The sequence below is a fragment of the Frankia sp. CeD genome, from assembly GCF_000732115.1.
GTDB classification, from domain to species: domain Bacteria; phylum Actinomycetota; class Actinomycetes; order Frankiales; family Frankiaceae; genus Frankia; species Frankia casuarinae.
In genome coordinates this window covers 41,197-138,703 of record NZ_JPGU01000009.1, presented here as the reverse complement: position 1 = coordinate 138,703, position 97,507 = coordinate 41,197, and the positions used below count along the sequence as shown (strand labels likewise).

Sequence of the window (97,507 nt, the reverse complement as noted above, 5' to 3'; positions counted from 1 at the left end):
CCGCCGGACTCACCCGGTCCCAGGCCACTCCAACCGCGACCAGAAACCGCCACCACCGCAGCAACGCCAGCGCATAGCTGCGCACCGAGTTCGCCGACCGGCCCTGCGCGACGAAGTCCCGTAGGAAGACCTCGACCGGCTCGACCGGCTCACCGAGGCCGTCGACCAGCCTCCACGGCACCACGCCGTCGGACGCGACCACGCTTCCCCACAGCGGAAGCCGGATCGCCTCGATCACCCGATGATCGCTGTCCTCAAACACCCAGCACCCTCCAAGATCAGAGAGATGCAGACTGTTCCGACCTGTCCGACCCTGCCCTACGACACGCCGTTCGACCTCAGGAAAGTCCGGTCAACAGTTCCGTAACGATGATCTTGTCGTAGGGGGCGTGGTCCGCGTCGCCGATGGCGCCGTCGCCGGTGACCACCCGCACTCGGTCGTAGCTGGTCTCGGCCAGGGCGCGGCGGGCGTGGTCAGTTCGAGCTGACCGAGCATCATCGCCACCACGGTCGGCACGGAGATGCAACTGGCGGGCCGGNCTGCGCCGGGCTTGATGGTGATCGCCTTGTTGGCGTACGCCTCCTCGACCGAGGCCGCGGGAACGAACCGGTGCCGGGGAACGGCCCGAAACGCCTGCTCGATGCGCTCGGAGCGCAGGTGACCAGCGGTGCGGATGTTGCTGATCATCTGCTCGCGCAGGTCCTCGGGGCGGGNGCTGGNGGCGTTGGTCATCCGGTTCCTTCGTGTGTGTACTTGCGGATACGGGCGAGTGCGTTGGTCCGGCCGTGGGCGGGACGGTGAGCAGGCAGGCGTCCCATCCGGTGCCCGGCGGCAGATCGGTGAGCGCGATTCCGGCGTCGCCTTCCAGCATCCCCCTCACCTCCGATAGTTTTCGGGCCGCCTGGGCGCGGCGGTGACGCCAGCGGTGTTCCAACCGGGACAGGACCTCGGCGAATTCGCCGCCGGGTTCGGTGTCGGCGAGTATCCGGCGGGAGACGTGCACCAGCCCGGCCCAGCCGTGGCACAGCGAGTCGTCGCCGAGTTGGGCGAGTTGAGCCTCGTCGGTGAGACACGCGACGAGCGTGGCCTTGGCGTCGGCCACCCTGTTCGGGGTGTCCAGTGCCTGGGCGGTCAGGTGGCGGGCGCGGGCCAGGCCGGGGGCGCCGTAGCACCAGGACGGGCGTTGCGGACCCGGCTGGTCGGCGGCGGCGTTGACCCATTCGAGTCCGGTCAGCCCGTTGATCAGGTCGAACTCCCACAGCGCGGGCAGTTCGCCGCGGTCGATCCGCTCGTGCGCTGCCTCCAGGCGGGTGCAAGTGATCGCGGCGATGTGCTCGTCGAGGGTGTGCAGTGCGCCGGTGTAGACGGGCTGGCCGGCGGTGCGCAGCACGAATGCGACCGCCGGGGCGCCCCGGTACAGGCCGGCGCCCGTGTCCGCGGCCACGGGTTCGGCGGTCATGGCCTTGACCCATTGGTGGGCGGTGGCCCAGTCTCCGATCCCGGCGCGGGCATAGGCGATGTGCAGCAGCGCCAGCCCGGCGGCCCCGTCTGCCAGGGATTGACCCCCGCCGGGTGCGGGATGGTGCTCGGGCGGTGGCGTGTACGGGTCGGTGTAGGTCACCGGGCACCACTGCTACGGCGGGCTCGCCAGGTGAGCGCGGCTTGCCGGGCCAGGCGGCGGCAGGNGCGTTCGCTGTCCCGGTTGATGCCGACGGCCCGGTTGTGGTGCATGTGCAGCAGCGACTCCGGCACCACGTCGGTGTTCGCCTCCGGTGGCAGCGCCTTGTGGTAGCTGGCCAGCGCGTCGGCGCGGTTGTCCCACGCCGGCCCGATGTCGATGGTCCAGCCGGACAGCGACCACAGCCCGGCCGGGTCGGTGGCGAGCTGGGTCGCTCGCTCGGCCACCGCCCGGTCGAGGGCCGCAGCGGCAGCCGGGGCCGGCCGGGCGGCCAGCCAGTCCATCGCCTCGTTGGGATCGCCGAAGAACCCGCTGACGATGCCTACCATGTTCGCCACCACCAGCCCGAGGTCGACCTCGGTGGTGGGCTGGTGCCGCAGCAGGGCGGCCATGGTGGCGGAGTCGGCGGCGAAGACGTTCTCCGCGGCGTCCAGTGCCTCGCCATGCCCGTAGCGGCCGACTTCCGGGGAGTAGGTGTCGATCACCAGCCGCCCGGCCAGTCCTGCTTGGCGCATCCGCTGCGCCCACTCCCCGACCGCGTTCGAGTACTGCGCATAACAGTCGGGGGTAGTGCGCAGCCGCAGGCGCAGGTGGTCTGTCTCCTGTCGGCTGCGGTATCGCAGCCACCAGCACGCGGGTGTGTCGAGCGTGGCCAGCAGGCCGGGAAGCGCCTCGGCGACGATCTCGCCGATCCGTTCGGGATGGGTGAACAGCTTCGCCGAGAGCCAGGTGGCGTCCGGGGCGCCGGGCAGGTGCCCGTGTGTGTTCGTCACGACGGGTAGGAGGCCGTGCAGCGGGCCGGGTGCAGCGGGGCAGATGGTGACCGGGGGCAGCGCGATTTCGTGGGCGTGGCCGTCGATCCACCCGTAGTCGGCCGCCGGGGTGGCCGCGTACAGGATCGCCTGGCCGTGCCGTTTGAGGTGGGCGTGCAGGAGGGTGGCGTGGGCGGGCTCGTTGAGGGTGAGGCGCAGCGTGCGGTCCGCGTCGCGGAGCTCGACCACGTCAGGGCAGTCCCAGCGCAGTCCCAGCGGCGCCGCCACCGGTCGAGTACCTGCCTCCACTGGCCGGGACCGGCCTGGCCGGGTGGGAGGTCGTCGGGGGGCAAGCCGCCCCTGGGCCGGGGACAGGACGGTGCGCCGGTAGCGCACCCGTGGCAGGAACGGCAGCCGGACGCGCGGTCCCCAATCGAACTGGTACCAGGCGGCGGAGAACGCCCTGGCAGGTGTGCCAGGAACCGGGCCAGCGGCGGGGGCTGTTTGTCCCGTGCGAGCGCGTGGAACACCTGCGGCTCAACCACTTGACGACGCGAGATGCTGACCAGGTGCAGCCGGTCGCGGGTCGCGGTGATGGCCAGGTCGTCCATCGTGAGCAGGCTGTCGTCGCCGGGCTGGCGGTGTTCGCCCAGCGGGAGCACGTGGTCGAGGTAGGCCGGGACGCGGCAGACGTTCTCCGCGTGCGGGTACAGCGGCCCGAAGGACATCTGCACCCGCAGCGCCCCGGCGGTGGCGGCGGGCAGTGCCCGGTACGCCCGCGCCAGGCCGGACCCGGTGGCCGTCGGGGTGAACCGGCTGGTGAGGGTGCCGGCGGAGCGGGCGGGCGCGACGGTGAGCAGGAAGTCGCCCCGATCCAGTGCTTGGGTGGTGGCGGCGTGGATGCGGGCGGACAACTCTACGTGTGGCGGGATGTACCGGTCGTCAAACGTTTCGCCGGTCAGCTCGCCGATCACGTCGTCGGTCAGGATGATCTCGCGGGTGCCGTCGGCCATCGCCTGCCAGGTCAGCACCAGCAGCCGCTCGTCGCGCTCGGAGATCCCCGGTGGCGGCGTGGGCAGCACGCTCCCGCGATACCCCACCGGATACCCACGCAGTCGCACCTGAACGGCTCCCGCTCCGGGCCTGCACCGCGCCGTGCCGTCACCAAACCGGGTCAGCTAGTAAAACCTTTGGCTTCCTATTGAAATCTAGGCCGAAAATAGGATGTCATACTAAAATCTTCGATGACACCCGACAGCGGGGACGGGCTGTCGTACCTCGTGTCGTGTATCAGGCGTCGTGTACCAGACCGGGTAGCGCCATCGGGTAGGTCGTCGAGACGTTCCGCCCAGTTCCTTCGTGTACCCACAGTGACCGAGGGCGAGTGACTCCATAAGAGCTTACGAAGCAGAACGTCATTATCTCGCCCGTTTTGGCGGTGTACTGACCGGTTGATGGCGCCAATGCGGCTCTCGATAAGCTCGGGTCACGGCCAGGCGATAACACGGTGCGTATCGATCGGGCGGGTACGTCGCCCACCGGGATATGCCGCTGCTGGCCTACCCGGGAGCGGATGGTAATGTCCGCCTTGTCCTAGTCCGCTGTTCTGGCAAGCAGCGGGTCCAACTGACCAAGGCACATCGCGGTTCTCGGTGCTGGCGCGCTCCGGGAAGGTAGGCGATCGTGCTGGGGGGTGGCGCGGTCTGAGCATGACAGGTGGAGCAAACCGTGACATGCCCTGCCGGGGACACGCCCTCGGTTGATTTTGTATCCGCTGCGCCCGTGGTCGAGCTGGACCGGCCATACAGCCAGCAGCGCTGGTCGCTGATGCTCCCGCACCGTGATCGGCTCATCCACATAGCCCGTAGGCGGTTGCCGAGCAAGGCCGACGCGGAGGACTGCGTACACGAGGCATTCATCCGCGCCGCCGGATTTCGGGATCTCGACGCGAGCCGGGTCGGGCAGTTTCTGACGACGACGGTGCTACGTCTCTGCGTTGATCACCATAGAGCTCGTCAGCGTGCGGAGCGGGCGGTCGTGCGCGGCTATCTGCAGCCGTGGGAGCCGGCCCCGGACGACGCCGTCTGTGACCGTGCGGAAGCCCGCTGGCTGCTGGCCCGGGCCGGGGGACTGCAGGGCCGGGAGCGTGAGGTGATCATGGCTCGGGCGGCCGGGAAGAGTACCCGGGAGGCGGCCGCGGATCTGGAGATCAGTCTCAAGGCGGCCGAGGGAGCGTTCACCCGCGGACGTGCCCGTCTTATTTCCTTCTCTCGGAACTGATGCTCCGCAGCCGCAGGCCCCGCGGGGTCGGGTGGAAACCGGCGCGCTCCAGGGCGGCACCCAGGGTGCTGCCGACGATCGTCTGGCCGTCCGCCTTCTCCACCGTGAGCCTGCCGAGCAGGCCGTCCCGCACGGCGCGGGCCAACGCCTCCACCGCCGGGGCCATCCGATGGTCGTCCTCGGTCCATGACAGCAGGGAACGGCCCCCGCGTTCCACGTAGAGGATGAGTTCCCCGTCGATGATGACGACCATCGCGCCCGCCTTGCGCCCCGGCCGGTGGCCGGCGGCGCCGTCCGCGTCATCCCCCGGTCGGGTCGGCCAGGGCAGCGCGGCACCGAACGGGTTGGCCGGATCGGCCGCGGCCAGGACGACGGCCTGCGCGGACGATGAGCTCGGTGGGCCGGCCGCCGGCTGCGCCCAGGCCGGGGCCGCCTCGGCGTCCCGCTGTGCCGCGGCGATGGAGCGCAGCCGATCGACCGCTCCCGGGACGGCGAACTGGGCCGCGCCCAGGGACTCGACGAAGTAGCCCCGGCGGGCGCGGCCGGCGTCCTCGAAGGCGCTGAGGACCCGGTAGACCCCGGCGAACCCGCCCGGGTGCCGCTCGCCGGTCACCGCGCCGCGGGTGACGATGCCGTGGCGCTCGAGCAGCGCCTCGGCCAGCGCGTGGGCGCGCCGGGTCGGGTCGGTGTCCCGCTCGGGCAGCAGCGACCAGCGGCCGGCGGCCGTCGGGGGGCCGGCCCGCCGCGGCATCGCCGGCCGTCCGTACCGTGCCGCCCGGGGACGGGGGGCACGGTACGGACGGCCGGCGGAACCCAGCAGGGCACGCAGCGGGGCGAGGGTGTCGTTGGTTACCCGCCCCGCCCAGACGAGATCCCAGAGCGCGGTAGCGAGCGCCGTGTCGTCGAGCGAGCCCATCCGGTCGGACAGCGCCCGGAAGAACAGGGCCGCCCCGCCGGTGAGCGCGTCGAGAATCGCGGTGTGCAGCGGACCCGAGGCGATCTCCGGGTCGGGCGGAGGCAGCAGCAGGGGCGCGGTGTCGGCGAGGACCAGGGTCAACCAGCCGTCGTCCCCGGGCAGCCCGCCGGCGCCAGCCCAGTGCACCTCGCCGGCGGAGCACAGCTCGTCGAGCATCGTCGGTGAGTAGTCGGCGACGCGGGCCGGGAGGACGAGCTGTTCCCATGCGCTCGCCGGGATCAGCGCGCCCTGCAGCTGCTCGACGGCGCGCAGCACACCGTCCACCCCCCGGCCACGTCCGCTGGTGACCGACTGCCAGGCCGGCAGGAAGGCACCGAGGGTCCGGGGCGGCACCGCCTCGACCTCCTTGCGCAGGGCGGCAAGGCTGCGTCGTCGCAGCGCCCGCAGCACGCCCGCGTCGCACCACTGCTCACCGCCGCGGTCGGGATGCAGCTCACCGCGGACGAGGCGGCCGCTGCGGACCAGCCCGTCCAGGACACCGGCGACCACCGCCGTGCCCAGCCCCAGCCGGGCGGCCGGTTCCTCGGTGTCGAACGGTCCGTGGGTACGGGCATAGCGGGAGATCAGGTCGCCGAGAGGGTCACGCACCGGTTCGGTGANGGCGTCGGGAACTCCCACCGGCAGCGGTACGCCCAGGGCGTCGCGCAGCCGGCCGGCGTCCTCGATCGCGACCCACCGCTCCTCGCCGGCGATACGGACCCGCAGGGCCCGGCGGGTCTGTTCGAGCTCGGCGAGCCAGCCCGGGGNGGCACCCCGGGCGACCGCCTCCTCGGTCGTGAGGTCACCGAGCATTCGCAGCAGGTCGGCCACTCCCTCGACATCGCGGGCGTGGCGGTCCGGGGCGAGCCGCGTGAGCTGGGCGGCGACCTGCGCGAGCGCCGCTGGATCGATCAGCTCCCGCAGGTCCGCCTCGCCGAGGAGCTCGGCCAGCAGGGAGCTGTCCAGCGACAGCACCTGCGCCCGGCGTTCGGCCAACGGTACGTCCCCGTCGTACATGAAGGCGGCGACGTAGCCGAACAGCAGGGCGGAGGCGAACGGAGACGGGGACGGCGTCTCCACCTCCACCACCCGCAGCGTGCGGGCCGACACCTCGCGCATCAGCTCCGCGAGCGCCGGAACGTCGAACACGTCCTGCAGGCACTCTCGCATGGTCTCCAGCACGACGGGGAAGCTGGCGAACGTCGCGGCGACGGACAGCAGCGCTGCGCTGCGCTGGCGCTGCTGCCACAGCGGGGTCCGCCGCCCCGGGGTCCGGCGGGGCAGCAGCAGGGCCCGCCCGGCGCACTCGCGGAACCGGCTGGCGAACAGGGCGCTGCTCCCGATCTCCGCCCGTACGATCGCGTCGATCTCGTCCGGCTCGAACAGCGCGAGATCGGCGCCGGGCGGCTCGGCGGCATCCGGGATCCGGGCGACGATGCCGTCGTCGGTGTGCATGATCTGGACGTCGACCCCGTACCGCTCGCGCAGCCGGGCGCCCAGGGCGAGCGCCCAGGGCGCGTTCACCGGAGCACCGAACGGGGAGTGCACCGCCAGGCGCCAGTCGCCGATCTCGTCCCGGAAACGCTCCACGACGATCGTCCGATCGTCGTGGAGACGGCCGACGGCAGCCTTCTGCTCGTCGAGGTAGCGCAGCAGGTTGGCGGTGGCCCGATCGTCGAGGCCGGCGGCCCGGACGCGGTCGGCCGCCGCCTGCGCCGGCAACCTGGTGATCTCGCGCAGGAACGCGCCGAGCGCGCGGCCGAGTTCGGCGGGTCGGCCTGGGGCGTCGCCATGCCAGAAGGGGAGCCGGCCGGGCCGTCCCGGAGCCGGCGTCACCAGGACCCGGTCGGCGGTGATCTCCTCGATGCGCCAGCTGGATGAGCCGAGGAGCACCACGTCGCCGACCCGCGACTCGTAGACCATCTCCTCGTCGAGTTCCCCGACCCGGCTGGAGCGCTCCCCGACGAGGAAGACGCCGAACATGCCCCGGTCGGGAATGGTGCCTCCGCTGGTCACGGCGAGCCGCTGGGCGCCCGGGCGGGCGGTGAGGATCCCGGTGACGCGGTCCCAGGTGATGCGGGGGCGCAGCTCGGCGAACGTGTCGGAGGGGTAGCGGCCGGCGAGCATGTCCAGGACCGCCTCGAAGGCGGAGGTCGGCAGCGTCGCGAACGTCGCGGTGCGCCGGACCAGCGCGCCGAGCTCGTCAACGTGCCAGTCCTCCATCGCCGTCATTGCCACGATCTGCTGCGCCAGCACGTCGAGGGGGTTGCGCGGGTACCGCAGCCGCTCGATCGCCCCCGAGCGCATCCGCTCGGCGACCACGGCACATTCGAGCAGGTCGCTGCGATGCTTCGGGATGATGACGCCGCGACTGGCGGCGCCGACCTGGTGGCCCGCGCGGCCGGTGCGCTGCATCCCGGCGGCGACGCTCGGCGGGGACCCGATCTGCACGACCAGGTCGACGGCTCCCATGTCGATGCCGAGTTCCAGGCTGGAGGTCGCGACGACCGCGGGCAGCCGGCCAGCCTTGAGATCCTCCTCGATTCCGGCCCGTTGCTCGCGGCTCACGCTGCCGTGGTGGGCCCGCGCGATCTCCGGCCAGCCCGCCGTGCCGCCGCCTTGGCCCGAGGCGCCCATCAGCGCCGCGGGGGACGTCCGGCCGGCTTCCCCCGGCCCGTCCCCGGCCACGGATTCGTCCGCGGCGGTGGCCGCGGCGAGCCGCTCGGCGTACAGCTCGTTCAGCCGGGCGCAGAGTCGCTCCGCGAGCCGGCGCGAGTTGGCGAAGACGATGCTGGCGGAATGAGCCAACACGAGGTCGAGGACACGCTGCTCGACCGCCGGCCAGATCGACGCTCGGTGCGGGGCGGAGGCCGCCGAGCCGTCCGGGGACCCGTCGAGGAGCTGTCCGCCGAGCTGGGTCATGTCCTCGACCGGCACCACGACGTCGATCTGGAGGGTCTTGGCCGCGGGCGGGCGGACTACCGCCACCGGGGCCGTTCCGCCCAGGAATCGGGCGGCCTCCTCGACCGGCCGCACCGTGGCGGACAGGCCGATCCGCTGGGCCGGGGTGTCCAGCAGGGCGTCCAGACGCTCCAGGCTCAGCGCGAGGTGGGCGCCGCGCTTGGTGCCCGCCACCGCGTGGACCTCGTCGACGATCACTGTCCGGACGCCGCGCAGCGACTCCCGCGCGGCACTGGTGAGGATGAGGAAGAGCGACTCCGGGGTGGTGATCAGGACGTCGGGGGGCCGGGTGCCGAAACCGCGTCGTTCGGCGGCGGGGGTGTCGCCCGACCGCAGACCCACGGTCACGTCCGGCTGGGGCAGACCGAGCCGTTGCGCGGCGGAGCGTATCCCCGCGAGCGGTGCCCGCAGGTTCCGTTCGACGTCGACGGCCAGCGCCTTGAGTGGGCTGACGTACAGCACCCGGCAGCGCCGGGTGGGCTCGGCCGGCGGCGCCGAGCGGGCCAGGGTGTCCAGCGACCACAGGAAGGCGGCCAGTGTCTTCCCCGAACCCGTGGGTGCGACGACCAGCGCGTTGCCGCCGGTGCGAATCGCCTCCCACGCGCCCCGCTGGGCGGGGGTCGCGGCGGTGAAGGCNGCGCCGAACCAGCTCCGGGTCGGGGCGGAGAACGCCGTGAGCGGATCCGGCGGATCGGGGGAAGCGAAGCTGGGCACGTTGACCAGTCTGCGTCGAGGGACCGACAACCTTCCGCCGGTGTGGTTCATGACGGGCCCGCCGTGGGGCCCGGCCTCGACCCGGTCGTGCTTCCCGCGGTCGTGCTTCCCGTGGCCGCGGTTCCGCCGGTGGGGACCCCCGGTGGGGATCCCCGACCAGGACCCCCTTGGGTGGTCCCGTCCCGTCCGGACGGTGCACACTGGCGAAGTGCGGTTGACCGAGTTCTGGGCGAAGATGAACACACGGTTCGGTTCCGCGTACGCGGAGTCGTTTGCGCGTGATCATGTGCTGCCCGGTCTCGGTGGCGCGACGGTCGAGGTGGCCCTGGCCCGTGGTGACGATGCCAAGACCGTCTGGCGGGCCGTGTGCGAGGAGTTCGATGTGCCGGCGCGGGAGCGCTGAGCCACCGTCCGGCGTGTCGTCGGGTCGTCGAACGCATGTTCGTCTAGAGTCGTCCTCGTGCGGCTACTTGTCCACAGATCATCCTCGACTCTCGAAACTGTCGGACCCACGGCCTAACGTCATCCTCGTGGCCAAGACTCGACGACCTCAGCATGGAGTAACTCCAATGGCAGGACTCGACCGTGAGAAGGCGTTGGATAACGCCTTGGCGCAGATCGACAAGCAGTTCGGCAAGGGATCGGTCATGCGGTTGGGGGACGACACCAGGCCGCCGGTCCAGGCCATCCCCACCGGTTCGATTGCTCTGGATGTCGCGCTCGGCATCGGCGGGCTGCCGCGGGGGNGCATCATTGAGATCTACGGCCCGGAGTCGTCCGGGAAGACGACCGTCGCCCTGCACGCGGTGGCGAACGCGCAGGCGGCTGGTGGTATCGCGGCGTTCATCGACGCCGAGCACGCGCTCGACCCCGAGTACGCGGGAAAGCTCGGCGTCGACACCGACGGTCTGCTGGTCTCCCAGCCTGATACCGGCGAGCAGGCGTTGGAGATCGCGGACATGCTCGTCCGGTCTGGCGCGCTGGACATCATCGTCATCGACTCGGTGGCCGCGCTGGTCCCGAGGGCCGAGATCGAGGGCGAGATGGGGGACAGTCACGTCGGCCTCCAGGCCCGCCTGATGTCCCAGGCCCTGCGCAAGATGACCGCGGCGCTGGCGAACTCCGGTACGACCGCGATCTTCATCAACCAGTTGCGCGAGAAGATCGGGGTGATGTTCGGCTCCCCGGAGACCACGACCGGTGGTAAGGCACTGAAGTTCTATGCGTCGGTGCGCCTCGATGTCCGTCGTATCGAAACTCTCAAGGACGGCACGGAGGCCGTGGGTAACCGGACCCGCGTCAAGGTGGTGAAGAACAAGGTGGCGCCGCCGTTTCGGACCGCCGAATTCGACATCGTCTACGGAGGCGGTATCAGTCGGGAGGGTTCCCTGATCGACATGGGTGTCGAGCACGGCATTATTCGTAAGTCCGGTGCCTGGTACACCTACGACGGCGATCAGCTCGGCCAGGGCAAGGAGAACGCCCGGTCTTTTCTGCGGGACAACCCCGATCTGGCCAACGAGATCGAAAAGAAGATCAAGGAGAAGCTCGGCATCCTGCCCAGTCTCGAATCCGATGCCGTGGCGCCCGTTCCGGTCGATCTGTAGCCGATGGCAGGAGCAGATCCGGGGAATGCCGCGGCCGGTCCGTCATTCGCCCGGACGGTGGTCGTGGTGGACGGGGGGCCGCGGCCGAAGGATCCGATCTCGGTCGCGCGGGAGATCTGTCTGCATCAGCTGGCGACCAGAGCGAGGAGCCGAGCGGAGCTTGCGGCGACCATGCGGCGACGGGGGGTCACCGATGAGATCGCCGCTGTGGTCCTCGACCGGTTGGCCGCCGTCGGTCTAATCGACGACGAGGCCTTCGCTGCCGCCTTCGTCTCCTCCGCTCGGGCCCGTCGTGGGCTGGGTAGGCAGGCCCTGGCCACAGAGCTGCGTAAGCGGGGAGTGGATCCGGACACCGTCGAGGCCGCCATGGCGCTGGTCGGAGCGGACGACGAGGAGGAGAGCGCCCGCGAGCTCGTCCTTCGTCGGCTGCGGTCGATGGNCCGCCTGCCCGAGCAGGTTCGTACCCGAAGGCTCCTCGCCATGCTGACCCGAAAGGGCTATCCGGTCGAACTGGCGGTCCGGGTCGTGAGCGAGCAGGTCGCTCAGGGGCCCGACGGCGGAGGTCGGATGGGCTGGGTGGTCGATGGCGACGAAGACGACGGCTCGGTGTGAGTGGTGGGGAGATTGAGCCTGGGCCGTCAATGTGCCCTTATTTCTTGACCAGGGATTGTGCGAGACCTAGTCTTTCTTGAAAGGTGACAGGACTCCCGCGGCGACGCGGTCTTGATAGCTCGTCCAACTCACACGGAGGCAGCCGCTGCGCGTGGGTGCTCGAAGGCGGTATGCCCGCCGGCCGGTCGACGTTGGATTGGCCGGTTCGGGAGGCCGTCCGGGCTCCATATCGCAATGGCGTAATCCGCGTGCTGCCCCTCTACGGCTGTGATCGTGCCGAGACGAGGGTCCTTCGCCGCTCCAGCCCGCCTGTGCGGGTCCGACGGAAGCGGAGGGAGCAGCGATGGAGGGCGTCCTCGTCGTCCTGTTGTCACTCGTACTTGTTGTCCTGAGCGTTCTGATCCTCGCCGTGGCGCGGTTGGTCCGGGCGACCCGGGTCGACAAGGTACCCGACCCCGCTCCGGTGGTGCCCCGAACCCCGGCCGCCCGGGGCGTCGGGGACGTGACGGGTCCGGCGGACTTTGACGAGGAGCCGACGGTCCGGGTCCTGCCCGCCCCCTGGGAGGGTTCCGGTGCTCCGGCCACGACGGACGCCGACTCACCCGCCGATCGGGACGGCACCGCCGCGCGGACCGGGGATTCGGCGGTGACCGCCGGTCGCTCCGACGGCGGCCTCCGCGCGGCTCATGGTGGTAGCGCGGAGGAGGCGGCGCAGATTGTGGCCCGAGCCGAACGGGAGGCGGCGGAACGGTTGGCGCGGGCTGAGCGGGATGCCGCCGAGATCCGGCGGCGCGGCGAGGAGGATGTCGCCCTACTGCGCGAGCGGATGCTCGCCGAGGCGGCGGTCGAAACCTCGCGAGTCCAGGCCGCGGCGAGAGAGTCCGTCCGCGCCGAGCAGGAGGCCGCCCGGACCGAGATCGCCGCGACTCGGGCGGCGTTCGACGGTGAGCAGCAGGCCTGGCGGACGGAACTGCAGAGCCGGGAGGTTGCGATAGCCGCCCGGGAACAGCGCGTCGAGGACCGGATGGCCAGCCTCGACGATCATGGTCGCCGGCTGGCGGACCGCGACCGCGACCTGCTCGACCGGGAGAACGACCTGACCCGTCGGACGGCCGAGGTGGCCGACCTCGAACGTGCCCGTCATGCCGCGCTGGAGCAGGTGGCCGGGCTCACCGCCGGGCAGGCCAGGGGAGAGCTGATCGCCGTCATCGAGCAGGAGGCCCGGCGGGAGGCGGCGCTGACGGTCCGCGAGATCGAGGCCCGGGCCGAGGAGGAGGGTGAGGAACGCGCCCGCAGGATCGTGACCACCGCCATCCAACGGGTCGCGTCCGACCAGACCACCGAGTCCGTCGTGACGGTCCTGCATCTTCCCGGCGATGAGATGAAGGGCAGGATCATCGGGCGGGAGGGGCGCAACATTCGGGCTTTCGAGTCCGTCACCGGGGTCAACGTGCTCATCGACGACACGCCCGAGGCGGTGCTGCTGAGCTGCTTCGATCCGGTGCGTCGCGAGGTCGGTCGCATCACGCTGGCGGCTCTGGTGTCCGACGGCCGGATCCATCCGCACCGCATCGAGGAGGAGTACGCCCGCGCCCAGCTCGAGGTGGCCGAGCGGTGCGTGCGGGCGGGCGAGGACGCCCTGCTTGAGACCGGCATCTCCGAGATGCACCCCGAGCTGGTTAACCTGCTGGGCCAGTTGCGTTACCGAACCAGCTACGGCCAGAACGTGCTCGCGCACCTGATCGAAAGCGCCCACCTCGCCGGAATCATGGCCGCCGAGCTGCGCATGCCGCTTCCACTCGCGAAACGAGCGGCTCTGCTGCACGACCTCGGCAAGGCGCTCACCCACGAGATCGAGGGCTCTCACGCGTTGATCGGGGCGGATGTGGCCCGTCGCTACGGTGAGGACGAGCAGGTCGTGCACGCGATCGAGGCCCATCACAACGAGGTCGCNCCCCGCTCGATCTGCGCGGTGCTGACCCAGGCCGCCGACCAGATCTCCGGTGGCCGGCCTGGCGCCCGCCGCGACAGCCTGGAGTCGTATGTGAAACGGCTCGAGCGCATCGAGCAGATCGCCGGTGACCGTCCGGGTGTCGACAAGGTGTTCGCCATGCAGGCCGGCCGGGAGGTGCGTGTCATGGTCGTGCCCGAGGAGATCGACGATCTCGCCGCCCATCTGCTCGCCCGGGACGTCGCCAGGCAGATCGAGGAGGAGCTCACCTATCCGGGTCAGATCCGGGTGACCGTCGTGCGCGAGACCCGTGCGGTGGGCACCGCCCGCTGAGCCGGAACGCNGCCGCCGAGGCGGCGGTCCTGGCTGCGGTCCAGCCATCGGGCCAGCAGCGACAGCAACCCGTTGGTGACGATGTACATCACCGCCATGACGGTGTAAATGGGCAGGGCGTACCTGCTGCCCAGATACTCGACCGCCCCGCGCCCCGACCGCAGCAGCTCGCTGTAGGCGATGACGTAGCCCAGCGAGGTGTCCTTGAGCAACGTCACCAGCTGGCTCACCAGCGTCGGGCTCATCCGCCGGATCGCCTGGGGAAACTGGATGAGGCGGAAGATCTGGACCGGCCGCAGCCCGACCGCCGCCGCGGCCTCCGTCTGCCCCCGGTCGACCGACTGGATCCCGGCGCGGAAGATCTCGCTGAGCACCGCCCCGTTGTAGGCGGTCAGCCCGATGACCAGGGCCCAGAACGCCGAGAGCCGCCAGCCGAGCGCCGGCAGACCGAGGTAGGCGAACAGGATGAGCATCAGGACGGGCAGGCTGCGGAACAGCTCCACCAGCAGCGTGGCCGGGATGCGTACCGCCCGGCGCCGGGACAGCCGGGCCAGGGCAAGCAGGGTCCCCACCGCCGAGGCGAACAGCATCGCGGTCAGCGCGGCGCGCAGCGTGTCGAGCAGCCCGTTCCACAGCAGGGTGCGTAGCGCCGGCTGATCGACGAAGACACTCCAGCGCTTGCCGTCGAGCTGGCCAGAGTCGGCGAGGCGGAGCACCGCCAGCGTGACCAGCCCGACGAGGACAGCGGCGGCCACCACGCTCGCGATCAGGATGCGACGCCGACCACGCGGACCCGGTGGATCGGCCAGGATGATCTCGGTGCTCATTGCGCCCTCGCCACCCGTCGTTCGGCCAGGGACAGCCCGGCTGCCAGCACCACGGTGAGGATCAAGTATGCCACCACGCCGCCGAGCAGCACGGCGATCACCGCGTCCGGATTGGCGGTCGTGAGCCGTTGGACCATGCCGGTCAGCTCTTGGACGCCGAACGCCGCGGCGATCGAGGTGTTGCGGATCAGTGCGCTCACCACGCTGCCCAGCGGTTGCAGCACGTTGCGGAACGCCTGCGGAAGAATGATCATTCGTAGTGTCTGGGAGAAGGTCAGGCCCAGCGCACGAGCCGCTTCGGCCTGACCGAGGTCGACCCCATTGATCCCGGAACGCACCGCCTCGCAGACCAGCGCGGCGTGATAGATCGAGAGCGCGACCACCGCGAACGTGAAATACGAGAAGACGATGTCCAGCTGTGGCAGGACGAACACCACGAAGAAGAACACGACGGTCAGCGGGGTGTTGCGGACCGTCTGCACGTAGGCGGTGCCGGTCCAGCGCAGCGGGGGCACGGGGGAGACCCGCATCGCCGCGAGGACGGTACCGAGGATCAGCGCAGCCACGGACGCGAACAGGCTTAGCCCGACCGTCCGGCGGAAGCCCTCGGCGAAGATGTCGAGGTTGTCGATGACGGCGTCGATCGCTGTCCTCCCTCATGCGGTGGCGGGTGGACGACCGGTCGGCGCGGGTGAGGCCGACCGGTCGTGCCCCGAGCGATGATCGGCGGATGCCGTTCAGCCGGTGCCGGTCACCTGATATCGATCACCTGCTACCGGTCAACGGCCGCCGCTCAACGGCCCTCGACCCGCGGAGCGGATCAGGACGTGTACCGGTCGACGGCCGGGGGAGTGGGCACGGTCGGCTCCACCTTGCCGAGGGTCGAGGTGTACGCCTTCTCCCAGCGCCCGTCCTTGTAAGCGGCCTCGAGCGTGTCGTTGATGAAGTTCCGGAACGCGTCGTCACCCTTCTTGAGGCCGATGCCGTAGGGCTCCTTCGTGAAGGTGCCACCCACCACCTTGAAGGCGTCAGGGTCCTTGTCGACGAGACCCAGCAGGATGCCCTTGTCCGTGGTGACCGCGTCGACCTGACCGTTCTTCAACGCGTCGGCGCACTTGCTGTACACATCGAACAGCACGAGCTGGGCGGTGGGCGCCACCCGGCGGATGTTCTCGGCCGGCGTGGATCCGCTGACCGAGCACACCTTCTTGCCGGCAAGGGTGTCCTTGCCGGTGATGTCGGTGTTGTTCTTCGAGACCATGATGGACTGGCCGGAGACGTAGTACGGCCCCGCGAAGTCGACGACCTTCTTTCGTTTGTCGTTGATTGTGTAGGTGGCCACCACGAGGTCGACCCGGCCCTGCTGGATGAAGGGTTCACGGTTGGCCGACACTGTCTCCACGTAGGAGACCTTGTCGCGCGGGATGCCCAGGGCATCCGTGACGATCTTCGAGATCTCGACGTCGAAGCCCTCGGGCTGGCCGCTGAGGTTCTTCAGCCCGAACAGGTTCTGGTCGAACTTCGTCCCGATGATGATCTTTCCGGCGTCGTGCAGCCGGGCCATGGTGGTGCCGGCGGTGAAGGTCACCGAGGGGGNGGGNGTCGAGGNGTCATCGCCGCTGCTCCCACAGGCACTCAGTCCGAGGGCGGCGAGCAGCGTCGCGCCGGCGAGGAGCGCGCCGCCGCGCCTGCGGCGGCGTTCGCGTGACATCCCGCCGGAGCTCCCGTTGGGATGCCCGGCGGCGGGGCGTCGCGTCCGGCTGAACGGTGTACGCATGACCGATCCTCTCGCAGTGCTCCGGACCGCGGGTCCGGAGCAGGTGATCTGGCGTCGGGTGGTGTGTGTCCCCCTGAGGAACTGCGTCCCTCTGGTGGTGCGTGCCTGCTGGTGGTGCGTGCCTGGTGGTGTGCCTCCGGGTGCCGGCGGCGCGGTGGGCGGTGGGCGTGACCGGGTCGGGTCGGTGGAGGTTCAGTGCTGCAGGACCCGGGCCAGGAAGTCCCGGGCGCGCTCGGTCCGCGGCGCGGCGAAGAAACTCTCCGGCGGGGCGATCTCGAGGATGCGACCGTCCGCCATGAAGGCCACCCGGTCCGCGGCGGAGCGCGCGAATCCCATTTCGTGGGTGACGACGATCATGGTCATGCCGCTGGTGGCCAGCGACCTCATCACGTCCAGCACCTCGGAGATCATCTCTGGGTCGAGCGCCGAGGTCGGTTCGTCGAAGAGCATGAGCACGGGATCCATCGCCAGCGCCCTGGCGATGGCGGCGCGCTGCTGCTGGCCGCCGGAGAGCTGGCGGGGCAACCGGTCCGCCTTGTCGGCGATCCCCACGCGTTCCAGTAGTTCCTGGGCCCGGGCGCGGGCCTGCAAGCGGTTGTGCCCCAGGACCTTGACCGGTCCCAGGGTGACGTTCTCGAGCACCGTCTTGTGCGCGAAGAGGTTGAACGATTGGAACACCATTCCAACCCGTGATCGCATCCGGGCGAGCTCACGGCTCTCCGTGGGCAGGGGACGGCCCTCGAAGAGGATCCGGCCCTCGTCGATCGTTTCCAACCGGTTGACGCAGCGGCACAGGGTCGACTTCCCCGNCCCCGAGGGCCCGATGATGATGACGNCCTCGCCCGCCTCGACGGACAGGTCGACGTCGGCCAGGACCCGGTTGTCGCCGAACGACTTCCCGACGCCTTCCAGAGTCACCAAAGGCATGTCGACCTCCCGACACAATGGCGGTGTGGTGTTGGGCCGAGCGTCCCGGCGGCCTCATGATGGAACGGCCAGGCGCGCGGATCAGTCGTGGAGCCGACAGCTGGAGCGGTCGTCTCGCGCGGATTTCGGCGCACTGACGGGAACATTCGAGAATAGTATCCCTGCAGCTATGCAAATATATCGAGCGGGGTGTTGCCTGATATCTCGGGCGGTGTCCAGGCCGGGGTGGGGCGCCTCAGCTCCCGACGGGGAGGGTCCCGGCCCCGCAGGAGAGGCGGCCCGCGACGCGATCCCGTCCCCGCCGGACCCAGCCCAGACCCCAACCCAGCCCAGACCCCAACCCAGCCCAGACCCCAGACTCGACCCCGGACCCGGCTACGGCCCGGTGCACGCGCCGTAGGCTGGTCGGGTGAACGGCCGCAGCTACGAGGTCCGCACGTTCGGGTGCCAGATGAACGTCCACGACTCCGAACGGCTCTGTGGGCTGCTGGAATCCGCCGGCTACTCCCCGGTCGATCCCGGCGGCGAGGCGGATGTGGTCGTGTTCAACACCTGCGCGGTGCGGGAGAACGCCGACAACCGCCTGTACGGCAACCTCGGCCAGCTAGTCCCGGTGAAGAAGGGCCATCCGGGCATGCAGATCGCGGTCGGGGGCTGCCTCGCCCAGAAGGACCGGGCCGCGATCCTCGACCGGGCGCCCTGGGTTGACGTGGTCTTCGGCACGCACAACCTGCACCGACTGCCCGTGCTGCTGGAGCGCGCGCGGCACAACGCGGCGGCCCAGGTCGAGATCGCCGAGGCCCTGGAGGTCTTCCCGAGCTCCCTGCCGACCCGGCGGGCCAGCCATCACTCGGCCTGGGTCAGCATCAGCGTGGGATGTGACAACACCTGCACCTTCTGCATCGTCCCCAGCCTGCGTGGCCGCGAGCGTGACCGCCGGCCGGGCGACGTGCTCGCCGAGGTCGAGGCCCTGGTCGCGGAGGGCGCCCTGGAGATCACACTGCTGGGACAGAACGTCAACTCCTACGGGCGCTCGCTGGGCGATCCCGGTGCCTTCGCGAAGCTGCTGGCCGCCTGCGGTCGCGTCGACGGTCTCGAACGTGTCCGATTCACCTCACCGCATCCGCGCGACTTCACCGACGACGTCATCGAGGCCATGGCGACCACCTCGAACGTGTGCCACCAGCTGCACATGCCGTTGCAGTCCGGGTCGGACACCGTGCTGCGCCGCATGCGCCGCTCGTACCGTCGGGACCGTTTCCTCGGCATTGTCGAGCGGGTGCGGGCGGCCATGCCCGACGCGGCCATCACCACCGACATCATCGTCGGCTTCCCTGGCGAGACCGAGGCGGACTTCGCCGATACCCTCGACGTGGTGCGGGCGGCCCGGTTCTCCGGCGCCTTCACCTTCCAGTACTCGCCTCGCCCGGGCACCCCGGCAGCGACCATGGACGCCCAGGTGGACCGGGCGACCGTGGCCGACCGGTATACCCGGCTGGTGGCCCTGCAGGACGAGATCTCCTGGGCGGAGAACCGGGCCCTGGTCGGCCGGCGGGTCGAGGTGCTGGTCTCGGAGGGGGAGGGGCGCAAGGACGGCGCCACCGGCCGGATGTCCGGCCGGGCTCGGGACGGACGGCTCGTGCACTTCCGCGCGGACGAGGCCGCGAGCTCGTCCACCGGCTCGGGCCCGAGGGCGGGCGGCGCCGCGCCCGCGGTCGCGGTGGCGGTCGCGCCTACGGTGCGCCCGGGCGACGTCGTCGAGACGGTGGTGACGCGGGCAGCACCCCATCACCTCACCGCCGACGGCCCCCTGCGGTCCCACCGGGCGACCCGTGCGGGGGACGCGTGGGCGCTCGGGCGTGACGGTGACGGTGGCGGTGCGGCAGCCGCGCAGCAGCCGGCAGACGGACGGCCGATCGTCACCCTGGGCATCCCGTCCCTGCGGCCGTCCTCGCCCGATCCCGTCGGCCCGGCGTCGGCCGACGCGGCGTCGGCCGGCGCGGACGCCTGCTGTACTCCGGTACGTCGATGACCCTCGTCGCCGCCGCGGTCTGTCCTCATCCTCCGTTGCTGGTTCCCGAGGTCGGCCGTGGTGAGCCGGTCGAGGCGCGGGCCGTCGCGGTGGACGCGGTGCGCCTGCTGTGTGCCGCCGAGCCGGACACGATCGTGGTGGTGGGTGACGCGGCGACCGAGGTGTCCTACGGCCCCGCCGCGTCCGGGTCGCTGGCCGGCTTCGGGGTGGATCTCCGGGTGGATCTTGGCCCGACCGCGCCGGCCCCCGAGCCGTCGTCCGTCCTGTCGTCGCCCGCTCTACCGTTGTCGATCACGATCGGCGCCTGGCTGCTGGGCGTCGTCGGTTGGCCCGGCGCCCGCACCGCCGTCGGGGTGCCCGCGGAGATCTCCCCGGACGGGGCCGTCGCACTCGGATCGCGGCTGGTCGCGGGCTCCGCTCCGCAGGAGCGCCTCGCCCTGCTCGTGATGGGCGACGGCTCGGCCTGTCGCACGCTGAAGGCTCCCGGCGGGTTGGACCCACGGGCCGCGGCGTTCGACGCGACCGCCGCCGCGGCGCTGGCCGCAGGGGATCCGGCCGGCCTGCTCGCCTTGGACCCGGGGTTGGCCCGGGAGCTGCTCGCCGCGGGCCGGGCGTCCTGGCAGGTCCTGGCCGGCGCCCTGCTCGCCGCGACCCGGGACGGCCCGGGCCCGGCGTCCCCGGGCCCGGGGTCCCTGGGCCCGGGGTCATGGAACAGTGACCTCCGGTATGACGACGCGCCGTATGGTGTCGGCTATCTGGTTGCCCTCTGGACACGGGATGTTGCCGAGCGAGGATGAACGGGCAGGAGGAACCGCGCCGGGGACCGGTGGTGGCGGTCGTGGGGCCGACCGCCGGCGGCAAGAGTGACCTCGGCATCGAGATCGCGCTCGCCCTCGGCGGCGAGGTGGTGAACGCGGACTCGATGCAGCTCTACCGTGGGATGGACATCGGTACCGCCAAGGTTCCCGAGGCGGAGCGTCGCGGGGTGCCCCACCATCTGCTCGACGTGTGGGACGTGACGCATCCCGCGGACGTCGCGAGCTTCCAGGCGGACGCCCGCCGGATAATCGACGGCCTGCTCGCCGCCGGGCGCATTCCGGTGCTGGTCGGCGGTTCCGGGCTCTACGTCCGCGCGGTTCTTGACAATCTTGCCTTCCCGGGGACCGATCCGGGCGTCCGGGCGCGGTGGGAGGAGGAACTGGCCCGCGTCGGCGCCCCGGCGCTGCACGACCGGCTGGCCGCGCGGGCGCCGCAGGCCGCCGCGGCGATCCTGCCCAGCAACGGCCGGCGGATCGTGCGTGCCCTGGAGGTCGTCGAGCTCACCGGAACCTTCACGGCCACCCTGCCGGAGCACCGCTCGGTCTATGAGGTCGTGCAGATCGGCGTGGATCGCCCCGATCTCGACCAACGGATTGCGGACCGGGTGGAGAAAATGTGGGGTGCTGGTTTTCCTGACGAAGTGCGAAGGTTGGTGGAATGCGGCCTGCGGGAAGGCCGAACCGCGTCTCGCGCACTGGGATATGCCCAGGTTCTGGCCTGGTTCGACGGCGCAATGGACTCCGCCGAACAGGCCAAGCTCGCCACAATTACGGCGACGCGGCGCTTTGCCCGTCGACAAAGATCCTGGTTCCGGCGGGATAACCGGATAGCCTGGTTGGACCAACCAGATGTCACCCAGGTGCGACGGCTGGTGGGTTCGCTCTGACGGGTGATCGGCCGACCGGGTCGGGGTCGATCGGGCCGCCGCCAATGCGCGGCGTCGCCGGTGACCGGTGCGCGGCGGCCGGTCCCGCACGGCGTCTGGAGAGATCGATGTGACCGCGCCCACCTCTGATGCTGGTACCCCACCCGACGATGCTGGTACCCCACCCGACCTGACTCTCGTCCCCGCGCTCTATGCCGCCTTCGACGATGGTTCTCTGCGGCTGCACTTCCAACCGGAGGTCGACCTGCGCAACGGGTCGGTGCCGGGGATGGAGGCCCATCCGCGGTGGCTGCACCCGGAACGCGGGGTGCTGGGTCCGGCGGATTTCATGCCGATCGCCGCGGCCGCGGGCCTCGTCCATCAGGTGGACCAGTGGGTGCTGCGGATGGCCGTGACCGAGGCGCGCACCTGGCATCGGATGGCGGTCGGGACGCCGATCCGCCCGCCCCGGTTGTGGGTGAACATCGATGGCCGCCAGCTTGCCAGCCTCGCCTTCGCGGCCGAGGTCGACCGGCTCGTCTCGGGCCGGGTGCTGCCGGCCGGGGCGATCGGCCTTGAGTTCAGCGAGCAGACCCTCGGACTCGCCGCGCCGATGGTGCCCCGGTTGCTGACCCGGCTGCGTGCCCTCGGGGTGGCGATCGCCGTCGGGTCCTTCGGCACGTGGCTGGGCTCGTTGGCCGTGCTCGACCAGCTGCCGTTGAACCTCGTCAAGATCGACGGTCTGTTCCTGCGGGCGACGATGAAGGACCTCGAGGGTGAGGCCGTGCTCGCGGCCATCGTCCGGCTTGCCCACCAACGCGGCCTGCCCGTCGTCGCCGACGATGTCGACACCGCGCGCCTGGCGTCCCGGGTGGTGGATCTCGACTGCGATCGCGCCATCGGACCGGTGTTCTGTCCGCCGGTGCCGGTGGAGGACGCTCGGATGATCGCTCTCGGGCGAGGCCGGCCCGACCGCTGGTACAAGCCGTCGCATTCCGACGACCGGATGCGGGAGTGGGCGCGGGCCGCAGCCGGCTGACGCCGCCGCGGGAGCCCGGTCGTCAGGTGCCGAGCGGCATCCCCCGTACGATCGGCGACGTGCGGGACGAGCTGGAACTGCGATTCGTCAAGGGCCACGGGACGGGCAACGACTTCGTCCTGCTGCCGGATCCCGACGGGGACCTCGACCTCACCGCGGACCTGGTGCGCGCGCTGTGCGACCGACGGACCGGCATCGGGGGCGACGGGGTGCTGCGGGTGGTGCTCTGCGCCGCGGTTCCCGAGGCGGCCGGTCTGGCCGGCCGGGCGCGCTGGTTCATGGACTACCGCAATGCTGACGGTTCGGTTGCCGAGATGTGCGGTAACGGCGCCCGGGTGTTCGCCCGCTACCTCGTCGACGCCGGATACGCCCAGCCCGGACGGTTCCACGTCGCGACCCGCGCCGGGTTGCGGCTCGTCGAGGCCGCGGNGGACGGNGACGTCACGGTCGACATGGGACCGCCGCGGATCATCGACGGACCCGGGGCCCCGGTCACCGTCGCCGATCGTGACTTCACCGCGACCGCGGTCTCGATGGGTAATCCGCACGCGGTCTGCTTCGCCGGCGACCTGGACGTCGCCGGGCTGCGTCGGCTCGACCTGACCCGACCACCGTCCTTCTCCCCGGTTGACTTCCCGGACGGGGTGAATGTGGAGATCGTCGTCGACCGGCCGGCTGGGGTGGCGATGCGGGTGTTCGAACGTGGGGTCGGGGAGACCGCGTCCTGCGGCACCGGTGCCTGCGCGGTCGCGGTGGCCTGGGCGGCCCGGCGAGGTGCCCGGCCGGCGGGTGCGCCGGTCGAGGTCGAGGTGGATGTGCCCGGCGGCGGCCTGGTCGTGATCTGGCAGCCGGAGACCGTGCTGTTGCGAGGGCCCGCCGAGCTGGTCTTCGACGGCGTGCTGCGCCGTGCGGAGGCCCACGACCCGGTCGGGTGAGGTGTCCGTTTCCTGCAAGACCCGGCCCGCCTGCCTGCCCTACGGTGCCCTCATGCCACCATCGTTCACCCTGACCGGTGTGATCGTCGCTGATATGGCCCGGTCCCTGGCGTTCTACCGCCGGCTCGGCCTCGACCTGCCCGCCGGGGCCGACGCCCAGCCGCACGTCGAGGTGCAGCTGCCCGGCGGTCCGCGCCTCGCGTTCGACAGCGAGGCGACCATCCGATCCTTTGATCCGCGCTGGTCGGCGGGTACCGGCTCGCCGCGGGTCGGGCTGGCCTTCGCCTGCGACACGCCGGACGAGGTCGACGAGGTCTACGCCGACCTCGTCGGCGCCGGTCACGCCGGCCACCTTCCGCCCTGGGACGCCTTCTGGGGCCAGCGGTACGCGGTCGTGCTCGATCCAGACGGCAACCACGTCGACCTCTACGCCCCACTGCCCGTAGCGGCCGCGACATCCGCGACATCCGACACCGAGACGTCCAGCTCGTCCTGAACGTTGACATTTCGGATGAGGTGAGTCGGCGGAACTCCGGCGAGCGCGCGTACCTCCCGGGCGAGGTGCGCCTGGTCGGCGTAGCCGGCCTCGGCCGCCACGACCGCGAACGGGATGCCGGCCCGCGCCGCGTGCAGGGCGTCCTGCATCCGGAGGATCCTGGCGAGCGTCTTCGGGCCATATCCGAAGACACGCCGGCAGCGACGCAGCAGCTGGCGTTCGCTCAGCCCGACTGTGCGCGCGAGGTCGTCCACAGGCGCCCGGGCGCGGGCACCCGCCAGAACGGCGGGAACCAACCGGTCCACGAGCGCCGGGNGAACGGGCCGGGCGGCGATCGACGACTCGAATGCGACCAGGGGATCAGCGGCCATGGCGAGCCGCTCGGCGAGTCGCTGCGCCGGTCCGTCGCCCCACAGGTCGGCGAGCGGGACGCGTTGGTCGCGCAGTTCGTCCGCGGCCACTCCGAGGTGGGATGGTCCAGAGCCCGAGTCGAAGCGGAGCCCGACGTGCCGCACGCCTGGTGCCCAGCGCACCAGCTTCGCCGCCGTGTCCGGCCCCGCGACGATCAGATTGGCGTCGGAACTCCAGATGATGTCCATGCATCCGTCCGGCAACACTCGCCGACTGCCCACCACACCTGTGCGCTCGGTGCGCTCGGTGCGGTCCGAGGGTCCGGTGCGGTCCGGATGCCGGTCCGCCGTCGTCCGCGTGGTGTCCGGGGGGTGTCCAGGGGGAGTCGGGCGGCCCGAGCTGTCCCAGATCGTCGCGGCGAGGCGGTGGGCCCGTCTTTCGTGGTACTCGTGGTACACGTCGCAGAGGCTACGTCGGCGGGGCGGCAAAACGGTTCGCGATCGACGTGGTGACGTGGGACCCTGGTTGGCGACGGGATTCGCCGGGAAACGAGGGGGAGGCGCGCCACGAGTGCGGCAGGGTCTTCCGGTCCGGCGGATCCTCCTCGGGCCACCGGGTCGTGGGGCCCGGCCGGAGCAAGCGGCACGGAATGATCGCGGAATGGTGCGGTAGCGGGCCGCGTTGAGAACGGATGGTATGACACTTCCTGCTGACGCCTTCGATGCGTCCACTCTCGACAGATCCCTCATCAAGCTGACCGAAGCCGATTCGTCTTACCTGCCGAACTTCTTCGACGATTCTGGGGACGGTTTCGACCTGGAGGATCGCGCCGCGTTGCGGCGGGTTCCCGGTCTCGCCACCGAGCTCGACGACGTCACCGAGGTCGAGTACCGGCAGCTGCGGCTGGAGCGTGTCGTCCTCATCGGCGTATGGACGTCGGGTTCCCCGCGGTCGGCCGAGAGCTCCATGGCGGAGCTCGCGGCGCTCGCCACGACCGCCGGTTCGGTGGTGCTCGACGCGCTCGTGCAGCGTCGCGACCGGCCGGATGCCGCGACTTACGTCGGTTCGGGCAAGGCCCGCGAGCTCGCCGAGGTCGTCGCGGCGACCGGCGCGGACACGGTGGTCTGCGATGGCGAGCTCACCCCGGGTCAGCTGCGGCAGCTGGAGGAGGTCGTCAAAGTAAAGGTCATCGACCGGACGGCCCTCATCCTGGACATCTTCGCCCAGCACGCGACCTCTCGCGAGGGCAAGGCCCAGGTCGAGCTCGCGCAGTTGCAGTACATGCTGCCCCGGCTGCGTGGGTGGGGTGAGTCGATGTCGCGGGCCGCGGCCAGTGGCGGCGGCCGGGCGCCCATCGGTACCCGTGGTCCCGGTGAGACGAAGATCGAGACCGATCGTCGGCGGCTGCGGGCCAGGATGGCGCGGTTGCGCCGCGAGCTCGCCGCGATGACGACCGTGCGGGAGACCAAGCGTTCCGCCCGGCGGCGGGGTGAGGTCCCCAGCGTGGCGATCGCCGGTTACACCAACGCCGGTAAGTCGTCGCTGCTCAACCGGCTGACCGGCGCGGGTGTCCTGGTCGAGGACGCGCTGTTCGCCACCCTTGATCCGACCGTGCGGCGGGCGACCCTGCCGGACGGCCGGGCCTTCACCCTGACCGACACCGTCGGATTCGTCCGGCATCTGCCGCATCAGATCGTCGAGGCGTTCCGCTCGACGCTGGAAGAGGTCGCCGATGCCGATCTCATCCTGCACGTTGTGGACGGATCATCGCCGGAGCCGGCTGCGCAGATCTCCGCCGTGCGCGAGGTTCTCAACGACATCGACGCGGGCGGCGTTCCCGAGCTGATCGTCGTCAACAAGGTGGACGCCGTGGAGCCGACGGTCGTCGCGGGGTTGCGCCAGCTCGCCCCGGACGCCGTGTTCGTCTCGGCACGCACGGGCGAGGGGCTGGCCGCGCTGGTCGNCGCGCTCTGTGCCCGGGTGCCGCATCCCGACGTGGAGATGCGCGTGCTCGTGCCCTACACCCGGGGCGACTTGGTCTCCCGGGTGCACGCGAACGGCGAGGTGCTCACGATGGAGCACACCGAGACCGGTACCCGGCTGTCCGCCCGGGTTTCCTCGGGACTCGCGGCGGAGCTGCACGCCTACCGGGCCTGAGCCCAGGAGCGATCAGACGCGAGGCAACCCGGCCGGCCGCCCGCCGGGCGGCCGGCCGATCCACATCAAACCCTGCGGAGCACAGCCACGATCCGGCCGAGGATGGTCGCATCCTCACCGGGGATGTCGGCGAAGGCCGAGTTCTCCGGATGTAGCCAGATCTTGCCGTCCCGAACCCGCAGACGCTTGACCGTCGCCTCCCCGTCGATCATTGCGGCGACGATCTCCCCGTTGTCCGCGACCGGCTGCTGGCGGACGACCACCCAGTCACCGTCGCAGATCGCCGCGTTGATCATCGAGTCGCCGACGACCCGGAGCAGGAACAGAGTGCCCTCGCCGACGATCTCCCTGGGTAGCGGGAAGACGTCCTCGACCGCCTGCTCGGCCAGGATCGGGCCACCGGCGGCGATCCGGCCCAGCACCGGCACGTAGGCCGCGTCCGACTTGCTTCCTTCGGTGGTGCCCGGCGCCGCCTCACCGACGATGGGAATCGTGCCCGCCACCGTCGTCGCGCCCGCGCCCACATCCGCGCGTTGCCGGGGGTGCTCGACGGTCAGCNCCTCCATCGCTCTCGGGCGGTTCGGGTCCCGCCGCAGGTAGCCCTTCTCCTCGAGCACCTTGAGCTGGTGAGCCACACTACTGGTGCTGGTGAGGCCGACCGCCTCACCGATCTCCCGCACGCTGGGCGGATATCCGCGCCGCTCCACCGCGGCCCGGATGACCTCCAGCACCCTGCGCTGCCGGGGGGTCAGGCCCGCGTCCGTGGGGCCTTCGGGAAAGGCTCGCACGTTGCCGCGGGTTCCGCCCCGGCGCGTACCCCTGCCTTGGCTAGTCATCGCTTACCGCTCTCCTCGTCGCGTTTTTCTTCCGCCGTGCGGCCACCGGCCGGCCGGCGACCGCACGGCGGACCGTCCCGCTCCGGAAGCGGTCACCCACCGACTCGCCGCCGTCCGTGACCGGGGGAAACCGCCCGGTTCACACCCGACCGACTCGACGGTAACCGGCGGGTCGCAGAATCTCAAACGTCTGTTCGAGCGTGTCCCTGGCGGTTTCCGGTTCCCGATGCGACAATCGACCACGCGTTCGATCGAACGAAGGTTCGATCTTCGGTGTTCGGTGTCGTCGGAACGGGAGGGTGCCGTGGGATCCGCACACAGGGCGCGGGTCGTCGACCTGTCGATGGCCAGGGACCGGGTGGGTCATCGGCCGCCGGGTCGCCCGCCCGCACCCCCGCCGGGTCGCCCGCCCGCACCCCCGCCGCTCCGGCTGACCCGGCGGGGTCGGGTGGTGGTGGTATCGATCGTCGTGGCGGTCGTCGTGGCGGTAGCAATCATGATCATGCCTGGGGTGTCGATTGCCGGGCCGGATACCGCGGAGGCGCCGCGGCACCATCTGGTCATGCCGGGGGAGACGCTGTGGGAGGTGGCAGTGGCGCTCGACGAGAGCGCCGACACCCGGGTCATGGTGGACCGGCTGATGCGGCTGAACCACCTGCGGTCACCACTGATCGCCCCGGGCCAGTCGTTACTCCTTCCCTGACGCCCGGCTTCCCGGGTCCACGAGTGTCTCGGCGCAGGGTTCTCGCGCACCGTCGTCTTTCGTCCACGTGCGGTGCCACGTGCGATGCGGACCACACGGACCATACGGGGGTGCTGTCCTCATCTCTGGGGCCGTGCGCTACCTTGGACACAACATCTGGTGCTTGCCGGGGTGTAAGTCATCCACAGGTTGTTCCACAGGTCTTCCGCGGGGAGCTGGCGGTCCATCCACAAGGTGGTCTGTCCGGCGTGGATGCCGGGTCCTCAACGGTGTCCCTCATCCCCGGTCCGGGGCGGTCGGCTCCGGCGCGGGCGAAGGAGGCGTAGCGCGTGCGGTGCCCGTTCTGCCGGCATCCGGACAGTCGCGTCGTTGACAGTCGGGAGGCCGAGGAGGGTTCGGCGATCCGCCGCAGGCGGTCCTGCCTGTCCTGCGGTCGCCGGTTCACTACGATGGAGGAGGCGTCCCTTCAGGTTCGCAAGCGCAGTGGGGCGGCCGAGCCGTTCAGCCGGGCCAAGGTCATCGCCGGTGTCCGCAAGGCCTGCCAGGGCCGGCCGGTGCGGGATGATGATCTCGCGCTTCTGGCGCAGCGGGTAGAGGACGCCGTCCGCTCGTCGGGGTCGGCGGAGGTGCCCGCGGAGGCGATCGGCCGGGCGATCCTCGGTCCGCTCCGTGAGCTCGACGAGGTGGCTTATCTCCGCTTCGCCTCGGTGTACCTGGCCTTCGAGTCGTTGACTGACTTCGAGTCCGCGATCGCCGCGTTGCGCTCCGAGGCCGCCGGACCTCCCACCACGCGGGATGGACCAGCACGACCGGTCCCGCGTGGCGCCGTCGATGTCTCGCCGGTGATCGGCACCCAGCAGGTGCATAGCAGGTAGGGCCGGGACCGCTCGACCGAAAGCGTCATACATCGCCCTGGCTCGCCGTGCCGGCCCGGTCCCGCCGGCGACGGGTGACATCCCGCGTCGCGGCCGTGCGAGGACCGCGGACCTCCCGGACGGCACGCATGCGGCCCGGCTCGACCTGGCTGGTGCCGTTCGCCGTGCGTGTGTTTGCCGTGCGCGTGCTCGTCCCCGCGGGCACCGCCGTGCGTCGAGGTCCGGCCCCGCACCGTCCCGACGTCCACTGGCTGCGGCCTGGGGCGGGGATGCCCACAACACATTGTTGAAGGTTGAAGCTGACGAGTGAAGACGAGGAGCGTCATGACCGACAGCCGCGGCACGAAGCCGAGCAGGTCAGCGGCGAAAGCGAGTGGGTTGAAGATCCAGCGGTCACGTACCACCGCCGGCGTCCACCCGTACGACGAGGTCACCTGGGAGTCCCGGGACGTCGTCATGACCAACTGGCGGGACGGCTCGGTCAACTTCGAGCAGCGGGGAGTGGAATTCCCGCAGTTCTGGTCGGTGAACGCCTCCAACATCGTTACCAGCAAGTACTTCCGTGGGGCGCCCGGCACGCCGGGGCGGGAGTGGTCGCTGCGGCAGTTGATCGATCGGGTCGTGCACGCCTACGGCGCGGCCGGCCGCGAGCACGGCTACTTCGCCTCGGACACCGACGCCGAGATCTTCGAGCACGAACTGACCTGGATGCTGCTCCACCAGGTCTTCAGCTTCAACTCGCCGGTCTGGTTCAACGTGGGAACCCCCGCGCCGCAGCAGGTCTCGGCGTGCCAGCCCTATGACGCCCTCGTCAGCACGCCATCCGGTCTGGTTCCCATCGGCGCCTTGGTGGAGACGGACGCGGTGGGGATGAAGGTCTTCGACGCGCACGGTCTGACCCAGGTGATCGCGACCAAGTCCAACGGCGTCAAGGACGTCCTGCGGATCTGGACGAGGGCCGGTCACGCGCTCGACGTCACCGCCGATCATCTGGTGTGGCGGAGCACCTCCGCGGGTGCCGGGGCCTTCGTCCCCGCCGGCGCGCTGCGGGCCGGGGACACCCTCGAGTGGCATCGCACCATCGCCCCGGGCGAGGGTGAGATCACTTCACGGGAGATCGCCGAGGCGGCGCTCGCGGGCCGGCTGCAGGCGGACGGTTTTGTTGGTCGGTACGCCGGTACGAACGCCTCGCTGACCATCGAGGCGATGACTGTGCCGACCCGGCTGTATGATGCTCCGCTACCCGTTGTCGCGGCTTATCTGCGCAGCCTGTTCCAGGCCGATGGCTACGTGTCCCGCCGGGAGCGCTCGACGCTGATCGGGCTGGACATGATCAGCGAGGGCCTCATTCGCGGGGTGCAGGGTTTGCTCGCCCGGTTCGGCATCTTCGCGCGGGTACGCCGCGAGGCGGATCCGCGACCCGACCGCCACGACCTCTGGAGCCTGGGCATTCAGAACGCCGGTGACCGGCGGACGTTCGCGGACGAGATCGGCTTCCTCGATCCGGTGAAGGCCGCGAAGCTGGAGGCGTCGTTCGATCAGCCCGGCCAGGCCGCGAAGCCGGTGAAGCGGTTGCAGATCGAGNGCATTGAGCCGCGCGGGCCGATGCCGGTCTACGACATCCAGACCGACAGCGGCGAGTACCTCTCCGCCGGCCTCCGTGTGCACAACTGCTTCATCCTCTCCGTGGACGACACCATGGAGTCGATCCTGAACTGGTACCGGGAAGAGGGGCTGATCTTCAAGGGGGGTTCCGGGGCCGGGCTCAACCTGTCCCGCATCCGGTCCTCGAAGGAGCTGCTGTCCTCCGGGGGCACCGCCTCCGGGCCGGTGAGCTTCATGCGCGGCGCCGACGCCTCGGCGGGTACGATCAAGTCCGGTGGCGCGACCCGGCGGGCGGCGAAGATGGTCGTGCTCGACGTCGATCATCCCGACATCGTCGAGTTCGTGGAGACGAAGGCCCGGGAAGAAGACAAGATCCGGGCGTTGCGGGACGCCGGCTTCGACATGGACCTCGGCGGGCGCGACATCGCCTCCGTGCAATACCAGAACGCCAACAACTCCGTCCGGGTGACCGACGAGTTCATGCGGGCGGTCGTCGACGGCGGCGGCTTCGACCTGCGGGCCCGCCTCGACGGCCGTGTCCTGGAGACGGTGGACGCCCGCGGGCTGTTCCACACGATCGCCGAGGCCGCGTGGGCCTGCGCCGATCCCGGCATCCAGTACGACGGAACGATCAACGACTGGCACACCTGCCCCGAGAGCGGCCGGATCAGCGCCTCCAACCCGTGCAGCGAGTACGTGCACCTGGACAACTCCAGCTGCAACCTGGCCTCGCTGAACCTGCTGAAGTTCCTGCGCCCGGACCGCAGCTTCGACGCCGAGGCGTTCGTCGCGGCGGTCGAGTTGATCATTACCGCGATGGACATCTCGATCTGCTTCGCCGACTTCCCGACGCCGGAGATCACCAGGGTCAGCCGGGCCTACCGGCAGCTCGGCATCGGCTACGCCAACCTCGGTGCCCTGCTGATGGCCAGCGCCCGGGCCTACGACTCGGACGGCGGCCGGGCGCTGGCCGCATCGATCACCTCGCTGATGACGGCCACCGCCTACCGGCGCTCCGCCGAACTCGCCGGGATCGTCGGCGCCTACGACGGCTTCGCCCGCAACGCGGACGCGCACCGGCGGGTGATGCGCAAGCATGCCGCCGCGAACGACGCGGTGCGCAGCGTGCACGCCGAGGACTCCCGGATCCTCGCCGTCGCGTCCCGGGAATGGGCCCGGGCGCAGACCGTCGGCGAGAAGCACGGATGGCGCAACGCGCAGGCCAGCCTGCTCGCCCCGACGGGCACGATCGGTCTGGCGATGGACTGCGACACCACCGGCATCGAGCCGGACCTCGCCCTGGTGAAGATGAAGAAGCTGGTCGGCGGCGCCAGCATGAGGATCGTGAACCAGACGGTCCCGGCGGCCCTGCAGGCGCTCGGCTACCCCGAGGAGACCATCGAGGCGATCGTCGAGTACATCGCCGAGTACGGGCACGTCATCGACGCTCCCGGCCTGCGTCCGGAGCACTACGAGGTGTTCGACTGCGCCATCGGGGAGCGCGCGATCTCCCCGATGGGCCATGTCCGCATGATGGCCGCGGTACAGCCGTTCCTCTCCGGCGCGATCTCGAAGACGGTGAACATGCCGTCGACCGCCACGGTCGCCGAGGTCGAGCAGATCTACCTGGAGGGGTGGCGGCTGGGCCTGAAGGCCCTCGCCATCTACCGGGACAACTGCAAGGTCGGCCAGCCGCTGACCGACGTCAAGGGGGCGAAGCAGGCCGCCGAGCTGGCCGCCACCCGGACCGGCACGGGAGTCGGGGTCGGCACGGGAGACGCGGTCGGGACCGCCGGCTCCGTCGGACCCGCCCCGGTGGAGGTCGAGTACCGACCGGTGCGCCGCCGGCTGCCGAAGACCCGCCCGTCGCGGACGGTGTCCTTCTCCGTCGGCGGGGCCGAGGGTTATCTGACCGCCGGTTNCTACCCGGACGACGGTCTCGGTGAGGTCTTCATCAAGATGTCGAAGCAGGGGTCCACCCTGGCGGGCGTGATGGACGCGTTCGCGATCGCCATCTCGATCGGCCTGCAGTACGGCGTGCCGCTGGAGGCGTACGTCAGCAAGTTCATCAACATGCGGTTCGAGCCGGCTGGGATGACCGACGACCCGGACGTGCGGATCGCCCAGTCAATCATGGATTATCTGTTCCGTCGCCTCGCGCTCGACTATCTCGACGCCGATCAGCGGGCCGAACTCGGCATCTCGACCGCGGCCGACCGGGCCCGTCGGGTCGCGGGTCAGTACGGTCCAGCGCCGGCGGTGGAGGCCGCGCGATCGGCGCAGCCCGCCGGGATCGACGGCCCGGCCGGATCCCAGGGGGCCGCGGTGACCGGATCCTCGGCTTCCGTCGCCGATCGGGGTGACCCGGGCGTCCCGCCCGGTCCGGCGGTAGGGAACGGCCCGGCGTACGTGGCACGGGAGTTGCGGCTGGCACCGCCCGGCGAGTCGCTCGTCGCGCAGACCGTGGTCGATGCTCCGCTCTGCTTCACCTGCGGGGTGACCATGCGGCCAGCTGGTAGCTGCTACGTCTGTGAGCAGTGCGGTTCGACCAGCGGCTGCAGCTAGGCGTCGCGGCGGCCGGTCCGACCGGGTGCCCGATGCGCATCGGGCACGCGGTCCGCATCGGGTGCCTGCTCCGCATCGGGTCCCTGCTCCGAGACAGTGCTCGGCGGTGTGGCTCAGTGCTCGGCGGCGAGGAGGTCGACCAGGAGCGCCGCGGTCCAGGAGAACCGGTTGCTGCCCGCGCCGGAACCGTCGAGGGGTGAGTAGTACTCGAACATCGCCCCGGACGATGCGATCATGTCGATCGTGTTCTGGCGCAGGTTCTCCGCGGCGTCGAGCCGACCGTAACGCTCCAGCCCGTCGGCAATCAGCCAGTTCATGTTGACCCAGACGGGACCCTGCCAGTAACACCGGGGAAGGAAGCCCGGGTCGTCGAGCGGCACGCTCGCGATGCCGAACCGGGACCAGTAGCGCGGTGAGGTGAGCGTCTTGACCATCTCGTCGACCCGGTCCTCGGGCACGACCCCGGCATAGAGCGGCAGGAACCCCGAGATCGTCTCGTGGCGCAGCAGCGTTCCCGTCCGGAAGTCGCGGCTGTAGTAGGTGCCGTCGGCGTGGAGCCGCTCGATCGCCTCGCGCGTCCTGTGCATGGACCGCCACAGCCAGGCGGGGATGGTCTGGCCGATCTCGGCGGCGATGGCGGNGAGGNGCTCGTTGGCCCGGATGAGGATCGCGTTGAAGGCGACGTCCTGGACGAGGGGGACGATGCTCCGACGGATCTCGCGGAAGTTGTAGTGCGCCCGCCGCAGCTCACGCACGATCCGGTAGAGCGTGAACAGGTCTCCCGAGGTGAGCCGCTCGTCGGGGGGAACCTCCTTGGAATCGCGCCGCAGCGCGTCCAGGGCGTCGCCGCCGTTGATCCGGCGCAGTGCCCGCACTCCCAGCGGAGCCGCCGGCCTGGTGATCTCCATCCAGGCCGGCGTGTTGTCCATCCCCGACTCCCAGGAGTGGACCAGGGTGACGAGACCGTCGTCGTCGGGGTCGCGTTCGAGGTAGAGCCACGTGTGGAAGCGCAGCAGGCCGGGGAACAACGCGCGGTAGAAGGCGTCGCGGGCGGATGGCGTCATCATGGCTGCGATCCGGACGGCGGCTTCGGCGATCATCGGCGGCTGGGTGACCCCCGTGCTCTGCACTCCGCCGGCGGTCGTGGTCACCTGGTCGCAGCGCCAGCGCTGCGGACCGGCGTGGTAGAAGTCCGAGGTCTCCGCGAAGATCACGTGGGGGATCATGCCGTTCGGCCACTGGCCTCGCAGCAGCGAGAGGACCTCCTTGGCGGCCCGTCCCGGGTCGAGACGGCGCAGTCCGATCGCGATGAAGCAGCTGTCCCAGAGCCACTGGTGCGGGTAGAGCGTCGGGGAGGGCCGGGTGATGTCGCCGAGGTCGTTGTCTCGTAGCACGTCGATCGCGGTTTCCCGTAGTGCCGCCAGGTCTGCGGGAAGGCTGGGGACGGACATCGTGTGAGAGTAGCGGTTACACGCTGTGCACAGAGGCAGGGTCCGTCGGGTGTGGCCCGCCTAACGGAATCGCCGTTCTCGAGCGCCTCGGCGTCGGGGTGGCGTCGGCGGCGGCGCCCGCGTCGGCCCGCCGGTCCTTCCGTCCCGGTGGAGAGCCCGGGTCCGGGCCGGGTCGCGGGTGTCGGCTTGCCGACTACCGTTACGGGTTAGCACCGACTGGTGATCGTCAGAAAATATGGCACGGATGGTGGAACGCAAAAAACTTCTACGGTGAGTAGTGGATCTGTTACTTAAAGTTGCCGTTGGCCTGATCCGCAGGCTGCTCGGCCACCAGAGAAGCTCAGGAGAGTTCGCGGTTCGCGCCACAGGGTGGAATCTGCCAGGTAGTCTTCGCGGCAGCGAGTGCAGCGTCTCGAGGGCTAGGGTCTACACTGCTTGGTAGGCCCGGCGATCGCTGATGTCCGGGTGTGCCTGCACGGGGAATGGTTCCGCGTCTTCGTTCGTTACCTCCCACGTGCACAGAACGAGACGACCCACCCGCACCGACCATCGGATTTGCCACTGATGACGCTGCCTGCTCTGGAACTTGCCGAGCGCACCGACGACAACCGCCCGCGTAGCCCGCGGCGTGCTCGTCGGGCCGCTCCTCCTGTCCGCACCGCTCCCAGCCGTTCGCTGGCCGCTGTTCCCGACGATACCGACGAGCTCGATGTGAGCGCGGTGGCCGAGGTCATCGCCCGTGGTCGCGAGGCCGGCGAGATCAGCCGCTCCGAGTTGCGTGATGTGCTCGAGTCCGCGGACATCGGTATTGAACTGTTGCCCGCTCTCATCGCGCGCCTCAACGCCGTTGGCATCGAACTCCTCGACGAGGAGGAAGCGAGCGACGACGCCACCGCCGCCAGCCGGTCCACCGCCGAACACGCGGGTACCGCCGACCTCGTGCGCATGTACCTGCGCGAGATCGGCAAGGTGCCGCTGCTCAACGCCGCCCAGGAGGTCGAACTCTCCAAGCGGGTCGAGGCGGGCCTGTTCGCTGAGTACAAGCTCGAGAGCGTCCCCGACCTGCCCGCCGACCTTCGTCGTGATCTCGGTCTGCTGGTCAAGGACGGCCATGCCGCCAAGCAGCAGCTCGTCTCGGCGAACCTGCGGTTGGTGGTCTCCGTCGCCAAGAAGTACAGCGGTCGCGGGATGACCCTGCTGGATCTGGTCCAGGAGGGCAACCTCGGTCTTATCCGCGCGGTGGAGAAGTTCGACTACGCCAAGGGCTACAAGTTCTCGACCTATGCGACCTGGTGGATCCGCCAGGCCATCGGCCGGGCGCTCGCCGATCAGGCGCGGACGATCCGCATCCCGGTCCACGTGGTCGAGCAGATTAACAAGATCACCCGGTTGCAGCGCCAGCTTGTCTCCACGCTCGGCCGTGAGCCGACCGACGAGGAGCTCGCCCTCGAGCTGGACATGCCGATCGAGCAGGTGGTGGAGCTGCGCCGGTATGCGCAGGACACCGTCAGCCTGGAGACCTCGGTCGGTGACGATGGTGACTCCGTGCTCGGTGACTTCATCGAGGACTCCGACGCGACCTCCCCGGCGGACGCCGCCTCCTACGGCGCCATGCAGGACGAGATCGAGAACGTCCTCGGTGGCCTGAGCCCGCGGGAGCGCGAGGTGATGCGGCTGCGCTTCGGTCTCGCCGACGGCAAGCAGCACACCCTCGCCGAGGTGGGCAACCGGCTCGGCCTGACCCGTGAGCGCATCCGTCAGATCGAGCGGGACACGCTTCGGGAGTTGCGCAAGCCCGCCGTCGCCGGTCGGCTGCGCGAGTTCCTCGACTGATCGATCGGGCGAGCGCACCTGCGGTCGAGTCCGCGGGGGCACGTCCACGGGTGCACGGTGCGGTACGGGTGCACGGTGCGGCACGGGTGGAAGACAGGAGTACCGCGATCATGGCGGTCACGTCATGATCGCGGGNTCGATGAAAGTCGGATCTTCGTTTTTNCCGGGNGAAGATCCGACTTTGCTGTATCAAGCTCCGGGTTCGGCTTCTCCGTCGGATCCGGTGCCGGGTCCCAGTGCGCTTCCCGTCATCGGCTCCGACGCCGACCGCCGCGACCGGGCCGAGGCGGCGGCGAAGGGCAGCAGGGCATCGGGGTTGGCGACCGAGTCGAGGCTCACGGCCTCGTCCAGGGCGGTCCCGGCGAGCAGGCGCTTCACCGGTACCTCGAGCTTCTTGCCGGTGTGGGTCCGAGGGACCTCGGTGATCTCGATGATCCGGTCGGGAACGTGGCGTGGGCTGAGTTCGGCGCGCAGAACCTCGCGCAGCCGAGCGGCCACCGCCTCGGTCAGGCCGGGCTCGGTGAGGACGACGAAAAGGAGCAGCTCGCCGTGCCCGCGCTCGTCCGCGGTGTCGACCGCGAGGCTGTCGGCGATCCCGGGGACCCGCTCGACCACGCTGTAGAGCTCGCTGGTACCGATCCGGACGCCGCCGCGGTTCAACGTCGCGTCCGAACGTCCCTGGATGACGACGGCACCGGTAGGTGTGATCCTCGCCCAGTCCCCGTGGCGCCAGACGCCGGGGTAGACGGAGAAGTAGCTCTCCCGCAGCCGGCCGCCGTCCGGGTCAGCCCAGAAGCACAGCGGCATGGACGGCATCGGCGCGGTCACGACAAGCTCACCGACCTCGTCGACGACCTCCTCGCCGGCCTCGTCGAAGACGCGCACCGCGCAGCCCAGCGCGCGTGATCCGATCTCCCCGGCCCGCACCGGCATCGTCGGCAGGCCCGCCACCAGCGCCGTGCAGACGTCGGTGCCACCGCTGATCGACGACAGCATCACGGTCGGGCTCACCGCTTCGTACACCCAGGCATAGCCGGCTGCGGACAGTGGCGATCCGGTCGATCCGACGGTGCGCAGCCTGGACAGATCGGCGAACTCGCGCGGGACCAGCCCGGCGTCCTCGCAGGCCTGCAGGTAGCCCACGGACGTGCCCAGGCACGTGAGCTCCAGGGCCTCCGCCAGACCGAACAGGGTGCCGAGCGCCGGATAGCCGGGCGCTCCGTCGTAGAGCACGACGGTCGCGCCGACGAGCAGACCGGAGACCAGATAGTTCCACATCATCCAGCCGGTCGTGGTGAACCAGCAGAACCGGTCGTCCGGACCGAGATCGAGGTGCAACGCCAGCGACTTCAGATGCTCCAGCAGGATACCGCCGTGGCCGTGCACGATCGCCTTGGGGGGGCCGGTCGTGCCGGACGAGTAGAGGATCCACAGCGGCGCGTCGAAGGCGACCCGGGTGAACTCGGGCTCGGAGGTCTCCGAAGCCATCAGCTCGTCCCAGGTGAGCAGCCCCGGCAGCCCCGCGGCCCGGGCCCGGGAGAGCGCGTCCGGCCACAGGTACGGCACGATCACGCTTGCCCCGAGTCCCGGCAGGTCGCCCGCGAGCGNGGNGNGGGTGTNGNGGGCGTCGTAGCTCTTCCCGCCGTAGCTGTAGCCGTCAACGCCGATCAGGACCTTCGGGTCGATCTGGCCGAACCGCGCGCGCAGGGCCGTCGGGCCGAGCTCCGGCGAGCACGACGACCACACCGCGCCGATGCTGGCGGTGGCCAGCATCCCCACCATCGCGTAGACGGTGTTCGGCAGCACGGCGCAGACCCGGTCACCCTCGGCGACACCCAGGCTCCGCAGTCCCGCCGCCGCCTTCGCCACCTGCCGGCGCAGCTCGTCCCAGGACACCACGGCCGTGGCACCGTCCTCGCGCACGGCGATGACGGCCGGGGCCGGCCCGCGCCGGGTGAGCGCGTTCTCCGCGTAGTTCACCCGGGCACCGGGAAACCAGACCGCGCCGGGCATCGCCGCGTCGGCGAGCGCCGGACCGGTGCCGCGGTCCCCCTCGACCGCGCAGAAATCCCAGATCGACTCCCAGAACGTGTCCAGGTCGGTGACAGACCACTCCCACAGGCGCGTGTCGTCGGCGAGCTCAACCCCCCGCTCGGCGGCGAGCCAGGCGCGGTAGTTGGTCACCGCGGCCTGGCTGATCCGACGGGGAGGCGGTTCCCACAGTGGCGTGCCGGCAGCCACCGACCCACCATCACGGCCGGCCGGCTGCCGCCCGTCTTCCATCGCCGCATGGTCCGGTGTCACTCGGTCTGCTGCCACGGGCACTGACCCTAGGCCATTCCGGGCAGATCTACGTGCCTCACCGATGGCCCCGGATCCTCGTCATCGACACCACCGCTATCTCTGGGAGCGTGATCGGGCTACGGTCGACAGATGGGTGTCCCGGGCGATTCCGAGCGGCGGACCGACGGCCGTCCGCAGGTCGAGCCGCAGGTCGAGCCGACGGTCGTGGCCTGGGATCCGGTCATGGCCGGCTACGACTTCGGGCCGACGCATCCGCTGCATCCCGTGCGGCTCGAGCTCACCATGGACCTCGCCATGAGTCTCGGTGTTCTCGACGCGCCGGGCATCCGGATCTCCAGGCCGACCCTCGCCTCCGACGACCTCATCGGCCTGATCCACGATCCGGTCTACCTGAGCGCGGTCCGCGCCGCGCCCGACCCGGCGCAGGCCAGGTTCGCGGCCCTGTTCGGCCTGGGCACGGCCGACAACCCCATCTTCGAACGGATGCACGAGGCCGCCGCACTCATCACCGGTGGCACGATCGAGGCGGCACGGGCGGTGTGGAGCGGGCCGCCGCGGCACGCCGTGTCGATCGCCGGCGGGCTGCATCACGCGATGCCGGGAATGGCGAGCGGATTCTGCATCTACAACGACCCGGCGATCGCGATCGCCTGGTTGCTCTCCGCCGGAGCCACCAGAGTGGCGTACGTCGACGTGGACGTGCATCACGGCGACGGCGTGCAGACGGCGTTCTACGACGATCCGCGGGTGCTCACCATCTCCCTACACCAGACGGGGAGTACCCTCTTCCCGGGCACCGGATTCCCGACCGAGGTGGGTGCTCCCGCCGCGGAGGGCACCGCGGTGAACGTGGCGTTGCCCCCCGCCACCGGCGATGCCGGCTGGCTGCGCGCCTTCTCCGGGGTGGTGCCGGTGCTCCTGCGGTCCTTCCGGCCGCAGGTGCTGGTGACCCAGCACGGCTGCGACACGCACGCCTTCGACCCGCTGGCCGATCTGGCGCTGTCGGTGGACGGCCAACGGGCCTCCTACGACCTGCTGCACGCGCTGGCCCACGAGGTCTGCGACGGACGCTGGCTGGCCTGCGGCGGTGGCGGGTACGCGCTGGACACGGTCGTGCCGCGGGCCTGGACGCAGCTGCTGGCGATCGCCGGCCACGTGCCCCTGGATGCCGGCCGCGCCCTGCCGGAGGACTGGCGCTCCGCGGCGCCGGGACGGGTGCGGGCGGCGACCGGGCAGAAGTCCGTCGGAGCCGCCGCCATGCCCCGGACGCTCGGGGACGGGGTGAGTGTCCGGTATCGTCCCTGGGACGCGGGAGAGGGAGACCCCGACGATCCGTTGGACCGGACGGTGGCGGCGACCCGGCGTCAGGTGCTGCCGTTGCACGGCCTCGACCCCACCGTCGACCGCTGAGCCCTGCGTGAGAGCTGAGCACTGCGTGAGAACCGGGTGAGCGCCGCGTGAGCACCGAGCCTCCGGTCGTCTATCCGGCCGAGTGGGAGGCCGACGTCATCCTCAGTGACGGCGGCACCGCCCACATCCGCCCGATCCTGCCGACGGACGGCCCGCTGTTGCGGACCTTCTGGACCCGGCTGTCGACCCAGTCGATCTACTTCCGGTTCTTCGCCGTGCGCCGTGCCCTGAGCGACGCCGACATCCACCGGATGACGACCGTGGACCAGCGGCTGCGCGGCGCCATCGTCGCGATGATCGGCGACGACCTGGTCGCGGTCTCCCACTGGGAGAGCACCGCCGCACGGCCGACCGAGGCGGAGGTCGCCTTCCTGGTGGAGGACGCCCAGCAGGGACGAGGGCTGGGTTCGGTGCTGCTGGAGCATCTTGCCGCCGCGGCCTGGGACCGTGGGATCCGCCGCTTCGACGCCGACGTGCTCGGGGAGAACCAGCAGATGATCCGGGTCTTCCTCGATGCCGGTTACACGGTCTCGAGGACCTGGGACTCGGGCGCGGTCCGGCTGTCCTTCGAGATCACCCCCACCCAGAAGTCGGTCGGGGTGATGCGGGCCCGGGAGCACCATGCCGAGGCCGCCTCGATCGGTCGGCTGCTGCATCCGCGCGCGATCGCCGTCATCGGTGCGGGGCGGTCTGCCGCGTCCGTGGGCAACGCGGTCCTGCGTCACCTGCTCGCCGGCGGTTTCGACGGCCCCGTCTACCCGGTGAACCCGGCGGCGGCCGCGGCCGGCGGCGCGGTGGCGTCGATCCAGGCCTACGCCGGCATCGAGGACGTGCCGCGTCCGGTCGACCTGGCCGTGGTGTGCGTGCCGCCCGCGCAGGTGCCCGACGTCGTCGCCGCCTGCGGGCGGGCGGGAGTCTGGGGGCTGGTCGTCCTCACCGACCAGCGCGACGCCGCCGCAGACGCGGCCCTGGTGGCTGAGGCCCGGGCGGATGGCATGCGGGTGGTCGGCCCGGCGAGCATGGGCATCCAGAATCCGGCGGCGGGGTTGAACGCCTCGATGGTGCCCCGGATGCCCCCGGCCGGCCGCATCGGCTGCTACTCCCAGTCGGGTCCGTTCGGCGGGGCCATCCTGGCGGCGGCGGCCGCGCGCGGGGTCGGTCTGTCGGTCTTCGTCTCCGCCGGGGACCGGGCCGACGTGAGCGGCAACGACCTGCTCCAGTACTGGGAGGAGGACCCCGAGACCGACGCGGTGATCATGCATCTGGAGACCTTCGGTAACCCCCGCAAGTTCGCCCGGCTGGCCCGGCGGGTGGGTCGGCGTAAACCAGTGATCGTCGTGTACTCCGGCCGTTCGACCCTTGACGACGCGCTTCTGCGGCAGGCCGGGGTGATCGGCGTCGACCAGGTCTCCCAGGCGTTCGACGTCGCGCTGCTGCTCACCACGCAGCCGCTGCCCGCGGGCGGTCGGGTCGCCGTCGTCGGCGACTCCCGGGCCCTGGTCCGGCTGACGGCCCGCGCCGCCGACGCGGCCGGGCTCAGAGTCGAGGAGGTGCTCCTCCCGGTTGGCAGCTCCCCCGGGGACCTCACCCGGGCGTTGACCTCCGCCGCGGACCGGGCGGATGCGCTGATCGCCACGCTGGTCCGGCTGCCGCCCTCCCCGGCCGGGCCGATCGCGGTGGACGCCGTCGCGGCTGCCGCGACCATCGAGATCCCGGTTCTCGCCGCCGTGCAGGGGGTCGAGATGCCCGGCGAGCTCGCTGGCATCCCGGCCTATTCGTCGCCGGAGGCTGCCGTCGCCGCGCTGCGCCGGGTGGTGGGCTACGCCCAGTGGTGGGCGCGCCCGATCGGCACCGTGCCGACGACGACGGTGCGAGCAGACGAGGCGCGTTCGCTCGTCGCCGGACTCACCGGTCGCCTTCCGGAGGATCGGGCTGCCGCCCTGCTGGACTGCTACGGCGTCACGGTGGAGCCGGCCGTCCTGGTGACGTCCCCGCGCCGGGCCGTCGAGGCGGCGGGCCAGCGCGGCTATCCGGTGGCGCTCAAGGCGCGGTCGCGGCCCTACCGGCATCGTCCGGACCTGCGCGGTCAGCGTCTCGACCTGCCCGACGCGGCAGCCGTGCGGGCGGCATGGGCGTCGCTGCGCTCCCAGCTCGGGGCGGAGGTGCCGATTGTCGTCCAGCGGATGGCCCCGGTCGGCGTGTCGGTGGTTGTCGGTTCCGAGGAGCATCCCCGGTACGGTCCCCTGGTCTCGTTCGGCCTCTCGGGCCCCGCGACCGAGCTGCTGGAGGACCGCGCACATCACATCCTTCCCCTCACCGACGTTGACGCGGCGCGCCTCGTGCGCTCGGTGCGGGCGGCGCCGCTGCTGCTGGGATACCTCGGCTCGACGCCGGTCGACATCGCCGCGCTGGAGGACCTGCTCCTCAAGATCGCCCGGCTCGCCGACGACGTGCCGGAGGTGGTTCATCTCACGTTGGATCCAGTGATCGTGTCGACCGGGCGGGTGACCGTGCTGTCCGTGGAGATCGTTGCTGGACCGTCGGCGCCCCGCGCGGACGTCGGACCTCGGCGGTTCTGGACACCGAACCACCCGACTCCGGACGGGGCGACTATCCGGGGTGGTTCAGCACAACATGCGCACGCCGTCCACAATCGTCTCCCATGACGTCGCCGCACTCCGCGCAGCCGCCTGTCCGGCCCGCTTCCGGCGCATTCCCGATGCTCTCCCCTGATTCTGCGGGAGTTGCCGGGACGCCTGGTACCCCCGTAGAGGGGATGCCTGGGCAGGCGTCTCTCGTGCCGATGTACCGGCCGGCGAACGTTGGGCTGTCGGAGGCGCTGCCGGGGGACCTCGGGTCGGTGGATCTGGGGTCAGTGGATCTGGGGTCGGTGGATCTGGGGTCGGTGGCCGCGGGGCCCGCGGGTGCGCGCTTCTCCGTGAGCCCCCCGGGATCCGCCTCCCCGTCATCGGGCGTTGTTCCGTCCGGCCAGGGGGATGTCTCCCCGGGACCGAATCCGGTCACCCGATCCCAAGGGGGACCGTCGGCTGGCCCACACACCAACCCCGCCCCACACACCAACCCCGCCCCACGCGCGCATCCCGGCCCGAACCAGGTCCCCGGCCCGAAGCACGCTCCCGGCCCGGAGACCGGCCCCGGTCAAGACCGGGGAGCCGNCCCCGAGCTNCCCGGACTNCCCGAGGGCTGGCCCATGGTCGCCCGGCCGGCCGCTTCGGCCGTGACCGCCGAGCCGGTCACGCGGGACGTCATCGACGGCACCGAGCCGCGCCGCGCGCCGGAGGCGCCAGGGATGCGCCGGTCCGATCCGGCGGGGCTGCCGGGGCGTGTCCGGTCCGCTTTCCCCCNGCCCGGACACGCCCCGGGAACCGACCCCGCGGCCACGTTCGTGATGCTGGACGCGCTGTTCGCGTGGGCCCCGGTCGGTCTCGCCCTGCTCGACCGGGCCGGGCGGTTCCTGCGGGTCAACGACACACTTGCCCGGTTCGACCGCCGGCCGGTCCACGAGCACCTCGGCCGTACCGTCTCCGAGCTCCTCGGCGACACCGGCCAGGAACTCGACGCTCTGCTGGCACGGGTACTGCGCACCGGCGAGCCGGTGGTGGACTTGGAGGTCATGGTCGCCACCGATGGTTCCGGGCCGCCGCAGACGTGGCTCGCCAGCTGGTATCCGGTGAACGACCCTCAGGTCGGGCTGGTGGGCGTGGCGTTCGTCGCGATCGACGCCAGCGGGACGCGGGCGGTCGAGGGGGAGCGGGCGCGGGCCGACGCACGTTACCTCGGCCTCGTGGACGCCGCCGCGGTGGACGTGTTCCACGCCGAAGGCGACGGGGCACTCGATGCCGATCTGCCCCGCCTGCGGGCCTTCACCGGGCGGCATCCGGCGGAGCTGGCCGGGTTCGGCTGGCTCGGCGTGGTCCACCCCGACGACCGGGAGCGGGTCGGGCGCGCCTGGCACGGGGCGATCGAGCACGGTGAGACCTTCGAGGCCGAGTTCCGGATCTCCGGTGGCGGAGGCGACCGCACCGCCATGCGGGTGGTCGAGGCCCGCATCGTTCCCATGCCGGCGGCCGGCCGGCCGAACAGCCGGCCCAGCGAGTGGCTCGGGGNGATCCGCGACCTCACCGAGGTACGCGCCGCCGAGGCCGACCGGGCCACGGCCGACCAGCGGGCCCGGATCGCGACGGAACGGGCCGAACAGACCGCGACGTTGGCCGTGGCGCTCGCCCGGACCCTGACCGTGGACGACGTCGTCGCCACCGTCCTCGACGTCGGGGGGCGGATGGCCGGGGCCGCCGGCCGGGGCGTCGCGCTCGTGGACGAGGCGCACGACCGGCTGCTCTTCCACGCCCCGCCGGGTCCCGCCGACGGCCTCGCCCGCTGGTCGGAGGTGGCGCTGGGGGCGGTACATCCGGTGGCGGAGGTCATGCGGGGCGGTCGTGCGCTGTTTCTCGTCGACCGCGACGAGCTGCTCGCCCGCTGGCCGGTGCCGGAGGTCGCCGACGTCGCCGCCGCGGCGGGTGAGCATGCCTGGGCGATGCTGCCGCTGGCCGTCGGGGGCGGCGCCCCCTTCGGCGTGGTGACCTTCGGGTTCCGCCAGGCGCGGGAGTTCACCGCCGCTGATCAGGCGTCCCTCATCGCGATCGCCGACGCCTGCGCGCAGGCCCTGGAACGGGCCACCGGCTACGAACAGCTCGCCGCCGACGCCGCGCGCGGTCATCGGACCCTGGCTGCGACGCGCGAGGCGCAGGCCGCCCTGGCACTCGCCGATCGACGCCTTCAGCTGCTGGGGCGAGCTACCGGGATCGTGGCCGCGGCCGTGGAGCCTCCCGTCGCCCTGCGCTCCCTGGCCGAGTTGATCGTCTCGGAGGTCGCCGACCTGTGTGTTGTCCAGCTCGTCACTGGCACACCCGCTCCCGTCCCGGCGTCCTGGAGCGCTGCCGCGGTGTCCGTCCGGGACGGGGACGCGGCCGGGGATAAGGCCGGGGATAAGGCCGGGGCCGAGGAGACGGCGGGGGACCGGGCGGCAGAGCCGGTGCCCGAGCTGCGTCCACTCGTCGTCCTGGCCCGTGACGGGCTTGGCACGGTGCCTCCGTTCGCCTCGGGGGCCGGCGCGGCGACGTCGCCGGCGAGTCCGTTCGCCCGGGCCGCCCGCCGGGGCGAACGGCTGATCGTCGCACTGACAGCGGGCGAGTGGGATCCGCCGGCCGACGCCGAGCGGTGGATCCGCCAGGTGGGGGCCCACACGATGGCTGTCGTACCCGTGGTACGGGTCGGCCACGTCGTCGCCGTACTGAGTGTGACCGCCGTTGCGGATCGACCTCCGTTCACCGAAGCGGATCTGCTCTTGCTGACCGAACTCGCCGCCCGGGTGGGGGTCGTCCTGGACCGGATCGATCGGGGGGCCGCCGAGCGCAGCAATGCGCTGGCACTGCGCGAGGCGTTGCGCGGTTCTCCACCCGCCGTCCCGTCCGGGCTCGAGGTGGCCACCCGTTACCTGCCCGGCGGGGTCGATGACGACGCCGGTAGCGACTGGTTCGACGTGATTGACCTGGGAGCCGGGCGAGTCGCCCTGATGATCGGCAACGTGATGGGCCGAGGGATCCGGGCGACCGCGGTGATGGGGCAGCTGCGCGCGGCGGCCCGCACCTGCGCCCGTCTCGATCTTCCCCCGGCCGAGGTGCTGACGCTGCTGGACGGCATCGTCGCGGACCTGCCCGGGGAGGAGATCGCCACCTGCATCTACGCGGTCGTTGAGATCGACAGTGGGGTGCTGACGCTGGCGAGTGCCGGGCACCCGCCGCCCCTGGTCGTCGCGCCGGACGGGTTGGTCTCCAGGCTCTACATGGCGGTGGGATCTCCACTCGGGGTGGCCCGGTCGGACGTGACCGAGTACACGGTGCGACTGGGACGGGGATATCTGATCGCCCTGTTCACCAACGGGCTCGTCCGGGGACGTGCGCGCGACCTCGACGCCGGGGTCTCGCAGCTCGCGGCCGCGCTCGCCCGCGCCAGCGACAGGTTCACCGCGAATCTGGACGACCTGGTCACCACGGCGTGTGCCGGTCTCGGTCCCGCCGTCGCCCCCGGCCCAGTGGGTTCCGGGGCGGCCGACGGGGCGGCCGACGAGGTGGCGGCCGATGACGTCGCGCTTCTGTTCGCCCGGTTGCCCGTTGAACCGACGGCCGCGGCGGCCCTCCTGGACGTCACCTTCGACGGTGCGGCGAGCCTGCGCGCCGTGCGGGCTCAGGCCAGGCTCGCGCTGGAGAACGCGCCGCTGGCCTCGGAAGTCGTCGACACCATCGTTCTGGTGCTGTCGGAGCTGGCGAGCAACGCGGTGCGGCACGGTCGCCCACCACTGTCGGTGCGGCTGCGGCTGCTGGGCGACCGGGCCGTCGTCGAGGTCGCCGACGGTGGCGGCCGGGTGCTGCGGCGGCGCCACGCCGCGGCCGAGGATGAGGCCGGCCGCGGGCTCGGCCTGGTCTCCCAGCTCGCCGTTCGGCATGGCGTCCGTCCGGTCCCCGACGGGAAGGCCGTGTGGGCCGAGATCGACCTGACCGGGACGACCCCGCCCGAACCGGACTGACGCCATGGCCAGAGGGTCAATTGCGTGGTCTGTTATATCTGTCCGATTTACCTCAGTCCGGCGGGTGAATCCGTCCGGACGGCCGGGGCGGGGCTGCCCGGGTGACGGGCTGACCTGCCGGCTACGGCACGAGACGGCCTGATACGGGTGGACCGGCCGTCCCGGCGGCATCAGGAAGTCTGGTGTCGCGTAACGTGAGCTGCATGCCGGACGCGGTGCTGCGCCTCGACAATGTCAATGTCGTGCGAGATGGGTCATACCTGCTCAGGAACGTGTCGTGGGCGGTGTTCCCTGGCCAGCGCTGGGTGGTCCTCGGTCCCAACGGCGCCGGGAAGACGACCCTGCTGCAGGTGGCCTCGGGCCGGCTGTTTCCCACCAGGGGCACGGTCGACCTGCTCGGCGCCCGTCTCGGCAAGGTCAACCTTCTCGATCTACGATACCGGGTGGGTGTCGTCAGCCCGGCGCTGGTGGAGACGCCACCCGCCGACGAGCGGGTACTCGACGCGGTGGTGACCGCCGGCTGGTCCGTGCTGGGCCGCGCCGACGAGGAGTACGACGAGGTCGATCTCACCCGCGCGGCCGGCCTGCTGACCCAGTTCGGGTGCCGTGGACTGGTCGACCGTCGGTTCGGAACCCTCTCCGAGGGAGAGCGCAAGCGCGTGCTCATTGCCCGGGCCCTCATGACCGACCCGGAACTCCTCCTGCTCGACGAGCCCGCCTCCGGGCTCGATCTGGGTGCGCGGGAGGCGTTGATGCGGCGGCTCACCCGCTTCGCGGCCGACCCCATCGCTCCTGTCCTCGTCCTCGTCAGCCACCACGTGGAGGAGATCCCGGTCGGGGTGACCCACGCGTTGCTGGTGCGCGGCGGCCAGGCGCTTGCGGCCGGTCCGGTCGCGCAGGTCCTCACCGCGCAGGCGCTGTCCTCCTGCTTCGGGATTCCGTTGGAGGTCGGCGTGGCGGCCGGTCGCTACACCGCCCGGCTTGCCGCTGGACCGCCTCCCCGGCATCCGGTATCCGCCTCGGTCTGAGTCTGTGCCGCGGGGCTGAGTCTGTGCCGCGGGGCTGAGTCTGTGCCGCGGGGTGTTTGTCCGTTCAGGGGCCGATCGGCCGTGACCGGGGTCGGTCGATGGTCGGACGGGGTCGGTCGATGGTCGGATGACCACGATCGGCGGGGTGCGGTGACCGTCCCGACGTGATCCGGTCCCGAGTCACCGCTCGGTCCCGGCGTTTCGCGTACGGTCCGGTGGGCCGTCCATCCCCGTCAAGCGGCCTCAGCCCGTCGTAGCGCGCCTTTTCCGGTATCGCCGGTGTATTTTTTCGCGGCGGCCGTCGTGCTCCCTCTCCGAGGCTCGTCCGTTCGTGGGCCGGCCGGCGACCCGGACGGACGCTGACCGCCGGTTGCCCCCGGACCCGTCGCTGGTTGGCCGTCGTTCATCGTTCGTCGAGCAGCTCCCACAACCATCCCGACCGTCGCACACCCGCGCCGAGCGACCTCAGCCGGCCGGCAAGTTGCCGATCCGAGGTGATGACGACCACGGGCGCGACCGCGTCGCGCGCCGCCGCCACGATGGCGTCGTCGCCGTGCCCGGGGGCGTGCACGACGACGATGGTCGGTGCCGCGCGGTCCGCCCTCGCTGGAACGTGGCGGCCCTTCTCTGGCGCGACGTCCGCGGGCCGGACCTTTTCGGGTGTGATCTTTCCGGGCCGTACGGTTCCCTCGGGAACTCCGGCCCGTGCCGCACCCTCGAGAACGACCACGATCCGCTCAGGCCATTCCGGCCTCGATGATGGCCGCGGGTGCGTGCCGGGACGGGTGATCCGCGCCGAAATAGCGTCGACCAGCCGTCCGGCCGCTCCTGGGCGGTCCCGCCACCACCCGTCGGGCCGGGAGCCAATCACGTTGGCACCGTCTACCACCCACGTGCGCGGGTACTCGTCCGTGGGTCGGCTCATACCGGCGGCGCCGGAATCAGGGGTACTCATCCGGCGCGGCGATCCCCTTTGGCATTCGTACCGGTCGGTTCCGCTCGCGGCACCACCACCCCAAAGGCGCCGGCGGCTGTTGCCCGCCGTTTGCCGGGCAATCGTCCACGGGAGTCGGTAGACGAACACGATCGGTGTCCCAAGGTCGGAGGACATGGACGCCGCTCGGTCCACGCCTGCCCAACTGTCCGCTTGCGGTCGGCCTTTCGACTGGGAAGGTGTGATTCGCAGAACATGATCATCCCTCTATCATGTGGAGCTTGCTCCCTGTCTTTGGGTTCCGCACTCCGACTGCCAGGGCGGCGTGCGTTGAGCGCTGACTTCGTCTTCGGCGACCCAAGCCTGCGAGCCCGACGAACCAGGCGTGACAGTTCCCCGCGTTCTCGTGGTAATAATAGACGCGTGAGTTCTGCGGTCCGCTGACCTGAAGGAGAGTGGCATGGCCCAGAAGACCATCGTCTCGTTGATTGACGATNTCAGTGGAGAAGAGGCCGACGAGACCGTCCGGTTCGGACTCGACGGTGCGCAGTATGAGATCGACCTGTCGGAGAAGAACGCCACGAAGTTGCGTGAGTCGTTGGCTCCGTTCGTCACCGCGGCTCGCCGTTCCGGCGGTCGGGCGGCGGGTGGCCGGCGTGGTGTGCGTGCCGCTTCGCGCCGTACCGGCGGAACCGACCGTACCGCCGACATTCGTGAGTGGGCGCGCAGCAACGGTTACACGGTGAGTGACCGGGGGCGTATCGCTTCCAACATCGTCGAGGCGTACGACAAGGCCCACTGATCCTGGTCTTGACTGCTTTTCCGGGGTAGGGACCGGAGCAGTGGAACCCCTTGTAGCGGTAGTGCCCGTGGTATTGGACGACGGGCCGCGCGATCCGGCGGACCGAAGATCGTGTGATCAGGTTTTGCATGGTCAGGTTCCTGCCACACCGACCGNGCCGGTGTGGCAGGAACTATTGGCGTTGCCGCTGACGCAGTCCGTCGCCAGATCTGTTCGTTCCGTCAGTTCGGCAGCTGCCGGGCCATCCAGTTTTCGACGTCTTCCGCGGTTCGCGGAAGTGCGGCGGACATGTTCCGCCTTCCATCCCTGGTGACCAGGATGTCGTCTTCTATCCGGACGCCGATGCCTCGCAGTTCCGGCGGAACCATCAGGTCGTCCGGCTGGAAGTACAGGCCCGGTTCGACCGTCAATACCATGCCCGGTTCCAGCGCCGCGTCGCGATAGGTCTGGTCGCGCGCCTGCGCGCAGTCGTGCACGTCCAATCCGAGCATGTGCGACGTGGAGTGCAGGGTATAGCGGCGATGGACGCCCGCTCCCGGGGAGCGTGGGTCCTCGGTCAGCGACTCCTGCGCACTGACCGGCAGGAGCCCCCAGTCGTCGAGCGCCGTGGCGATGACCCGCATGGCGGCCCGGTGCGGCTCCAGGAAGGACGCTCCCGGCCGGACCGCGTCGATCCCGGCCTGCTGGGCGCGAAGAACCACGTCATAGACCTGGCGTTGCACCTCGGTGAACCGTCCGTTGATCGGAAGCGTGCGGGTGACGTCGGCCGTGTAGAGGGACCGTCCCTCGACCCCCATGTCGAGCAGGGCGAGATCACCGGCGCGTACCGGCCCGTCGTCGCGGACCCAGTGCAGCGTCGTGGCGTGGTGGCCACAGGCGACGATGGAACCGTATCCCACGTCGTTGCCGTCCACCCGGGCCCGCCGCCAGAACGTCCCCTCCAACCATCGTTCTCCGTTGGGCAGGTCCATCGCCCGACCGATTTCTCCCACGCACTCGGTGAAGCCACGCACGGTCGCGGCGATCGCCTCGTCCAATCGGGCGATCTCGAAGTCGTCCTTGAGCAGCCGCAGCTCGGAAAGGGCCTNTGCGAGGGCCAGATCGCGGTCGGTTCCTGGTCCACCCCGGCCGGACCAGCGCAGCACCGAACCGTCCACGACCGGATCGACTCCGCGTAGTACCCGGGTGTTTCCCGGTGCCAACCGCGCGAGCGCGTCCGCGAGCTCCGTGAGCGGCCGGCATTCGATCTCCAGCTGTGCCGTGGTCTCCCGAACCCCCGGTCTGGGACCGACCCACAGTTCCCCGTATCGCCGGTCGGTGTAGAAGGCGGAGCTCGACCGGTCGGACCGCCCGGCGACATAGAGCACCGCATCATGCTCACCGGCCGCGTTGGGTAGCAGAACCAACACGGCATCGGGTTCATGGCAGCCGGTCAGCCAGAAGAAGTCACTTCCGGGACGGAACGGAAAATCTGTGTCGTTTGCCCGTACCCGCAGACCGCCGCTCGGCACCACAAGCGCGTCCGCCGGGAACCGCGAACCCAACAAGGCGCGACGTTTCGTGGTGTAGGGTGCGCAGTCATCGCGGGATGGCACAGCGTCGTCAATCGGCGCCCACCCGGTCGACATAAATCGCCGGAACGCCGCGTGTGGTTCCTCGTCGTGGTTGGCCTGTCCGGGTTCGCGCACGGAATCATCCGATGCCGGAGGTTCACTGGCCCCGGTGGGGACAACGCCCGGCTCGTCGGTCGTGATGAGGTTCGGATCANGCCCGGCCGGCGCGCTCTCGGGCACCCCCGTGCCGGTCGGTGGAGGTGAGCTTTGGTGGGACTGGGCACTCATACCGTTAACGGTAGGCCCCGTTGCGGACGGCGGGTAGCGCGAGGCGCACCGCCATGCCCGGCGCGTTGGCCGGACTTCTCGTCGTTGGTCCGCCGGGCATTTGGTGCATCGCGCCGCCGCGGTGATGCCGGGCCGATGTGGGCGGTCGCGTCGCGACCTGGGCCCGAACGCCGCTACCCACTTCGCCGCCTTCGGACCCTTCCATGAAGACTGTTCCTCCCACCTCGGGTGAGTTAACGAGGGCACGCAATCGGTTGTGGGAGATCTGGGGGATCCGATCGGTTGTGACCTTCCGTCGTGGACTGTTAACTCATCTGCCGGTCGGCGGGGAAGGCGGGTCCACGTTGCACGGATCGAGTCGGTCCGGGGGCGGACGTCCTCGGTGTGCCGTAATGCCGGTCCGATAGCCACCGGCATCGTGCGATTCGGGTGCTGTGCTCGATTCGGGTGCTGTGCTCGATTCGGGTACTGCACTCGATTCGGGTACTGCACTGCGTGTCGCGAACACCATCGGGTACCGGCATCATTGTTGCGCATCCCGATACCGGTGGCTGTCGTCGGGATCGCAGGATCGGGATCGGGCCCGCGACCGGTCTCGATGCTCGGCGTCAGCCNGGGTCCGCCGCCGCTCGGCTCGGCCGGGACGGTCCGGGCGGCACCGTCGGAGTCCGCACGGTCCGCGGGCCGGCCGGGGGCCTGCGAGGTCGTACATCCGACAACCCCTCGGGAATGCCATGACGCCCGTCACCCGTCACCATCGAAAAGACTGTCCGGGAGGGTTCCGGTCCGTCCGCGCCCACGTCGTGCCAAGGTGGTCCGGCGGGTTCGCGCCGGTGGTGGACGGTGCCGACCCCGGGCGGCGCCACTGGCGCGGATGATCTCATCCCGGTGGATGAGGGAGGAGGACGCGGCCATGACCTGGCCTCCGGATCGTCCGGATCGTCCGGAACGGTACGGGCCGACGGCGGGACGCCGGGACGGCGAGCGGCCTGGCCGGTCCGTCCGTGACCCGCGGGACCCACGCCGGGCCCCTGAGGAGGACTGGCCCGTCGGGCAGTGGCCGCGCCGGGAGCACCGGCCCGCTCCGCGGGGTCACGATGATGACGAGCCGCGCGTACCCCCCGGCGCCTACCCCGATCCCTACGGCCGGTACCCCATCGATCACCCGGCGGCCGAGCCCCGGTATGACCGGCCGGCCCCGGAGGGTCCCGTGGCACCCGGGCAGGGCGGCTTACGGCGCGGTCTCACCGCCATGGCCGCGGTGTTGGCGACCCTCGTCCTGATCCTGGCGACCGGTGGCTGGGCCGTGCTGAAGCACTACGACGGTAGGGTGCATCACATCCCGCTGGCCTTCTCCGCCAGCGCGGACCGGCCGGCGTCCGCATCGGGCGGAACGCAGAACATCCTGCTCGTGGGGTCGGACACTCGGACGGGGACCAACGGCGAGTTCGGCCAGGTCGAGGGGCAGCGGTCGGACACGACCATCCTCGCCCACCTCGACGGCGACGGTTCGACGACTCTCATCTCCTTCCCCCGGGATCTGTGGGTGCGGATTCCCGCGTACACCGACGCGGCGGGCACGCAGCACGCGGCGCAGCGGTCCAAGCTGAACGCCGCCTTCTCCTACGGCGGGCCGTCCCTGCTCGTGGCCACGATCGAGAACCTCACCGGGATCCGGGTCGACCACTACGTTCAGATCGACTTCATCGGCTTCCAGGGGATGACGGACGCCCTCGGCGGGGNCACCGTCTGCATCAAGGAGCTTCCCCCCGAGCTGAAGGCACGGGGTTTCGACAACCTGCACGACCATTACTCCGGGTTTTCCGGTCAGGTCGGCGAGAACACGCTGAACGGGGCGCAGGCCCTCTCCTTCGTCCGGCAGCGGTATGGCCTACCCGAGAGCGACATCGACCGCATCCGCCGCCAGCAGCAGTTCCTCGGTGCCGTCTTCCAGCGGATCGCGTCGACGGACACCCTGCTCAACCCGGCGAAGCTGCTCGGGGTGGTCGACTCCGCCACCTCGGCGCTGACGCTCGACGAGGCCACCTCCCTCGCCGACCTCCGGTTTCTCGCGGTGCGGATGCAGTCGATCGGATCGGGCGGCGTCGCGTTCACGACGGTGNCGGCGGCAGCTGGCACCCGCGGGGGGCAGAGCGTCCTAGTTCCTGATCCAGCCCAGCTGGGCACCTTCCTCAAGCCCTTCGGCGGTCGTGTCGCCGACGGGAGCTCCACCGGCGCACTCCCGGCCGGCGCGGGGGGTGGCTCCTTCGCCGCGGTACCGGTGTCCGCCGCGGTACCGGTGGTCTGGTCCCCGACCAGCGCGGCGGGAAGGTCCGTCCCGGGTGACGCGGGCGGGGTGTCCTGCACCTATTGAGGCGGCCTCAAGGCGTTCAGCGCCGAGTGGCTGCCCCGGCGGCGCGGTGGCTGCTCGTCCAGCGCCGCGTTGAGCTCCGCGCCCAACAACACGGCCAGCGCGGTGATGTAGAAGAACAGCAGCGCCGCCACCGGTGATCCGAGCGAGCCGTAGACCAGTTCGTGACTGAACACGATCTCCAGGTAGTACCGCAGCACGCCGCTGCCCACGAGCCAGCAGACGAGCGCGAGGATCGCTCCGGGCAGCGCCCGCCACCAGGGTCGGCGTACCGGCAGCGAGAGGTGGTACAGCGAGGTCAGCATCGCCAGGGCCACGAGTCCCACGACCGGCCAGTAAAGCAGTGTGATCAGGGTACTGACGAGGGGATGGCGACTGGCGTCGAAGATCCGCGAGATCAGTTCGGGCCCCAGGACCAGCGCCGGCAGGAGGATGACCCCGCTGGCCACTTGGGCGAGAAACAGCCACAGCGCCAGGAGCCGGCTGCGTACCGCCGAGCGCAGCTCGCGCTGGCCGTAGGCGATGGTGATGGTGTTGACGAAGGTCGCCATCGCGGTCGACCCGGTCCACAGGGACAGCACGAAACCGATGGAGATCACATCCGGTCGGCCACGGGAGAGGATCTGGTCGATGGTCGGGCGCACCGCGTCGTCGACCACCGATTCGGTCAGCAGGCCGCCGGCGCCGTGAAGGATGCTCTGCCGGGCGCTGTCGAGGGCGTCGGCTCCGATGGCGTCACCGACGTAGCCGAGCGTTCCCAACAACGACAGCAGGAGTGGGGGCAGGGACAGCAGCTGCCAGAATCCCGCCTCGGCCGCAAGCCCCAGGACCCGGTGCCGCCAGGCATTGGTGATGGTCCGATGGGCCAGTCGCAGGGGTCCTCGGGGCAGCCGGCGGCGCTGGCGATCCAGCCGGTGGAACAGCGTGCTGCGCCGGATGGCGGTCCAGGTCGCGGCGTGACGGTTTCTGGCCCGCGTTAGCAGCCCGGGATTCACCTCGACGACCACCCTGCGCAGCAACACCATCCAGCGGCCGCTCACCGGGGACGATGCCACGGGAGCCGGTGTTTTGTTTCCCGCGGCGGACACGGCCCCCACCGTATGGCCTGGCGTTCCCGGGTGCCGAAGGGCACCCGGGAACGGAGTGGATGATCGCGGCGGAGGCCGCCCGGAGTAACGGATGGGCCGCCGGCCAGCGGCGAGGGAAGTGGTCAGGGATCCTGNATACGCCAAAAGGGACACATCGCTAGATCGTGATGTGCCCCTTCAGGGTGCCTGGGCGGCCGAGTTCAGGACACGCTGAGTTTGTCGGTCTCGTCGTGATACTCAACAGCCATCTCACGCAGCTTCGAGTCGTGCGACTTCGCGTGGTGCCGGCAGAACAGGAGATCGCCGCCCCCGGGCAGCACGACCCGCACGTAGGCCTGGGCACCGCACCGGTCGCAACGATCAAGATTGGTCAGCGTCGGCTTCGTGATAGTCCCTGTCACATCTACTCCAACTGTGTTAGGCGGTCAGACGTTCCAACTGACCATGTGACGGTTTACTCACAGCCGGCTCTCGTGGCGTCGTTGCATCCAGAGCGGCGTGGTGTCCGTGGTCCTCCATACCACGAACGGGTACCCGTCTCGGACGCCCGGTCGTCTGATCAGGGACGTCGGGCACCGAAGACGATGTCGTCCCATGCTGGCACTGACTTGCGTCCGCGTCGACCGCCTGCCGGACGTTCGTTCCCACGGGCGGTGTTACTCGGGCGTGCCCGTGACGCAGCGGAGGCGCTCGATGTGTCTACGGTCATCTCGTCGGTCCCGTCCGGCGCATCCTCCGTCTGCGCGGAGGGAGCCTTGGCGGGGGCTTCCCGCCGGGCTTCCCGCCGGGCTGCCGTGCGGCGCGCCCCGGGCGTGGAATCTGTGCCGGATCCGGCGGCTCGGGCGGCTGGTGCCGAGGTCACGGCGGCCGCGGCGGCTGCGGCGGCATCGGTGCCCGCTAGCGCGGCCGGTTCGGCGGGAGCGGATCGCGCTGCCGTACCGACGTCTGGGGCCGACGGCTCCGGTCCGGCCGGGGCCGCGGCGGCTGTCCCGCCCCGCTCCCCGCCGGCGACGGGAGGCACCTGCGCCGAGCCCGGGACCGGCAGCTTGGCGGCTGCCCCGGTGGGAGACGTGGCGGATGTCACGGGCTGCGGACCGGCCGGCGCGACGGCCGGTCGGGAATGCACTCCTGATCGTCCGGTCCCGGACGCGGACCCCACCCTGGGGCGGCTGCCGGGAACGCCTCGCCCCGTCGCGGCCGTCCGGCGAGCGACCTCGCCGCGGATCGGTTCGGGCCGGACGGGACGATCCAGGGACTCGGCTTCCTCGGCCCGGGCGGCCTTCCGCTCCACCGCGCGCGGGTCTCCCGGGGCCGCTGGGTCTGCGGACCGGGCAGGTACGGACCAGGGGGTCACGGCTCGGGTGTCCGCGGATCGGGTGTCCGCGACCACGGGTTGCGGTTCGGCCGCCTGGATCGTCTCCGGACGGGTGGGCGACCCGGGCGACCCGGGCGACCCGGGTGCCCCGGGCGCGATCCCACCGCCCGCGGTGTCCCCGGGATACGCGTTATCCCCGGGATATGCGTTATCCCCGGGATACGACGCGGCCGGGTGGGAGGGCAGGGCCGCGGGCGGAGGGTACTGTCGCTCGGGGAGGCCGTGCTGCGGGGCCGGTGTTCCCGGCGGCAGGCCCGATTCCGCCATCGCAGCGACCATCGGCTGGACCGGGGTGGCCGGGGTGGCGGGGATGCCCTGGTCGTGCACAAGGGTGAGCGCTGGCCCCGCCGCCCGCAGCGCCGCCGACGATGATGGTACGGATGACGGTGCGGGCACCGGCGCCGGCTGCTCTGCCGTCTCCGGCGCCACAAGAGTGCGGGCCGCGTCGTCATGTGGGCGCACCCGGCGCACCACCGGATCCCACGTCCAGCGGGCGCAGCGGCTTTCCGAGGTGAGCTGGACGAGCCAGATGCCGTCGACGCGGCGCCACGCGTCCCACTGCGCCGCGGCCGGATTGTCCTGGGCTCCCATCAGCCGCGCGTCGACGACCTCGCCCAACGGCCGTCCCGGCACCCCCCCCGGATCCTTGGGGAGCAGCGCGGCCCGCGCCTCCTGCACGACCCTGGCACGTTCGGCGAGGACGGGACCCTCATAGCGCTCCACCCGTTCCACCGGGATCCCGGCGGCCCTGGCCACCTCCGCCGCGGTCTCCCCGGCGCGCAGCCTGGCCTGGATCTCCCGTGGGGTGAGCGCGCTCTCGGTACGCACCTCGCTGCGACGCACACCGCGCAGGGCCGCGCGCAGCCGGTCGTCCACGGGCACCCGGAACTGCTCGCCGTCCGTCCTGCCGTTCGCGTCGGTGAGCACGAGGTAGCCGCCGTCCTCGCTGAGTGCGACCGCCCGCAGCTCGCGCATGGCGCCTCCTCCTCCGTCGAAGCCGTACCGCTTGTCGCCGTGCCGCGGCGGGCGGACCGTTGCGCCGGACGCGCATGGGAGCGGATGTCAGCATGATGCGTCAACCCGCCTTCGGCCTGTGCGTCCCGGTAGCTGACAGCCTGCCATCGATGGCGTCGGTCGCGGGCGTGGCGGCGGGCGACACGCACAGTCTGACCGTGTTGGGCCTGTTCGGGCAGTCCCGGAACGTCCGGATCCGGGACGAGTGGACTCGCGACCGGTGGATTATGGTCGCCTGCCGCCCGGGGGGCGGGTCGCGGGACCTCGGCGGCGGGCGGGCCGGGCAGCCGGTCGGGGCCGGTTCTGGTCGACCAGGCCGGAGATGGCGGCGCCGACGATGCCTGCCTCGTTCTGGAGTTGCGCGGGGATCACTCGGGTACGCACCTCGAGCTGGTCGAGGTATTTGTCCGCTCTCTTGCTCACCCCACCACCGATGATGATGAGGTCGGGCCAGAGCAGCGCCTCGATGGTGTTGAGGTACCTGGTCACCCGTTTGGCCCACTTCTCCCAGGAGAGGCCCTCGCGTTCCCGGGCCGCATCGGACGCCCTGGTCTCCGCGTCGTGCCCGGAGATCTCCAAGTGGCCGAGTTCGGTGTTGGGCACGAGCTGGCCGTGGAGGAACAGCGCGGTACCGATCCCGGTTCCGAACGTCGTCACGACGACCAGGCCGGTGGTGTCGCGTCCGGCGCCGAAGGTCATCTCGGCGATGCCCGCCGCGTCCGCGTCGTTCATCACGGTGATGTCCACCGGGCCCGTGGCGGCGGCCGACCCGCCCAGCGCCTCGGCGAACAGGGACACCACGTCGGTGCCGATCCAGGACGGGGCGATGTTCGCCGCCGTGAGCGCCACCCCGTTCTTGACCACTGCGGGCAGGGTGGCTCCCACCGGTCCCGACCAGCCGAAGCGGCCAACCACCTCCGCCACGGTCGCGGCCACCGCGGTGGGCTCGGCCGGCTGCGGAGTCGCCAGCCGGAACCTGGGCGCGGCCAGCGACCCGTCCTCGACGTTGACCGGAGCGCCCTTGATTCCGCTNCCGCCGACGTCANCCCCGAAGACCTGCATCGCCGAGCCCNCCCCTNCCGATGTTCTGNCCTTGCCGNCCCCGCCGACCCCGCCGACCCTGCCGCGGTGCCGTGGGCAGAACCGCCGCCCAGTGACCGCGGACGTCCGTCGACCGCACGAGTTGTAGTCTCGCAGGCGATCGGGGCGGCCACGGTCCGACTGCCCACGTCGTGGCCTCTCCGTCCCGATCGCGTCCCGCCGGTGAGTCCGCCGCCGCGTGGCCCGACTCGGGACGAGCCGCGACTCAGACGAACGGCTCTTACCCTGGAGGAATGAGCCTCACCGACACCCATGGTCGCATCGCGACGGACCTGCGGGTGTCGTTGACGGACCGCTGCAACCTCCGGTGTACCTATTGCATGCCGGCCGAGGGACTCGCGTGGCTCCCTGGCGAGCGGATGCTGACCGACGACGAGGTAGTCCGGCTGGTTGGCGTCGCGGTTGGGCGGCTCGGCGTGACCGAGGTTCGCCTCACCGGCGGTGAGCCCATGCTGCGTCCGGGTCTGGTGGAGCTGGTGGCGCGGCTTGCGGCCCTGCGGCCGCGGCCCGAACTGTCCGTCACCACGAACGGTCTGATCCTGGCCCGCCTGGCGGGCCCGCTGCGGGCCGCCGGTCTGGACCGGATCAACGTCTCCCTGGACACGCTGGACGCGGACCGGTTCGTCCGGATCACCCGCCGGGAGCGGCTCGGTGACGTGCTGGCAGGACTGTCCGCCGCCGCCGCGAGCGGGTTCACCCCGGTCAAGGTCAACAGCGTCCTCGTTCGGGGCGTCAACGACGACGAAGCCCCCCGGTTACTGCGCTGGTGTCTGCGGGAGGGCTACGAGCTGCGGTTCATCGAGCAGATGCCGCTGGATGCGCAGCACGCGTGGCGTCGGGACACGATGGTGACGGCCGGCGAGATCCTTGCCTGCCTGNGGGCGGANTTCNCCCTCACGCCGCTGCNGGGCCGCGGCAGTGCGCCCGCCGAGTTGTTCGAGGTGAACGGTGGGCCCGGGCGAGTGGGGGTGATCGCCTCGGTGTCGGCGCCGTTCTGCGCGGCCTGTGACCGGGTCCGGCTGACCGCCGACGGCCAGGTACGTGACTGTCTGTTCGCCCGGCGGGAGAGCGATCTGCGGACCCCCATGCGTGCCGGCGCGGACGACGAGCGGCTCGCGGCTCTGTGGCGGGCGGCCGTGCGGGGCAAGAAGGCGGGGCACGGCATCGACGAACCGACCTTTCGGCAGCCGGACCGGCCGATGTCCGCGATCGGCGGATGACGGTGGCCCGGTCCGGGTCGTATGCCGGTGTCCCCGCGGGNTGGAGTGCCCTGGTGCTGGCCGGGGGTGGGGCGCGCCGGCTCGGCGGCCGGGACAAGCCGGCGGTGATGGTCGGCGGTTCCACCCTGCTCGAGCGGGTGCTGTCCGCGGTGTTGGACGCCGAACGGGTGGTCATCGTCGGTCCCCGGCGCGACCTGGCCGTCGATCCGATTCCGCCTGGTCGGGTGCGCTGGTGTCGGGAGGATCCGCCCGGCGGGGGACCGGTCGCGGCGATCGCCGCCGGCCTTGTCGAGATCACCACACCGTTCGTCGCCGTCCTCGCCGCCGACCTGCCGTTCCTGACCGGCCGGGAGATCGCGCTGCTGCGCCGCGGGGTCGCGGACCCCGCGGCGCAGGCCGCGCTGCTGGTCGACCCGGACGGCCGCCGGCAGTTTCTGGCCGCGGTGTGGCGGACGGCCTCGCTGTGGGCGGCGCTACCCGCCGATCCGATCGGGCGCCCGGTGCGCGGCCTGTTCGCAGACCGTCCGGTGACCGCGGTCCGGGCGCACGCCCGGACCTGCCTCGACTGCGACGAACCGGCGGATGTGGCGCGGGCCCGCAGCTGGGCCGCGGTGGGCGAGCGTGGCCCGGCCCGGCACGATAGGCCTATGACCTCCGCCGATGACCAGCAGCCTGATCACCAGTCGTGGTCCGATCATCGGGCTTCGGCGGATCCGCCGCCCCCGGAGGCCGGACGTCATCGCCCGCCGCCCGCCGCGGCCGTCGGCTCGGGTGCCGGCAACGTTCGGGACAAGAACGTTCGGGACAAGAACCTCCTGGAGCGGGACGTCCTGGCGCAGTGGGTGTCGGACGTCTGCGCCGAGCTCGGCCTCGACGCGGCACGGATCGACGTGGGCGCCGTCCTCGATCTCGCGCGCGACGTCGCCCACGGGGTCGCGCGTCCCGCGGCGCCACTCACCGCGTTCCTGGTTGGTCTGGCCGCCGGCCGGAACGCGGGCGGTGCCCACGGTGAGGAGGGCGGAGGCGAGGGGGGTACGGATGGTGAGCGGGAGGCCGCGGCTGCGCGCGCGGCGACGTCGGCCGTGCTCGGCCTCCTGGCGCGGGCGCGGGNGGGGACCGGNCCCGCTCAGCCCATCCGGCCCGGACCCGCCTCGTCGAGGTAGCCGCGCATGTCGATCGCCATGGTGCGCACCGCGTCCTGGTCCGGCTCCGCGTACTCCTCGCCACGCGCCGACGCCCGCGCGTATCCGAAGGTCAGTCGCGGCAGCACCTGCGTCGGTGTGTCCATCCCGCCCTCCCAGCCGGGTTCGTCCCCGGTGAACGCGGCAGGTCCGGAGGGCAGGTCGCCGGAGGTGGGGGAGGCCGTCACGACGACCCAGTCGATCACGCCGAGTATGAGGATCGCGGCGAGTGCTGGCAGGGCCGCGATCGGGTTCCAGGCGGCCAGCCCCACCAGGACGAACACCGCGACCACCGTCAGTCCGCCGATGAGGTGCCGCCGCGCGGGACGAAGCGCGGGAACCTTACGACCATGCCGATAGTGCGCCATACCGACAGTGTGCCTGGGATGCCGCGTTCGGCCCGACCGTGGCCGCACCGTCCGAGTGCGGCCACGGTGCCTCACCCGGGATGGCGTTTCGCCCGGCCCGGCGCCCGATCCGGCGCCCGATCTGGAGGAGGCGTGCGGTATGCCCGGGGACGTTGGTTCGACCACGGGGGGATCGGGGTATGCCGCACACGCCGATCCGAGGCCCGGGCAGCGGCGTCCACCTCCAGGTTGGCGTTCGTGTTGCCCCGCAGGAAGATCATGACTTATTGTGATCTCCTTGACTCCTGCGGTCACCGAATCGGGGTTCGGCGTGCCGGAGTGGCGTCGGGCACCCGGAGCATCCGACAGCGGAGGGTATGTACTTCCTCTCTTTTTGGCGAAGGTTGCGTAGGTCGACCCCGTCCTGAGTCACACTTTTCGAAGGAAAGCAAAGGACCATGGCCCGGCGCCGCACCATGTGTTCAACCTCGCGAAGCTGGAGGTTCGCCGTGGAGGCTCGACGTCGGATGACACGTCCGCGCCGAAAGTCCGCCCCTGGCACCCTGCTGCTGCTCAGCGTAATCGTCTCGGTGTTCCTCGCCGCCGCTGCCTGCGGCTCGCCGAGTTACGAATACGTAACCAACAAGAAGGACGGCGCGTTTGTGCGTGTCCCGACCGGGTGGAATCACCAGGAGATGCCCGGACCTGCGCTTTTCGGGATCGACGCCCGCAATGTCAGCCCCGAGATGCTGCGCGGTCTCATGTCGCGGGAATGGGTCGTCGGCATCGACGCGGCCCAGCGGTTCGACAACACCCGGCTCCTCGTGCCGGACGCAACGCAGCCGAAGGGGTTCGTCCAGGTTCGCCACCTGCTCCCGGAGGAGGCCAACGCGGTCTCCACCAACGATCTGCGCAACTTCGTCCTCTCCGTCGACGACGCGGTGGCCGCGCAGGAGCAGGCCGTGCGGCAGAACCCCTACGGTGCGCGGCTGACGCCGAACTTCCTGCTNCTCGCGGACGAGGTTGTGCACAAGAAGGATGGTGTGCACGGGGTGCACCTCGTTTACCAGGTGCAGACCCAGGCCGGGCTGGTCACCATTGACCAGACGAGCCTGCTCGACAACGGGCAGCGAGTGCTCTACCAGCTGATCCTCGCGTGTTCGTCGCTGTGTTACGCCACGCATGGTCAGCAGATCGGCGATGTCGCCAAGTCCTTCACGATCGAGCCGACGGACCGAGGTCAGTAGTCATGGGCGTGAGAGACCAGGCAGGTGGGACCGCCGACGGCGGGGACCCGAAGCCGAATGCCGCCGGTCTGGCTGGTCCCGACCCCGGTGGCACGGATGCGAAGCCGGCGAGCGCGACCGCCGGCAAGCCACGCCGCCGTCCCCTCGCCTTCTGGGACCGGGTGAAGTTCCTGCTCCTGCTCGGGGCGGTCTTCGTCTTCGTCGTGGCGGCCGACGTGTCCGGCAACCCGTTGATGACGTGGGCCGACTCGATCCGCATCCAGGCCAGGAACAGCTGGTGGGTCCTGGCCCTGCTGGGCGTGGAACTGGTGCACCAGCTCCACATGTTCCTGGGCGAACGGTGGTCGGGCTACTACGTCTTCTGGACCGATCGGGTCTTCGGGCAGGCCGAGCGTCGGTTGCTGCGGCTCAACGACTGGAACCGGTACCGGGTCAGCCGTGCGCTGAAGTGGATCGTCGGGGCCGCGCTCGCCCTGTTCGTCTACGCCCGCCTGGCCGATACCTCGGTCTTCGACGCGATGGTGAACGTCCCCGGCGCCGTCTGGAAGGCCATCCCGGCGGTCCTGCAGATCGTCCTGCTCATGGCCCTCGTCGTCGGCCAGTTCGTCGTGATGTTCTGGTTCCTGTCCAAGGGCGGCGTCGACGTCTACTTCCCCGAGGACATCACTACCCGCTTCGCCGACGTGTGGGGGCAGGACCACGTTGTCAGCCGGGTGAAGGAGAACGTTTTCTACCTGGAGCGGCCGGAGGAGATCGAGAGCCGGGGTGGTCATGTTCCCGGCGGTATCCTGCTCTGGGGGCCACCGGGCACCGGCAAGACCCTCATCGCCGAGGCGGTCGCGGGAGAGACCGGGAAGCCCTTCGTGTTCGTCGACCCGGGTGCCTTCCAAGCGATGTTCATCGGGGTCGGCATCCTCAAGGTGAAATCGCTGTTCCGCAAGCTGCGCAAGCTCTCCCTGCGTTATGGCGGGGTGATCGTCTTCTTTGACGAGGCCGACACGCTGGGGAGCCGGGGTCAGCTCGCCGGGGGATTCGGCCGCGGGGCCGGAACCGGTGCCCGGTCGTGGTTTGCCCGTTCCGGGTCGCCCGCATTCGTCCCGGTGAGCGCGGCCCCGGCGGGACGGGTCTCGGCGAGTGCGTTCCCGACCGGCGCCGGGCGCCGGTTCGCCGGCCGGCCCGGATCGGTGGGCGAGGGCGGTCCGGGGGACCTGTGCAACGGCCTGTCCTACCTGAGCGAGGCGGCCCGCGCGGAGATCACCCGTGAGCAGTTCGTGATGGGCGGGGGCGGCGGCGGTTTCGACGGCACCCTGCAGGCGCTGCTCACCGAGATGTCCGGCCTGAAGAAGCCGCGGGGCTTCCTCAACCGGGTGGTGCGCCGGACGTTGGGCATGCGGCCCAAGCCACCGCCCAAATACCGCATCCTCGTCATGATGGCGACGAACATGCCGCAGTCGCTTGACGAGGCACTGCTGCGCCCCGGCCGCATCGACCGGCAGTACAAGGTGGGCTATCCCAGCAAGGAGGGGCGGATCCGCACTTTCGAGGGCTATCTGTCGAAGGTGCGCCACGAGCTCACGCCGGATCAGATCGACCGGCTGGCCATCATGAGCCCGGAGGCCACCGGGGCGACCATCAAGGACACCGTCAACGAGGCCCTGGTCCAGGCGGTGAAGGACGGCCGGGAGGTCATCACCTGGCAGGACATGCTCCGGGCCAGGGTGATCAAGGAATACGGCCTCGCCGACGACCACGAGCACATCGACCGGGAACGGCACAGCATCGCCCTGCACGAGGCGTGCCACGCCGTCGTCGCCTACCGGATGCAGCGTGGGCGGGTGATCGACCTCGCCACCATCGAACGCCGCGGTGGCGTCGGCGGGTTCGTGGCGCACGTCGCGGTCGAGGACCGCATGTTCATGTGGAAGTCCGAGATCGAGGTGCAGGTGATGGTCTCCCTCGCCTCGCTCGTCGGCGAACGAATGTTCTTCGAGGGGGACAACACCGTCGGTGTCGGCGGCGACCTGCGCAGCGCGACCCTGCTCGTGGCCAACTTCATCTCCTCGGCGGCGATGGGGGAGACCCTGGCCTCGCGCCTGTCCATGCNGGAACAGGAGATGGGTAACGCCTCCATCGACGCCGACCGGCCGTTCGGCGAGCAGGTCGAGGGCAAACTTCGGGAGCTCTATGCCCGTACCGAGGAGGTGCTCGCCGCGAACCGGCGGGAGATCCTGGCCCTCACCCACGCGCTGGAGACCCACAAGACGATCACTGGTGAGGATGTGGAGGCCATCATGGAGGGGTACCTGGGCCCCACCGTCGACGGCCGCCGTTACCACGAGCCCGACTTCCTTGCTGTCGCCGAGAGCTATCATTCCAACGCGGTCCAGGCTCATCGCGGGCAGACCCATGAGCTGCACACGCTCCCCGACCTCGGCCGGGCGGCCGTCAGCCCCGCCGAGGCGGCACCCGGGGCCGGATCGGACTGAGCCGACCCGGGTCCGGGCGCGTGCCCTTCATGGCCGTGCCCTTCACGGCCATGCCTTTCACGGCCATGCCTTTCACGGCCATGCCTTTCACGGCCATGCCTTTCACGGCCGTGGCCCGAAGGGAGCCGAAGGCGTACAACGCCGCGCCGATGGCCGCACCCGCGGCCAGGAGCAACCCGGCGCGCGCGCCGAAGGCCTGGGCGACCCAGCCGGCGATCGGGCCGCCGACCGGCGTTGTGCCGAGGAACGCGACCGACCACAGCGCCATCACCCGCCCACGCATCGCCGGGTCGGCCGAGAGCTGGACCGTGGCGTTCCCGGTCGAGATGAAGGCGACGCTCGTCGCGCCCAGCAGCACCATCGTCGCGATCTCGAGTGGCAGCGTCGGCGCGGCGGCGGCGAGCAGCAGGATGACACCGAAGGTCATCGCGGTCAGGCTCAGCGCTCGGGGCCCGATCCGGCGGCGGCGGGCGACCAGCAGGCCGCCGACGACCGCGCCCGCCCCCATGGCCGAGGTCATCAGGCTGTACGTGGCCGCGGTGCCCCCGAAGGTCTCCCGGGCCAGGAGCGGCAGCACGACCTGGAACTCGTAGGACAGCGTGCCGATCATCACCATCATGACCAACGGTACGCGCAGCGCCGGCGTGCGGCGCACGTAGGCGAAGCCGGCCCGCAGCTGCCCCGGCGCCCGGTGTATCGGCGGATGATCATACAGCGCTGAGATGTCCATGCGGTGCAGGGCGAACAGGACCGCGCCGAAGGAGGCCGCGTTGATGAGGAAACAGCCGGCGGTGCCCGCGAGCACGATGACGACGCCGGCGATCGCCGGGCCGACGATGCGCGCCGCGTTTATCGCGACCGAGTTCAGGGTGACCGCGTTCGGAAGGTGCTCCGGCCCGACCATCTCCTGGACGAAGCTCTGCCGGGCCGGGTTGTCAATGGCGTTGCACAGGCCGATGAGCGCGGCGGCCACCCCGACCATCCAGAGTTGGGCCGTACCGGTGAGGTCGAGGATGCCCAGTGCCAGCGCGGCGAGTCCGGAGCCCACCTGCGTGCAGATCAGCAGGCGGCGCCGGTCCGTCCGGTCGGCGAGCAGACCGCCGTAGGGCCCGAAGAACAGCACCGGCAGGAACTGGGCGGCGGTGACCAGGCCGAGCGCCGTGCCGGAGGCGCCGAGCGAGAGGACCAGCCAGCCGAGGGCGATGGTCTGCATCCATGTCCCGCAGAGTGAAACGATCTGGCCGCCGAGGAAGAGCCGGAAGTTCGGCACCCGCAGGGCAGCGAACGTGCCACCTGTCGCCTTCGATGCCGAACCGGCTACCTTCTCCATCTGCAGGGTCATACGTGCACCTCCAGGGAGGGCAACGCCGGCCGGCAGATCGTTATTTCGCATCAGGTAAACATTTTCCTCCAGGGTGGACTCTCGTAACAGAATGGCTCTGATAACAGGGATCCGGTAACAGGGATCCGGATGTTACAGGGGGATGTTGCCGTGCACGTTCTTGTCGGGGCGGGAACGGGTCAGTGCGTCGGCGAGGGCGGAGGCAACCGCGCCCCGGGNGGCGGCGGGGGNGACGACCGCGTCGACGACGCCGAGTTCCACGGCGCGGTCGATGCCACCGACGGTGCGGATGTGCTCCTCGGTCAGCTCCGCCAGGACGCTGGGGCGGCGCTGGGCCGGGACCTCGGCGAGCTTGCGGCGGTGCAGAATGCCGACGGCGGCCTCGGCGCCCATGACGGCGACCTGGGCGGTCGGCCAGGCATACACGGCGGTCGCGCCCAGGCTGCTGGCGTTCATCGCGATGTACGCTCCGCCGTACGCCTTGCGGGTCACGACGGTGACGCGCGGCACGGTGCACTCGGAGAAGGCGTAGAGCAGCTTCGCTCCCCGCCGGACCACGCCTTCCCATTCCTGGCCCACACCCGGCAGGTAACCGGGCACGTCAACGAGCACGACCAACGGAACACCGAAGGAGTCGCACATCCGGACGAACCGGGAGGCCTTCTCGGCCGAGGTCGCGTCGAGGCATCCACCACGGCGCAGCGGGTTGTTCGCGACCACCCCGATGGTACGTCCGCCGAGGCGCCCCAGCACCGTCACGATGTTCGGCGCCCACCTCGGGTGGAGCTCGACGGCCTCGTCCTCGTCGTCGAGCACCGCCTTCACGAGCGGGCGCACGTCGTAGGCCCGCCGAGGATTGTCGGGCAGCAGTTCCCCGAGCTCGCGTCCGGTGACGGGGCCGATGTCGCGCTGATCGGCCAGCAGCACCGCGACCGCCCGGGTCCGCTCCACGGCCTCGTCCTCGGAGTCGCAGGTCACGTGCACGACGCCGCTGCGCCTGGAGTGCACGTCCGGCCCACCCAGGCTGTCGGCGGTGCATTCCTCACCGGTCACCGAACGCACCACGTCCGGGCCGGTGACGAACACCTTCGCCCCTGGGCCCATGATGACGATGTCGGTCAGGGCCGGCCCGTAGGCGGCTCCGCCGGCGGCGGCCCCGAGCACGAGCGAGAGCTGCGGGATCCGGCCGGAGGCCCGCACCGTGGCGGCGAAGATCCGGCCGACTCCGTCAAGCGAGGCGACACCCTCCTGAAGCCGGGCGCCTCCCGAGTGCCAAATCCCGACGACCGGGCAGTTCATCCGGACGGCGGACTCGATGGCATGAACGATGCGGGCACAGCCGTCGCGCCCCATCGCGCCACCCTGTACCGTCGGATCTGTCGCGAAGGCGACAACCTCGTTCCCGCCGACAAGCCCTTGCCCGGCAACGACTCCGGACGGGTCGCCGACCGCGAACAGCGACAGGGTGTCTGGATCGAAAAACCGGGCGAGCCGAGCCTGAGGTGTGCGGGGGTCGACTCGGTCGATCGTGGACAGACTCACCGTGCGTCTCCTTGCCTGAGCGGCGTCGGACTGCTTCGCAGGAGGCCGATACGCGACCACCTGTGGTATGCGCCGGCTTCCGCTGGGCACTCGGTCCGGCGACCATGACGCTCGCCGAAACGGCGGGCGGNGCCGCGGCGGCGGNGGGGNGGCCGGCGCCGCCGCGGGNGACATCGGTTGGTGGTGGTGCGGGCGGTGGACGTCTGACCAGCCGACCAGCCGACCAGCCTGCCGACGGTCAGGCGGTGAAGGCCAGGCAGATGTCGTGACCGCCGAACCCGAACGAGTTCGACAGCGCGGCGCCCGGGCGGATGGTCCGGTTGTCGATCCGCACGACGTCGAGCGCGATCTCGTCGTCGAGAGCGTCGAGGTTGCGCGTCGCGGGAACCAGGTGCTCCCGCAGCGCCAGGACGCTGAACACGGCCTCTACCGCGCCGGCGGCACCGAGCAGGTGCCCGGTGGTCGACTTGGTCGACGTCACCGCGATCTCGTCGATGTGGTCACCGAAGGCGCTGCGCAACGCCAGCGCCTCCGCCGCGTCACCGGCGGGGGNGGACGTGGCGTGGGNGNTGACGTGGNCGACGTCACGGGGTTCCAACGAGCCGGACCGCAGCGCCGCCCGGATCGCCCGGGCCGCGCCGGCACCGGTCGGCTCCGGCGCGGCGATGTGGTAGGCGTCCGAGCTGATGCCGGCGCCGGCCAGGGTGCCGTGGACCCGGGCACCGCGGGCGGCCGCGTGCTCGGCCGCCTCGAGGATGAGGATTGCCGCGCCCTCGCCGAGCACGAAGCCGTCCCGCGCCTTGTCGAACGGACGGGAGGCGGCCTCGGGTGCGTCGTTGCGGCGGGACAGCGCCTGCATCTGCGCGAAGCCGGCCATGGTCAGCGCCGAGATCGCCGCCTCGGTACCGCCGGCGATCACGACGTCGGCGCGCCCGGCCCGGATGATGTCCAGCGCCAGCGCGATGGCCTCCGAGCCGGAGGCGCACGCGCTGACCGGGGCGTGCACCCCCGCCTTCGCGCCGAACGCCAGGCCCACGGTGCTGGCCGGGCCGTTCGGCATGAGCATCGGCACCAGGTGCGGGGATACCCGCCGGGGGCCCTTCTCCCGGATCACGTCATGCTGGTGGAGCAGGGTGAGCACGCCCCCGATCCCCGAGGCCACACACGCGGCGAGGCGTTCCTGGTCGACCTCGGGTGAGCCCGCGTCAGCCCACGCCTCACGCGCGGCGGTCAGAGCCATCTGCTGGCTGCGGTCGAGGGTACGAGCCTCGACCCGACCCAGCGGCGGCTCGACCGCCAGCGGCGCGGCGATATGGACCGGGAGCTGCTCGACCCAGCCCTCGGTGNGACGCCGGACGCCGGAGCGGCCCGAGAGCAGACCCTCCCACGTCGAGGCGACATCGCCACCGAGGGGAGTAGTAGCCCCGAGGCCGGTGACGACGACCTGCCTGGGGGGCGTGGTCACGCCGCGACACCTGCCCGCTGGATGTAGGAGACCGCGTCACCGACGGTCTTGAGGGTCTTCACGTCGTCGTCCGGGATCTTCACCCCGAACTTCTCCTCCGCGGCGACGACCACCTCGACCATGGACAGCGAGTCCACGTCCAAGTCGTCGATGAAGGTCTTGTCGGCCGTCACGTCGGCCGGGTCGACACCGGCGACCTCTTCGAGGATGACGGCGAGACCGGCGAGGATGTCAGCTTGGGACATGATCGTTCCTCCTGATGGGATGTTGTCGGTCGGTGGCGAGTGGTGCGCGGGGCTGCCGCGTACCAGCGCGGAAGCGTGGGCGCCTGGATCAGGGGCGCGGTCGGGCTGATGGTCATCGGACGCCTCGCCGCAGTGCGGTGCGGGACGGTCACGGTGCGGTGTCGAGGGTTGGTCGAGGGTTGGTCGAGGTTGTCAGGGGCAGCGCACGAGCTGCCCGCAGTAGGTCAGGCCGGCACCGAAGCCGAACAGCAGCACCGGGTCTCCCCGGCGGATCTCGCCGCTCTCCAGCAACCGGCTGAGTCCCAGCGGAATGCTTGCGGCGGAGGTGTTGCCGGCATCGACCACATCGCGGGCAACGGCAGCGTTCGTGGCGCCGATACCCGTCACCAACGCTTCGACGATCCGCAGGTTAGCCTGATGCGGAACGATACCCGCGAGGTCCTCGGGTGCCACGCCGGCCTGCTCGCAGATCTGGCGGAGGACCGGGACCAGGGAGATCGCCCAGCGGAACACCGCCTGGCCCTCCATGCGGAAGGAGTTGTCGCCGTAGCCGGGAACCTGGATCGTCTCGGGCCGGGATCCGTCGTGCCCCCAGACCGCCGGGCCGATCTCGTTGGTCTCCGCCGGGCCGATCACGGCTGCTCCGGCACCGTCGGCGAGCAGGATGCAGGTGCTGCGATCGTCCCAGTCGGTGTAGTCCGACAGCCTTTCGGTGGCCACCACGAGCACGTTGCGCAGGGTGCCAGCGCGCACCATGTCGGCGGCCGTCGACACCGCGTAGCTGAAACCGGCGCAGGCGCCGTTGATGTCGAACGCCCCGGCCCGGCCGGCCCCGATGCGATGGGCGATCTGCGGACCGGCACCCGGGATCTGGGAGGGAGAGGTACAGGTCGCCCCGATCACCAGATCGATCGAGTCGGCGGTGAGGCCGGCGGCGGCGAGCGCCTTCTCCGCGGCCGCGGCGCCCATCGCGACGATGGTTTCCTCGTCGTCGGCGATGCGCCGGCTGGCGATGCCGGTACGGGCCTGGATCCAGGCGTCGGAGGTGTCGACCCGTTGGGCGATCTCGTCGTTGGTCACCACCCGGGCCGGACGGTAGACGCCGAGGCCGAGCATGCGGGCACCGGTCAGCTCGGTCATGCCTGCGCTCCCACCAGGGCGTCGTCCGTCGTCGAGCCCGGTGGAGTTCCGGGGGTTGGGTCCGCCAGGCTTGCCGGGACCGCGCTCAGGAGTTCGGCGCCGAGGTACTCGGCGACCAGCTCGCGGGCCGCGGGCAGGTCGTCGGGGCTCTTCACCGCGTGGATCGTGACACCGGGCAGTTCCCGGCGGGCGATCCCGGCGAGAGCGCCGGCCGGGGGGAGTTCGATGACCGCACCGACCCCGAGATCGCGCAGCGTCGCGAGGCACAGGTCCCACCGGACCGGCGCCGCGACCTGGGCCACCAGCCGGCTGATCAGCTCGGCCGGGTCGGTGACGATCGCCCCGTCGGCGTTGGACAGCGCGGCGGCCCGCGGTACCCCGGGCCGGAGGCCACCCGCGACCGCGGCCAGCGCGTCGCGCGCGCAGGACATGTGCCGGGTGTGGAAGGCGCCGGCGACGGACAGGGGACGCAGCCGGACACCCGCGGGCGGCTCCGCGGCGAGCCGGGCGAGGTCGCGGGCGGTGCCGGCGGCGACGATCTGCCCGGCACCGTTGCGGTTGGCTGCGGTCAGGCCGAGTTCACTCAACCGGGCGGCCACCGCCTCGGGATCACCGCCGAGCAGCGCCGTCATGCCGGTCTCGACCCGGGCGGACGCCTCGGCCATCGCGCGTCCCCGCAGGGCCACCAAGACGAGGGCCTCCTCGGCAGTGAGGGTGCCGGTGAGGGCCGCGGCGGTGATCTCGCCGACGCTGTGACCGGCCAGCACCAGGGTGTCCGGTCCGACCGGGGAGGTGACCGGCAGCCCGAGATGTTCGGCCGCGATCAGCCCGCTCGCGACGATCAACGGCTGGGCGATCGCCGTATCCCGGATCGTCTCGGCGGGCGCCTCGCACCCGGCTTCGAGCAGGTCGATCCCGACTGCGGCGGACCACCAGCGCAGCCGTTCTTCCGCCCCCTCGAGACCGCGCCAGGCGCGGAGCTGTCCGGGGGTCTGTGCACCCTGGCCGGGCGCGAGGATCGCGAGCACCTGTTCACCTAACCCCTCACGAGGACCGGTTGTCGCTGGCGGCCACTCACCGATGTGTCGACCGGCTGTTGTAGGTGTCCTACAAACCGATCTGTTTGGATCGGACGTTACTGCGCGACGCCGACATCGGCCTGGAATGGCATGACGGACCTGCAAAGTAGTTCGATGTGACCATTCTCGCGCGGGGGTGAGAGGGTCGTGGGACGACTTGAATGATCATGTTTTGCCTGTAGGTAACACACCGTCGAGGCGTCCCAGAACGAGCGCAATATGCAGGATGAAGCGTTCGCGGTGGTCCGCCGGATCCAGCCCGCACACCTCGGCGGCCTTACGGAGTCGGTAGCGGACCGTGNTGGTGTGGAGATACAGCGCCCGGGCCGTCGCCTCCAGCGACGAGCCGAAGTCGAGATAGGCCCCGGTGGTCTCCAGTAGTGGGGTACCGGCGTCGCGCAGCGGGGCGTACACCTCGTCGATGAGCGCCCGCCGGGCGTCGACGTTCCCCGCGAGGGCGAGTTCCGGGAGCAGAGCGCGGGCCATGACCGGCCGGGGTGCGGCTGGCCAGGCGGCGACCACGTCCGTGGCGGCGAGGGCGACCCGCGCCGCGTGCGGTGCCCNGGTCAGGTCACCGACCACCGGGCCGACCACCACCGGGCCCGGCCCGCAGGCGGGAAGCAGTGCCCGGGCCGCGTCCAGGACAGTGTTCACCGGCGCGGTGCCGCCGGCCGGACGGGTACCCGCGGTGGCGGGAGGTTCGACGCTGTTCTCCGGCTGGAGGGTCATCTCGGGACGGCCGATGCCGTCCCTGCCGGCAGTGAAATTCCCGCCGACCACCATCACCAGGCGATCGTGGTGGACCCCGGCGAGAACCTCCAGTTGGGCCATGCGGGCGAGCCGGTGCACCTCATCGACCACCACCTCCGGCGAGTTGCTCCCGGCCGTGCCGACGANGACGGTGACGGACGGCGGGTTACGCCAGCCCACCGCGGCCGCCCGTGACGGCAGCGCCCGGTCGACCTCGCCCCGGACCACGTGGTCGACGACCAGCGCCTCCAGCCGGGCGTCCCAGGCACCGCGTTCCTCAGCGGCGCGGGCGTAGACGACCGCGCCGGCGAACGCGATGTCACGGGAGTAACGCAGGACATCGGCGAGCAGCCGTTGTTCGTGCTCCGGGCCGGCCAGGTTCGGCACCTCGGCCTCGATCGCCTCCACCGCGACCCGGACCAGATCGACGAGTCGGCGGAAGGTCACGGCGCGGACGAGTTCCCGCGGGGCGACCCGGAAGACGTCCTCGGACAGATCCCGGGCGTGTTCGGGCCGCCGGCACCACTCCACGAACGACGAGATGCCGGCCTGCACCACGAGCTGAATTCCGGCGCGGTGACTCGCCGACATGGCCGGGAACCAGGGCAGCGCCTCCGCCATCCGGGCCGCCGCCCGGGATGCGAGCATCCCGCTCGACCGTTCCACCCGGCGGATCACCTCGCTGGTGCTTTCTCCGCCGGATGTGCTCCCGGTCGATGTGGGTCGGGCCTGGTCGCCGGCGGGTCTGGGGCTGGCCCCGCCGGCCGACCACGGGTTGCCCAGATCGGGGATACGCGGCTCCGGGTAGTCGACGGATTGCTCCGGCACCGGCCCGGTTTCGGGGCTCGGCTCGGTTTCGGGGCTCGGCTCGGTTTCGGGGCTCGGCTCGGTTTCGGGGCTCGGCTCGATCTCGCCTGCCGGTGTCGGGACGGGGGGCGCCCCCGGTTCAAGGCGGGCTGTCCCAGTCACTGTGTCCGAGGAGGAATCCGAGGAAGAGGCTGCCACGTCCGTCAGCATGCCTCAGCCGTCCCGCACCCCTGTGTATTGCCGGTCCCGTCATATTGCCGGTCCTGTCATATTGCCGGTCCTGTCATGTGGCTCCGACGGGTGGTGCGGATGGGGGCCCGATCCTGATCGGTCGGGATGCCCCGGTCGGTCGGGCCTGGTCCCGGGCGTGGAATTCACCGAACGGGGGATGGTGTCGAGGCGGGAAAGGCCACAGGAGCAGGAGCAGGAGCAGGAGTCGTAGGCGTGGGCGTGGGCGTGGGAGTGGGAGTGGGGCGGGAGCGGAGGCGATGCGGGATGCTGCGGGTATGCGCGAGGTGAGCATTCGTGGAGACGGGATACGGCTGGGGCAGTTCCTCAAGCTCGCGGATGTGGTCGAGGCCGGATCCGAGGTGAAGGAGCTGCTCGCGGGCGGGATGGTGCGGGTCAACGGGGAGGTCGAGACCCGGCGGGGCCGGCAGCTCGCGCCGGGGGACGAGGTTGCCGTGGCCGGCGAGGCACTTCGGGTCCTGTGAGCCATCGCCACGACTCTGCCGGTCGCCGGGCGTCTGCCGGTCGCCGGACATCAGAGCCGGTCGGAGTAGGTGGCCGCCCAGTCGTGGACCTTTGTCACGTAGGCCCTGGTCTCCTGGAAGTCGGGGATGCCCCCGGCGGTTCGCACGGCGGCCGGGCCGGCGTTGTAAGCGGCGAGGATCAGCGAGACCCGGTCACCGGGTAGATACCCGACCTCCTGGGCGAGCCGGGCCTCGTAGAAGGCCGCGGACGGGATGGCGTCGAGCGGGTCGAGTGGGTCGGTGATCCCGTCGTGGTTACCGTCGATCCCGAACTCGGCCCAGGTGGTGGGGAGGAACTGCATGATGCCCCGGGCGCCGGCGCGCGAGACCGCCTGCGCGTCGAACTTGCTCTCCACCCGGGCCTGCGCCGCGAGCTGCGCGGCGGTCAGGACACCGTAGGTCGCCGCCGCGGACCGGAAGACCGGGACCAGGTCGTCGGGCACGTCGACGTGGGGGNACCGCAGTACGCCGCAGCCGCTCATCAGGGTGATGACGATGAACGCGGCCAGGGTAGAACGTGCGGGCACCCCATTGATCATCCGCACATTGTCCGTCCCCGGGATCGGGGATGTCTCGTTGCCCACGTCGTCATGCCATGTCCCGGGGGCCTTCGTCAACGCGAAGCTATCCAACCAGGGCCGTGCGCAGTGACCGCAGGTCGGTCTCGGTGAGACCGGCGTGCCGAGCCCAGGCCGCGGGACCGCCCCAACCGGCGTCGACACCGGCCAGGAAGCCCCGCATGACCTCGGGCCGGCAAGCCAGGTGGCCCGAGGTGAGCAAGGTCACCGAGTGGTTATAGGACGGTCGGTCGGCCAGGCGGGCGTTGACCCGGTCGATGCGCTCGTTCGTCTGGACGTAGTCGGCGACGATCGCCTCGGGGTGCACGCCGACGAGACTGAGGAGCAGGGCCGCGAGCACGCCGGTACGGTCCTTTCCCGCCGCGCAGTGGAACAGGGCCGGGCCCGCCGTCGGCTGGGCCAGCAGGCGCAGCGCCCTGGCCACCGAGTCCCCGGCCAGGCGCAGGTAGTCCAGGTAGTGCTCGATCCGGTCGGCTGAGTCGCGGTCCTTGACGATGGCAGGGTAGCGCGGATCGTCCGGCATCACCCATTCACCGGGGAGAAAGGACAGATTGTAGTAAGTGACCGGTTCGTAGGCGAGCGGCCCGCGGCCCTCCCGCTCCGCCTCCTCCTTGGCCCGTAGGTCGATGACCATGCGTAGCCCGAATGTCTCCCGCAGCGTGAGCACGTCACCGTCTGTCAGGGCCTGGACGGAGTCGGTGCGCAGGAATACCCCCCATCGGGTGGTTGCACCGTCCAGGGTGGGCAGCCCACCCAGATCTCGCGCGTTGTCGCAACCCGACATGTTGAACCATCGCTCCACACGCTGATCGTAGAGCCCGAGACGGTGCCGCTGGGCCCGTTGGACGCAGCTGGGTCAGGGGCGCAGCCGGATCAGCCGCACGGTGGGGCGCCCCGCTGACTGGGCGGAGGTTTGGCGAGCCTCGCCGTCGTGCGTGCCCCACCCGACTCGGGTTGCGGCTGGTCGGGTGCGACGTGCTCGGGTGCGACGTGGATCGGCCGGGCGGGCACCCCGGCGACGACCTGCGCGGCCCGGATGTCGTCGGTGACGACGGACCCAGCTCCCACAACCGCCCCGTCGCCGATGCTGCGCAGGCCGACGATGCTCGCCTGCGCGCCGATCCACGCCCGCGCGCCGACGGCCACCGCACCGGAGAGCCGGGCCCCCGGCGCGACCGTGACGTAGTCACCCAGGCGGCAGTCGTGCGCCACGCTGGCGCCGATGTTCACCACTACGTGCCGACCGGTTTCGACGTTGGTGGTGATGCTGGCGAGAGCACAGACGACGGTACCCGGCCCGAGCTTCACGTCACCTCCGACGCTGGCCCGGGGGTGGACGANGGTCGCCGGTCGTCGGCCGCGGGCGCTGGCGTACCGGTCGACGCGGGACCGGGTGGCCGCGTCGGCGAAGCCGATCAGGTAGTCGGCGTCAAGTCGATCGAGTAGGTCGAGTCCACCGAGGAGCACGGCTCCGCGCCGGGCGAGTGGATCCGGGTCCACACGGTCGTCATCGACGAAGCCGAGGATGTCGTAGCGGGGACCCTCGGTGGCCGCGTTGACCGCCTCCACCAGATCGAGCAGCTCCCGGCCGTGCCCTCCCGCGCCCACGATGACCAGCGAGCGCAGGTGAGCGGGCACGCGGCGACCGTAGACCCCGATCTAGGCGAGTTCAATCTGACACTCAGAGTAGTTGGATGAGCCATCCTGGCTGGCGTGGTGTCGCTCTTCGTGAAGAGATGGCCGGTGTAGGCGACCGATCATACTACTATCTGTATCATCGTGATCTCGAAGGGTGATGAATGGTGAAGGTAGTCGTGACGGGTGGGGCCGGCTTCATCGGGGCCCACCTGACCAGAGCGCTCCTCGCGGCAGGCACGGAGGTCGTCGTGATCGACGATCTCAGTACCGGGGCGCTGTCGAATCTCGCGGGGCTGCCGGCCGAGCTCGTCGTCGGCAGCGTGACCGACCGGACGCTCGTCGAACAGGCGTGCACCGGGGCGTCGAGCATCGTGCATCTGGCTGCCCGGCCGTCGGTCGAACGGTCGTTGCTCGACCCGATGGCCACCCACGCGGTGAACGCGACCGGCACCCTGACGGTGCTCGGCGTCGCCCACCGGGCCGAGACGCACGTCGTCGTCGTGTCCTCCTCATCGGTTTATGGTGACCGGTCGGCCGCTGGCGATCGGNCGGCCGCCGCTGGCGCGGGTCCGCTGTCGCCCTCGGCGGGCACCCCGTGCCTTCCGCGCAGTCCCTTCGCGGCCTCGAAGCTCGCCGCCGAGGGATATGCGCTGTCCTACCAGGCCAGTTTCGGTCTGCCGGTGCTCACGGTCAGGCTGTTCGACGTGTTCGGCCCGTACCAGTCCGCCGGGCACGCGTACGCGGCCGTGGTGCCGACCTTCATCGAGGCCGCGTTGGCCGGCCGGCCGCTGACGGTGCGCGGGGACGGCCGGCAGACGCGCGATTTCATCCCTGTCGAGCTGGTCACCGGGATGCTGTGCGATGCGGTGTGCCGCCGGCTGACCCATCCACACCCGGTCGACATCGGGTCCGGGACCCGTACCGATCTGCTCACCCTGATCGCCCGGCTGGAGGAGATTCTCGGCCGGCGGCTGGTCGTCGAGCACGCCGCGCCCCGGCCCGGGGAGATCTGGGACTCCCAGGCGGACACGACGACGATGCGTTCGCTGTTCCCGGACGTGACCGGGGCGGATCTCACCACCGCGTTGGCGGCAACCGTGACCTGGTACGCCGACCGGCTGGGGGCGGACCGCGCCGGGCCGCCAGCCGCCGGGCCGCCGGACGCGATGCTGCCCGCGTCCGCCGTCCACGGTGACCGGGATTGAGCCTGGATGGCGGATCATCCGCCGGCATCCGACAAACTCTCGGCCGTCCAGGCACTCCCGCACCACCAAGATGTCTTGGCCGTCCCTCGCGGGTGCCTGGGCCGTCGTTTGGCGTGCCCGGGGTCAGACTGGGCCCTGGCGACGTTCCTCCGGCGTCGATGGGTCCGGCGGCGGCTCCGTCCCCGGACCCATCCCCTCCCGCCACACCGTTCGGTAGTGAGGGCACGGTCCGAGATCACGCTCCAGCCTCGGCAGGCCCGCACCACCCTTACGCGCGTTCTCCATCTCCCGACTCACCCGTCGGCGGCACGCGTTGCACCGGATGCGGATGAACGGCACCGGCTCACTCATTTGGATTTCACCGTCCCACTGCCGCCGCAGCGGGGGCACTTGATCAGGTCACGGCCGGTGAACGTGCCGTCTTCATCCTTTTCCGCGGCCGGGTTGCCGATCTGCCCCTCGCCCTGGCAGCGGGGGCAGGTGAGGGTTGTTGATCTTTCGCCGTCGTTGAGCGGAGTCCTTCCCGNCCCGCCACGCTTCGTGCCCCCGCTGCCGGACGAGGCGCCGCCACCGGTGTTCCCGCGCTTGTTCCAGACCATGCTGGGAGGCTAGCCTTGGAACGGTCTGGACGGAACCAGACGTACCGGATCTGTAACCACTCGGCGCGGGCTCAGACGGCGGCAACCCGGCGGCCGAGTTCCTGCACCAGCGGCTCCGACGGCCGTGACTCCTCCGCCGGCTAAAGCCGGCGGCCTGGTCCGCCACGCGGACGGTCACGTTGACCTGCGCTACGGCTATCTGGGCCTTCGGGAGATCCGCCTGCCCGCCACGATCTGGGATCAGATCCTCGCCGCGATCCGGTCCCGTGCGGTCGACGGCCTCGACCGATGACAATCCAGGCCCAGATCTGTCTGGCCTCCGCGGACTGGATCTGGCCCAGTTGCTTCCACCGGAGGAATGATGAGGACTGCCTGGCCGCCGCTGATCTGGCGACGGCTCAAGGCTGCGCCGGATGTGTGGTCGCCCGCCAGGACCCGATGATCCCAAACGTCACCGGGCCGGATGCGGTTGATGGTTGGACGCCGTGGGCTGGACGGGAATCCGCCCGGTCACGTCCGCGGCGGCCAGGGGTCCGCCTGCGGTCGCGCCCCCGTCCCCGGGTCGGTCCGCGCCTGCCGGGACCTCGTCCGCCGCGGCGTCCGCGCCGGCGAGGGCCGCGAGTTCGGCCAGCACCTCCTCCGGCGGGGCCCAGGGATCGAGGGCGAGGGCGTGGGTCGGGTCCAGGGCGGGCACGTCCACGTGCGAGATCAGCGGGTGGTGTGGTCGATGGTCGTCCTCGCCCGCACCGAGGAGCTCCTCATGGAGCTTCTCGCCGGGGCCGAGCCCGGTGTAGACGATCTCGATCGGCCGGTTCTCCCGAGCCACGAGCCGGGCGGCCACGTCCGCGATGCGCACCGGCTCGCCCATGTCGAGCACGAGGGCCTCGCCGGGTGATCCCAGCGCCCCGGCCTGCAGGACCAGTTGCACCGCCTCGTGGATGGTCATGAAGTACCGGGTGACCTCGGGGTGGGTGACGGTGATCGGCCCGCCGGCGGCCAGCTGGCCGGCGAAGACGGTCAGGACGGAGCCGTTGCTGCCCAGGACGTTGCCGAACCGGACGCTGACCAGCGTTCCGCGGGCCCGGCGGGCGAGGCACGCGGTGAGCCGCTCGGTGATCCGCTTCGAGTAGCCGAGGGCGCTCGTCGGGTTCGCCGCCTTGTCCGTGGAGATGTTGACCAGCCGGTCGACGCCGCAGGCCACGGCCGTCTCCAGGATCGTCAGAGTGCCCCAGACGTTGGTCTTCACCGACTCGCCGGGGAAGCGTTCGAGCAGCGGGAGGTGTTTGAGCGCGGCGGCGTGGAAGACGACCTCGGGCCGGCGCTCCGTGAACAGCGTGGTCATCAGGTCGATGTCGCGGATGTCGCCCAGCACGATGGCGTCGTCGTCGAGCATCGCCCGGCCGGAGATCGACAGCTGCACCGCGCGCAGTGCCGACTCGTCCCGGTCCAGCATGATCAGTTCGGCCGGCCCGTAGCCGGAGATCTGACGGCACAGCTCCGAACCGATCGATCCGCCCGCCCCCGTCACGAGCACCCGTCGGCCCGCGAGGTAGCTCGCGGCGGCGGACATGTCGGTGCGGATCTGCCGCCGGCCGAGGAGGTCGGCGAGGTCGAGGTCGCGGATGTCCCCGACGCCGACCCGCCCGTCGATCAGGTCCGCGACGCGGGGAAGCACCTTCACGGTCAGCCCGGCGCCCTCGGCGATTGCGCTGATCTCCCGCAGCAGTGGGCCGTCAGCGCTGGGGATCGCCACGAGCAGGGTCCTGGCCCCGGTCGACTCGGCGACGGCGCCGATTCGCTCCCGGCCACCACGTACCCGGACCCCGAGTAGCTGGAGGTTGTGTGTGCTCGGGTCGTCGTCGAGCAGCGCGACCGGGTAGTAAGGACTGTTCCGGGTGCGCAGCATGGCCGCCAGTACCCGTTCAGCCCCGTCACCGGCGCCGAACACGAGGAGCGGTTCGGCGTGCTCCCTGCTCGGCCGACGGAGGTGTTCCTCGGTCAGCCGCCAGAGGTAGCGGATGCCGAACATCACGACCAGGGCCACCGCGCCGCCCAGTGGCGGCACGCTCAGCGGGACGGGTCTCGGGGAGCCGAACGCGGCGATGACGACGGCCACGCTGACGACCGTGAGCAGGACCGACACGAGCAGGCCGAGGACCTCCTCGAAGCCGCCGAAGCGGTAGCGCCCCAGGTAGAGGTGCAGGGCGGTGCCCAGGAAGTGGAGCACGCAGACGGCGAGCGTGCAGATGACCCAGAAGCCGAGATCGCTCAGCGCGCCGAGCGTGAAGTCCAGGCGGCCGATCTGGGCCGAGATGAGGCCCAGGACCAGCGCCGCACTGTCCAGAGTGATCTGCAGGCCGACCCGCTGACGGAGGTTGAGCCGGGAGACGCGCCGTGCGATGTGCGCTGTCCACCGACCATGACCCACTCCGTCTACTCTACGTCTCCACATGAGGCCATAGAGTAAGCGTGTCTAAGAGTAAAAGAATGACTACTCATCGAGTATGTTGAGTCGGTCTTCGATGACGGTGAGTGGTCGGGACCTAGGTCCTGGGAGGGTGGTCGACGGGTGGAGCTGCGCGACTACGTCCGTGTTCTGCGCCGAAGCTGGACGATCATGATCGCCGGCGTGGTCCTCGGCGGGCTGCTGGCCGCCATGGCGACNTGGCGAACGACGAAAGAGTACGCCGCCTCGGTGACGATGGTCGTCTCCTCGCCGGACAGGGGCGCCGGAGCCGCCTCGGCCTACCAGGGAGGCCTGCTCTCCCAGCAACGCGTCAAGTCCTATGCCGACCTGGTGGCCAGCGAGCGGGTGGCGACGGCCGTGATCGCACGCCTGCACCTGCACGCGACTCCGGAGGCCCTGCGGGCCCAGATCAGCGCGCACGCCGTCCCGGACACCGTGCTGCTCCAGGCCGTCGTGCGCGATTCCGACCCGAGACGAGCCATGATCATCGCAGATGCTGTCGGTGAGACGTTCTCCACCACCATTGCGAAGATCGAGACGCCGTCGGCCGACGAACCACCCTCCGTGCGGGTGACTGTCTGGGAACACGCGAAGCTGCCCGTCTCGCCCGTCTCGCCCCAGCCGATCCGCAACCTCGCGCTCGGAGCGCTGCTCGGGCTGATCGTCGGCAGCGCCGCCGGGATCGTCCGATACCGCCTCGACACGAGCGTGTCCAGTGAGGACGACGCCCGTGAGACGACCGAGCTGCCCAACCTCGCCGTCATCGGCTACGACGGTGCCGCCGACCGGCATCCCCTCATCATCAACGCCAAGCCCCGCTCGGCCCGGGCGGAGGCGTTCCGCCAGCTGCGGACCAACCTGCAGTTCGTCGAGGTGGACACCGGACCTCGATCGATCCTGGTGAGCAGTGCGGTCCCCGGCGAGGGCAAGACCACCGTGGCCTGCAACCTCGCGATCACCCTGGCGCAGGGCGGTGCGCGGGTCTGCCTGATCGAGGGGGACCTGCGACGGCCGTCGTTCGGCGAGTACCTCGGGGTCGAGTCCGCCGCCGGGCTCACCTCGGTCCTCATCGGCGCCGCGGACCTCGACGACGTCCTGCAGCCCTGGGGGGAGGGTCGGGTCGGGGAGGGGCGCGTAGAGGTCCTCGCCNGCGGCCCCATCCCGCCGAATCCCAGCGAGCTGCTCGGCTCCAAGGGCATGGCCGGACTCATCAACCTGCTGTCCGCCCGCTTCGACATCCTCCTGGTCGACGCCCCGCCCCTGCTACCGGTGACTGACGCGGCCGTGCTCGCCNCCNGGGTNGNGGGGGTTCTGCTGGTGACGCGGGCNGGGCGGACCCGCCGCGAGCACCTCCGGCGGGCCGTCGAGGCGCTGCGGGCGGTCGACGCCCGGATGATCGGCACCGTGCTGAACATGGTGCCGGTCAAGGGACCCGACGCCTACGACTACGGCCCGGGCGACGGTTACGTGTCACGCGGCCGGCACGCCAGGACCTCCTCGCCCCGAACCCTGGAGATCCCGGCGCCCGATTCCGGGGTCCGGCCTGCTTGGCCGGTCACCTCGCCTCCGTCGCTGCCGTCACCGGCTCCTTCTTCTCCGGCTCCTGCTTCTCCGGCTTCGGCCGTGACGCCGGTTCCCGCCGCCACGGCGCGTCTCGGGATAGCCGACGGTGGCGACGAGTCGAGCTCGGCGCGGGACCCGCTGCCCGACGGCGCCACGACTGTCCCGAGCGCCACGACTGTCCCGAGCGCCACGACTGTCCCGAGCGCCATGACTGTCCCGAGCGCCACGACTGTCCCGAGCGGCGGACCGCACGTCAGGGTGCCGGCGGCACGCGGATCGGCCGAGGAGATCATCTCCGTCGGTGGAAGGACACCGCGCGGTACGGACCCGGCTGGCGGGACGACGCCGGATGACAACGGCGCGACCCGGCCGCCGTCCTCCCCATGACGGATTCGCCACCGGGGGAGAGAACCGGGTCCGCTCCGGGCCTGGATCCGGTGGTCCTGGATCCGGTTCCGGACCTGGACCGGGTTCCGGACCTGCTCACGCGGGCGCCCGTGGGTGGGCGGGACGTGGGTGGGCGGGACGTGGGTGGGCGGGACGTGGGTGGAGGTGCTGAGGCCAGGGCGGGGCAGCACCGCGTCGGCCGTGGTCGCCGGCGTCACCGTGGTCGCCGAGCCCGGTACCGCCGGCTGGCCGCCGGGGTCGCGACGGCCCTCGTTGTGCTGGTGGCGATGACCGCCTGGGTGGTCGTGCGCGGAGTGCTGGCCAAGTCCCGTCTCGACGAGGCCAGGCAGCGGATCGCCGTCCTGCAGCGGCAGGTTCTGAGCGGAGACTTTCCCCGCGAGGCCGAGCTGCGATCGCAGATCGAGCAGATCCGGCGGCGGGCCACCGCTGCGCGGGCCCTGACCTCGGATCCGGTGTGGTCGGCGTTCGGGCGGCTGCCCGTCGCTGGCTGCCCGATGCGCTCGGCGGCGACGCTGATCCGAGAGGTGGACGCGGCCGCCGGCACCAGCCTGCCGGCCGTGGCCGACCTGGGTCCCTCCCTCGATCCGCGGGTGCTGCGCCAGCGTATGACGATCAATGTCCGGGCGCTCGCCGCGGTCCGCCGCCCGGCCGAGCGATCCTTCAACGCCCTCTCCGCGTTGCGGGCGGCGGCGGAGAACGTACCGGACTGCGGATGGGCCGGGCGGGTCAGCGGCATCGCCGACGCCCGCGCCGAGATGATCGATCGGAGCCGGCGCCTGGCCGGTGCGCTGGACACCGTTGTTCTGGCCGCCCGGGTCGGTCCCGAGATGCTCGGCGGGGGCGGTGTCCGTCGCTACCTGCTGATCGTCCAGAACCCGGCCGAGTCCCGCGCCAACGGGGGGATCATCGGTGGGTTCGGCCTGCTGACCGCGGAGCACGGGCGGCTGTCCATCGACGGCATCTCGGGCAACGGTGCTCTGCCGGGAGGCCCCACCCAGCAGCGACCGGCGACGGGGCTGCCGGTCCCGTTCGCGGCCCGTTACGGCGCCTTCTGGCCCGACCGTATCTGGGCGAATATCAACCTGACCCCCGACTATCCGATGGCCGGCAGGCTCTACAGCGCGTTCTACCGGGCCGGCACGGGCCTCGACGTCGACGGCACGATCAGCCTCGACCCCACGACGTTGTCGTATCTTCTCGCCGCGAGCCGGCCCGCGGTGCTCCCCGACGGCACGTCGGTGGCCGCGGGGCACCTGGTCGATCTCGTCGAGTCGCGCGTCTATGGCGAGATCATGGACGCGGCCGCCCGCGACCGCTTCTTCGCCCAGGTCGGTCAGGCCGTCTATGCGGCCGTGGAGTCGGGAGCCGGCGACNCGACGAAGCTGGTGACCGCGCTGGGACGGGCCGCTCGCGAGGGTCGGCTGGAAATATCCAGCAACCACGCCGAGGAGCAGCGGATTCTTTCGTCCACGGCGCTGGGTGGTGCGCTGCCGGACGCGCCTGGGCCGTTTCTCGGGGTCGTCACCCAGAACGCGACGGCGAGCAAGCTGGACTACTGGCTACGGCGGCAGACCACCTACCGCATGCAGCGGCAGCCGAACGGCGCCGGCCTGGCGACGATCACGATCCGGCTCACCAACGCCGCCCCCGGCGGGCTGCCGGCCTATGTGCGCCACCGGCAGGATCTCAAGGATGCCGCTGGGAATCTCCGGGCGCAGAACAATCTCTGGCTCTCGGTGTACACGGGCCGAGGCAGCTGGCTCGTCGCTGCCCGGCTCGACGGTGTGCCCATCGGCCTCGCCGGCGGTTCCGAGTCCGGGCATCCCGTGCTCTCCACCTATCTCACCGTCGATCGCGGCCAGACCCGGACCCTGGAAATCAAGGTCCGGGAGCCGGTAGGCGGCCCGGCACTCACCGTGCGTCCACAGCCGTTGCCCGTCGCGGAGCGCCTGGAGGTGCAGGGGCTACCGGTCGTCCCTCCCTGGTCATCCCAAGGGTCGTCCCAAACCCAGAACTGACTACTCTGACTACAGAGAGTTCTTGACCTTCGCCCGCATCGAGTCGCCCGCATCGGGGCCTGATCCGCTTCGTCCTCAACGCAGCGGATCGAACGGGGACAGCTCGGCCGCGGGCGCACCGGTGGCGATGGCGTCGGCGAGGAGGCGGCCGGTGACCGGGCCGAGGGTGATGCCCCACATGCCGTGCCCGCCGGCGATGAAGACCCGCGGCGAGATGGTCGGGCCGATCAGCGGCAGACCGTCCGGGGTGCACGGGCGTGGTCCCACCCATTCGGCGGCGCGGGTGTCCAGGTCCACCCCGCGCAGCAGGCCGCGGGTCGCCTCGACCACCGCCCGGATGCGCCGCGGGTCGGCCGCCGCGTCCGGATGGCGGAACTCCATCATGCCGGCGACCCGCAGGCCGTCCCTCAGGGGCGTGCAGGCCACCCGGGAGGCGGGGAAGTAGATCGGACCGCTCGGCGGCTGTTCGGTCGCGACCAGGAAGCTGTATCCGCGACCGGCCTGGACGGGAAGGCGGACCCCGAACGGACGGGCCAGCCGGGGAAGCCAGGCGCCGGTGGCGATCACTGCCGCGTCGTAAGGCCCAGCGGGCCCCCCTGGTCCGAGCAACTCCACCCGGCCACCTGCCTCGCGCACCTCGTCGATGGCCATCGCCTCGTGCACGAGGCCGCCGCGTTCCCGGACGCTGTCGGCGAGGGCTGCGACGAAGCGGCCGGGATCGCAGAACCGCTGCCCCTGCACGGATACGACGTACCGGACCTGCTCGGACAGCAGAGGTTCGAGGTCGCGGGCGGCCACCGGGTCCAGCACCTCGGCATCGACGGGCTGGCCGGTCGCCCGGATCTCGGCGAGCNCCGTCAGGAGGGCGTCGAGGCCGGACCGGTCGCGATAGCCGGCCAGGAACGGGGCGGCGGCGCGGGTCGGCGCAGTCACGCCGCCCGCCGCGAGCTCGTCAAAGGCACCGAGAGCAGCGCGGGTCAACGGCACCAGCGCGCGCATGGCGGTTCGCCACCGCGCGGTCGTGCTGTGCCGGACGAATCCGGCGATGAAACGGGCGAGCCCCAGATCGGCGACCGGCGGCACGTACACCGGTGAGTCCGGGCGCAGGAGCACCCGCAGCCCGTAGCGCAGGACCGCGGGCTCCGGCAGGGGCGTCGCGAGCCCCGGGGTGAGCCAGCCGGCATTGCCCCAGGAGGATCCGGCCCCGGCCCAGGTGGGTCCGGCGGTGAGGTGGTCGCGGTCGAAGACCGTCACCCGCCTGCCGCGGTCCTGGAGGAACCACGCCACGCACAGCCCGACCATCCCGCCGCCGATCACCGCGACCTGGTCGGGAACGGCGTGCCCCGGCCGCGGGCGTGACCCGTGCGGCGCGCTCAGCCCCGCGGCGTTCCCGGCCAGTCGGGTCGTGTCCGTCGATTCCGTCACGTCCGCCTCAATCGGGTGATTTCCCACCGCCGCCATTATCCTCCCGCGACGCCGGATCCGCTGTCTACAGCACCACCTCACCGGCCTTCCGACTTATAGTCCGTCGTCGAGTCCCCTCACCGGCAGCCTCGCCCGCGACCGGGGCCACCAGGCCCTGCTCACCGGGCACGGAATCGGCCGGACCCAGGCCGCGGTGTTCCTCGCCGAGCTCGGGGACATCACCCAACCTTTCGTCGCGTTCCGTAGCGACAATGCCATGGGAGCGGGTTGATCTCTAGGTGGTGCGCTGGTGTTCCATGTGGAGCAGCACGAGGCAGGCCTTCACGACGGATCCAATCTTCCAGGGGTCGATCGTGACGTTGCGCAGGACGCTGAAGGTGCCCTTGAGCAGCCCGTTCCCTCGTTCACCGACGGCGCAGCGCATTGTGAATCATGTTGTGCCCCTTGTGCTCGCCGGTCAGGACACCGCCCCTCGGCGCCCCGTCGGGTCGCGTGGCTTGCACAAACACCGCGTCCGCGCCGGCATCCACATAGCGGTTCGCGCGGTTCAAGGCCTCGGCCACGCCGTGCCCGGCCACCAACGCTNCGGTTCGGGNGATCAAGAAACAGCTGGGCTCCAGCCCGCGGCGCGTGGCGCGGAGGCNTTTCTCCTGTTCTTCCACGCTGGCCAGGTCCCGCTCACCGGGGTACAGGNTCGACCNCTTGTCCAGCGTGTTGTCCTCGATGCACACCGCGCTCGCGCCGGCCTGGGAGATTGTCCGCGCCGCCAGGTCTACCTTGCGCGGGCCCCCCGTACCCGGAATCCATGTCCACAACCACCGGATAACGCGTCGCCCTCACCACGGTCCGTACCACACTGGCCATCTCGGAGGAATCCACTAGTCCGAGATCGGGAAGGCCCAGCACGGCGGACACACAGAAACTGCTCACCCAGACGAAGTCGATGTTCTGCTTGTCAGTCACACAAGCGGACAGGCCATCATGCACCCCCAACCCGAGACGTACAGGAGTATCGGTCGAGAACCAGTCGAGTGTCATGTCAGTGCCCTGTCAAATGATTCGGCGGGAAGTTGACCAGAAGATGGACGTGGTCGCGCTCGCCGTTGAACTCGACCAGTTCGGTCTCGACGTCGACGCACACGGCCCGCATGATTTCGTCTAGAAGATCACGGAAAATCTTGTTCCGCGGCTGCTGTGGTCGGGATCCAGCTGTTGTCGCTGGTGCGGGTGAGCCCGAGGTTGACCAGCCGGCGGAGGTTGGGAGCGGCCGCGCGGTGGTGGAGCCAGCTGTCGTTGCGGGCCACGCCGCGGTAGGGCACCCGGCGGTTGCCGTGGGCTGTCAGCCAGGCGATCCCGCGTTCGACCGGGGGCGCCAGCGGCGGTACTCGTCCGGCCAGGCCGGGTCGGTGGCCTCGTGGCGGGCGGCGGCCAGCAGGGCGNGTTTGGGGNGGNTGGTGAGGGTTCGCCCGGTTTGGGAGGTGGCGCAACGGTCACGCGGGCAGGTGCGGCACAGGGTCCTGAACTGGTCCTGGCGGTGACCGTGGGCCTGGGGACGCCCCAGAGGGGTGGTGTGTCCGGCCGGGCAGGTGACCGTGGCGGCGGCGTCNAGCAGCCCCAGCCCGCCCGCGGCCTTCCACCGCAGATCACAGCGCAACGCCCGCACCGTCTCGACTCCGACAACCCGTGCAGGCTCCGCGGCACCACCGTGGCCGCCAGCACCTGCGGTGGCATACTCGGCCGCCCGTTCGACGACGGGTACATGTCGGTGAACATCCCCGCCGGGAACAGCACCTCCCGGTGCTCCGCCAGGAACGCGAACACACTGCCTGCCGGGATCAACTCCCGGCAGGTCTCCCACGCATCCGGCCCGACCGGCTCGCCCACCCACTCACCCTGCATGATCCCAACACTGGCGTCGACCACCACACCAGAACCCGGACCCGCAAGATTTTCAGTGATCTTCCACCCGTGCTGCGCGTACAGCCATTCGTCCAGTCAAACCTACGGACGTCGGGTGGACACCTATGGACGGAAAGCGCCGATCTTCAGGTCGGGGGATGCCTACCGGATCTACCGGAGGCCGATCGAGGCCCGCAGGACCTCGCGGTTGAGCGTGGCGATGCTGTCCAGTGGGATGCCCTTCGGGCAGGCGACGGTGCNCNCCCCGGTGTTGGTGCACCCGCCGAAGCCCTCGGCGTCCATGGCCTCGACCAGGTTGAGCGTGCGGCTCGCCCGCTCCGGGGCGCCCTGGGGCAGGCTGTTGAGGTGCACGACCTTCGCCGAGGTGAACAGCATGGCCGAGCCGTTGGGGCAGGCCGCGACACAGGCGCCGCAGCCGATGCAGGTGGCGTTGTCGAACGCGGTGTCCGCGACGGCCTTGGGCACCGGGGTGGAGTGCGCCTCGGGGGCGCTGCCCGTCGGGGCGCTGATGTAGCCGCCGGCCTGGATGATCCGGTCGAGGCCGGAGCGGTCCACCATCAGGTCGCGGACGACGCCGAACGCGACCGAGCGCCACGGCTCGACGTCGATGACGTCCCCGTCGGAGAACTCCCGCACATGCAGCTGGCAGGTGGTGGTCCGTTCCCGGGGGCCGTGGGCCTGGCCGTTGATGACCACTCCGCAGGCGCCGCAGATGCCCTCGCGGCAGTCGTGGTCGAAGCTGACCGGCTCCTCGCCCCGCNGGGTCAGCCGCTCGTTGAGCACGTCGAGCAGTTCGAGGAAGGACATGTCCGGGTTCGCGTCGGGCACCTCGTAGGTGACCATGCGGCCCGGTTCGTCCGGTCCGGCCTGGCGCCAGATCCGAAGGGTGAGCTTCACGGTCGGCTCCTCGTACAGTCGTGATCCATTGACCGGTACCGCCTCACGCGTAGTTACGCTGGGCGAGGTGGACATGCTCGAACTCCAGAACCTCGCGGTGCAGCACCGGCGGGGTTTCCGTGCCGGCGAACTCCCAGGCTCCGACGTAGGCGAACCGGTCGTCGTCGCGAAGGGCCTCGCCGTCCGGGGTCTGGCTCTCGACCCGGAAGTGCCCTCCGCAGGACTCCTCGCGGTGCAGGGCGTCGACACACATCAGCTCGCCGAGTTCGAGGAAGTCCGACACCCGGTTCGCCCGCTCCAGGCTCTGGTTGACACTACCCGCGTCGCCCGGCACCTTGACCTGGCGCCAGAACTCCTCGCGCAGCTCCGGAAGGCGCCCCAGCGCCTTGCGCAGGCCGTCCTCGCTGCGCGCCATCCCGCACTCGTCCCACATGATCTCGCCGAGCTCACGGTGGAACGAGTCGACGGTGCGGTCACCGTTCACGGCGAGCAGGCGGGTCAGCCGGCCCGTCGCCTCGGCAGCCGTCTCCGCGACCGCGGGATGGCTCGCGTCGACCGCGCCCAGCTTCGTCGAGGCGATGTAGTCACCCAGCATGGGCGGCAGCACGAAGTAGCCGTCGGCGAGACCCTGCATCAGCGCGCTCGCGCCGAGACGGTTGGCGCCGTGGTCGGAGAAGTTCGCCTCCCCGATCACGAAGAGCCCCGGAATACTGCTCTGTAGATCGTAGCCCACCCACAGCCCACCCATGGTGTAGTGGACGGCCGGGTAGATCCGCATCGGCACCTTGTAGGGGTCCTCGGCGGTGATCCGCTCGTACATCTCGAACAGGTTGCCGTACTTCTCGCGAACCTTGTCCTCGCCCATCCGCTTGATGGCGTCGGCGAAGTCGAGGTAGACGCCGAGCCCGCCCGGACCCACGCCGCGACCGGCGTCGCACTGGTACTTCGCCGCCCGCGACGCGATGTCACGGGGGACCAGGTTGCCGAATCCCGGGTAGATCCGCTCGAGGTAGTAGTCGCGCTCGTTCTCCGGGATGGTGTCGGGCGAGCGGGTGTCGCCCGCCTTCTTCGGCACCCAGATGCGGCCGTCGTTGCGCAGCGACTCGCTCATCAGCGTGAGCTTGCCCTGGTAGTCGCCGGAGCGGGGGATGCAGGTCGGGTGGATCTGGGTGTAGCACGGGTTGGCGAAGTACGCCCCGCGCCGGTGCGCCCGCCAGATCGCGCTGGCATTGGAGTTCTTGGCGTTCGTCGACAGGTAGAACACGTTGCCGTACCCGCCGGTGGCGAGCACGACGGCGTCGGCGAGGTAGGTGGAGACCTGGCCAGTGACCAGGTCGCGGGCGACGATGCCGCGGGCGTGCCCGTCGATGACGATCAGGTCGAGCATCTCGGTGCGCGGGTGTATCTCCACGCCGCCGGCATCGATCTGCCGGGACAGCGCCTGGTAGGCGCCGATCAGCAGCTGCTGACCCGTCTGGCCCCGGGCGTAGAAGGTCCGCGAGACCTGCACGCCGCCGAACGAGCGGGTGTCGAGCAGGCCGCCGTACTCCCGGGCGAAGGGCACACCCTGCGCCACGCACTGGTCGATGATCTGGGTGGACGTCTGCGCGAGACGGTAGACGTTGGACTCCCGGGAGCGGAAGTCGCCACCCTTCACCGTGTCGTAGAACAGCCGGTGGACCGAGTCGCCGTCGTTGCGGTAGTTCTTCGCCGCGTTGATGCCGCCCTGCGCGGCGATGGAGTGCGCCCGGCGCGGCGAGTCCTGGTAGCAGAACTGGATGACCCGGTAGCCCTGCTCGGCGAGGGTGGCGCCGGCGGCGCCACCGGCGAGCCCCGTGCCGACGACGATCACGGTGTGGCGGCGCCGGTTGGCCGGGTTGACCAGCTTGGCGGTGAAGCGTCGCTTGTCCCAGCGTTGCTCGATCGGCACGTCCGGCGCCGCGGTGTCGGCGATGTCGGCACCGAGGTTGTAAAACGACATGTCAGCCCTTCCCATGCTTCCGGCACCGCGCCACGCAAGGTCGGCCGCGGAGCCGTCGGCTGTTCAATCCACCAGTGCAGTGACCCATCGGTGCAGTGACCCATCGGTGCAGTGACCCATCGGTGCAGTGACCCATCGGTGCAGTGACCCATCGGTCCAGTGCCGTGCCGTCAATCCACCAGGCCGGCGAGAACCGACACCGGGACGATCACGAATCCCACCGTGAGGAGAACCGCGAGGACATTGGCGGTGGCCTTGAAAACTCGGTCCCGTTTCGGGTTGTTGACACCGAGGGTCTGGGCCGCACTCCAGAAGCCGTGCTGGATGTGGAGCCCGAGGGAGATCATGGCGGCGATGTAGATGAGCGTGACCCACCACACGCTGAAACTCGACACGACGTTGTCGTAGGCGGCACCTTCGACCCCGTGTCGGTTGAGGGTCAGCGTCGTGAAATCGAGGATGTGGTACACGATGAACAACGCGAGGGTGATTCCACCGTAGCGCATCACATGCGTGGCATAACTGGCCCGGGCTCGTTGGCGGTGGACGTACTTTGTCGGCCGGGCCCGCAGGTCACGCCGGCTGAGCTGGTACGCGGACACCGTGTGCAGGCCCACGGCCAGCACCAGCACGACGCGTTGGATCCATAGGTACCACGTATCGTGCAGGACCGGCTCGCCGATCGTCCGGAGCCAGCCGGCGTAGTGGTCGAAGTCGTCGCGGCCAAAGAAAATCTTCAGGTTCCCGAGCATGTGAGCGATCAGGAACAGGAGCATCAGCAGCCCGGTGACGGCCATCACGGTCTTTTTGCCGATGGTTGACCGCCACAGGTTGCGCAGGACGGACGAAGATCGCGGGGGCCGCGGGGTGGGCGCAGGGGACGCCGACCGCGCCGGGGTTGTCACAGCCACGAGCGCACCCTAGAGCGCACTCCCTCCAGTGGTCCAAGACATGATAAACCTGGACTCGATAGTGCCGTCCTATCGACGTCTACGCTGGCGGCGTGCAGCTCCACCAGCTCGCCTATTTCGTCGCCGTCGCGGAGACCCGGCACTTCACCCGGGCCGCCCAGCGGGTGCATGTCGCCCAGCCGTCCCTGTCCCAGCAGATCCGCGCCTTGGAACAGGAGCTGGGCACACCTTTGTTTAACCGCGCGCGGGGGAACATCAGCCTGACCCCGGCGGGGGAGACGCTCCTGCCGCTCGCCCGGCGCATCCTCACCGATACCGAGACCGCCCGCCAGCGGGTCACCGAGCTGCTCGACCTACGCCACGGCACGGTGCGCCTCGGTGCCACCCCGAGCCTGTGCACCGGCTTCCTGCCCGACGTGCTGCGACTGTTCCACCAGCGGTACCCGGGCATCCGCCTGCTGGTCGAGGAAGGGGGATCACGCGACCTCGTCCGCGATCTGGCCGCGGGCAGCCTGGACCTGGCGTTGATCATCCTTCCGCTGCAGAGCAGCGACCCGGCCCTGGCGACCTCGCCGCTGATCCGCGAGAGCCTGGTCCTCGTCTCGTCGCTGGACGAGCCACCGATCGTCGCCGGACGCCCGCTGACCGTGGCCGATCTGCGTAACCACCCGATGGTGATGTTCCGCCGCGGCTACGACCTGCGGGAGGCCACCGTGACGGCCTGCCGGGAGGCCGGATTCGAGCCGATTTTCGCGATCGAGGGCGGGGAGATGGACGCCGTGCTCGGTTTCGTCGCGGCGGGTCTGGGCAGCGCGGNGATTCCGAGCACGGTCGCCCACCGGCTCGGCATGCGGGTCACCCCGTTCGTGCTCCCGGGGCTGCAACGCACCATCGGGCTGGCGCGTCGCCGCGACGTCGAGCCGACCCGTGCCGCCGTCGAGCTGCAACGGGTCCTGTGGGAGTACCTCCGCGACGCCGCGGCCTCGGGCAACCTTCCCGACGGCACCCGGCTCCTCGCCGGACCGACCTCCGCCGGCACGTGATCTGTCATCTTCGGGCTCTCGTGCAACGTATTCGATGAGGCAGACTTTTCATGGCGTGACGATCAGGTTCTTTTCGCGTGAATCGCCATCGCTTTTTCTGGTTCGGCATGTGGTCCGCCTGTCCACCGAGCCCATTTTTTCCGCCCACCCGCACGCGATCCGGTCGGGTGGGCTTAAAGTTGTGCGAGCGGTCGTAGATCGGGCGGTTTCCGGTCTACGGGGACTGGCTGCGGGGATGACTGGCTGCGGGGACGACTGTCAACGCGCGGTTCGCGTGAACTGGCGCCAGTGCACAACGGGGGCAGCGTCGGAGCTGCCGTCGACCTCGAACACACGGGAGGCGATATGAACAGCGTCGACATTGCCCTGAAGGAATCGCTCGAGATAAGCGGGGCGCTTGGGGTTGCCCTCGTCGACTTCACCAGTGGAATGACCCTCGGAACGGCCGGTAACACGCATGTGATCGACCTTGAGATCGCCGCGGCCGGAAACACCGAGGTCATCCGGGCGAAGATTCGGACGATGGAGAGTCTCGGGCTTCAGGACACCATCGAGGACATCCTGATTACGCTGGGTCGCCAGTACCATCTGATCCGGTTGTTGCAGAGCCATTCCGGCCGTGGCCTGTTCCTCTATCTGGTGCTCGACAAGCCGCGCGCGAACCTCGCGCTGGCCCGTCATCGGCTGCGCGCCGTCGAGTCGCAGCTCGACGTCTGAGTGCTTCCGGGGCCCGATCGGGCGGCGCGTCCTCGCCACGGGCCTGGTGCCGGCGCGCCGGTGACCGGACGACGGTGATAGGGATATGACGTGAATATGAACGTGCCGGCGCTGCGGATCCGTGGCGGCGTGCTGGTCGGTCCGACGGAGGTCCGTGACGAGGTCTGGGTCGTCGATGGCCGGATCACCTTCTCCGCCCCCACCGGCGCGGCGGCCCGGGACGTACGGACGGTCTCCGGATGGGTGTTGCCCGGCCTCGTCGACGCTCACTGCCATGTCGGCCTCGCCGCGCACGGCGCCGTCGACAGGCCCACCGCCGAGCAGCAGATCATCACCGACCGGGCGGCGGGCGCGCTGCTGCTGCGCGACGCCGGTTCCCCGGCCGACACCCGGTGGATCGACGCCCGTGACGACCTGCCCCGGCTGGTGCGGGCCGGCCGGCACATCGCCCGGCCCCGGCGATACCTCCGCAACTACGCGGCGGAGGTCGAGCCGGCCGACCTCGTCGCCGAGGTCCTCGCGCAGGCCGGCCGGGGCGACGGGTGGGTGAAGCTCGTCGGCGACTGGATCGACCGCGGGCTGGGTGACCTGGCGCCGTGCTGGCCCGCGGACGTGGCGAAGGCCGCGATCGACGCGGCGCACGCCGCCGGAGCCCGGGTCACCGCCCACTGCTTCGCCGAGGACTCCCTCGCGGATCTGGTCGAGGCAGGGATCGACTGCATCGAGCACGCCACCGGTCTCACCGAGCGCACGATCCCGCTGTTCGCCGAGCGGGGGGTCGCCATCGTGCCAACCCTGGTGAACATCGCGACCTTCGAGGACATCGCCGCGGGCGCCGAGGCGAAGTTCCCCGCCTACGCCCGGCACATGCGTGCCCTGTACGCCCGGCGCCATGACACGGTGCGGGCGGCCTACGACGCCGGCATCCCGATCTTCGTCGGTACCGACGCCGGGGGAAGCCTCCCGCACGGGCTGGTCGCCGCCGAGGTGGCCGAGCTTCGCCTGGCCGGGCTGCCGGCGGCGGCCGCGCTCGACGCGGCGACCTGGGGGGCCCGCTCCTGGCTCGGTTATCCGGGCCTGTCCGAGGGCGCCTGGGCCGATCTGGTGGTGTATCCGAGCGACCCGCGGGCCGACGTCGCGGTGCTCGGCGCCCCGGACCTCATCGTTCTGCGCGGACGGCCGGTCTCTGCCTGAACGTCCCCGCGTCCCCCGGGTATGCGGCTGGTCAGCGGGGAGCATCGAGGACCTGCCGGACCTTGTCCAGCAGGGTGCGTTCGGAGAAGGGTTTGGTCAACAGCGATACCCCCGGGTCCAGCTTCCCCTGCGCGGTGAGGACGGGATCGGCGTATCCCGACATGTAGAGCACCCGGATGCCGGGTTGCTGGGCCCGGATGCGGTTCGCGAGCTCCCTGCCCTGCATGCGCGGCATGATCACGTCCGTGAGCAGCAGGTGGATGTCGCCCCGGTGCTCGATCGCGATCGAGCACGCGTCGAGGGCGGTGGAAGCCGCCAGCACCTCGTAGCCGTTGCGGCTCAGGATCCGCCGGGCGACCTCGAGCAACGCGGCATCGTCCTCGGCGATCAGGACCGTCTCGCCGTGCCGGGCAGGCTCGGAGTCGGCCGGTCGTTGCCCGGCCGGATCCTGCGACAGGTTCCGCATAAAATCACCGCAGTAGGTAATTTACCGGTGGCATTTAGTGGCCAGAGGAACCGTAGCATCGCTTTCGGTGAGTCGCCACCGCGCCGGCCAGGCCGCTTCAGCCCGGCCAGGCCGCGGAGGTCACGGCCTGGCACAGGATCTCGGTGAACGGCCGCGGGTCGAGGCCGGCCGCGTCGAGCCAGGAACCGGAGTAATACGTGTCGGCGTACCGTTCGCCGCCGTCGCAGATCAAAGTGACCACGCTGCCGCGGTGACCGGAGGACACCAGCTCGCAGGCGAGCCGTACCGCGCCCCAGAGGTTCGTCCCGGTGGAGGCACCCGTCCGGCGGCCCGTCAACGTCTCCAGGAACAACATGGCCGCGACGGACGCCGCGTCGGGCACGGTGATCATCCGGTCGACGATGTCGGGGAGGAAACTCGGCTCCACCTGTGGGCGGCCGATGCCCTCGATGCGGGAGTGCCCGCCGGTGACGTGCGGGTCGCCGGTGGACCAGGCGCGGTGGAACACCGAGCCCTCGGGATCGACGACGCACAGCGCGCAGTTGTGCTGCCGGTACCGCAGATAACGCCCGATCGTGGCGCTGGTGCCCCCGGTGCCGGCACCGACGACGATCCAGGTGGGGATGGGATGGCGCTCCAGCGCCATCTGATTGAAGATCGATTCGGCGATGTTGTTGTTGCCGCGCCAGTCCGTCGCTCGTTCCGCGTAGGTGAACTGGTCCATGTAGTGACCGTTCGTGGCCTCGGCCAGCCGCCTGGCCTCCGCGTACACCGTGGTGGCGTCCGCCACCAGGTGGCAGCGACCCCGCTCACGTTCGATCAGGGCGATCTTCTGCGTACTGGTCGAGGCGGGCATGACGGCGATGAAGGGGAGTCCGAGCATGCGGGCGAAGTAGGCCTCCGAGACCGCCGTCGACCCGGAGGACGCCTCGACGATCGTCGTCCCCTCCCGGATCCAGCCGTTGCACAGTCCGTAGAGGAACAGCGACCGGGCCAGGCGGTGCTTCAACGAGCCGGTGGGATGCGTCGACTCGTCCTTCAGATAGATGTCCACGCCCCGTTCCGCCGGCCACAGGTGCAGGGGGAACAGGTGGGTGTCCGCCGACCTGTTGGTGTCGGCCTCGACTCGGCGAATGGCCTCCCGAGTCCATCGGACGTCCTGTCTGGTGGGTGCATCACTCATGCCCTTCCCGTTCCCCGGATCATGCTTGGATGAAGATCTTTGTTCTTTCCGCCCGCCTTCGTCGATTCGTTGATCTGTGAGCTGTTTGTCTCTTATGGGTTATCGATGCGGTTGCGGGCTCTGTATCCGCAAGTTACCGGTTCGATGGTCGAGATGCGCCGTCCGTGGGTCGCCCCTACCGTCAAGCTATGCCGGTTACTCAAGGTTCCGGTGCGCTGCCGGCCCGTCGGATCGTGTTCGTCCATGCTCATCCCGACGACGAGACGATCGCGACCGGGGCGACGATGGCCTGCTACGCCGCCGATCCCGACACCCAGGTGGTCCTTGTCACGTGCACGCTGGGCGAGATGGGCGAGGTGCTGGTCCCCGAGCTGGCCAACCTGCGGGCGGACCGCGCGGACCAGCTCGGCGGATACCGGATCGGGGAGCTGGAACAGGCGTGTACCGAGCTCGGCGTCACCGACTACCGCTTCCTCGGGGGCGCCGGTCGTTGGCGGGACAGCGGCATGTTGNACAGCCCCGCGAACGACGACCCGCGCTGCTTCTGGCGGGCGAACATGGACGACGCGTCCGAGGCGCTCGTGCGGATCGTGCGGGAGGTCCGGCCGCAGGTGATCGTGACCTACGACGCGATCGGGGACTACGGTCATCCCGATCACATCAGGGCGCACGACGTCACCGTCCGGGCCTTCGCCGACGCGGCCGATCCGGACTTCGCTCCCGACGCGGGTCCGACCTGGCAGGTCTCGAAGTTGTACGAGACNGCGCTGTCCCACTCCGCGGTCGAGTCCGCGGTGGACCGCATCTGGCGGTCCGACCTGGCGAAGACGGTCCCCGAGGGGATCACGATGCCCTCGGACATGCTGCTGTCGGTTCCCGATACCAAGGTCACCACGACGATCGAGGCGCCGGGCTTCTTCGCCGCGAAGATCGCGGCAATGCGGGCCCACCGCAGCCAGATGACCGTGGACGGATTCTTCTTCGCTCTGGTCGACGGGAACGGCCGGTCGGCGAAGGCCACCGAGAACTTCGTGCTGGCCCGGGGGGCGGTGGGCCCGGGCTCGGGTTCCGGCGTGGAAACCGACCTGTTCGACGGAGTGGCGACGCGCTGATGCCGGAACGGACCGCGAACGGACCGCGGGAGGGAATCCTGATGTACACCGGGAACATCATGTACGCCAGGGTCGGGGACCGCCTCGTCGTGCGTAATTCGGCAACAGGTCGTACCGAGCGCCACGGTGTGATACTCAAGATTCGCGGCGAGAGCGGCCGAGCGCCGTTCATCGTCCGGTGGGACGACGGCCGCGAATCGTGGTACATCCCGGCCGCCTATGAATCGGTCGAGCTACGTCCCAGCCGCGACCGGCGGCCCGGCTGAGGACCCCCTCGGGTGGAGGGGTGCCGCCCACTGAATCATTGCCGGCGGGCGGCACCCGGCGTCNCCTCCGGAGCCTACTGCCCGGAGTAGAGCTGTTTATAGCGGGCGCCCGCCTGCCGGTTCAGGTAGAGACACGTGGCGCTGAGCGGTCGGTACAGGTTCGAACCGACGTTGTTCGGGTCGCAGTTGTTGAAGTAATACTCGTAGGCCAGCCCCTTGCCGGCATGGGCCACGAACCAGTCGTACATCCACTGGATGTAATTGGCGTTGTCACCGCCACCGTTGTTGCCGCTGGTACTCACCACCCCCCATTCGCCGACGCCGAAGAGCTTGTTGTGCGCGCGGGCGAAGTTGAACCAGTAGTTCAGCCCACCGGGGGCGTTGGCCTGGGCGTCGAACTCGGCCTTTGTCCGGGACGGCGGCCAGTGGTCGTACGCGTCGAGGCCGACCCCGTCCACCCAGGCGTCGCCCGGATACATGTCCATCGGGTTGTGGCTCGGCGGG

Annotated in this window: 71 protein-coding genes and 9 pseudogenes (1 of these 80 cut by a window edge); 36 read left to right on the top strand and 44 right to left on the bottom strand. The window is 70.7% G+C overall.

Annotation, left to right across the window (positions count from 1 at the left end):
* The 5 genes and pseudogenes from CED_RS08450 to CED_RS22360 form a co-directional block, all read right to left on the bottom strand.
* Positions 1-262, bottom strand: a pseudogene (locus CED_RS08450) (site-specific integrase); the annotation flags it as partial.
* Between the two features lie 76 nt (positions 263-338).
* Positions 339-688 (bottom strand): annotated as a pseudogene (locus CED_RS26105) (protein-L-isoaspartate O-methyltransferase).
* A gap of 163 nt (positions 689-851) precedes the next feature.
* Positions 852-1,622 (bottom strand): annotated as a pseudogene (locus CED_RS26100) (lanthionine synthetase LanC family protein); the annotation flags it as partial.
* Positions 1,619-2,452: a thiopeptide-type bacteriocin biosynthesis protein gene (locus CED_RS21450; protein ID WP_160172377.1), complete on the bottom strand. Its 834-nt coding sequence runs from the start codon at positions 2,450-2,452 to the stop codon at positions 1,619-1,621. The gene CED_RS21450 and the pseudogene CED_RS26100, both read right to left, overlap by 4 nt.
* A gap of 216 nt (positions 2,453-2,668) precedes the next feature.
* Positions 2,669-3,513: pseudogene (locus CED_RS22360) on the bottom strand (lantibiotic dehydratase); the annotation flags it as partial.
* Positions 3,514-4,159: 646 nt separating this feature from the next.
* Here CED_RS22360 and CED_RS08435 point away from each other — a divergent pair.
* A complete protein-coding gene (locus CED_RS08435) occupies positions 4,160-4,711 on the top strand; it encodes an RNA polymerase sigma factor (RefSeq protein WP_011437906.1) in 552 nt (183 codons plus the stop codon).
* Here the strand turns inward: CED_RS08435 and CED_RS08430 are convergent.
* The gene (locus tag CED_RS08430) at positions 4,689-9,392 is read right to left on the bottom strand and encodes an ATP-dependent helicase (RefSeq protein WP_084680741.1); all 4,704 of its coding nucleotides are present in this window, start codon (positions 9,390-9,392) and stop codon (positions 4,689-4,691) included. The two genes, CED_RS08435 and CED_RS08430, sit on opposite strands and share 23 nt — an antisense overlap.
* Positions 9,393-9,549: 157 nt before the next feature.
* Here CED_RS08430 and CED_RS08425 point away from each other — a divergent pair, with 157 nt between their 5' ends.
* The 4 genes from CED_RS08425 to rny all read left to right on the top strand — a co-directional run bounded on the left by CED_RS08425 (position 9,550) and on the right by rny (position 13,844).
* Complete coding sequence (locus CED_RS08425; protein ID WP_011437904.1) at positions 9,550-9,744, top strand: DUF3046 domain-containing protein; 195 nt, start codon at positions 9,550-9,552, stop codon at positions 9,742-9,744.
* A 166-nt stretch (positions 9,745-9,910) separates the two neighbouring features.
* Entirely contained in the window at positions 9,911-10,948 is a 1,038-nt protein-coding gene (gene recA / locus CED_RS08420) for a recombinase RecA (protein ID WP_035909669.1), read from the top strand.
* 3 nt (positions 10,949-10,951) lie between these two features.
* The gene (gene recX / locus CED_RS08415; RefSeq protein ID WP_035909667.1) at positions 10,952-11,560 is read left to right on the top strand and encodes a recombination regulator RecX; all 609 of its coding nucleotides are present in this window, start codon (positions 10,952-10,954) and stop codon (positions 11,558-11,560) included.
* 343 nt (positions 11,561-11,903) lie between these two features.
* Positions 11,904-13,844, top strand: coding sequence for a ribonuclease Y (gene rny, locus CED_RS08410; RefSeq protein ID WP_011437901.1), 1,941 nt, complete (start codon positions 11,904-11,906; stop codon positions 13,842-13,844).
* Here the strand turns inward: rny and CED_RS08405 are convergent.
* The 4 genes from CED_RS08405 to CED_RS08390 form a co-directional block, all read right to left on the bottom strand.
* Complete coding sequence (locus CED_RS08405) at positions 13,790-14,671, bottom strand: amino acid ABC transporter permease (protein ID WP_035909666.1); 882 nt, start codon at positions 14,669-14,671, stop codon at positions 13,790-13,792. The two genes, rny and CED_RS08405, sit on opposite strands and share 55 nt — an antisense overlap.
* A complete protein-coding gene (locus tag CED_RS08400) occupies positions 14,668-15,315 on the bottom strand; it encodes an amino acid ABC transporter permease (RefSeq protein WP_049760978.1) in 648 nt (215 codons plus the stop codon). The genes CED_RS08405 and CED_RS08400 overlap by 4 nt, the downstream gene beginning before the upstream one ends.
* A gap of 176 nt (positions 15,316-15,491) precedes the next feature.
* Positions 15,492-16,448 carry a glutamate ABC transporter substrate-binding protein gene (locus CED_RS08395; RefSeq protein ID WP_035731556.1) on the bottom strand — a complete coding sequence of 319 codons (957 nt, stop codon included), beginning with the start codon at positions 16,446-16,448 and terminating at the stop codon, positions 15,492-15,494.
* Positions 16,449-16,640: 192 nt separating this feature from the next.
* Positions 16,641-17,375 (bottom strand): amino acid ABC transporter ATP-binding protein, encoded by a 735-nt coding sequence (locus CED_RS08390; protein ID WP_035731554.1) that lies wholly within the window; start codon positions 17,373-17,375, stop codon positions 16,641-16,643.
* Positions 17,376-17,784: 409 nt separating this feature from the next.
* Here CED_RS08390 and miaB point away from each other — a divergent pair, with 409 nt between their 5' ends.
* The 6 genes from miaB to CED_RS08360 all read left to right on the top strand — a co-directional run bounded on the left by miaB (position 17,785) and on the right by CED_RS08360 (position 23,561).
* Positions 17,785-19,407, top strand: a complete 1,623-nt coding sequence (miaB, locus tag CED_RS08385; protein ID WP_011437896.1) for a tRNA (N6-isopentenyl adenosine(37)-C2)-methylthiotransferase MiaB — start codon at positions 17,785-17,787, stop codon at positions 19,405-19,407.
* Positions 19,404-20,204, top strand: a complete 801-nt coding sequence (locus tag CED_RS08380) for a class III extradiol dioxygenase subunit B-like domain-containing protein (RefSeq protein WP_011437895.1) — start codon at positions 19,404-19,406, stop codon at positions 20,202-20,204. The genes miaB and CED_RS08380 overlap by 4 nt, the downstream gene beginning before the upstream one ends.
* Complete coding sequence (miaA, locus tag CED_RS08375; RefSeq protein ID WP_023840375.1) at positions 20,201-21,112, top strand: tRNA (adenosine(37)-N6)-dimethylallyltransferase MiaA; 912 nt, start codon at positions 20,201-20,203, stop codon at positions 21,110-21,112. The genes CED_RS08380 and miaA overlap by 4 nt, the downstream gene beginning before the upstream one ends.
* 109 nt (positions 21,113-21,221) lie before the next feature.
* Positions 21,222-22,130 carry an EAL domain-containing protein gene (locus tag CED_RS08370; RefSeq protein ID WP_011437893.1) on the top strand — a complete coding sequence of 303 codons (909 nt, stop codon included), beginning with the start codon at positions 21,222-21,224 and terminating at the stop codon, positions 22,128-22,130.
* A 59-nt stretch (positions 22,131-22,189) separates the two neighbouring features.
* Positions 22,190-23,065, top strand: coding sequence for a diaminopimelate epimerase (gene dapF, locus CED_RS08365; protein WP_035731621.1), 876 nt, complete (start codon positions 22,190-22,192; stop codon positions 23,063-23,065).
* A gap of 52 nt (positions 23,066-23,117) precedes the next feature.
* On the top strand, positions 23,118-23,561 hold the full coding sequence (locus CED_RS08360) for a VOC family protein (protein ID WP_049761117.1): 444 nt from the start codon (positions 23,118-23,120) through the stop codon (positions 23,559-23,561).
* Here the strand turns inward: CED_RS08360 and CED_RS08355 are convergent.
* Positions 23,492-24,160, bottom strand: coding sequence for a helix-turn-helix domain-containing protein (locus CED_RS08355; protein ID WP_235186967.1), 669 nt, complete (start codon positions 24,158-24,160; stop codon positions 23,492-23,494). The genes CED_RS08360 and CED_RS08355 overlap by 70 nt on opposite strands.
* Before the next feature lie 448 nt (positions 24,161-24,608).
* On the opposite strand from CED_RS08355, the gene hflX reads away from it, so the two are divergent.
* A complete protein-coding gene (gene hflX / locus CED_RS08350; RefSeq protein WP_035909661.1) occupies positions 24,609-26,069 on the top strand; it encodes a GTPase HflX in 1,461 nt (486 codons plus the stop codon).
* Between the two features lie 65 nt (positions 26,070-26,134).
* Here hflX and lexA read toward each other — a convergent pair whose 3' ends face one another.
* Complete coding sequence (gene lexA / locus CED_RS08345) at positions 26,135-26,905, bottom strand: transcriptional repressor LexA (protein ID WP_035731541.1); 771 nt, start codon at positions 26,903-26,905, stop codon at positions 26,135-26,137.
* A 304-nt stretch (positions 26,906-27,209) separates the two neighbouring features.
* On the opposite strand from lexA, the gene CED_RS08340 reads away from it, so the two are divergent.
* From CED_RS08340 to CED_RS08330, 3 genes are all read left to right on the top strand, one after another.
* Positions 27,210-27,608 carry a LysM peptidoglycan-binding domain-containing protein gene (locus CED_RS08340; protein WP_035909704.1) on the top strand — a complete coding sequence of 133 codons (399 nt, stop codon included), beginning with the start codon at positions 27,210-27,212 and terminating at the stop codon, positions 27,606-27,608.
* Positions 27,609-27,937: 329 nt separating this feature from the next.
* Positions 27,938-28,483: a transcriptional regulator NrdR gene (nrdR, locus tag CED_RS08335; protein ID WP_011437886.1), complete on the top strand. Its 546-nt coding sequence runs from the start codon at positions 27,938-27,940 to the stop codon at positions 28,481-28,483.
* Between the two features lie 324 nt (positions 28,484-28,807).
* On the top strand, positions 28,808-32,653 hold the full coding sequence (locus CED_RS08330) for a vitamin B12-dependent ribonucleotide reductase (protein WP_035909658.1): 3,846 nt from the start codon (positions 28,808-28,810) through the stop codon (positions 32,651-32,653).
* Between the two features lie 113 nt (positions 32,654-32,766).
* Here CED_RS08330 and CED_RS08325 read toward each other — a convergent pair whose 3' ends face one another.
* Positions 32,767-34,104: an amylo-alpha-1,6-glucosidase gene (locus tag CED_RS08325; RefSeq protein ID WP_035909656.1), complete on the bottom strand. Its 1,338-nt coding sequence runs from the start codon at positions 34,102-34,104 to the stop codon at positions 32,767-32,769.
* A gap of 564 nt (positions 34,105-34,668) precedes the next feature.
* Here CED_RS08325 and CED_RS08320 point away from each other — a divergent pair.
* A complete protein-coding gene (locus tag CED_RS08320) occupies positions 34,669-35,937 on the top strand; it encodes an RNA polymerase sigma factor (protein ID WP_011437883.1) in 1,269 nt (422 codons plus the stop codon).
* Between the two features lie 189 nt (positions 35,938-36,126).
* On the opposite strand, the gene CED_RS08315 is transcribed toward CED_RS08320, so the two are convergent.
* Positions 36,127-38,220 (bottom strand): acetoacetate--CoA ligase, encoded by a 2,094-nt coding sequence (locus CED_RS08315; RefSeq protein WP_063613417.1) that lies wholly within the window; start codon positions 38,218-38,220, stop codon positions 36,127-36,129.
* Between the two features lie 150 nt (positions 38,221-38,370).
* Between CED_RS08315 and CED_RS08310 the strand changes: the two genes are divergently transcribed.
* The 4 genes from CED_RS08310 to CED_RS08295 all read left to right on the top strand — a co-directional run bounded on the left by CED_RS08310 (position 38,371) and on the right by CED_RS08295 (position 47,283).
* Positions 38,371-39,651 (top strand): acetoin utilization protein AcuC, encoded by a 1,281-nt coding sequence (locus CED_RS08310; RefSeq protein WP_035909655.1) that lies wholly within the window; start codon positions 38,371-38,373, stop codon positions 39,649-39,651.
* Positions 39,652-39,698: 47 nt separating this feature from the next.
* Entirely contained in the window at positions 39,699-42,317 is a 2,619-nt protein-coding gene (locus CED_RS08305; RefSeq protein WP_011437880.1) for a bifunctional GNAT family N-acetyltransferase/acetate--CoA ligase family protein, read from the top strand.
* Between the two features lie 545 nt (positions 42,318-42,862).
* Positions 42,863-46,255: a SpoIIE family protein phosphatase gene (locus CED_RS08300; RefSeq protein ID WP_235186966.1), complete on the top strand. Its 3,393-nt coding sequence runs from the start codon at positions 42,863-42,865 to the stop codon at positions 46,253-46,255.
* A 203-nt stretch (positions 46,256-46,458) separates the two neighbouring features.
* Entirely contained in the window at positions 46,459-47,283 is an 825-nt protein-coding gene (locus CED_RS08295; RefSeq protein ID WP_011437878.1) for an ABC transporter ATP-binding protein, read from the top strand.
* A gap of 403 nt (positions 47,284-47,686) precedes the next feature.
* Here the strand turns inward: CED_RS08295 and CED_RS25165 are convergent, their stop codons facing one another.
* Positions 47,687-48,013 (bottom strand): hypothetical protein, encoded by a 327-nt coding sequence (locus tag CED_RS25165; RefSeq protein WP_049760977.1) that lies wholly within the window; start codon positions 48,011-48,013, stop codon positions 47,687-47,689.
* A gap of 664 nt (positions 48,014-48,677) precedes the next feature.
* On the opposite strand from CED_RS25165, the gene CED_RS08285 reads away from it, so the two are divergent.
* Positions 48,678-49,019: an Lsr2 family protein gene (locus CED_RS08285; RefSeq protein WP_035909653.1), complete on the top strand. Its 342-nt coding sequence runs from the start codon at positions 48,678-48,680 to the stop codon at positions 49,017-49,019.
* Positions 49,020-49,240: 221 nt separating this feature from the next.
* On the opposite strand, the gene CED_RS08280 is transcribed toward CED_RS08285, so the two are convergent.
* Positions 49,241-50,647, bottom strand: a complete 1,407-nt coding sequence (locus tag CED_RS08280; protein ID WP_035909699.1) for an aminopeptidase P family protein — start codon at positions 50,645-50,647, stop codon at positions 49,241-49,243.
* A 1,126-nt stretch (positions 50,648-51,773) separates the two neighbouring features.
* Between CED_RS08280 and CED_RS08275 the strand changes: the two genes are divergently transcribed.
* Entirely contained in the window at positions 51,774-53,234 is a 1,461-nt protein-coding gene (locus CED_RS08275) for an LCP family protein (protein ID WP_035909698.1), read from the top strand.
* Here CED_RS08275 and CED_RS08270 read toward each other — a convergent pair.
* The 4 genes from CED_RS08270 to ppgK form a co-directional block, all read right to left on the bottom strand.
* Positions 53,228-54,319, bottom strand: coding sequence for a YihY/virulence factor BrkB family protein (locus CED_RS08270; protein WP_235186965.1), 1,092 nt, complete (start codon positions 54,317-54,319; stop codon positions 53,228-53,230). The genes CED_RS08275 and CED_RS08270 overlap by 7 nt on opposite strands.
* A gap of 200 nt (positions 54,320-54,519) precedes the next feature.
* A complete protein-coding gene (locus CED_RS08265) occupies positions 54,520-54,720 on the bottom strand; it encodes a hypothetical protein (RefSeq protein WP_011437872.1) in 201 nt (66 codons plus the stop codon).
* 158 nt (positions 54,721-54,878) lie between these two features.
* Complete coding sequence (sepH, locus tag CED_RS08260) at positions 54,879-56,669, bottom strand: septation protein SepH (RefSeq protein ID WP_023840361.1); 1,791 nt, start codon at positions 56,667-56,669, stop codon at positions 54,879-54,881.
* Positions 56,670-56,933: 264 nt separating this feature from the next.
* Positions 56,934-57,770 (bottom strand): polyphosphate--glucose phosphotransferase, encoded by an 837-nt coding sequence (ppgK, locus tag CED_RS08255; protein WP_035909652.1) that lies wholly within the window; start codon positions 57,768-57,770, stop codon positions 56,934-56,936.
* Positions 57,771-58,042: 272 nt separating this feature from the next.
* Here ppgK and moaA point away from each other — a divergent pair, with 272 nt between their 5' ends.
* On the top strand, positions 58,043-59,029 hold the full coding sequence (gene moaA, locus CED_RS08250; RefSeq protein WP_035909650.1) for a GTP 3',8-cyclase MoaA: 987 nt from the start codon (positions 58,043-58,045) through the stop codon (positions 59,027-59,029).
* On the top strand, positions 59,026-60,192 hold the full coding sequence (locus CED_RS25160) for an NTP transferase domain-containing protein (protein ID WP_235186964.1): 1,167 nt from the start codon (positions 59,026-59,028) through the stop codon (positions 60,190-60,192). The genes moaA and CED_RS25160 overlap by 4 nt, the downstream gene beginning before the upstream one ends.
* Here CED_RS25160 and CED_RS08240 read toward each other — a convergent pair.
* A complete protein-coding gene (locus CED_RS08240) occupies positions 60,156-60,578 on the bottom strand; it encodes a hypothetical protein (protein ID WP_011437867.1) in 423 nt (140 codons plus the stop codon). The two genes, CED_RS25160 and CED_RS08240, sit on opposite strands and share 37 nt — an antisense overlap.
* A 506-nt stretch (positions 60,579-61,084) precedes the next feature.
* Here CED_RS08240 and CED_RS08235 point away from each other — a divergent pair.
* Complete coding sequence (locus CED_RS08235; protein WP_011437866.1) at positions 61,085-61,804, top strand: hypothetical protein; 720 nt, start codon at positions 61,085-61,087, stop codon at positions 61,802-61,804.
* Between the two features lie 2 nt (positions 61,805-61,806).
* Positions 61,807-64,290, top strand: coding sequence for an AAA family ATPase (locus CED_RS08230; RefSeq protein ID WP_035909649.1), 2,484 nt, complete (start codon positions 61,807-61,809; stop codon positions 64,288-64,290).
* On the opposite strand, the gene CED_RS08225 is transcribed toward CED_RS08230, so the two are convergent.
* The 7 genes from CED_RS08225 to CED_RS08195 form a co-directional block, all read right to left on the bottom strand.
* Entirely contained in the window at positions 64,250-65,632 is a 1,383-nt protein-coding gene (locus tag CED_RS08225) for an MFS transporter (protein ID WP_035909647.1), read from the bottom strand. The two genes, CED_RS08230 and CED_RS08225, sit on opposite strands and share 41 nt — an antisense overlap.
* A gap of 132 nt (positions 65,633-65,764) precedes the next feature.
* Positions 65,765-67,174: an acyl-CoA carboxylase subunit beta gene (locus CED_RS08220; RefSeq protein ID WP_035909646.1), complete on the bottom strand. Its 1,410-nt coding sequence runs from the start codon at positions 67,172-67,174 to the stop codon at positions 65,765-65,767.
* Positions 67,175-67,412: 238 nt separating this feature from the next.
* Entirely contained in the window at positions 67,413-68,639 is a 1,227-nt protein-coding gene (gene fabF, locus CED_RS08215; protein WP_035909645.1) for a beta-ketoacyl-ACP synthase II, read from the bottom strand.
* Positions 68,636-68,884, bottom strand: coding sequence for an acyl carrier protein (locus tag CED_RS08210; protein WP_011437861.1), 249 nt, complete (start codon positions 68,882-68,884; stop codon positions 68,636-68,638). The genes fabF and CED_RS08210 overlap by 4 nt, the downstream gene beginning before the upstream one ends.
* Before the next feature lie 192 nt (positions 68,885-69,076).
* Positions 69,077-70,024, bottom strand: coding sequence for a beta-ketoacyl-ACP synthase III (locus CED_RS08205; protein WP_011437860.1), 948 nt, complete (start codon positions 70,022-70,024; stop codon positions 69,077-69,079).
* Complete coding sequence (locus tag CED_RS08200; RefSeq protein WP_011437859.1) at positions 70,021-71,052, bottom strand: ACP S-malonyltransferase; 1,032 nt, start codon at positions 71,050-71,052, stop codon at positions 70,021-70,023. Before CED_RS08200 ends, CED_RS08205 begins: the two co-directional genes overlap by 4 nt.
* Before the next feature lie 216 nt (positions 71,053-71,268).
* Positions 71,269-72,870: a helix-turn-helix domain-containing protein gene (locus CED_RS08195; RefSeq protein ID WP_035909643.1), complete on the bottom strand. Its 1,602-nt coding sequence runs from the start codon at positions 72,868-72,870 to the stop codon at positions 71,269-71,271.
* Between the two features lie 296 nt (positions 72,871-73,166).
* Here CED_RS08195 and CED_RS08190 point away from each other — a divergent pair, with 296 nt between their 5' ends.
* Positions 73,167-73,373: an RNA-binding S4 domain-containing protein gene (locus CED_RS08190; RefSeq protein ID WP_173645788.1), complete on the top strand. Its 207-nt coding sequence runs from the start codon at positions 73,167-73,169 to the stop codon at positions 73,371-73,373.
* Between the two features lie 50 nt (positions 73,374-73,423).
* Here the strand turns inward: CED_RS08190 and CED_RS08185 are convergent, their stop codons facing one another.
* The 3 genes from CED_RS08185 to CED_RS08175 all read right to left on the bottom strand — a co-directional run bounded on the left by CED_RS08185 (position 73,424) and on the right by CED_RS08175 (position 75,628).
* Entirely contained in the window at positions 73,424-73,951 is a 528-nt protein-coding gene (locus CED_RS08185) for a lytic transglycosylase domain-containing protein (RefSeq protein ID WP_035909689.1), read from the bottom strand.
* 85 nt (positions 73,952-74,036) lie between these two features.
* Positions 74,037-74,792, bottom strand: a complete 756-nt coding sequence (locus CED_RS08180) for a tyrosine-protein phosphatase (protein ID WP_035909642.1) — start codon at positions 74,790-74,792, stop codon at positions 74,037-74,039.
* Positions 74,793-74,863: 71 nt separating this feature from the next.
* Positions 74,864-75,628 (bottom strand): NeuD/PglB/VioB family sugar acetyltransferase, encoded by a 765-nt coding sequence (locus CED_RS08175; protein WP_035909641.1) that lies wholly within the window; start codon positions 75,626-75,628, stop codon positions 74,864-74,866.
* A gap of 161 nt (positions 75,629-75,789) precedes the next feature.
* Between CED_RS08175 and CED_RS08170 the strand changes: the two genes are divergently transcribed.
* Both CED_RS08170 and CED_RS24255 read left to right on the top strand, forming a co-directional pair.
* Positions 75,790-76,833: an NAD-dependent epimerase/dehydratase family protein gene (locus CED_RS08170; protein WP_051868725.1), complete on the top strand. Its 1,044-nt coding sequence runs from the start codon at positions 75,790-75,792 to the stop codon at positions 76,831-76,833.
* Positions 76,834-77,556: 723 nt separating this feature from the next.
* Positions 77,557-77,724 carry a hypothetical protein gene (locus CED_RS24255; protein ID WP_023840357.1) on the top strand — a complete coding sequence of 56 codons (168 nt, stop codon included), beginning with the start codon at positions 77,557-77,559 and terminating at the stop codon, positions 77,722-77,724.
* A gap of 159 nt (positions 77,725-77,883) precedes the next feature.
* On the opposite strand, the gene CED_RS08165 is transcribed toward CED_RS24255, so the two are convergent.
* The gene (locus CED_RS08165; protein WP_011437851.1) at positions 77,884-79,884 is read right to left on the bottom strand and encodes a nucleoside-diphosphate sugar epimerase/dehydratase; all 2,001 of its coding nucleotides are present in this window, start codon (positions 79,882-79,884) and stop codon (positions 77,884-77,886) included.
* A 117-nt stretch (positions 79,885-80,001) separates the two neighbouring features.
* On the opposite strand from CED_RS08165, the gene CED_RS08160 reads away from it, so the two are divergent.
* A complete protein-coding gene (locus CED_RS08160; RefSeq protein WP_035909639.1) occupies positions 80,002-81,849 on the top strand; it encodes a polysaccharide biosynthesis tyrosine autokinase in 1,848 nt (615 codons plus the stop codon).
* Positions 81,846-83,888, top strand: coding sequence for a DUF4012 domain-containing protein (locus tag CED_RS08155; protein ID WP_235186962.1), 2,043 nt, complete (start codon positions 81,846-81,848; stop codon positions 83,886-83,888). The genes CED_RS08160 and CED_RS08155 overlap by 4 nt, the downstream gene beginning before the upstream one ends.
* A gap of 75 nt (positions 83,889-83,963) precedes the next feature.
* Here the strand turns inward: CED_RS08155 and CED_RS08150 are convergent, their stop codons facing one another.
* From CED_RS08150 to CED_RS08125, 9 genes and pseudogenes are all read right to left on the bottom strand, one after another.
* Positions 83,964-85,340, bottom strand: coding sequence for an FAD-binding oxidoreductase (locus tag CED_RS08150; protein ID WP_035909683.1), 1,377 nt, complete (start codon positions 85,338-85,340; stop codon positions 83,964-83,966).
* A 247-nt stretch (positions 85,341-85,587) separates the two neighbouring features.
* Positions 85,588-85,789, bottom strand: a pseudogene (locus CED_RS22355) (transposase family protein); the annotation flags it as partial.
* Between the two features lie 30 nt (positions 85,790-85,819).
* Positions 85,820-86,086: pseudogene (locus CED_RS25770) on the bottom strand (isocitrate lyase/phosphoenolpyruvate mutase family protein); the annotation flags it as partial.
* On the bottom strand, positions 85,992-86,351 hold the full coding sequence (locus CED_RS26095; RefSeq protein ID WP_084680739.1) for an isocitrate lyase/phosphoenolpyruvate mutase family protein: 360 nt from the start codon (positions 86,349-86,351) through the stop codon (positions 85,992-85,994). The pseudogene CED_RS25770 and the gene CED_RS26095, both read right to left, overlap by 95 nt.
* 19 nt (positions 86,352-86,370) lie before the next feature.
* Positions 86,371-86,475: pseudogene (locus tag CED_RS22345) on the bottom strand (transposase); the annotation flags it as partial.
* Between the two features lie 4 nt (positions 86,476-86,479).
* Positions 86,480-87,212, bottom strand: a pseudogene (locus CED_RS24650) (transposase).
* Between the two features lie 171 nt (positions 87,213-87,383).
* On the bottom strand, positions 87,384-88,130 hold the full coding sequence (locus CED_RS08135) for a succinate dehydrogenase/fumarate reductase iron-sulfur subunit (RefSeq protein ID WP_035909636.1): 747 nt from the start codon (positions 88,128-88,130) through the stop codon (positions 87,384-87,386).
* A 43-nt stretch (positions 88,131-88,173) separates the two neighbouring features.
* Entirely contained in the window at positions 88,174-90,111 is a 1,938-nt protein-coding gene (locus CED_RS08130) for a fumarate reductase/succinate dehydrogenase flavoprotein subunit (RefSeq protein WP_011437845.1), read from the bottom strand.
* A gap of 170 nt (positions 90,112-90,281) precedes the next feature.
* Positions 90,282-91,022 (bottom strand): succinate dehydrogenase cytochrome b subunit, encoded by a 741-nt coding sequence (locus CED_RS08125; protein ID WP_011437844.1) that lies wholly within the window; start codon positions 91,020-91,022, stop codon positions 90,282-90,284.
* Positions 91,023-91,114: 92 nt separating this feature from the next.
* On the opposite strand from CED_RS08125, the gene CED_RS08120 reads away from it, so the two are divergent.
* The 3 genes from CED_RS08120 to CED_RS08110 all read left to right on the top strand — a co-directional run bounded on the left by CED_RS08120 (position 91,115) and on the right by CED_RS08110 (position 93,976).
* Positions 91,115-92,065 (top strand): LysR family transcriptional regulator, encoded by a 951-nt coding sequence (locus tag CED_RS08120; RefSeq protein ID WP_035909635.1) that lies wholly within the window; start codon positions 91,115-91,117, stop codon positions 92,063-92,065.
* 345 nt (positions 92,066-92,410) lie between these two features.
* Complete coding sequence (locus CED_RS08115; RefSeq protein WP_011437842.1) at positions 92,411-92,782, top strand: hypothetical protein; 372 nt, start codon at positions 92,411-92,413, stop codon at positions 92,780-92,782.
* 96 nt (positions 92,783-92,878) lie between these two features.
* On the top strand, positions 92,879-93,976 hold the full coding sequence (locus CED_RS08110; protein WP_035909633.1) for an amidohydrolase family protein: 1,098 nt from the start codon (positions 92,879-92,881) through the stop codon (positions 93,974-93,976).
* Positions 93,977-94,007: 31 nt separating this feature from the next.
* Here CED_RS08110 and CED_RS08105 read toward each other — a convergent pair whose 3' ends face one another.
* Entirely contained in the window at positions 94,008-94,442 is a 435-nt protein-coding gene (locus CED_RS08105) for a response regulator (RefSeq protein ID WP_011437840.1), read from the bottom strand.
* Between the two features lie 97 nt (positions 94,443-94,539).
* The gene (locus tag CED_RS08100) at positions 94,540-95,625 is read right to left on the bottom strand and encodes a PLP-dependent cysteine synthase family protein (RefSeq protein WP_011437839.1); all 1,086 of its coding nucleotides are present in this window, start codon (positions 95,623-95,625) and stop codon (positions 94,540-94,542) included.
* A gap of 188 nt (positions 95,626-95,813) precedes the next feature.
* Here CED_RS08100 and mshB point away from each other — a divergent pair, with 188 nt between their 5' ends.
* Positions 95,814-96,737, top strand: a complete 924-nt coding sequence (gene mshB / locus CED_RS08095) for an N-acetyl-1-D-myo-inositol-2-amino-2-deoxy-alpha-D-glucopyranoside deacetylase (RefSeq protein ID WP_035909631.1) — start codon at positions 95,814-95,816, stop codon at positions 96,735-96,737.
* Between the two features lie 41 nt (positions 96,738-96,778).
* Positions 96,779-97,003, top strand: a complete 225-nt coding sequence (locus CED_RS08090) for a DUF1918 domain-containing protein (protein WP_232235012.1) — start codon at positions 96,779-96,781, stop codon at positions 97,001-97,003.
* 74 nt (positions 97,004-97,077) lie between these two features.
* On the opposite strand, the pseudogene CED_RS08085 reads toward CED_RS08090, so the two are convergent.
* Positions 97,078-97,507: pseudogene (locus tag CED_RS08085) on the bottom strand (glycosyl hydrolase) (it continues 1,520 nt past the right edge of the window).

What these genes read in the sequence shown, in the direction of transcription:
- CED_RS08130 (WP_011437845.1), bottom strand. Translation starts at nt 90,111, where the DNA reads ATGTCGTTTTACAACCTCGGTGCCGACATCGCCGACACCGCGGCGCCG.
- CED_RS08225 (WP_035909647.1), bottom strand. Translation starts at nt 65,632, where the DNA reads ATGACCCTGCAGATGGAGAAGGTAGCCGGTTCGGCATCGAAGGCGACA.
- CED_RS08310 (WP_035909655.1), top strand. Translation starts at nt 38,371, where the DNA reads ATGGGTGTCCCGGGCGATTCCGAGCGGCGGACCGACGGCCGTCCGCAG.
- miaA (WP_023840375.1), top strand. Translation starts at nt 20,201, where the DNA reads ATGAACGGGCAGGAGGAACCGCGCCGGGGACCGGTGGTGGCGGTCGTG.
- CED_RS08090 (WP_232235012.1), top strand. Translation starts at nt 96,779, where the DNA reads ATGTACACCGGGAACATCATGTACGCCAGGGTCGGGGACCGCCTCGTC.
- sepH (WP_023840361.1), bottom strand. Translation starts at nt 56,669, where the DNA reads ATGCGCGAGCTGCGGGCGGTCGCACTCAGCGAGGACGGCGGCTACCTC.
- CED_RS08100 (WP_011437839.1), bottom strand. Translation starts at nt 95,625, where the DNA reads ATGAGTGATGCACCCACCAGACAGGACGTCCGATGGACTCGGGAGGCC.
- CED_RS08205 (WP_011437860.1), bottom strand. Translation starts at nt 70,024, where the DNA reads ATGACCGAGCTGACCGGTGCCCGCATGCTCGGCCTCGGCGTCTACCGT.
- CED_RS08360 (WP_049761117.1), top strand. Translation starts at nt 23,118, where the DNA reads ATGCCACCATCGTTCACCCTGACCGGTGTGATCGTCGCTGATATGGCC.
- CED_RS08320 (WP_011437883.1), top strand. Translation starts at nt 34,669, where the DNA reads ATGACGCTGCCTGCTCTGGAACTTGCCGAGCGCACCGACGACAACCGC.
- CED_RS08115 (WP_011437842.1), top strand. Translation starts at nt 92,411, where the DNA reads ATGAACAGCGTCGACATTGCCCTGAAGGAATCGCTCGAGATAAGCGGG.
- CED_RS08110 (WP_035909633.1), top strand. Translation starts at nt 92,879, where the DNA reads ATGAACGTGCCGGCGCTGCGGATCCGTGGCGGCGTGCTGGTCGGTCCG.
- CED_RS08380 (WP_011437895.1), top strand. Translation starts at nt 19,404, where the DNA reads ATGACCCTCGTCGCCGCCGCGGTCTGTCCTCATCCTCCGTTGCTGGTT.
- CED_RS08165 (WP_011437851.1), bottom strand. Translation starts at nt 79,884, where the DNA reads ATGTGGAGACGTAGAGTAGACGGAGTGGGTCATGGTCGGTGGACAGCG.
- CED_RS08190 (WP_173645788.1), top strand. Translation starts at nt 73,167, where the DNA reads ATGCGCGAGGTGAGCATTCGTGGAGACGGGATACGGCTGGGGCAGTTC.
- CED_RS08210 (WP_011437861.1), bottom strand. Translation starts at nt 68,884, where the DNA reads ATGTCCCAAGCTGACATCCTCGCCGGTCTCGCCGTCATCCTCGAAGAG.
- CED_RS08240 (WP_011437867.1), bottom strand. Translation starts at nt 60,578, where the DNA reads ATGGCGCACTATCGGCATGGTCGTAAGGTTCCCGCGCTTCGTCCCGCG.
- CED_RS08105 (WP_011437840.1), bottom strand. Translation starts at nt 94,442, where the DNA reads ATGCGGAACCTGTCGCAGGATCCGGCCGGGCAACGACCGGCCGACTCC.
- CED_RS08295 (WP_011437878.1), top strand. Translation starts at nt 46,459, where the DNA reads ATGCCGGACGCGGTGCTGCGCCTCGACAATGTCAATGTCGTGCGAGAT.